At 40.9% G+C, this 111,267-nt stretch carries 112 protein-coding genes and 4 pseudogenes; 74 read left to right on the forward strand and 42 right to left on the reverse strand.

Annotated features, from left to right (window positions below):
- The 8 genes and pseudogenes from prfB to ACKTT2_RS37195 all read left to right on the forward strand — a co-directional run.
- Positions 1-1,067, forward strand: a protein-coding gene (gene prfB, locus ACKTT2_RS37160; RefSeq protein ID WP_407895995.1) for a peptide chain release factor 2 whose coding sequence is annotated in 2 segments (ribosomal slippage) — positions 1-22 and positions 24-1,067 — 1,066 coding nt annotated over the 2 segments. Because the reading frame shifts where the segments join, the coding sequence is not laid out codon by codon here. This gene is flagged as partial in the annotation.
- Positions 1,068-1,194: 127 nt separating this feature from the next.
- A complete protein-coding gene (locus ACKTT2_RS37165) occupies positions 1,195-1,350 on the forward strand; it encodes a DUF3285 domain-containing protein (RefSeq protein ID WP_407895996.1) in 156 nt (51 codons plus the stop codon).
- Positions 1,351-1,511: 161 nt separating this feature from the next.
- Positions 1,512-2,039: an rRNA maturation RNase YbeY gene (gene ybeY / locus ACKTT2_RS37170; protein WP_407895997.1), complete on the forward strand. Its 528-nt coding sequence runs from the start codon at positions 1,512-1,514 to the stop codon at positions 2,037-2,039.
- 143 nt (positions 2,040-2,182) lie between these two features.
- Positions 2,183-2,656 (forward strand): diacylglycerol kinase family protein, encoded by a 474-nt coding sequence (locus ACKTT2_RS37175; protein ID WP_407896100.1) that lies wholly within the window; start codon positions 2,183-2,185, stop codon positions 2,654-2,656.
- An 84-nt stretch (positions 2,657-2,740) separates the two neighbouring features.
- The gene (locus ACKTT2_RS37180; RefSeq protein ID WP_407895998.1) at positions 2,741-3,352 is read left to right on the forward strand and encodes an anthranilate synthase component II; all 612 of its coding nucleotides are present in this window, start codon (positions 2,741-2,743) and stop codon (positions 3,350-3,352) included.
- Positions 3,349-4,155: an MBL fold metallo-hydrolase gene (locus ACKTT2_RS37185; RefSeq protein ID WP_407895999.1), complete on the forward strand. Its 807-nt coding sequence runs from the start codon at positions 3,349-3,351 to the stop codon at positions 4,153-4,155. The genes ACKTT2_RS37180 and ACKTT2_RS37185 overlap by 4 nt, the downstream gene beginning before the upstream one ends.
- A 424-nt stretch (positions 4,156-4,579) precedes the next feature.
- Entirely contained in the window at positions 4,580-4,819 is a 240-nt protein-coding gene (locus ACKTT2_RS37190) for a catalase-related domain-containing protein (protein WP_407896101.1), read from the forward strand.
- Positions 4,820-5,005: 186 nt separating this feature from the next.
- Positions 5,006-5,446 (forward strand): annotated as a pseudogene (locus tag ACKTT2_RS37195) (Hsp20/alpha crystallin family protein).
- A gap of 251 nt (positions 5,447-5,697) precedes the next feature.
- Here the strand turns inward: ACKTT2_RS37195 and ACKTT2_RS37200 are convergent.
- From ACKTT2_RS37200 to ACKTT2_RS37230, 7 genes are all read right to left on the reverse strand, one after another.
- Positions 5,698-5,853 carry a hypothetical protein gene (locus ACKTT2_RS37200; protein ID WP_407896000.1) on the reverse strand — a complete coding sequence of 52 codons (156 nt, stop codon included), beginning with the start codon at positions 5,851-5,853 and terminating at the stop codon, positions 5,698-5,700.
- 215 nt (positions 5,854-6,068) lie between these two features.
- The gene (locus tag ACKTT2_RS37205) at positions 6,069-6,236 is read right to left on the reverse strand and encodes a hypothetical protein (RefSeq protein ID WP_407896001.1); all 168 of its coding nucleotides are present in this window, start codon (positions 6,234-6,236) and stop codon (positions 6,069-6,071) included.
- Between the two features lie 219 nt (positions 6,237-6,455).
- Entirely contained in the window at positions 6,456-7,520 is a 1,065-nt protein-coding gene (locus tag ACKTT2_RS37210; RefSeq protein ID WP_407896002.1) for a glycosyltransferase family 2 protein, read from the reverse strand.
- Between the two features lie 87 nt (positions 7,521-7,607).
- On the reverse strand, positions 7,608-8,885 hold the full coding sequence (locus tag ACKTT2_RS37215) for an ABC transporter ATP-binding protein (protein ID WP_407896003.1): 1,278 nt from the start codon (positions 8,883-8,885) through the stop codon (positions 7,608-7,610).
- Between the two features lie 2 nt (positions 8,886-8,887).
- Positions 8,888-9,760 carry an ABC transporter permease gene (locus ACKTT2_RS37220; RefSeq protein WP_407896004.1) on the reverse strand — a complete coding sequence of 291 codons (873 nt, stop codon included), beginning with the start codon at positions 9,758-9,760 and terminating at the stop codon, positions 8,888-8,890.
- Between the two features lie 88 nt (positions 9,761-9,848).
- Positions 9,849-10,916, reverse strand: a complete 1,068-nt coding sequence (locus ACKTT2_RS37225; protein WP_407896005.1) for a glycosyltransferase family 2 protein — start codon at positions 10,914-10,916, stop codon at positions 9,849-9,851.
- Positions 10,917-11,204: 288 nt separating this feature from the next.
- Entirely contained in the window at positions 11,205-12,485 is a 1,281-nt protein-coding gene (locus tag ACKTT2_RS37230; protein WP_407896006.1) for a glycosyltransferase, read from the reverse strand.
- A gap of 352 nt (positions 12,486-12,837) precedes the next feature.
- Here ACKTT2_RS37230 and ACKTT2_RS37235 point away from each other — a divergent pair, with 352 nt between their 5' ends.
- The 11 genes from ACKTT2_RS37235 (at position 12,838) to ACKTT2_RS37285 (ending at position 21,471) form a co-directional block, all read left to right on the forward strand.
- Entirely contained in the window at positions 12,838-13,005 is a 168-nt protein-coding gene (locus ACKTT2_RS37235; protein WP_407896007.1) for a hypothetical protein, read from the forward strand.
- A gap of 49 nt (positions 13,006-13,054) precedes the next feature.
- Positions 13,055-13,414, forward strand: a complete 360-nt coding sequence (locus tag ACKTT2_RS37240; protein ID WP_407896008.1) for a helix-turn-helix domain-containing protein — start codon at positions 13,055-13,057, stop codon at positions 13,412-13,414.
- A gap of 239 nt (positions 13,415-13,653) precedes the next feature.
- Positions 13,654-13,809, forward strand: a complete 156-nt coding sequence (locus ACKTT2_RS37245; protein WP_407896009.1) for a DUF433 domain-containing protein — start codon at positions 13,654-13,656, stop codon at positions 13,807-13,809.
- A gap of 223 nt (positions 13,810-14,032) precedes the next feature.
- Positions 14,033-15,574, forward strand: coding sequence for an FAD-dependent oxidoreductase (locus ACKTT2_RS37250; protein WP_407896010.1), 1,542 nt, complete (start codon positions 14,033-14,035; stop codon positions 15,572-15,574).
- Positions 15,575-15,589: 15 nt separating this feature from the next.
- A complete protein-coding gene (locus ACKTT2_RS37255) occupies positions 15,590-16,279 on the forward strand; it encodes an actin-binding WH2 domain-containing protein (protein WP_407896011.1) in 690 nt (229 codons plus the stop codon).
- Between the two features lie 108 nt (positions 16,280-16,387).
- A complete protein-coding gene (locus ACKTT2_RS37260) occupies positions 16,388-17,095 on the forward strand; it encodes an actin-binding WH2 domain-containing protein (RefSeq protein ID WP_407896012.1) in 708 nt (235 codons plus the stop codon).
- 205 nt (positions 17,096-17,300) lie between these two features.
- Positions 17,301-17,834: a PDZ domain-containing protein gene (locus tag ACKTT2_RS37265; RefSeq protein ID WP_407896013.1), complete on the forward strand. Its 534-nt coding sequence runs from the start codon at positions 17,301-17,303 to the stop codon at positions 17,832-17,834.
- 46 nt (positions 17,835-17,880) lie between these two features.
- Positions 17,881-18,192: a S41 family peptidase gene (locus tag ACKTT2_RS37270; RefSeq protein ID WP_407896014.1), complete on the forward strand. Its 312-nt coding sequence runs from the start codon at positions 17,881-17,883 to the stop codon at positions 18,190-18,192.
- Between the two features lie 101 nt (positions 18,193-18,293).
- Positions 18,294-19,049 carry a glycosyltransferase gene (locus ACKTT2_RS37275; protein ID WP_407896015.1) on the forward strand — a complete coding sequence of 252 codons (756 nt, stop codon included), beginning with the start codon at positions 18,294-18,296 and terminating at the stop codon, positions 19,047-19,049.
- A 487-nt stretch (positions 19,050-19,536) separates the two neighbouring features.
- Positions 19,537-20,376 carry a polysaccharide deacetylase family protein gene (locus ACKTT2_RS37280; RefSeq protein WP_407896016.1) on the forward strand — a complete coding sequence of 280 codons (840 nt, stop codon included), beginning with the start codon at positions 19,537-19,539 and terminating at the stop codon, positions 20,374-20,376.
- Positions 20,377-21,171: 795 nt separating this feature from the next.
- Positions 21,172-21,471, forward strand: coding sequence for a 30S ribosomal protein PSRP-3 (locus ACKTT2_RS37285; protein WP_038080895.1), 300 nt, complete (start codon positions 21,172-21,174; stop codon positions 21,469-21,471).
- A 211-nt stretch (positions 21,472-21,682) separates the two neighbouring features.
- On the opposite strand, the gene atpC is transcribed toward ACKTT2_RS37285, so the two are convergent.
- The 3 genes from atpC to ACKTT2_RS37300 all read right to left on the reverse strand — a co-directional run bounded on the left by atpC (position 21,683) and on the right by ACKTT2_RS37300 (position 24,924).
- Positions 21,683-22,096 carry an ATP synthase F1 subunit epsilon gene (gene atpC, locus ACKTT2_RS37290; RefSeq protein ID WP_407896017.1) on the reverse strand — a complete coding sequence of 138 codons (414 nt, stop codon included), beginning with the start codon at positions 22,094-22,096 and terminating at the stop codon, positions 21,683-21,685.
- A 95-nt stretch (positions 22,097-22,191) separates the two neighbouring features.
- Positions 22,192-23,640, reverse strand: coding sequence for a F0F1 ATP synthase subunit beta (atpD, locus tag ACKTT2_RS37295; RefSeq protein ID WP_407896018.1), 1,449 nt, complete (start codon positions 23,638-23,640; stop codon positions 22,192-22,194).
- 393 nt (positions 23,641-24,033) lie between these two features.
- Positions 24,034-24,924, reverse strand: coding sequence for a DUF1194 domain-containing protein (locus tag ACKTT2_RS37300; protein ID WP_407896019.1), 891 nt, complete (start codon positions 24,922-24,924; stop codon positions 24,034-24,036).
- A gap of 539 nt (positions 24,925-25,463) precedes the next feature.
- Between ACKTT2_RS37300 and ACKTT2_RS37305 the strand changes: the two genes are divergently transcribed.
- Entirely contained in the window at positions 25,464-26,282 is an 819-nt protein-coding gene (locus ACKTT2_RS37305) for a SirB1 family protein (protein WP_407896020.1), read from the forward strand.
- A gap of 83 nt (positions 26,283-26,365) precedes the next feature.
- Here ACKTT2_RS37305 and ACKTT2_RS37310 read toward each other — a convergent pair whose 3' ends face one another.
- On the reverse strand, positions 26,366-26,806 hold the full coding sequence (locus ACKTT2_RS37310; protein WP_407896021.1) for an SRPBCC family protein: 441 nt from the start codon (positions 26,804-26,806) through the stop codon (positions 26,366-26,368).
- Positions 26,807-27,056: 250 nt separating this feature from the next.
- On the opposite strand from ACKTT2_RS37310, the gene ACKTT2_RS37315 reads away from it, so the two are divergent.
- A complete protein-coding gene (locus ACKTT2_RS37315; RefSeq protein ID WP_407896022.1) occupies positions 27,057-28,697 on the forward strand; it encodes a mechanosensitive ion channel in 1,641 nt (546 codons plus the stop codon).
- Between the two features lie 392 nt (positions 28,698-29,089).
- Here the strand turns inward: ACKTT2_RS37315 and ACKTT2_RS37320 are convergent, their stop codons facing one another.
- Entirely contained in the window at positions 29,090-29,425 is a 336-nt protein-coding gene (locus tag ACKTT2_RS37320; protein ID WP_407896023.1) for a XisI protein, read from the reverse strand.
- A complete protein-coding gene (locus ACKTT2_RS37325; protein WP_407896024.1) occupies positions 29,413-29,829 on the reverse strand; it encodes a XisH family protein in 417 nt (138 codons plus the stop codon). The genes ACKTT2_RS37320 and ACKTT2_RS37325 overlap by 13 nt, the downstream gene beginning before the upstream one ends.
- A gap of 367 nt (positions 29,830-30,196) precedes the next feature.
- Between ACKTT2_RS37325 and ACKTT2_RS37330 the strand changes: the two genes are divergently transcribed.
- Together ACKTT2_RS37330 and ACKTT2_RS37335 are read left to right on the forward strand one after the other, a co-directional pair.
- Entirely contained in the window at positions 30,197-30,406 is a 210-nt protein-coding gene (locus ACKTT2_RS37330; protein WP_407896025.1) for a hypothetical protein, read from the forward strand.
- A gap of 23 nt (positions 30,407-30,429) precedes the next feature.
- Positions 30,430-30,843, forward strand: a pseudogene (locus tag ACKTT2_RS37335) (type II toxin-antitoxin system VapC family toxin); the annotation flags it as partial.
- 121 nt (positions 30,844-30,964) lie between these two features.
- Here the strand turns inward: ACKTT2_RS37335 and ACKTT2_RS37340 are convergent.
- On the reverse strand, positions 30,965-31,153 hold the full coding sequence (locus ACKTT2_RS37340; RefSeq protein ID WP_407896026.1) for a hypothetical protein: 189 nt from the start codon (positions 31,151-31,153) through the stop codon (positions 30,965-30,967).
- Positions 31,144-31,671: a DEAD/DEAH box helicase gene (locus ACKTT2_RS37345; RefSeq protein ID WP_407896027.1), complete on the reverse strand. Its 528-nt coding sequence runs from the start codon at positions 31,669-31,671 to the stop codon at positions 31,144-31,146. The genes ACKTT2_RS37340 and ACKTT2_RS37345 overlap by 10 nt, the downstream gene beginning before the upstream one ends.
- 276 nt (positions 31,672-31,947) lie before the next feature.
- Here ACKTT2_RS37345 and ACKTT2_RS37350 point away from each other — a divergent pair, with 276 nt between their 5' ends.
- A complete protein-coding gene (locus tag ACKTT2_RS37350; protein ID WP_407896028.1) occupies positions 31,948-32,502 on the forward strand; it encodes a hypothetical protein in 555 nt (184 codons plus the stop codon).
- Here the strand turns inward: ACKTT2_RS37350 and ACKTT2_RS37355 are convergent.
- Positions 32,499-33,557: an AAA family ATPase gene (locus ACKTT2_RS37355; RefSeq protein WP_407896029.1), complete on the reverse strand. Its 1,059-nt coding sequence runs from the start codon at positions 33,555-33,557 to the stop codon at positions 32,499-32,501. The genes ACKTT2_RS37350 and ACKTT2_RS37355 overlap by 4 nt on opposite strands.
- A 137-nt stretch (positions 33,558-33,694) precedes the next feature.
- Positions 33,695-34,984, reverse strand: a complete 1,290-nt coding sequence (locus tag ACKTT2_RS37360) for a Glu/Leu/Phe/Val family dehydrogenase (RefSeq protein ID WP_407896030.1) — start codon at positions 34,982-34,984, stop codon at positions 33,695-33,697.
- Between the two features lie 597 nt (positions 34,985-35,581).
- Here ACKTT2_RS37360 and ACKTT2_RS37365 point away from each other — a divergent pair.
- The gene (locus ACKTT2_RS37365; protein ID WP_407896031.1) at positions 35,582-36,343 is read left to right on the forward strand and encodes a class II aldolase/adducin family protein; all 762 of its coding nucleotides are present in this window, start codon (positions 35,582-35,584) and stop codon (positions 36,341-36,343) included.
- 1,081 nt (positions 36,344-37,424) lie between these two features.
- Here the strand turns inward: ACKTT2_RS37365 and ACKTT2_RS37370 are convergent.
- Positions 37,425-37,751 (reverse strand): hypothetical protein, encoded by a 327-nt coding sequence (locus ACKTT2_RS37370; RefSeq protein ID WP_407896032.1) that lies wholly within the window; start codon positions 37,749-37,751, stop codon positions 37,425-37,427.
- A 168-nt stretch (positions 37,752-37,919) separates the two neighbouring features.
- On the opposite strand from ACKTT2_RS37370, the gene ACKTT2_RS37375 reads away from it, so the two are divergent.
- Positions 37,920-38,333 (forward strand): heavy metal-responsive transcriptional regulator, encoded by a 414-nt coding sequence (locus ACKTT2_RS37375; protein ID WP_407896033.1) that lies wholly within the window; start codon positions 37,920-37,922, stop codon positions 38,331-38,333.
- Positions 38,334-38,354: 21 nt separating this feature from the next.
- Here ACKTT2_RS37375 and ACKTT2_RS37380 read toward each other — a convergent pair whose 3' ends face one another.
- Positions 38,355-39,122 (reverse strand): WG repeat-containing protein, encoded by a 768-nt coding sequence (locus tag ACKTT2_RS37380; protein ID WP_407896034.1) that lies wholly within the window; start codon positions 39,120-39,122, stop codon positions 38,355-38,357.
- Positions 39,123-39,222: 100 nt separating this feature from the next.
- On the opposite strand from ACKTT2_RS37380, the gene ACKTT2_RS37385 reads away from it, so the two are divergent.
- From ACKTT2_RS37385 to ACKTT2_RS37415, 7 genes are all read left to right on the forward strand, one after another.
- A complete protein-coding gene (locus tag ACKTT2_RS37385) occupies positions 39,223-39,900 on the forward strand; it encodes a TetR/AcrR family transcriptional regulator (RefSeq protein WP_407896035.1) in 678 nt (225 codons plus the stop codon).
- Positions 39,901-40,003: 103 nt separating this feature from the next.
- Positions 40,004-41,257: an HlyD family secretion protein gene (locus ACKTT2_RS37390; RefSeq protein ID WP_407896036.1), complete on the forward strand. Its 1,254-nt coding sequence runs from the start codon at positions 40,004-40,006 to the stop codon at positions 41,255-41,257.
- Positions 41,254-43,179, forward strand: coding sequence for an ATP-binding cassette domain-containing protein (locus tag ACKTT2_RS37395; protein ID WP_407896037.1), 1,926 nt, complete (start codon positions 41,254-41,256; stop codon positions 43,177-43,179). Before ACKTT2_RS37390 ends, ACKTT2_RS37395 begins: the two co-directional genes overlap by 4 nt.
- 194 nt (positions 43,180-43,373) lie before the next feature.
- On the forward strand, positions 43,374-44,471 hold the full coding sequence (locus ACKTT2_RS37400) for an ABC transporter permease (protein ID WP_407896038.1): 1,098 nt from the start codon (positions 43,374-43,376) through the stop codon (positions 44,469-44,471).
- 15 nt (positions 44,472-44,486) lie between these two features.
- Positions 44,487-45,623, forward strand: a complete 1,137-nt coding sequence (locus tag ACKTT2_RS37405) for an ABC transporter permease (protein ID WP_407896039.1) — start codon at positions 44,487-44,489, stop codon at positions 45,621-45,623.
- 160 nt (positions 45,624-45,783) lie between these two features.
- Positions 45,784-45,981, forward strand: coding sequence for a hypothetical protein (locus ACKTT2_RS37410; protein ID WP_407896040.1), 198 nt, complete (start codon positions 45,784-45,786; stop codon positions 45,979-45,981).
- A 10-nt stretch (positions 45,982-45,991) separates the two neighbouring features.
- A complete protein-coding gene (locus ACKTT2_RS37415) occupies positions 45,992-46,330 on the forward strand; it encodes a hypothetical protein (RefSeq protein ID WP_407896041.1) in 339 nt (112 codons plus the stop codon).
- Positions 46,331-46,523: 193 nt separating this feature from the next.
- Here ACKTT2_RS37415 and ACKTT2_RS37420 read toward each other — a convergent pair whose 3' ends face one another.
- Both ACKTT2_RS37420 and ACKTT2_RS37425 read right to left on the reverse strand, forming a co-directional pair.
- Positions 46,524-46,817, reverse strand: a complete 294-nt coding sequence (locus ACKTT2_RS37420; protein WP_407896042.1) for an HNH endonuclease — start codon at positions 46,815-46,817, stop codon at positions 46,524-46,526.
- Between the two features lie 9 nt (positions 46,818-46,826).
- Entirely contained in the window at positions 46,827-47,081 is a 255-nt protein-coding gene (locus ACKTT2_RS37425) for a hypothetical protein (RefSeq protein WP_407896043.1), read from the reverse strand.
- Between the two features lie 70 nt (positions 47,082-47,151).
- Here ACKTT2_RS37425 and ACKTT2_RS37430 point away from each other — a divergent pair.
- Positions 47,152-47,304: pseudogene (locus ACKTT2_RS37430) on the forward strand (photosystem II q(b) protein); the annotation flags it as partial.
- Between the two features lie 219 nt (positions 47,305-47,523).
- Here ACKTT2_RS37430 and ACKTT2_RS37435 read toward each other — a convergent pair.
- Positions 47,524-48,324 carry a DUF4058 family protein gene (locus ACKTT2_RS37435; RefSeq protein WP_407896044.1) on the reverse strand — a complete coding sequence of 267 codons (801 nt, stop codon included), beginning with the start codon at positions 48,322-48,324 and terminating at the stop codon, positions 47,524-47,526.
- Between the two features lie 166 nt (positions 48,325-48,490).
- On the opposite strand from ACKTT2_RS37435, the gene ACKTT2_RS37440 reads away from it, so the two are divergent.
- Positions 48,491-48,817, forward strand: a complete 327-nt coding sequence (locus ACKTT2_RS37440) for an acyl carrier protein (RefSeq protein WP_407896045.1) — start codon at positions 48,491-48,493, stop codon at positions 48,815-48,817.
- Between the two features lie 155 nt (positions 48,818-48,972).
- Here the strand turns inward: ACKTT2_RS37440 and ACKTT2_RS37445 are convergent, their stop codons facing one another.
- Both ACKTT2_RS37445 and ACKTT2_RS37450 read right to left on the reverse strand, forming a co-directional pair.
- Complete coding sequence (locus ACKTT2_RS37445) at positions 48,973-49,182, reverse strand: hypothetical protein (protein ID WP_407896046.1); 210 nt, start codon at positions 49,180-49,182, stop codon at positions 48,973-48,975.
- A 166-nt stretch (positions 49,183-49,348) separates the two neighbouring features.
- A pseudogene (locus ACKTT2_RS37450) lies at positions 49,349-49,471 on the reverse strand (type II toxin-antitoxin system RelE/ParE family toxin); the annotation flags it as partial.
- Between the two features lie 296 nt (positions 49,472-49,767).
- Between ACKTT2_RS37450 and ACKTT2_RS37455 the strand changes: the two are divergent.
- The 23 genes from ACKTT2_RS37455 (at position 49,768) to ACKTT2_RS37565 (ending at position 73,903) form a co-directional block, all read left to right on the forward strand.
- Complete coding sequence (locus ACKTT2_RS37455) at positions 49,768-50,280, forward strand: hypothetical protein (RefSeq protein WP_407896047.1); 513 nt, start codon at positions 49,768-49,770, stop codon at positions 50,278-50,280.
- A gap of 1,011 nt (positions 50,281-51,291) precedes the next feature.
- Positions 51,292-52,605, forward strand: coding sequence for a glycosyltransferase family 4 protein (locus tag ACKTT2_RS37460; RefSeq protein ID WP_407896048.1), 1,314 nt, complete (start codon positions 51,292-51,294; stop codon positions 52,603-52,605).
- A 672-nt stretch (positions 52,606-53,277) separates the two neighbouring features.
- Positions 53,278-53,703, forward strand: a complete 426-nt coding sequence (locus ACKTT2_RS37465) for a hypothetical protein (RefSeq protein ID WP_407896049.1) — start codon at positions 53,278-53,280, stop codon at positions 53,701-53,703.
- 4 nt (positions 53,704-53,707) lie between these two features.
- Complete coding sequence (locus tag ACKTT2_RS37470) at positions 53,708-54,550, forward strand: ABC transporter permease (protein WP_407896050.1); 843 nt, start codon at positions 53,708-53,710, stop codon at positions 54,548-54,550.
- A 16-nt stretch (positions 54,551-54,566) separates the two neighbouring features.
- Positions 54,567-55,811, forward strand: a complete 1,245-nt coding sequence (locus tag ACKTT2_RS37475) for an ABC transporter ATP-binding protein (protein WP_407896051.1) — start codon at positions 54,567-54,569, stop codon at positions 55,809-55,811.
- Between the two features lie 73 nt (positions 55,812-55,884).
- The gene (locus ACKTT2_RS37480) at positions 55,885-56,634 is read left to right on the forward strand and encodes a class I SAM-dependent methyltransferase (protein ID WP_407896052.1); all 750 of its coding nucleotides are present in this window, start codon (positions 55,885-55,887) and stop codon (positions 56,632-56,634) included.
- A complete protein-coding gene (locus ACKTT2_RS37485) occupies positions 56,635-57,615 on the forward strand; it encodes a hypothetical protein (protein ID WP_407896053.1) in 981 nt (326 codons plus the stop codon).
- 15 nt (positions 57,616-57,630) lie between these two features.
- Complete coding sequence (locus tag ACKTT2_RS37490) at positions 57,631-58,389, forward strand: class I SAM-dependent methyltransferase (protein ID WP_407896054.1); 759 nt, start codon at positions 57,631-57,633, stop codon at positions 58,387-58,389.
- 2 nt (positions 58,390-58,391) lie between these two features.
- Positions 58,392-59,384, forward strand: coding sequence for a glycosyltransferase family 2 protein (locus ACKTT2_RS37495; protein WP_407896055.1), 993 nt, complete (start codon positions 58,392-58,394; stop codon positions 59,382-59,384).
- 28 nt (positions 59,385-59,412) lie between these two features.
- Entirely contained in the window at positions 59,413-60,285 is an 873-nt protein-coding gene (locus ACKTT2_RS37500) for a class I SAM-dependent methyltransferase (protein WP_407896056.1), read from the forward strand.
- Positions 60,286-60,339: 54 nt separating this feature from the next.
- Positions 60,340-61,335 (forward strand): glycosyltransferase, encoded by a 996-nt coding sequence (locus ACKTT2_RS37505; RefSeq protein ID WP_407896057.1) that lies wholly within the window; start codon positions 60,340-60,342, stop codon positions 61,333-61,335.
- Positions 61,336-62,583, forward strand: a complete 1,248-nt coding sequence (locus ACKTT2_RS37510) for a glycosyltransferase (protein ID WP_407896058.1) — start codon at positions 61,336-61,338, stop codon at positions 62,581-62,583.
- Between the two features lie 37 nt (positions 62,584-62,620).
- Positions 62,621-63,451 (forward strand): FkbM family methyltransferase, encoded by an 831-nt coding sequence (locus ACKTT2_RS37515; RefSeq protein ID WP_407896059.1) that lies wholly within the window; start codon positions 62,621-62,623, stop codon positions 63,449-63,451.
- 19 nt (positions 63,452-63,470) lie between these two features.
- Positions 63,471-64,799, forward strand: a complete 1,329-nt coding sequence (locus tag ACKTT2_RS37520; protein WP_407896060.1) for a glycosyltransferase — start codon at positions 63,471-63,473, stop codon at positions 64,797-64,799.
- A complete protein-coding gene (locus ACKTT2_RS37525) occupies positions 64,796-66,274 on the forward strand; it encodes a hypothetical protein (protein ID WP_407896061.1) in 1,479 nt (492 codons plus the stop codon). The genes ACKTT2_RS37520 and ACKTT2_RS37525 overlap by 4 nt, the downstream gene beginning before the upstream one ends.
- A 13-nt stretch (positions 66,275-66,287) precedes the next feature.
- Positions 66,288-67,457, forward strand: a complete 1,170-nt coding sequence (locus ACKTT2_RS37530; RefSeq protein ID WP_407896102.1) for a glycosyltransferase family 4 protein — start codon at positions 66,288-66,290, stop codon at positions 67,455-67,457.
- Between the two features lie 19 nt (positions 67,458-67,476).
- Positions 67,477-68,640: a glycosyltransferase gene (locus tag ACKTT2_RS37535; RefSeq protein ID WP_407896062.1), complete on the forward strand. Its 1,164-nt coding sequence runs from the start codon at positions 67,477-67,479 to the stop codon at positions 68,638-68,640.
- 24 nt (positions 68,641-68,664) lie between these two features.
- On the forward strand, positions 68,665-69,879 hold the full coding sequence (locus ACKTT2_RS37540; RefSeq protein ID WP_407896063.1) for a glycosyltransferase: 1,215 nt from the start codon (positions 68,665-68,667) through the stop codon (positions 69,877-69,879).
- Positions 69,880-69,888: 9 nt separating this feature from the next.
- Complete coding sequence (locus ACKTT2_RS37545) at positions 69,889-71,049, forward strand: glycosyltransferase family 4 protein (protein ID WP_407896064.1); 1,161 nt, start codon at positions 69,889-69,891, stop codon at positions 71,047-71,049.
- Entirely contained in the window at positions 71,043-71,819 is a 777-nt protein-coding gene (locus ACKTT2_RS37550; RefSeq protein WP_407896065.1) for a glycosyltransferase family 2 protein, read from the forward strand. The genes ACKTT2_RS37545 and ACKTT2_RS37550 overlap by 7 nt, the downstream gene beginning before the upstream one ends.
- A gap of 15 nt (positions 71,820-71,834) precedes the next feature.
- The gene (locus tag ACKTT2_RS37555) at positions 71,835-72,719 is read left to right on the forward strand and encodes an FkbM family methyltransferase (protein ID WP_407896066.1); all 885 of its coding nucleotides are present in this window, start codon (positions 71,835-71,837) and stop codon (positions 72,717-72,719) included.
- Positions 72,720-72,738: 19 nt separating this feature from the next.
- Entirely contained in the window at positions 72,739-73,335 is a 597-nt protein-coding gene (locus ACKTT2_RS37560) for a YdcF family protein (protein WP_407896067.1), read from the forward strand.
- The gene (locus ACKTT2_RS37565; RefSeq protein ID WP_407896068.1) at positions 73,322-73,903 is read left to right on the forward strand and encodes a WcaF family extracellular polysaccharide biosynthesis acetyltransferase; all 582 of its coding nucleotides are present in this window, start codon (positions 73,322-73,324) and stop codon (positions 73,901-73,903) included. Before ACKTT2_RS37560 ends, ACKTT2_RS37565 begins: the two co-directional genes overlap by 14 nt.
- A 351-nt stretch (positions 73,904-74,254) precedes the next feature.
- Here the strand turns inward: ACKTT2_RS37565 and ACKTT2_RS37570 are convergent, their stop codons facing one another.
- From ACKTT2_RS37570 to ACKTT2_RS37580, 3 genes are all read right to left on the reverse strand, one after another.
- Complete coding sequence (locus ACKTT2_RS37570) at positions 74,255-75,343, reverse strand: glycosyltransferase family 4 protein (RefSeq protein WP_407896069.1); 1,089 nt, start codon at positions 75,341-75,343, stop codon at positions 74,255-74,257.
- A 708-nt stretch (positions 75,344-76,051) separates the two neighbouring features.
- A complete protein-coding gene (locus ACKTT2_RS37575; RefSeq protein WP_407896070.1) occupies positions 76,052-78,151 on the reverse strand; it encodes a GumC family protein in 2,100 nt (699 codons plus the stop codon).
- Positions 78,152-78,787: 636 nt separating this feature from the next.
- Positions 78,788-79,276 (reverse strand): hypothetical protein, encoded by a 489-nt coding sequence (locus ACKTT2_RS37580; protein WP_407896071.1) that lies wholly within the window; start codon positions 79,274-79,276, stop codon positions 78,788-78,790.
- Positions 79,277-79,462: 186 nt separating this feature from the next.
- Between ACKTT2_RS37580 and ACKTT2_RS37585 the strand changes: the two genes are divergently transcribed.
- Complete coding sequence (locus tag ACKTT2_RS37585; protein WP_407896072.1) at positions 79,463-81,199, forward strand: IS200/IS605 family accessory protein TnpB-related protein; 1,737 nt, start codon at positions 79,463-79,465, stop codon at positions 81,197-81,199.
- A gap of 148 nt (positions 81,200-81,347) precedes the next feature.
- Here ACKTT2_RS37585 and ACKTT2_RS37590 read toward each other — a convergent pair whose 3' ends face one another.
- Both ACKTT2_RS37590 and murG read right to left on the reverse strand, forming a co-directional pair.
- Positions 81,348-81,578, reverse strand: coding sequence for a DUF6737 family protein (locus tag ACKTT2_RS37590; protein ID WP_407896073.1), 231 nt, complete (start codon positions 81,576-81,578; stop codon positions 81,348-81,350).
- Between the two features lie 519 nt (positions 81,579-82,097).
- Complete coding sequence (murG, locus tag ACKTT2_RS37595) at positions 82,098-83,174, reverse strand: undecaprenyldiphospho-muramoylpentapeptide beta-N-acetylglucosaminyltransferase (RefSeq protein ID WP_407896074.1); 1,077 nt, start codon at positions 83,172-83,174, stop codon at positions 82,098-82,100.
- A gap of 90 nt (positions 83,175-83,264) precedes the next feature.
- Here murG and ACKTT2_RS37600 point away from each other — a divergent pair, with 90 nt between their 5' ends.
- The 4 genes from ACKTT2_RS37600 to ACKTT2_RS37615 all read left to right on the forward strand — a co-directional run bounded on the left by ACKTT2_RS37600 (position 83,265) and on the right by ACKTT2_RS37615 (position 86,484).
- On the forward strand, positions 83,265-84,065 hold the full coding sequence (locus tag ACKTT2_RS37600) for a nuclear transport factor 2 family protein (protein WP_407896075.1): 801 nt from the start codon (positions 83,265-83,267) through the stop codon (positions 84,063-84,065).
- Between the two features lie 71 nt (positions 84,066-84,136).
- The gene (locus ACKTT2_RS37605) at positions 84,137-84,916 is read left to right on the forward strand and encodes an SDR family oxidoreductase (protein ID WP_407896076.1); all 780 of its coding nucleotides are present in this window, start codon (positions 84,137-84,139) and stop codon (positions 84,914-84,916) included.
- A 33-nt stretch (positions 84,917-84,949) separates the two neighbouring features.
- The gene (locus tag ACKTT2_RS37610; protein WP_407896103.1) at positions 84,950-85,834 is read left to right on the forward strand and encodes an alpha/beta fold hydrolase; all 885 of its coding nucleotides are present in this window, start codon (positions 84,950-84,952) and stop codon (positions 85,832-85,834) included.
- 17 nt (positions 85,835-85,851) lie between these two features.
- Positions 85,852-86,484, forward strand: a complete 633-nt coding sequence (locus ACKTT2_RS37615) for a restriction endonuclease subunit R (RefSeq protein ID WP_407896077.1) — start codon at positions 85,852-85,854, stop codon at positions 86,482-86,484.
- Positions 86,485-86,620: 136 nt separating this feature from the next.
- Here ACKTT2_RS37615 and ACKTT2_RS37620 read toward each other — a convergent pair whose 3' ends face one another.
- On the reverse strand, positions 86,621-87,331 hold the full coding sequence (locus ACKTT2_RS37620) for a coiled-coil domain-containing protein (RefSeq protein ID WP_407896078.1): 711 nt from the start codon (positions 87,329-87,331) through the stop codon (positions 86,621-86,623).
- 196 nt (positions 87,332-87,527) lie between these two features.
- Here ACKTT2_RS37620 and ACKTT2_RS37625 point away from each other — a divergent pair, with 196 nt between their 5' ends.
- On the forward strand, positions 87,528-88,910 hold the full coding sequence (locus ACKTT2_RS37625) for a cytochrome P450 (RefSeq protein ID WP_407896079.1): 1,383 nt from the start codon (positions 87,528-87,530) through the stop codon (positions 88,908-88,910).
- Between the two features lie 97 nt (positions 88,911-89,007).
- Here ACKTT2_RS37625 and ACKTT2_RS37630 read toward each other — a convergent pair whose 3' ends face one another.
- Positions 89,008-89,664, reverse strand: a complete 657-nt coding sequence (locus ACKTT2_RS37630; RefSeq protein ID WP_407896080.1) for a DNA-3-methyladenine glycosylase family protein — start codon at positions 89,662-89,664, stop codon at positions 89,008-89,010.
- Positions 89,665-90,221: 557 nt separating this feature from the next.
- Between ACKTT2_RS37630 and ACKTT2_RS37635 the strand changes: the two genes are divergently transcribed.
- Positions 90,222-90,788 (forward strand): HdeD family acid-resistance protein, encoded by a 567-nt coding sequence (locus ACKTT2_RS37635; RefSeq protein ID WP_407896081.1) that lies wholly within the window; start codon positions 90,222-90,224, stop codon positions 90,786-90,788.
- Positions 90,789-90,945: 157 nt separating this feature from the next.
- Positions 90,946-91,515 (forward strand): IS200/IS605 family accessory protein TnpB-related protein, encoded by a 570-nt coding sequence (locus ACKTT2_RS37640; protein WP_407896082.1) that lies wholly within the window; start codon positions 90,946-90,948, stop codon positions 91,513-91,515.
- A 316-nt stretch (positions 91,516-91,831) separates the two neighbouring features.
- On the opposite strand, the gene ACKTT2_RS37645 is transcribed toward ACKTT2_RS37640, so the two are convergent.
- The 4 genes from ACKTT2_RS37645 to ACKTT2_RS37660 all read right to left on the reverse strand — a co-directional run bounded on the left by ACKTT2_RS37645 (position 91,832) and on the right by ACKTT2_RS37660 (position 97,693).
- Positions 91,832-94,834 carry a methyl-accepting chemotaxis protein gene (locus ACKTT2_RS37645; protein ID WP_407896083.1) on the reverse strand — a complete coding sequence of 1,001 codons (3,003 nt, stop codon included), beginning with the start codon at positions 94,832-94,834 and terminating at the stop codon, positions 91,832-91,834.
- An 813-nt stretch (positions 94,835-95,647) separates the two neighbouring features.
- Positions 95,648-96,982 (reverse strand): hypothetical protein, encoded by a 1,335-nt coding sequence (locus ACKTT2_RS37650; protein ID WP_407896084.1) that lies wholly within the window; start codon positions 96,980-96,982, stop codon positions 95,648-95,650.
- Between the two features lie 86 nt (positions 96,983-97,068).
- A complete protein-coding gene (locus ACKTT2_RS37655; RefSeq protein WP_407896085.1) occupies positions 97,069-97,329 on the reverse strand; it encodes a type II toxin-antitoxin system RelE family toxin in 261 nt (86 codons plus the stop codon).
- Positions 97,322-97,693, reverse strand: a complete 372-nt coding sequence (locus tag ACKTT2_RS37660) for a hypothetical protein (protein WP_407896086.1) — start codon at positions 97,691-97,693, stop codon at positions 97,322-97,324. Before ACKTT2_RS37660 ends, ACKTT2_RS37655 begins: the two co-directional genes overlap by 8 nt.
- 159 nt (positions 97,694-97,852) lie before the next feature.
- On the opposite strand from ACKTT2_RS37660, the gene ACKTT2_RS37665 reads away from it, so the two are divergent.
- Positions 97,853-98,245, forward strand: a complete 393-nt coding sequence (locus tag ACKTT2_RS37665) for a hypothetical protein (RefSeq protein ID WP_407896087.1) — start codon at positions 97,853-97,855, stop codon at positions 98,243-98,245.
- A 65-nt stretch (positions 98,246-98,310) separates the two neighbouring features.
- Positions 98,311-99,195 carry a lysophospholipid acyltransferase family protein gene (locus ACKTT2_RS37670; RefSeq protein ID WP_407896088.1) on the forward strand — a complete coding sequence of 295 codons (885 nt, stop codon included), beginning with the start codon at positions 98,311-98,313 and terminating at the stop codon, positions 99,193-99,195.
- 40 nt (positions 99,196-99,235) lie between these two features.
- On the opposite strand, the gene ACKTT2_RS37675 is transcribed toward ACKTT2_RS37670, so the two are convergent.
- The gene (locus ACKTT2_RS37675; protein ID WP_407896089.1) at positions 99,236-100,375 is read right to left on the reverse strand and encodes a retropepsin-like aspartic protease family protein; all 1,140 of its coding nucleotides are present in this window, start codon (positions 100,373-100,375) and stop codon (positions 99,236-99,238) included.
- Positions 100,376-100,661: 286 nt separating this feature from the next.
- Here ACKTT2_RS37675 and carA point away from each other — a divergent pair, with 286 nt between their 5' ends.
- The 6 genes from carA (at position 100,662) to ACKTT2_RS37705 (ending at position 105,946) form a co-directional block, all read left to right on the forward strand.
- Positions 100,662-101,807, forward strand: coding sequence for a glutamine-hydrolyzing carbamoyl-phosphate synthase small subunit (gene carA / locus ACKTT2_RS37680; RefSeq protein WP_407896090.1), 1,146 nt, complete (start codon positions 100,662-100,664; stop codon positions 101,805-101,807).
- Between the two features lie 91 nt (positions 101,808-101,898).
- The gene (locus ACKTT2_RS37685; protein WP_407896104.1) at positions 101,899-102,288 is read left to right on the forward strand and encodes an STAS domain-containing protein; all 390 of its coding nucleotides are present in this window, start codon (positions 101,899-101,901) and stop codon (positions 102,286-102,288) included.
- A gap of 889 nt (positions 102,289-103,177) precedes the next feature.
- Positions 103,178-103,660, forward strand: coding sequence for a Mini-ribonuclease 3 (locus tag ACKTT2_RS37690; RefSeq protein ID WP_407896091.1), 483 nt, complete (start codon positions 103,178-103,180; stop codon positions 103,658-103,660).
- 95 nt (positions 103,661-103,755) lie between these two features.
- Positions 103,756-104,802, forward strand: a complete 1,047-nt coding sequence (gene rlmB, locus ACKTT2_RS37695; RefSeq protein ID WP_407896092.1) for a 23S rRNA (guanosine(2251)-2'-O)-methyltransferase RlmB — start codon at positions 103,756-103,758, stop codon at positions 104,800-104,802.
- A gap of 201 nt (positions 104,803-105,003) precedes the next feature.
- Positions 105,004-105,306: a DUF1816 domain-containing protein gene (locus tag ACKTT2_RS37700; RefSeq protein WP_407896093.1), complete on the forward strand. Its 303-nt coding sequence runs from the start codon at positions 105,004-105,006 to the stop codon at positions 105,304-105,306.
- 247 nt (positions 105,307-105,553) lie between these two features.
- Positions 105,554-105,946, forward strand: coding sequence for a zinc ribbon domain-containing protein (locus ACKTT2_RS37705; RefSeq protein WP_407896094.1), 393 nt, complete (start codon positions 105,554-105,556; stop codon positions 105,944-105,946).
- A 129-nt stretch (positions 105,947-106,075) separates the two neighbouring features.
- On the opposite strand, the gene ACKTT2_RS37710 is transcribed toward ACKTT2_RS37705, so the two are convergent.
- The 6 genes from ACKTT2_RS37710 to ACKTT2_RS37735 form a co-directional block, all read right to left on the reverse strand.
- The gene (locus ACKTT2_RS37710; protein ID WP_407896095.1) at positions 106,076-106,924 is read right to left on the reverse strand and encodes an alpha/beta fold hydrolase; all 849 of its coding nucleotides are present in this window, start codon (positions 106,922-106,924) and stop codon (positions 106,076-106,078) included.
- A 129-nt stretch (positions 106,925-107,053) separates the two neighbouring features.
- Positions 107,054-107,743 carry a CAP domain-containing protein gene (locus ACKTT2_RS37715; protein ID WP_407896096.1) on the reverse strand — a complete coding sequence of 230 codons (690 nt, stop codon included), beginning with the start codon at positions 107,741-107,743 and terminating at the stop codon, positions 107,054-107,056.
- Positions 107,744-107,822: 79 nt separating this feature from the next.
- Positions 107,823-108,536, reverse strand: a complete 714-nt coding sequence (locus tag ACKTT2_RS37720; RefSeq protein WP_407896097.1) for a CAP domain-containing protein — start codon at positions 108,534-108,536, stop codon at positions 107,823-107,825.
- 250 nt (positions 108,537-108,786) lie between these two features.
- Positions 108,787-109,557, reverse strand: a complete 771-nt coding sequence (locus ACKTT2_RS37725; RefSeq protein WP_407896098.1) for a DsbA family protein — start codon at positions 109,555-109,557, stop codon at positions 108,787-108,789.
- A 381-nt stretch (positions 109,558-109,938) separates the two neighbouring features.
- Positions 109,939-110,298 carry a DUF6464 family protein gene (locus ACKTT2_RS37730; RefSeq protein ID WP_407896105.1) on the reverse strand — a complete coding sequence of 120 codons (360 nt, stop codon included), beginning with the start codon at positions 110,296-110,298 and terminating at the stop codon, positions 109,939-109,941.
- A gap of 143 nt (positions 110,299-110,441) precedes the next feature.
- Positions 110,442-111,014, reverse strand: a complete 573-nt coding sequence (locus tag ACKTT2_RS37735; RefSeq protein WP_407896099.1) for a hypothetical protein — start codon at positions 111,012-111,014, stop codon at positions 110,442-110,444.
- Between the last annotated feature and the right edge of the window lie 253 nt (positions 111,015-111,267).

Consider the following 111,267-nt stretch of genomic DNA (forward strand, 5'->3'; position numbering starts at 1 on the left):
GGGTAAAACTCAGGACTATCTTTGACGTACCCGCACTGACTGCTAAAATTCATGACCTAGAAAAAATCTCAGCCCAGCCAGAATTTTGGGACGCTCGCAACACAGCCCAAAAAATACTGCAAGAATTGGATGAACTGAAATCTCACTTGCAGCAGTATCACCAATGGAAGTCCAATTTGGAAGATACAAAAGCTGTGGTAGAGCTTTTAGAGTTGGAAACGGATGAAGGACTCCTTCAAGAAGCTGAATCTACTGTCAGTAAACTGAACCGCGAACTCGACAAATGGGAGTTACTCCAATTACTTTCGGGTCTCTATGACGAAAATGGTGCCGTATTGACGATTAACGCGGGTGCTGGTGGTACGGATGCCCAAGATTGGGCTGAGATGTTATTGCGGATGTATACCCGTTGGGGGGAAAACCACGGCTATAAGGTGGCAGTTACTGAAGTGTCTGAAGGTGACGAAGCAGGTATTAAATCTGCAACTATAGAAATTACAGGGCGCTATGCCTATGGGTATCTCCGTTCGGAAACGGGTACTCACCGCCTCGTGCGAATATCGCCTTTCAACGCTAACGGGAAGCGGCAAACAAGTTTTGCTGGGGTAGAAGTTATGCCGCAATTAGACAACACCGTACAACTGGAAATTCCAGAAAAGGATTTGGACATTACAACCTCTAGGTCTGGTGGTAAAGGCGGTCAAAACGTTAACAAGGTAGAAACTGCCGTGCGCGTTGTTCACCTTCCCACGGGTATTGCCGTGCGTTGTACGGAAGAACGCAGCCAACTGCAAAATAAAGAAAAAGCCCTTGCTCGGTTGAAAGCGAAGTTGTTGGTCATCGCCCAAGAACAACATGCTAAAGAAATTGCAGAAATTCGGGGTGATATGGTAGAAGCTTCTTGGGGTAACCAAATCCGCAACTACGTATTCCATCCGTACCAAATGGTTAAGGACTTGCGAACTAATGAAGAAACAACCGCGATCGCTGATATCATGAACGGCGAAATCGATTCTTTTATCCAAGCCTATCTCAGGCAAGAAAATCAATTGGTAGAGAGGGAGTAGGGAGTAGGGAATAGGGAGTAGGAAATATTCAGTAAGTTCCCTACTTCCCAATCGCTAATCGCCAATCGCCATTACCGATTGACTACACAAACTGTTACATTATTATTAGAGTTTGTTGATAAAAGATATGAGTGACTCTCCCGCGACGGAATCTAAACCAAGCTACGTAAAACTTGCCATGAGAAACATGGTGCAGAAGCGCCTCACCTCTCTCAAGCATTTCTTATTGACGACTGTGGGGCTTGTAGCTGTTTTGGTGGGTCTTGCTTACTTAACTCGCTAGTTGGCGATCGTTGACTTAGACGATTGATTTATAACTATTAAGAATCTTATCTAATTTTTGTAATTTAGGTAGGTAGGGCTAAAGCCCACCACAAGTGGATATGGTGGGCAATGCCCACCCTACAGGACTCAATAATTTAAGTAGGGGAGAATTTACAGCAGGTGAAAGTTGATGTGTATGTGCACGACTGTGTTACTGAGTCATCCGAAGAAACAAATCTGGATTTTTGGAATGCTCAAACACGAATAACTGCTGAAACTTGGCAAAATTGGTTTGAGCAGTGGATGGAAAGACTGCATGATGAGTCTCCGCTAGCGCCAACATATGAAATTGGGTTGCGCTTGACGGATAACAGCGAAATGCACCAGTTAAATTCTCAATACCGTCACCAAGATAAGCCTACAGATGTTTTATCGTTTGCAGCTCTTGAGGTAGATTTTCCTCAAGGAGAAGAAATAAACACTGAGGTTCCTTTGTATCTTGGTGATATTGTTATTTCTGTTGAAACAGCCCAACAACAGGCGCAGCAGCAAGGGCATTCTTTACAAACGGAGTTAGCTTGGTTGTCGGCTCATGGTCTGCTACATCTTCTCGGTTGGGATCATCCAGATGAAGAGAGTTTGAGCCAAATGCTGAACCAGCAAGTAATTTTACTGAAAGATATAGGTATTGATATTAACGTAGAATAGCTCTTGCTTAATCAGTTCTTAGTGTTATTCTGGAATTGTCATCTTCTGACAAAGCTCTTGTAAAAAAATTCTTTATAAACCTGTTACGCGATCGCATTACCCGAAAATTCTTATAAACCCTATAGTTTCTTATGTCCACGCCTATGTCCCAACAAGTTTCATCACCTCCACAAGTCTCAGCACCACCAACGCCAAGTGGTCTAGAGACGGTTGTTCCTAAACAACGGGAATTTTCATGGAAGGTGGCTTCTAATTTATTTATAAGTTTTAAGTACGCTTGGTGCGGAATTACTTACGCTTTTCAAAGTCAGCGCAATTTTCGCATTCATGTGGGTGTATGCGCGATCGCGATCGCTTTGAGTCTATTGTTACATCTTAAGCCTGTGGAAATAGCAGTTATTACTGTTACCAGTGGTTTAGTTTTAGCATTAGAGTTACTGAATACTGCCATAGAATCTATAGTAGACCTTACAGTCAAGCAAACGTATCACGAGTTAGCAAAAATAGCTAAAGATTGTGCAGCAGGAGCTGTGCTTGTATCGGCTGTAGTAGCGTTACTCGTAGCGGCAATGCTGTTATTACCTCCTTTATATATGTTAATTGTCTCTATTCTTTAGCTGATGGCTCCTTCTAACAACTTTCCGCATCATCTAAGCATTCAAAATGATATGATGATTGGCAGAAACCAGGAGCCATAAGTTGTGATTATAGTTATTGATAATTACGATAGTTTTACCTATAACTTAGTACAGTACCTGGGAGAATTGGCAGCAGAATTCCCCGTCGCCTCCGATATTAAAGTTTTTCGGAACGATAAAATTACCATAGATGAAATTATTGCTCTACAAGCAGATGGAATCGTAATTTCACCAGGTCCAGGTCGTCCAGAAGATGCAGGGATTTCTCTGAGCGTCATCGAACAGCTTGGACCGAATTTGCCAATTCTGGGAGTTTGTTTGGGGCATCAAGGTATCGGTCAAGTTTTTGGCGGTAGGATCATTTCCGCACCTGAATTAATGCACGGTAAAACTTCTCCAGTTCATCATACAGGAGTAGGTATTTTCCGAGAATTAGAAAGTCCAATGACCGCAACCCGGTATCATAGTCTAGTGATTGAGCGCGATACTTGCCCAGAAGTGCTGGAAATCACTGCTTGGGTTGAGGATGGAACAATTATGGGAGTACGACACCGGAACTATCCTCATATAGAAGGCGTCCAATTTCACCCAGAGAGTGTCCTGACAACTTCAGGAAAGCAGCTATTGCGAAACTTTCTGGAACAATTGCAGTCTAGAGAGCGCATTTCTTCATGAAACGACGACAGTTCATGGGCTATACAGGGGCAGGAGTAGTGACGGCATTTCTGATCGATTTGAGTTCTGCATTTCAAGCAAATGCTCAGTCTAAACCTAAGCCTAAGCCTAAGCCTAAGTCTCAATCTGGTGGTTCATTATCAATTCAATGGTTGGGTCATACCTCCTTTCTATTTACGGGCGGTGGCTTGAGAATTCTGTCAAATCCCTTTCGGACAGTAGGTTGTACTGCTGGGTATCGTTTGCCCAAAGTTCAGGCAGATCTGGTACTGATTAGCAGTCAACTGTTAGATGAGGGCGCTGTGGAGGATCTCCCTGGAAATCCTAAACTCATTTACGAACCGGGAGTTTACGAGTTTAATGGTATTAAATTTCAAGGAATTGCTATAAATCACGATCGCAAAGGCGGAAAACAATTTGGCATTAATACTGCTTGGGTATGGCAACAAGGAGGTATTAACGTTCTCCATTTAGGAGGGGCAGCAGCGCCCATCTCTATAGAGCAAAAAATTCTCATAGGGCGTCCTGATGTGGCTTTAGTTCCTGTAGGTGGAGGTCCAAAAGCTTACAATGCTGAGGAAGCCAAGCAAGCCATTCAAGTCATTAATCCTAAATTAGCGATTCCTACTCATTACCGCACACAAGCAGCTGATGCTGCTACGTGCGATCTTGCCCCAGTAGATCAATTTTTGACGGCAATGGAGGGGGTAACAGTGCGCCGTAACAGTGGTGACACGCTCTCTGTTAGTCCTGGCAATCTCCCTGAAAATACTGCCATTCAACTGTTAAGTTATAAATTTTAAATTTCTGAAAGCTGTGCAAGTTACAGAATTATCAGCTTCATATTACGCTTTGTTGCCATCTCTGTACTCTTCTTGTGGAACGGGCAAGGATGCCCGTTCACTAGAGAAGGCGGGCGGGGACGCCCGCACCACAAGAATGAAGCCCACCCCACAAGAATGAAGTTTCCGAAGCTAGGGGACGCCCACCTCACAAGAATGAAGTTTCCGAAGCCGTGCAAGTTATAGAATCATCAACTCAATATTAAAGTTTGTTGCAATCTCTACTCAAGACTTTCTAAAACGAAGTCATTTCGACTATGATGGTTGAAAGGAACTCATAACGAATACGATTAATTAAATGAGTTCAAGCGAGCCAACTGAACTGATATTGTAAAGTCCCAGTCTTCTTAATGGAGAAATCACTCACTATGAGCGATCCTAAAACATTGACAACCGCTATACCCAAGCAGGAGATCTCTATCGGCTCATGACACCCGACCAACAAGAGCGCCTCATACAAAATATTGTGGGTAGTTTGAGTCAGGCTCGAAGTGATATTCAGATGCGCCAACTCTGCCATTTCTTCCGTGCAGATATAAATTACGGTCGTCGCGTGGCAGAAGGATTGGGGATTGCGATCGATCCATCCATGATGTCAGCATCTGCTCAACCTGTTAACGCATAACAAGGTTGATGGAAATTCCCGATTTTTTATATCGGGAATCTAACCAATTATTATGGTTCGGTATTTATTATTGATTGAGTACCTAAAACCGAACCTCTATATTTTCTATTTTTAAATACCATAATAATTAAAGAAGGTTCGATACCGAACCAATTAAATAAAAATTTTACAAAGAGAGGTACAAATATGACATTATCTCGTTGGAATCCTTGGCAAGAAATGAATGCTCTACAACGTCAAATTAATCACCTCTTTGATGATGTTCTCGCGCCTTAAAATTTGTTAGACAAAGAGTTTACAAAAGTACCTGCAGTTGAATTACATGAAACAGAAGATGCTATTCATCTCAAAGTAGAAATTCCAGGAATGGAAGCTAAAGATTTGGATGTTCAAGTTACAGAGAACACTGTTTCTATTAGTGGAGAACGGCGCTCTGAAACTAAGATCGAAGAAAAGGGCGTGACTCGTAGTGAATTCCATTATGGTAAGATTAAACGTGTCATTCCTTTACCGACTCGCATTCAAAATAATAATGTCACCGCCGAATACAAGGATGGAATCTTGAACTTGACACTGCTTAAAACAGAGCAAGAAAAGAATAAGGTTGTTAAGGTTAACCTAAATTAAACAATTATGGCAGTCCCAAATTCTTTGTAAAAATTTCCAATAATGTAGGGTGGGCAATGCCCACCACTGAGAATTTTGATAGGCAATGCTCGCCCTAGTTGTATTTCATGCATCGCAAGGATTGCTATATTACTTTATGTTTTTAGTTATTAGGTCTTACCTTTGGGCTGTTTAACTGAAATGCACAGTAGGTTAGTCTAAAGGTAAAGCCCAGTCGTAAGATAACGACTGGGCTTTTTTAATGGATTGCTTTACTCTAGCACTATGACTTGTTGTGGCAATTGGCTCACAGGAGCGGGTTTCATTTCACCGCGAAAGTCTAGCAGTTGGACGAGGACGAGGTAGGCAATTGCTAAAATGATAGAAATCGCACCTGTAATAATTGCAATTATTTTTCCACGATTCATAACTCTGTTCTCATCAAATCTATTTGCTGTATATATCTTTACTTTGACATATAAAGTTTGTAAACGGATAGGGATAAGCAATCAGCAAAGGTTTTTCAGAGCTGCATTATAAGTTGAGCAATATTATATCTGAGCCTACTTCTCTTTAACTCAAATTCCCGACTTTTTGTAAAAGTCGGGAATTTTGCATCTTTCACTCTAAGCTTGCTGCTATGCTACAGGCTCTGTTTGCTTTTCCTTTGTTCCATCAACACAATGAACCTGCCAATCGAGTTTTCCTTGTGCATCTGTCTCTGAGCGATCGCGGTTGTTTGTTGATGAAACCCGTTAGCTATGAGTGCGATCGTTAAAACGCTTGATTCTAGTAATAGTTGTAACTTCATCCATCGCTCCTCTGTTGAATACTATTTTGTCGATCTCCGAGTTATCAACAAAGTAAACTAGTTTTCAACAGTTAGACTTCATCCTTTGGAGTAGCCCGACTGGGTGATTGTTATGCTCGTTTGTCTATCTGTAGGGGTAAACGAGTTTTGATAACAATATTTGCTATTCTAGAAGCTGTGCTGAAATCTCAATAAAATAAGTTAGTACTTATCTGCAATTCACACTTTGCTCACTGGATAGTTATTTTCACCCGCCTGTACTAACTTACGCGAACTAGTAGGCTGAGAGGCTAACCAATGGTCGTGTATTGTTTGTATCTGTAGGAAGACTGAATCAACAACCTTTTTGGTTATTAAAAGACGACAAACAATACTTTCAGTTAGGCGGAAACCACAAATGGATTGAATGAAATTGTAAAATTGTCTGCCATTCCCTCGCTTGAACTCAGGAAAGACAATTAAAGCTTCTTTTAACAACTGCAAGTATTTTGTATAGTCATCAATTTGTAATGCTTCCCTGGACAAGTCAAAGTAACATTGAGCTAATGCATAACGATACTTCATAGACAGGCGATCGCTCTGCTTCAATTTTTGTTCTGCCTTAATCAAGACTGAACGATGACTGTCTATCCAAAGAGGTTTAGAGCGAGTAGAGACTGTAACATTTCCATATCGTCTGTAGACAGCATGACAACCAGGTTGATAGACAACTTTAGCACCTTGAAGAACGACTGATAAGAAGAAATCTCTATCCTGTGCGGCTTTTAAATTTTCATCCCAACCACCGCTTCTCTCAACAGCAGTTCTTCTATAAAGTAAAGAAGCAACAGCAGTCCACCAATCCGCGAGTAAAGATTCAATGATATCTGCTTGCGTTCCAGGACGTTCTATATCACCTAAAAAATTGCTGCCATCAGGTAAATGATGCCGAAATCTCCAATCACAGTAAGCAACATCGGCTCCTGTTTCTTCAAGGAAAGAGACTTGCCTTTCTATTTTATTCGGCAAGATGTAATCATCTGCATCTAAATACTGAATATACTTGCCTTTGGATAAAGCTAAACCTGTATTTCTCGCGTAGTTACCTCCTCTATGGTTTACACTTTGCCAAATCACTTTTTTTCCATAGCTTTTGATAATTTCTAAAGACTTATCAGTCGAGCCATCATCAACAACAATAATTTCAAGATTTTTATATGTTTGTTGCAAGCAGCTATCAATAGCTTCTGCTATCCATCTTTCTGTATTAAAGCACGGAATAATAACTGAAACGAGAGGTGACATATATTCATTTCCTGATTTTCAAAAGAACAGAGTAAACATTAAAAACACAGTCAATACTTAGTTTTGTATTTCTTCTCAAACCCAGTCTCATTTATTAATAACTTTCCAAGACCTTGGTTGATAAAACAAAGATTGACTAATGATTTTATTTGCTCTTACCACAAATCTAAAAGATTCTACTATGTCGAAAGAGCGTATGCCTTCTTTTACATAAATTTTGGCACTATATAACCCAGGTAATAAGCAACAGTAGGGCATTTGCATCTGTATTTCAGCTTTTCCTGGGTGAATTTCAAGGAATTCGTTATCGCTTGATGAAGTAATATACAAAATTCGTTCGTTCTGTCCGGATAAAGCTGTAATTAATATACCTATATTGATATTTTCTACTTTTAGATGTGCCGAACATTCGATACACAAATATGCAGATTCGCCAGATATAAGAGTATCAAGGATGTTGCCTTGCTCATCCTTAAAACATAAAGAAACAACATCAATACCAAGACTTTGAGTCTTTGGTTTTTCAGGTAAATACATAACTCCTGAAGGGGCTTCTGTATCTCCCAAACCAAGGTCTTCTTCATATTTACGAATCACTGAGGTTGTGTCACCAGCAGTTATCAAATTGCCTTTTTTTAAATAAATCGAAGATTCGCAAACATTTAAGACAACATGAGGATTATGAGAGACTAAGATAAAAGCTGTACCTTGTTCTCTGAGTTTTGCTAGTCTTTGATAACATTTCATTCTAAAAGAAATGTCTCCTACGGCTAGTACTTCATCAATTAGCAAAATATCCGGTTCAATGTGAACTGCACACGCAAATCCCAATCGTGCTGCCATTCCAGAACTATAAGTCTGTACGGGTGCATCAATTGCATCTGCAATTCCAGCAAAATCAACGACTTCCTGAAATTTCTCTTCAATTTCCGTAGTAGATAAACCCAATATGGACATATTGGCATAGATGTTTTCTCGTCCCGTGAGGATAGGATTAAAACCCGCACCAAGAGCAATGAGAGGTGCGATTCTACCCCTGACTTTGATAGTACCTGTATCTGGCTTAATCAAACCACTAATAATGCGTAGAAGCGTACTTTTTCCAGATCCATTCGAGCCTACCAAACCTAAAGCTTCACCTCGCTTTAGCTTAAAGCTAACATTATGAAGCGCCCAAAACTCTTTTGCTCTTAAGATATCGCTTTTTCTATTACCTCCTGTTAATTCGAGCGCAATATCTTGAAGCCCGTAGAACAAAGAGCTTTTTAAGTTTCTACAAAACTTTTTAGAAACATTTTGGGCTGATATAACAACTTCAGTCTCTTCAGGATAAGTTGTAATTTGTTTTTCTATTAAATTAGTCATTGCTAAGAACTCACTCGCTCAACAACAAAAGGCATTGCAAGTCGGAAAATCACCCAGGTGAGTAACAATCCGACAAAGGAAAGCACGCTCACAATCCAAAATCCTAATGGATTGGAGATAACTCCTGTTGTTGCTAATTCTCGCGTTGTCACTAGTAAAGGCGTGACAGCATTTAACTTGACTAATAACCCAAATGTTCCTTCACTAGGAACTGGATAAACCACAGGAGTCAAAAACAGCCAAAATCCTGTAAAGAGAGTTAACCCTTTAGAAACATCTTGGTACAAAATTCCTAATGGAGCTAACAAAACACCAATGAATGTCCCCAGAACAACCAAATGAATCAAAGCAACTGGGACTAAAATGGCTGTCCAAGTAATAGAAATACGAAACCAGACGAACAATCCCGCTATTAAAATTAACTTAATGGTAAAGTTAAAAAACACTTCACCGACTTTTGCCAAAACGAGAGATTCTCGCGGAAAATTCACTCTGGCTAACATTGGTTTTGCTACTGTCACGGCTTGTACGGGACCATTTAAAGCTTCTACAAATGTTTGCCATAGTGCAGTGCTAAACATAACATAAGCTGGATAGGGTATGTCTGTTTTTCCAACATTAATGACATTGGCATCATTTGCAAGAGTAAAGCCAACAGCCATGACAATTGGCGGTAAAAATGCCCAAACTATACCTAAGAATGATTGACGGTATTGAGCCTTGATATCTCGTACCATCAATCGCCATGCAAGTTCGCGAGAAGCTAACAAGTCCCGCCACATTTGTTTGAACAGGTCAATGGGACGCCGCAATTGACTATCAGGTGTATAAATTACCTCAGATAATTGCGACTTTAGGCGCTCTTTCTGTTTCAAAGTCCTTCACCTTACTGCATATTTCATGTATGCGTATGATGAGTATCTTTCACCATACACTTTTTTTGAGAGGGAACCCTTCAGGAAGTTATCCTTGTGTTGAGGCTAGGCTCGAATTCATCATTTTTGATGATACAGGGTTTTGCTTACCTTGCAAGTATCTTTTGGCATAGCGGGTAGTGAGATATCTGTTGAGAACTTTATCCATTTCGGATAGTATTTTCCCAACTACCCGCGACCCAAATCTACCAAAGGGTGCTTTACGAGCAAGGGAACTGATAATTGTCATATCGCGACGCCATCCCAACCGCTTGTACTTATTTTTAAAGTACTCATCTTCGGTCAGGTTCCACTTGTCGCGCAGGCGTTTTAAGCTTGCAAGTTCCCACTCATTGCTCCAACGCAACATATAATAATGCAAATCTGTCCAATCTAATGGAGGTCCCGGTACGTAAGTCACAAGGGAATCAGGTTCTAGGTAAACTGTACCACCAACTTCAGCCACTTGCATACACAAATCGACGTGTTCTTTGGTATTCAGCAAGGCTTCATCCAAAAGACCGATTTTCTGAAATATCTCCGTGCGTACCATCATGCAGTGGAATTCTGCTAGCCCAGTTTTTTGGCGTTGCAGTTGCGGACGGATTTCTGAAACTTGACGACCTTGCTTGTAAATTTTTTCAATTATCCGCCGTCTTGTTGTCTCGCCTCTGGTTTCGATCGCAACTCCAGATTCGCCACCCGCACAATGCACTTCTTCATGTAAAGGGCTTCCCTGACAAATCAGAGGGCTAACTACAGTTGCGTCTGTTTCTTCCGCACAAGATACCAAAGTTTTTAGCCAACCAGGGGTAACTACAACATCGTTATCAATAAAAACAACATATTTGCTGTTAACCTGACGCAAACCAAGATTTCTCGCATGGTTTGGAGAAAGGTAATATTCGGTACGGATGAGTTGGAATTGATTTTGGATGGCTTGTTCTACTAAATACTTTTTGATATGAGATGGCGAACCACCGTCTACGTAAATTAACTGAAAAGGATACTCCGTACACGTGTAGATGCTTTCAAGAGACTCACGGGTGTAACTGAAGCGTTCCCGTGGAACGACGACAATCGTTACTTGCGGGTTTGTTACTTCTGATGAGTTCATATCCAAGTCCTCTGCTAATGTCAACCGTATGCGTGTAAAATCAACAACTAAACTGAAAGCACCATTATCTCAGTCATACCACTTACAGTGTAACTAAGGATAGTGTATTTACGATTTGCTACGAGCAGCAGTAATTTCTCCTAATTAGAAAATGGGGATTGGCGATTGGGGACTGGGAAAGAGACCTTTTCACGATTAAGCGTGGGGTTTTTCCGCAATACGCTGATTTGAAAAAGGGAGACATCTCTACTAGTGGTCTATGTCATAATTTTTGGTGAGTAGGTTGGCTTACACGACTTCTTGAAGAAGTCGAGGCTCTGGTAGTTTATCAGAATTAGTGCGATCGCATACTAGTTGATAAATATTAACTAGCTTATCGTTCAACTGATTCATATCGTAGTTTTGCTCTACGTAAGCACGACCGACTCGACCCATTTGTTCCCAAATATTGGGATTTTCGATTAAATAAATTAACTTTTCAGCTATAGCATCCGCATCTCTTTCTGGAGCAAGAAACCCAGACACATTATCTTGTATGAGTTCGGGAATACCACCATGTAAAGTTCCTATGACTGGTAATCCCATTGCCATTGCTTCTTTTAAAGTGTTAACTGGAGCGTCTTGATTACCATTTTGAGCGGTTACACTTGGAGCTATAAATAAATGAGAATTGTCTAGAATGTCAATAATTTCTTGCTGATTTTTCCAGCCTAAAAGTTTGACTTTATCTGTTATTCTCAATTCTTCTATCAATAGATAGAACTCTTCTTTTAAGTAGCCATCACCTATGACATTGTATTCAATATTTGGATGAACATTTGCCACTTTGGCAATAGCGCGAATCCCATACTCTATTCCTTTCTTCTCCACAAGACGCCCAACCGTAACAATCCGAATTTTGTCATTTGGATTGGGAACCCGTGCTTTAAACTGAAATCTGCTACAGTCTATTCCCGAACGAAGAACTACAATTTTGTTACGATCGCAGCCCAGTTTGATGGCTTTTTGTCGGAAAAACTCACAGTTAGCAAGAAAAAAGTCTCCTTTTACAAAAAGTTCATTATAAATATCTTCACCATGCTCTTGAACATAGTAGCTAATATCGTAACCTCGAAATGAAGTAACTAATTTGCCTTTGATCGCACCAAGATCGCGGAATATTTGACCTTCGATACCGTGCATTCCAAATTGACCGTGAATAATATCGTATTGCTCGGATTGAAGCAGCGGTATGACGGAGTATAATAGTCGCAAAGAAATTGCGTATTTCCCATATTTGAAAAAGTTGAGCGATCGCAACACAACCAATGGACTTTTGTGTAAATTTGTTACTATTAATCCCAGCCCTTTCAGTACTCGACCTAAGTAATTTGTTAAAATTGAAGGTACATAGTAAGTCCGTTTCAGAAGCTGATATCTTTCCACATCGGGATGCATTTTAGACATATCCTCTGGACGAGAACCATAAATATGTACCTCATGTCCTCGCGAAATTAATCCTGTAATTTGATTCAGGATAAAAGTTTCTGATAATACAGGAAACTCACCTACAATGAATGCTATTTTCATAAAAAAAATCACAAATCAACACTTGTTTCGATTTGCTTTGATACCGACTTTTGTGGTTTAGGGCAAATAATCCTTAACTACCATAATTACTTTTTTTTATTGAAAAGCTATTTGCTGAACTTTCTTTACCATATCTTTATATTTTTAAAGCTATGATGAATTTTTAGTAAATAACAAATTTATGTACTGACAGTGCGATCGGTGGGAGTACTGAAAATGCCGCTCGTATAGTTACATCATGCATTTGCTTCACTGAGCATTAAATTTTGCTAATACCATTTTGGATTGAAAATTGCAATAAGAAACACTTTGCAGTATATTCGCAAAAATGCGAACATATTAGGATAAGGATGTGCCAACAACATTAGTAATCTTCTACAAAGAGGAGGATGGAAGTGTCCCAGTGCTAGAATGGCTAGATAATCTGCCAGAAAAAGCTCAAGATAATTGCCGTGTGAGAATTGAGAGGATGTTTGTAAAGTCTATTGTTGGGATCGCGATCGCCCCTAGCCCCCCTTAAAAAGGGGGGAAATACTCTTACAAGTCCCCCTTTTTAAGGAACAAGAGCAATGAGAGAAAACAAAATAACCAGTAACGCCCTCACAATTATACATCAGCGTTATTACCAAGGAAAACCCGATCGTATTGCGGCACTCCAACAAGCAAGAATTAATGATGAAGTGGCTCGAAAAATCAATTTCCTTAGAGAGGAGAAAGGACTTTCTCAAGATGAATTTGCTCAACTTGCTGGCGTAGATACATCAGTTATTTGCCAACTTGAAGATGCTGACTACGAAGGAGATGCGATCGCTATGCTAAATCATATTGTAGAAGTTTTTGATAAACGTGTGGCGATCGATCTAAGAGGATGTTTGAAAAGTCCTTTCATCAGTAGCAAAACATTCAAGCTCCCCCTAAATCCCCCTTAAAAAGGGAGACTTTCAGAGTATTTCCCCCCTTTTTAAGGGGGGCTAGGGGGGATCGATAAGTGCCTAAAATCACAGCCAAGCACTTTTCAAACAACCTCTAATACCTATCTCCGATAACTTGCCAAAAGATCTACCTACTGCTCAATCATTTTAAACCATTGATGGTTGGGAGAGTAATGTCCTCATCCAACAGTTAAAATCATAAATATTTAAACCTTACCATCAAAAAATTCTTAATTATGGACTGGCGGCAATACATCCATTCCAAACCGAAAGTATTATTAGGCAAACCAACAGTAAAAGGGACTCGATTATCTGTCGAATTCATACTGGGCTTGTTTGCTCATGGCTGGACAGTACAACAAGTATTAGGCAACTATCCCAATATGACATGAAGGGAGGCAGAACCCAGATTTGTAGTTCGAGAAGCCCATTCTTTCACTAAACTTCAGTATCTCCCAAACACTATCGGATTCTTATTTGATTTATAAAACACAAGTAGGTAGGGCTATACCACATAAAAGTCTTATGTGTGGCATAGCCCTACCTACTGAAGAATTGTCATAAATGATTTAGGATTCCTGATAGAAGGAATTTACGGTGATGGAATTGGGTTATATGTCGCTAACAGAAGAGATTCTCTCGCAACTACCTGGTAATGTCTTAACAGGGCTACGTCAAAGCGATCGCATTCTAGCATCCATCAGAGAAGGTAATATACCAGTACCAATGGTTGTTAAAGAAACTACTCAGCCTTTAGGTGCTACAGATTGGGATGTTGTGATTTGCGGTGGAACTTTAGGTATTTTAATTGGTTGTGCTTTAGCTGTAAAGGGAGTGCGAGTCGCGCTCATAGAACGGGGAATGTTGCGGGGTAGAGAGCAAGAATGGAACATTTCCCGTAAAGAATTACAAGTTTTTTTAGAATTAAATTTACTTACACCAGAAGAATTAGAGAAAGCGATCGCAACAGAATACAATCCTGCTAGAGTCAGCTTCCATAACGGTACAGAAGTTTGGGTGCGGGATGTCCTAAATATTGGTGTAGATCCAGTTTACCTATTAGAAACCTTAAAACAAAGATTTCTTGCCTCTGGCGGACAATTATTTGAGAACAATCCATTCACAGAAGCTGTCATTCATCCTGACGGAATCAGAGTTAACAACCAATTCACAACCCGGTTACTCATTGATGCTATGGGAAATCTTTCCCCCATTGTGCAACAAGCACGCGGAGGAAAAAAACCAGATGCACTGTGTTTGGTAGTGGGAAGTTGTGCTCGAGGATTTCCGGAAAATCACACGGGGGACTTGTTGTTATCTTTCACACCCTTGCACGACCGATGCCAGTATTTTTGGGAAGCCTTCCCAGCAAAGGATGGCAGAACCACCTACCTGTTTACTTATATGGATGCACATCCACAATGCATGGGTTTGGAAGCGCTGTTTGAAGATTATCTGCGCTTAATGCCAGAGTATCAAGGCGTAGAGTTAAACCAGCTGACATTTCAACGAGCACTGTTTGGCTTTTTCCCTTCCTACCGTCAAAGCCCTTTAAAGACACCGTGGAACCGCATACTACCACTTGGAGATAGCAGTGGAAACCAGTCTCCCTTAAGTTTTGGGGGTTTTGGTGCCATGGTACGACACCTCCATCGTCTGACACTTGGCATTTATGAAGCACTGCAAACCGACCAATTATCGGTCAATGCACTCTCACTTCTGCAACCATACCAGCCCAGTTTAGCTGTAACTTGGCTTTTCCAAAGAGCCATGAGTGTGGGCGCGAACCAAAAAATTGACCCCAATCAAATCAACCAACTGCTGTCTGCAGTCTTTCAACAAATGGAACAGTTAGGCGAACCAGTCCTCAAACCATTTTTGCAAGACGTAGTGCAGTTTCCAGCACTGACTCAAACCCTTATCAAAACTGGGTTGACACATCCTGGATTAGTCGCCAAGGTAATTCCACAAGTTGGATTGGGAACCTTACTCAATTGGATGGTGCATTACGGAAATTTAGGGGTTTATGCTGTTTTATTTTTTCTCAGTGAAATGTTACAACCGTGGATGAAATCTTTGCCCAATGTTTCCAAATACTATTGGCATCGTTTAGCTGAGGGTTGGAAGTACGGTTCTGGCAGTGATTTTTTTGAATAACCAACAACTAACAATATGCAAGGAATTAAATATTTTGAAGTACTGATTGGCTTGCTACGAGAACGACAAACATTTCTAGAGGATATTCGCCAGGGGGTGAGATTGCCAAATAAAATTATATCCTTACTCGTTTGTAGTTCTCTATTCCTTGCTATATATGGTGGCATCATTGGTGCTTATCATAGTTGGATGCAGGCTTTATCCTCCGCTATTAAACTACCAGCCCTCTATTTAATTACGCTATTGATTTGTTTGCCTACACTTTTCTTTTCTAATATCATTTTTGGTTCAAAACGCACTTTTGGTCAGCATTTTGCCTTAGTACTCACAGCCGTTTCTGTAACAAGCGTACTGTTATTCAGTTTTGCTCCCATTACATTGTTCTTTTTAATCACAACTAATAATTACCAATTTCTCATTTTGTTAAATGTCATTATCTTTGCTTTGACAGGATTTATTGGTATTTCTTCTTTATATCAAGCAACAAGCATAGTTTTAGAACAAGATGGTGAAGGGAGCACTACCCGTAAAAAAATTGTACGTTCTTGGTTATTTCTTTATGCTTTTGTTGGTAGTCAGTTAGGATGGACTCTCAGACCTTTCTTTGGTACGCCTGATTCTACTTTTCAATTATTTAGAGAGAGAGAAGGCAATTTTTACTTAAGCGTTCTACAGTCCATAGGTTATTTGTTGGGGTTTCGTTAAAGGAACCGCAGCCTGTAGCAGATACACGCAGATGATTTTTCAATAATTATCCGCGTCCGTCTGCTACAGGCTGCGGTTAAATAATCAAAATCTAAAAGACTTTACGTTATGATTCAAAAACAATTTCAAGGCGTACAACACTTCTCCGTTCTTCTGAGCTTACTACGCGATCGCCAAGCTTTTCTAGAAGAAATTCGACAAGAAGTCAGACTGCAAAACAAAATTAGTTCTCTGCTGGTTTCAAGTTCCATCTTTTTTGCTATCTACGGTACAATTATCGGTGCATCCCATAGTTTGGCACAGGCAATTTCTGGAGGAATCAAATTACCTGCATTTTATTTACTGACTCTCATTATTTGTTTTCCGACTTTATTCTTTTTTAATGTACTATTTGGTTCCCGTAGCAGCTTTATACAGCATTTTGTTGTCCTGCTAACTGCTGTATCAGTCATTAGCGTTCTTTTGTTTAGTTTTGCGCCAGTAACGCTCTTCTTTTTAATCACAGCCCCTGATTCCTATCAATTTTTTAAACTTTTAAATGTATTAATTTTCTGGATTACGGGTTCTTTTGGAGTCAAATTCCTTTATGAAGGGATGCAATTACTTTCTCAACAAGATGAGGTGGGTAAAAAAACGCGGACAACCATATTGCGATCGTGGTTGTTTCTGTATGCATTTGTAGGAATGCAGTTAGGATGGTTTCTCAGACCATTTTTTGGTGCGCCTGATTCTAAATTTGAGTTGTTCCGGGCGGTACAAGGCAACTTTTATCTTGATATTGTCTCAGCGCTTTCAGAAATTTTTGGCGCACGTTGAGTCAGTCACGTTATCACTGTATGTTGCTACTCAATAATTTCGTCATATTGATTGGTATCGTCTTCCTGCAATTGTTTCATGTCTACAAAAACATCTGCCAAAGTTTTTTGCTCTAGCCATTGATGACGTTCTTTGGTATAATCTCCTTTCCCTGGACTGAAATATTGTTCGTGGTGATTCTTGGGATGAAAAGGCAGATTCTCCCTTGAATCGTCTCGGTACTAACGTTCGAGTTGGTGACTTACTCTTGGCTGTGAATGGACAACGAGTGAGTCGCGATCGCTCTTTGCAAGAAATGTTAGTTCACCAAGCCGAATGTGAGGTTTCTCTGACTTTTGCTGGTTCTTCTCCCGAAGAGTATCGCACTGTGACTGTCAAAGCTCTAAAAGATGAGAGTAAAGCTCGCTATCGGGAGTGGGTTGAACGCAATCGTCAAATAGTTCACGAACAAACAGAGCATCGGGTTGGTTATGTCCACGTACCAGATATGGGACCGAGGGGTTATGCTGAGTTTCACCGCTATTATTCTATGGAAGCACAGTATGAAGGGCTTATTGTTGACGTGCGATACAACTCAGGAGGGCATGTATCGCAACTCCTGTTAGAGAAATTATCGCGCAAGCGGATTGCTTATAGAATTCCTCGTTGGAATCAGCCGCAACCATACCCTTATGATTCTGTTGCAGGACCGATTGTGGCGATAAGCTGGGTACAGCTTGCGCTTCGCGATCGCAAATGAGTACTCTGCATCAGATGGAGATATTTTCAGTCACAGTTTCAAATTAATGAAGTTAGGAATTTTAGTTGGTAAGCGGACTTGGGGTGGTGTCATTGGTTTGCGAGCGCGTCATTTTTTAGTTGATGGTAGTGTTTTAACGCAACCAGAAAATTCTTCTTGGTTTATGGATGTCGGTTGGAAAGTAGAGAATTATGGTACCGCTCCGGATATTGAAGTAGAAATAGCTCCCCAAGATTGGGTAATAGGTAAAGACTCTCAGTTAGATAAAGCCTTGGAACTAATTTTGGAACAGTTAGCACAAAATCCCGTTCAATTGCCACATTTTAGCGATCGTCCTCAATTGAGGTTGCCAGATTAAGGAATTTCCAATAAATCAATTTATTAAATCTTGTGGTACGGGCGTCCCCACCCGTCCTAGTAGGGTGGGCAATGCCCACCACATGAAACACTTGGTGGGCATTGCCCACCCTACAACACTACAGCACTCAAAAGAGTTATAAAAAATATTATCGTTATAATATACAAGAAGTCTTTGCAGGCATAAAAGGCGAACAAGAAGGAGATACACTCTTTCAAAAATATTTACAGAGTTACAACGAAGCAAAAAGTCAGTTGATGACTTTGAGCGCTAAGTTTTCGTATAGTCATCCAACAGTGGTGACTCAAAAAGCAGAGTTAAAATCTGCTGAAGTATCCCTCATCAATAGAGCTAAAGTACTTTTAAAGCGTCCGGCGAGTATAGCGAATATAAACAAAATCATTTTTGGCAATACTGAGGTTTCACAAACAAATCAAGGAGTTTCTACAGCCAGGAACCAAGGAATTTATCTGACTAACTCAAAACTCATTGCTTTCTTAGATGCAGATGACATATGGTATCCCGATAAACTGGCTAGCCATATCGCTCATTTTAATAAAAACATTAATTTAGGTATTAGTTTTGCCAAAGTCGAGTTTCTCACTCCTGACGGTAAACGCACGGGACAAATATCCAAGGCTCCTTTGCAGCAACTTCAACCTCAGTATTTCTTCTACGAAAACCCAACTATTACAGTCTCTAATCTTGTAGTACGTCGTGAAGTTTTTGAAAAAATAACTCCCTTCGATCGCAATATGAGTTATGCAGAAGATTTAGATTTTCTTCTACGAGTTAGCTGTAGTAATAGCTGGCAAATAGAAGGAGTTAACAAAGTGTTGATGGGATATCGAACTTGAGAAAGCGGTCTTTCTTCAAATCTCGATCGCATGGAACAAGGCTGGGAGTTGTTGATTTATAAAGCTAGAAAATATAATTTCGAGCTGGTTGAACAACATTATTTAAAAGCAAAAAGATCTCCTAAAATTTCTTGTGGTGCATAAAAAGATCTCCTAAAATTTCTTGTGGTGCGGGCGTCCTCGCCCGCCACTAGCACAGGACGGGCGAGGACGCCCATCCCACAAGATGGACATTCCACATGATGGATATAGCGGTTTTCAATTGGGTACAATAGATAAAAAATTTATGGAACCGCAGCCTGTAGCAGATAAACGCGGATAAATCTGTACTTCATTCAAGTGAAAACCGCTATAATTTATTTCTTGGAAGCCCCTAGTAAAAATTGGCAAGACCGATAGGGCTTGCTCTCTTTTCAGTATTGTTAAGTTTGCTTTAGTATTTTTAAGATTAATTGCAGTGTATTTCCTAAAAAATCAAAATATAACTTTGAGCTTGGCTCTATTAGCCATTATTTTTCTTTCTCAGTTTAGCTTTAAAGCAAATGACCGTGAAATTCCTATTTTGGGTTTTCATGGTATTTTGGATGCCAAAGCTCCCGTGATTTTTTCACCTGAAGAGTCACTGCATTATCCACAACAAGACCTAGAAGAACTTTTAGAAGATTTAGTTCGTAACGATTACTGGTTTTTAACAACTCAAGATTTATATGACTTTTTCTTAAAAAAAGTAAAAAAAATTCCTAAAGAATATTTGAAGAAAACCCCAATTATGCTATCGATAGATGATGGACATAGAACAATACATACTAATTTACTACCTATTCTTTATAAGCTAGAGAAAAAATATAACAAAAAAATTAAAATCGTCTTATTTATTAATCCAGGTACTTTTCCTAAGCGAAAGAGCAAATCCTTAACTCATTTAGGATGTCAGGAATTGAGAGAGGGCTTAAATCACGGTTTTTACGATATTCAATCTCATGGAATGAATCATAAAAATTTAACTAAACTTAGTTCTCAGGCGATCGTATATGAATTAGTGCAAGCTCAAACTAAACTACGAGAATGTACAAAAGATTTAGACCCACAGAAAAAAGTAGCATCTCATTTTGCTTATCCCTATGGAGCTTACAATCAACAAGTAAAGTCTTACGTATCTAAATATTATTTATCGAGTTATCTCTATAATGATAAGATATTAAGTCTTGCTTGTAGGAAAAATTTGTATGAAATTTCACGACTAGCTGTTAGCCGTGGAACATCATTTCTCGAACTTATAAGAAAATCTGAAGGCATGTATCAACTGAAGAGTGAAGTAAAGTGTTAAGAGACAACACCAGTCAGTAATATTAAAAATTTATAACTCGTATTGATATTTATAAAAATTGCAAATATAAAACTCTTATTTTAGGTTTACGAATTGATAGATTACCGTAGGGGCGCAATATTGTCAGATTACCGTAGGGGCGCAATATTGTCAGATTACCGTAGGGGCGCAATATTGTCAGATTACCGTAGGGGCGCAAGGCATTGCGCCCCTACAAATCTAAAACGACTATTATTCGCTATAGCATATAAAGGTCAATTTGTACAGTGCGTAAGTCCTATATTTAATTTTTGAAACATAGGTAGGGTGGGCATTGTCCACCAAAAGCCCATAAAAGAAGAGCTAGGAGAAGTGAAAACATCTTCTAGCTCCAACGACAATTTTAGATACAAAATTTAACAAATAAATTCTTGCTCCAAATGTACCATCTTGTCGCATAATTGGGTGTGCAGAAAAAGTGCATAAGTCAAGCCCACTTTCACCCAATTAAAGAAGTAGTGGCTTTGCCTCTATGCTTTGTTTCCGTTCTATTGTGTGTGGGCTAAAACCCACACATTTCATCAGCAAATCGATTGACTTTACAAGCGATTCACCTTGAAGGAGGCTCGCGTAAAGTTAGCATGCCCTAACACTCAATCTAACATCTTACCTCAGAAGAGGCTACTTAATCAGTGACCAATGACTAGTCATCAGTGACTCTCCTCATTAATTATTATTTGGTATGCAGGTAGATATTGAGTTAGAATAAGCGATCGCAAAGTTAGTAAATAGCCGGGAGACTTACCGGAGGTGCTATTGTCCAAATTTCTTTTGAAAATACTGTGGTTAGACGATAACGTCGCATTGGCAGTCGATCAAGTTGTAGGCAAAGGCACCAGCCCTTTGACTAAGTACTTTTTCTGGCCAAGAAATGATGCCTGGGAAGAACTCAAGAAGGAACTAGAGTCCAAACACTGGATTACTGAACTGGATCGAGTAGAACTACTAAATAAAGCCACAGAAGTTATTAACTATTGGCAGGAAGAAGGTAGAAACCGTCCAATGGCTGAAGCGCAGGCGAAATTTCCTGAAGTTACTTTTACAGGTAGCGCCTGATTTCCATATGAAAATTGCCCGTGCATGACCTCAAAAGATGTTTGACTAAGTACATTGCATGGGTAGTTTTTTGCTGTGTCTTGTAAGTATAGGCACTGCTTCTAGTGGGGTGGGCATCCTTGCCCGCCCGTTTAATCAGAGGGATTGCTTACTTGTTTTAAGGAACGGGCGAGACACCCGTCCCACAAAAGCAAGATTGCTTTTAAATTAATTAAATTAATCCACCAGCAGCCTGAAAACGAGCACGGGCGCGTTTATAAGCTTGTGTTGCTTGGATTTGTGCTTGCCGATCGCCTTGCTGTACCTGATTCAAACGAGTTTCTGCTTCGCTAAAAGCACTCCGAGCTTCCTCTAAATTAATAGAGTCTCCACGTTCGGCTGCGTTAACCAGAATTGTCACTTCATCTTGCTCGACTTCAGCAAAACCACCCAAAAGGGCAATAGCTACCCAGCCTTGATTGCGATCCGGACGTACTCTCATGACACCCGTATCCAAGGCGGTTAGAAGTGGTGCGTGTCCGCTAAGAATACCGAGTTGACCAGTGGTACTTGGCAAAACGACTTCTTCAGCCGCCGCATCCCACACTGTTTTATCTGGGGAAATTACACGAACAGTTAATGTCATGTGTCATGTGTCCTTTGTCATGTGTCATCTGTCATTTGTCAAAAGTCCTTGGTCTTTAATCAAACGACTAAGGACTAAGGACTCATGACAAAGGACTAGCCTTTTAGCTTTTCAGCTTTTGCGACGGCTTCTTCGATGTTGCCAACCATGTAGAACGCTTGTTCTGGTAATTCATCCAACTCGCCGGCGAGAATTCTCTGGAAACCTTTGATGGTTTCTTCGAGCTTCACGTACTTACCGGGAGAACCTGTGAAGACTTCTGCTACAAAGAAGGGCTGAGACAAGAAACGTTCTACTTTCCGCGCACGTGCTACGGTGAGACGGTCATCTTCAGACAATTCATCCAAACCAAGAATGGCGATGATGTCTTGAAGTTCCTTATAACGCTGGAGAGTAGATTGTACTGCACGAGCGGTGTTGTAGTGTTCGTCACCAACAATGTTGGGTTGCAACATGGTGGAAGTAGAACCTAGTGGGTCTACCGCCGGATAAATTCCCTTAGCTGCCAAACCCCGAGACAGTACTGTTGTTCCATCCAAGTGAGCAAAGGTGGTAGCAGGTGCGGGGTCTGTTAAGTCGTCCGCAGGTACGTATACCGCTTGAATTGAGGTGATCGATCCTTCAGTGGTAGAGGTAATCCGCTCTTGCAAGTCACCTACGTCAGTACCCAATGTAGGCTGATATCCTACCGCAGAAGGCATACGTCCCAACAGAGCTGATACTTCCGAACCTGCTTGCACGAACCGGAAGATGTTGTCAATAAACAGCAGTACGTCCTGCTTGTTTACATCACGGAAGTACTCTGCCATTGTGAGTGCTGACAGACCAACCCGCATTCTTGCTCCGGGTGGTTCGTTCATCTGACCGTATACCAAGGCAATTTTTGATTCACTAGGGTTATCTTTATTGATAACTCCAGATTCAATCATTTCATTGTATAGGTCATTGCCCTCGCGGGTGCGTTCGCCCACTCCACCGAATACAGACACTCCACCGTGTTCTGTAGCGATGTTGTTAATTAATTCCATCATGATGACGGTCTTGCCTACGCCGGCACCGCCAAACAGACCAATTTTACCACCGCGACGATAGGGAGTTAGCAGGTCAACAACTTTGATGCCTGTCTCAAACACAGAAGGCTTGGTTTCTAAGTCAGTGAGTTTGGGTGCAGAGCGATGGATGGGTAATTTTTCTTCAGTATTTACGGGACCTTTGTTGTCTACAGGTTCCCCAAGAACGTTGAAAATTCGACCCAGCGTGGCTTTACCTACTGGTACGCTGATAGGAGCACCAGTATCAACAACGTCCATTCCACGGACTAAGCCATCTGTGGAACTCATGGCAACAGTCCGGACTTGATTGTCACCTAGCAGCTGCTGCACTTCGCAAGTAACAGAGATGTCTTGTCCGGCTTCGTTTTTGCCTGTAATGGTCAAAGCGTTGTAGATGGGTGGCATTTTACCGCCAGGGAATTTAACATCTACAACCGGACCAATGACCTGGGTAATGTAACCAATGTTTGTTTTTTCTGCAGTGGTGACCATGCTGAGCCTAATTAATTGAAGCTATATTCCAGATAAGGTCAAGAAAGACATAAGATATTCCAATGTCATCTTCAAGATTAGCACTGAACGAGTCCCTCTCTGCTGCTTAAATTTATCCTTAAAAATTTGGCTGTGTTATCAAAGATGGGTTAATAGTAGGTCTTTCCTTGACATACTAAAACAACTATGTTATATCTTGTGATTAACCTTATTATTTCGCTCGAGCTAGACGTTGACAGCCAATTTTCCTGCCAGCTTCTGGCTGTTTTTTCAAAAGCGGGCTTGAAAGATAGCGATCGTATTTGATTTTTGAAATATTACGTAGTAGGTGGGGCTATGCCCTACAACAGCAAATGGTGGGCTGTCTTCCCTACCTACAATACTTAGAACTTTTTACAAATTATATTTCTGTTTCCGTTTCAGCATCGAACTGACACTAACAGAGCTTAATGCTAGCACGCTTAGCACAGAAGAAGGTTCGGGGACGGAAGCAGGAGCAGCTTTAACAGGAATAGGAACTTCTTTGATGGGAATGGGAGCTTCTTCAACAGGAATAGCTCCAACAGGAATAGAATTGACTTTAATTTCTGCTTTAATTTTCTTATCGATCGCACTGTTGAATTCGTCAAATGTTGCTGCTTCGACTAAGAAAGCAGGACTGCCATCACCATTAACACCGCCAAGAATTTCTTTTAGGTAAAAGTTTTTCACCACAGGATCGCTACTAACAATGATACCGTTGATAGCATCAATGCCTCGAGCGAGAGCCATATTTCGCGCAGTTTCTGTATCTGTTCCATCGTTTTCTTCTCCATCACCAGATACATCTATAACTTGCCTCGTTCCCTCAAAATCATTATTAAAGAATTTTGGAGTTGCAAAAGCGATCGCCGAACCTGGAGCGGTTACGCCAAAAAATTCACGTGTCGTCGCATTAATAGCGTTAGCAAATTGTTGTGAAGCTGCTACGCTATCAATCAGAGTCCATCCGACAACTTCTTGTTGCTGTAGTGCATTAGACCAATAAATAACATTGACTGCTATCTTACCCAAAGGACCTTTAGATATAAAATCGTTGAAAAGATTGGGATTTAAAAAAGTATTTGCATAACCTTTTTTTTGCAGGTCAAATTCGCGATCGTCAATACTACCTGATACATCTACAAGTAAAGACAATTCTGTATCCACTGCAGTCAGAGTAGCTGCACTAGCGCTTGTTGAAATGGCTACTGAGACACAAGAGACTGCTGTTAGTACTGTGTAAACAAAATAGGGACTTTTCATCTTTAACCTTATTACTTCGATTGAGCAGACTTTAATGAAAAAATGCATACTAAGAAAGCAGCTAGTATGCAATGCAAATATTTGAGCGGAACTCGAAGAGTTTTCAATAATTTTGGAAAAATTTTAAGTATCTTTAAATCAGATTCTTTTTGTCTTTCACTATATATAGAGTACTACAAAATTTCTTTACTCTCTTAGAGGTTTTACTGAGATTCATACAAGAATTACATTTCGTAAAATGTTATTATTATATGAAATACTGTCTGCATAAAGTTTTGATAACTTTTTTGTAAAAATCAATAGGATAAAACTTTGTAAAAAAAACTTTTTTCTTTAAAGGAATTTTATTTAACAACTGATGATTTCCCGAACAAATACTGAAAAATTGTATCAATATTATACAAAAATAACTCTCGTTATGCTAAAAGATTCTTTATGGGTATTTCATTTTCAGAGCAACGCGCTGCCTCAGCTATACAATAGTTATAAGAAACTCCTACTCCCCACTCCCACTCTTCCACTCCCTATTCCCTACGCTTATGAACATCTCGTCAGCGCGACAGTATTTTTATAAAGAAGTTCAGCAGCCTGATGAGTACATCGACTTAGCAAGGGCAGCTTTGTACATTGCACAAGAAGAGTACCCTTACCTCGATTTAGAAGAATACCTCAATGCTTTGGAGACAATGGCATTAGAGTTACAAGAACGACTGCCGCAAGAACGCTATCCTCTAAAAATTATCCAAACAATTAACCAGTATCTCTATAGCGATCTAGGATTTGCTGGTAATCAAGAAAACTATTACGATCCCCGTAACAGCTTCTTAAATGAGGTGATCGACCGGAGATTAGGCATTCCCATTTCTTTAGCTCTCGTTTACTTAGAATTAGCAAGAAGGATTGATTTTCCTATGGAAGGCGTAGGAATGCCCGGTCATTTTCTGATTCGACCTAGCATTCCGGACATGGAAATTTTTGTTGATGTGTTTAATGGTGGTGATGTCATGTTTCCTGAAGATTGTCAGGAACTACTCAGTCAGATGTATCAACAGCAAGTAGAGCTAAAACCAGAATTTTTTCCTGTAGTAAGCAAGCGGCAATTCTTGGAACGAATGCTAAAAAATTTGAAATATATTTACCTCAATCAACAAAATTTGGAAAAGTCTTTGGCATCCGTGGAACGGATTTTGATACTTTTTCCCGACCAAGTACAAGAATTACGCGATCGCGGTCTTTTGTGTTACGAACTCGGTCGGTTTTCTCAAGCAGCAAGAGACTTAGAGACTTATTTGGCACAAAGCCCTAATGCCAGAGATGCTCATATTATTAGGCACATATTGTCTCAGTTAGGTAGATAAATAGGGGATTGGGGAACTCGGGGCCTCCTCCTTGTTGAGGGGCAATGGGGATTGGGCATTGGTCACTGGTCACTGGTCACTGGTCACTGTACTTCTTCTGCAACCCGTTTCAAACGCCGCAATTGAGATTGCATATCACTTTGTGTCCATTTTTCAGCAAAAGTTTTAAAGCCCCAACTAACTATGGGGTTGGGAATATCAAATTCAAATCTGTTCAGCAGTTGCGTTCCTTTGTCTACTGGTTGGCATTCCCAGCGATCGCGTCCTTCAAAAAAACCTTGAAATTCCCAGACAACTAAACCGGGTTGTCTCTCGACAATTGTACTATGTAACGTGGGTTTGAGAATTGGTGTTTGAATAACGAATAAGCTTTTGCCACCAATCTCAGTACTCCACTGTCCTAAAGGTTCGCAGCGTAAAGCAGGATTGAGCCAGCGATGCATCAAAGTCAAGTCTGTAATACATCGCTCTACAACTGTGGCTGTCGCATTAATTTGTATCGATTGTTCAAAAACTTGAGACATTGCACAACTGTCACATTACACCTGCACTTTGAGTATCGCATGACCAGTGACCAGTGACCAGTGACCAGTGACCAGTAATCAGTGACCAGTGACCAATCCCCAATCCCCATTAACAAAGTTTCTAGGAAGGTGGTAATCTACTGGCAAAACACTGTTAAGCATCAGGGTGTAGGGTTGTCTTAACAATCCATACGACGGATGCATCTAAAGTGCTTTTTGTAATAACACTTAACCTTTCTTTCAAAAAACCATGAACGCAACTTGGCTACATATATCCCAGGTGATAAATGTTGGTTTTTCGATGAGGGTCTACTCGTTGGTTGCACAATCTCCTACCTTGCCATCGGAACAAGGTGATGGGTTTGATTACTTACAGGCGACTCTACAACAAGTCATCCAGTTTCTGCCTCGCTTAGTAGGGGCGGCGTTGATTTTGTTGGTTGGTTGGTTGATTGCTGCAGTCGCGAAATCTGTAACCCGCTCCCTCCTCAACCGCACGAATATAGATAATCGCATTGCTTCTGGAGTCACGGGATTAGAATCTCCTAAAGTAGAGGCATTTATCTCCAACCTAGTGTTCTGGGCTATCCTCCTGTTAACGGTTGTTGCAGTTCTAGATACCCTAGAACTGAGGGTTGCTTCTCAACCTCTGAATACTTTTCTCAATCAAGTTGGGGACTTTTTACCTAGGTTTGTAGGTGCGGCTGTTATCTTTACAGTTGCTTGGTTAGTGGCTACTCTAGTCAAGTTGATAGCAGTACGAGGGCTGCAAGCATTGCGGTTGGATGAACGATTAAATCCACCACAGGATAATAATGCTCCCAGTCTCAATCAAATCTCATTGAGCGAGACAATTGGCAATGCTTTATACTGGTTCATCCTATTGATGTTTCTCATCCCCGTGTTGGATAGCTTGGGGTTAAATCAAGCGTTGCTACCAGTGCAAACTCTGGTTACGCAAATTATTTCCATTCTTCCCAACATCTTAGGTGCAACACTCATTGCTACGGTTGGCTGGTTTATCGCTAACATTGTCAAGCGGATTGTAACTAATCTGTTGATGACAACTGGTATCGATCATTTGGGAAGTCGGTTTGGATTGAGTGCAGCAGCAGGAACGCAATCGCTATCAACGATTATTGGTACGATTGTCTACGTATTAATTCTGATTCCTGTTGCGATCGCAGCACTGAATCAGTTGCAAATCCAAGCGATTTCCGTACCAGCGATCGCGATGTTGCAACAGATTCTCAACACCCTGCCATCAATTTTCACAGCAATAGCAATTTTGCTGATTGCTTACTTCTTTGGCAGATTTGTGTCGGAGTTAGTGACTGGCATACTCACAAGTATAGGTTTTAACAATATTTTCTCGGTTTTAGGTCTGCCATCACCTACCAGACGAGTTGTCATTCCAGAAGAACCTACACCTGGTGCGATTCCAAGCCGCACTCCATCCGAATTGGTCGGGATAGTCGTTTTAGTCGGCATTATGCTGTTTGCGACTGTTGCTGCAGTGAATATCTTGAATATTCCCGCACTGACAACACTCGTAACGGGTATTGTGATTATTTTGGGCAGGATTTTAGCTGGCTTGGTGGTATTTGCTGTTGGTTTGTATTTGGCAAATTTGGCTTTCAGTATTATTGCGAGTTCTGGAGATCGCCAAGCACGAGTTTTGGGTCAAGTGGCTAGGATTGCTATTATTGCCCTAGTTTCTGCCATGGCTCTGCAACAAATTGGTGTCGCTAGCGATATTGTGAATTTAGCTTTTGGACTTTTGTTAGGCGCGATCGCAGTAGCTATTGCTCTAGCATTTGGTTTAGGCGCTCGCGATATTGCCAGAAATCAAGTTCAAGAATGGTTAGATTCTTTTAAGAACAAGAGTTAAGGCACATTGTTCTTTAAGAGCTAGAGCACAGCGCTGCTTTGGACAAGCAACTTCTCTCTGTGTCTCTGTAGTTATAAAGTAATTTATTTAACTCATGAGACGCAGAAGACACAGAGGTTCTACCAATTGAAAATGCAGATTAAGCGTTAATATTGATGTAGCCAGTGAAGCGAGGGCGAGCGCGATGAATTAAGGGACTAAAACACGAATGACCTTTGAGGAGCACTTAGCCTATGACGATGAGACAGATAAACACTACGAGTTTGAGGGTGGAGAATTAGTTGAAATACCCCCTGAAAGTCCCCTAAACTCTCGGATTGCGCGTTTTCTTTTTGCAATCAGCATCAGGGTGACCACTGGCATTATAAATACTCAGTGTTTGGCTGTCTCTATTATGCTACGCCAAATCCCGTGTATTCTCTTACATACGGTGCTTGGAAACCCAATATAATATCCTCTTTAGGTATTCCCATAGCTACTAATTCATGGGCGATTCGCATTTCTGTAGCATTATGCTGTACCCAAATTTTACCATCCTTAATGTCTAGATGCATAACACAACCATGCACTCGTCGATCTCCATCCCAACCAACGTTCATGATTTGATAGCGATCTTGCTGAGTATCAAATACTGTCTGTGAATCAATTTCGCCATTAGCGATCGGCACTGCAACGTACTCTGTCAGTAGGTTTTGAATACATTGGCGATACTTGTCTAATTTATCCATTGTACAATAACCTCTTTGACTGGTTCGTAAATAATTAGTTTCAGTTGATAGCGTTCCACCGAAAGTTGAGCAAATTCTCTTTGAAAAAAGGCTTGATAAACTCTGATTGGAACTGCTAAATAGAGTCTGCGATCGGGTTCGTTAAGTTCTAGAGCAAGTCGATAGTTTAGGAATTGTCCTAACGCTATATGGTAATCGGTAATTGGTGAATCACCCAAAAACGTTTTGATTTCCACCGCGATTTTCTCACCTGCGCGTTGTGCTGCTAACAGACGCTCTGCACCCAAGTCAATCTCAAACTTTGTACCCCCAACTTCTATCTTCAGTGGGTCATCAGTAATTACCCACTGCTCCTTTTGTAGAGCGACTTTAACAGCTTCGTGAAATCGATCTTTGGCTGCCATCTTGAGCTTTCATCTTCTTAAAACCTATTGTACGCGAATTCATTTTAGAACACCTGAAGTCAAAAATCGGACTGTGTACAGGTAAAGTCTCTCCTGTCAATGCGTAACCCGTATTTCTCCTGCTACCCTGCAGCTGAATCTTAATACCAGATACGAAGGACCTTGCGGTCTACATTGTGTAGCGAGCAAAAGCTAGCTCGGCAGAACCTCGCGGTCTGCATTCTGTGGCAGCAGCCCAGGAACGAGAGAGGGGTCAGACCCCCTATTCGCCAACAGTATCCGTAAAAGTTGTCGGGGATCTAAAGTTGATGATAAATACCCTAGATATCTTCTAAAATTGAATTAACAATTTGATATTTGTGGCAATATGAGTCGGCGAATTTCAGATATGACCTTTGAAACACTTAGGGAGTTTGTGATTGAAGTTGTTAATGACCAACTAAATCGCAGACAGCACGCTCAAAAAGATGGACAATCTTGGGAGGAAGCTTTAGCAGCAATGGATCGCATTCGTTGGACACCACCACCAGGATCGCCCACAACATTGCAACTTCTGCGGGAGGATCGCGATCGTTAATGTCAGCTTAGGTTGTTGATACCAGCGTGGTCATTCAATATGCGATCGCCCAAACACATACAGCACAAGCGAGGGCTTTGGTCGCTCAAATGTACCAAGGAGACACGCTCCACATCCCCGAATTTTGTTTGTTGGAGTGTACAAATGTACTTTGGAAAGAAGTGCGTTTTCACGAGTTATCTCAAGCAAGTGCAGAGCAAATTATACAGGAATTATTACGTTTACCCTTCCAGGCAGAATTTGTTAGCCATCTGTTGCCAGATGCTTTGCAAATAGGTTTGCTTCATCAACTTGCAATTTATGATTCTTTGTACATTGCACTAGCACGGTATTTAGCTTTGCCACTGATTACTGTTGACGAGCGTCAATCAGTTGCAGCAAAGGCAAGCGGTGTTATTATAAAACCTATAAGTGATTTCTCCATTGGTCAAATTTAATTTGAACACGAATTTTCTTCAAGACAATCTTGGTTTCTCAAAGAATAAGGGATTCCTAGTACCCGTTGAAGGTGTGCCACTTTACAGAGGTAGTTTAGTTATTTGAATTAAACAATCAAGGCTATAAAAAAGACAGCTGAGTTGCCGATTGATTAATCACGTAAGCAACGGGTTTATTTGTTTTTCTCACATGACCTTCCACAACAGCTTTGTCTAACCAATCCTGCATTTGCGATTGTCTCACATTCAAGGATTCGGCAAGACATTTCACGTTGTTTGGTTGCTGTAGACAATCGAGGATCAATGGCAAGACAGCTTCATATATAATGTCCTTTGTGCGATCGCTAGCGTTTTGTAGGTGCGAGTGTGCGATCGTCTGAGGTATTTGTACTGGTTCATCCAAAGATACAGATGTTGCCAAAAGTTCTTTGAAAGAAGTTTCCCAAGGTTCGGATGGAAAAGGTTTTGCTCCTTTATGATGCAGTTGCTGATTACCTTCAGATACATTTGGATGCATTCTTCTGTATTACTGGAGTTGATTGTGGCTGCTCTGATACCAATACGTTGTGCTGCTGCTATTTGGTTTCGCATTAAAGCAAGTAGTGGTGAGATTAACAGCGTACAACCGGCGTTTCGATCTCTTAGTAAGCGCGTTGCTAGAAAATAAACTATACTTTTTCCCCAACCAGTACGTTGAACCACTAGCAGACGCGATCGCTTCTCGACTATCTCTTCAATGGCTTCCCACTGACCGGGACGAAACTCGGCTGTTGGTTCGTCAAGCGCTTGGCGGAGAAGCAACAGTGCTTTTTCTTGATTTGTAGTCATTATGAATACTCAGTATTTAATTGTCTCTTCTGTTTTAGCATCAGAAATTACCATAGCCAATATATTTAAAGTAAAGTAATTTACATTGTATTAAGTAATTTCTAGGGAATAAATTATCCCATATTGTGGGACGGGCGGGGACGTCCGTCCTCTATAAGTAGCGGGCGGGGACGCCCGCACCACAAGAAATTTTGGGATATTTTTTTATTGGAAGTCCCTAATAATGAAGTTAAGCTGCTCTGCTACTCTATAATTAAGCAAGAAGTTGAAGTCGCGATGGCGTACAACGAATTTACTTGGAGTAGAGCAAAACAGGATTTTGGATTAACGGCGATTGAGGGCGTGCGCTTTTTTCCTGCGATCGCTCCTGTTGCTCCAAGTAAACTACTCGAGCAACAACTAGAACGCAGTCTGCCATGGGCTATAGCAACTGGGAATGAAAAAGCTCGCTCTGAGGGGATTATAAATCCAATTTTGCTGGAGGTGCGTGAAATTTTGAACCGTCAAATCAGCGTGTTTTCTGGCGAAAAGTTCGATGTGGATGCTAGTGTTGGTTTGAATGGATACTGTGATTTTTTAATCAGTTGCTCGCCAGAACAAATTGAAGTGGAAGCTCCAGTGGTTGCGATCGTTGAAGCAAAGCAAGAAAACATCAAAACCGGACTGGGACAATGTGCAGCAACAATGGTAGCAGCACAACGGTTTAATCAAAATAAACACTTATCTATTCCAGTTGTTTATGGTTGTGTCAGCACGGGAACACAATGGCGATTTCTCAAACTTGAACTGCTGAGGCTTTACTTGAGGAGGTTTTCGTGCTTTTGGCATTAACGCACCTCTATACTTTGGTTTACGGCAATCGATAATTCATCAGGAGTATACTCAACAGCACGTATGTTTTCATCACGTCGGCTTAAGCGAAATAGTTTCCCAACAGAACGCTCTTCTGATTGAGCAATGGCTTCTGCAAATGCAGTTATACAGTCCCAACTGTGGGTCGTGGCAAATACCTGTACGTTAAGTTGTTTTGCAACTTCCAAAACAAAATGCCACATATCAGTTTGAGTTTGATAGTATAATCCTGTGTCAATTTCATCCACAAGCAAAAAACCATTTTCTACTGTGACTGCTGCTATAGCTATAGCAAGAATACGGCGAATTCCATCTCCCATGCTTGTTAAGGGAAGAGGATTTAAATTTCCACTTAACTTAAGTAGAATACTATGCGTAGAAGTAGGGTGACTTGTAAAACCAATTCGTTCTACAGACGGCTCTAAAATTTGTAAAGCTTCTACAACTTTGTTCTCTTTAGGAGTTAATAAAATACTATTCCATAACTCAGCCATCTCCTCAAAACTCAGTGTACTAATAGTGAGAAATTGACTGGAATAATTAGAATTTAAAAATAGCCCATCTTGAGATCTAATAGTTCCATCGCTATGAACAATTATTTGATTTTCAAGCTGTAGTCCATAGGAAAAAACAATTTCAAAATTTTCAGAATTTAAAAGATTGCGATCGCTTAATTGGGGTTCAATTGCAAGTGATAATGGGTCTTGTTTTTGAGAAATTATCCGAATTGGGTGATGAGTACTAATTTGATAACCTTGAAATATATTCTTAAGTTCTTCATTATAGATACGGAAAGATTGATTAAATAAATTTTTATTAAACGATTTATTTATATCTCCACGACTATTTAGTATATCAATTAAATAACGAGGACTTTCACCCTGATTAACTAATAAATAAATGGCTTCTAACAAACTAGTTTTGCCACTATTATTCATACCTACAATAAGATTGACACGTGCTAAATTATCTATGTAGAAACTTTGAAAACAACGATAATTTAAAATAGTAATATCCCGTAACATATAAGTCATCTAAAGTTATAATGTCATTATATGCACAATACACAGTTGCTATAGAAAATTATAAAAAATAAATTACTTATCTTGTGAGATGGACTCAAAGCCCATCCCCAATTAAGACCGACCTATCAAATTTAATGCCCCTAGCTTCAAGGATACAAACCGCGATCGTGAAGTGCTCGAGCAACCCGACCAACACCCAAAGTATACGCTGCTAACCGTAAAGGTATGTGACGTTGTTGAGATTGTTGTATGACTTGACGGTATGCCTGTACCATGAGCAATTCCATTTCCTTATTGACACGCTCTTCATCCCAAAATACGTAGGAAAGACCTTGCACCCACTCTAAATAACTCACGATAACACCACCAGCGTTGGCCAAGATATCTGGTAGGACTACGATCCCTTTAGCTTCCAAAATCTCATTTGCCTCAAGAGTGACGGGACCGTTAGCTGCTTCTGTTACAATCTTGGCTTCTACCGCATGAGCGTTTTTCTCTGTAATTTGATTCTCTAAAGCCGCCGGAACCAAAACATCACACGGCAAAGTGAGTAGCTCAGCATTACTAATTGGTACTGCATCTGGGTATCCAACAAGACTCTTGTGATTTTGTGCTGCATAGTCTTTTAAAGCAGGGATATCTAGCCCGATATCTGAATACACTCCTCCAGAACCAGTAGAAACAGCAATAACCTTTGCTCCTGCTTGGTGCATTAATATAGCTGCTGCAGCACCTACATTTCCAAAACCTTGAATTGCTATTCGCGCTCCTGCTAATGACTTACCTAAATCTGATAGCGCTTCACGTACAACGATCGCAGTACCTCGTCCGGTTGCCATTTCCCTTCCTCTCGAACCACCTATGGAAATAGGTTTACCAGTAACAACTCCCGGTACTGCATGACCTACGTTCATAGAGTAAGTGTCCATCATCCACGCCATCTCGCGAGTAGAGGTTCCCATATCTGGTGCGGGGATGTCTTCTGAGGGACCGATATCTTTAATTAACTCGGTCGTGTAACGGCGGGTAATTCTTTCGAGTTCTCCAACACTATAGAGTTTTGGATCGATGGCAATACCTCCTTTAGCACCTCCATAAGGCAACCCAACTAGCGCACATTTCCAAGTCATGAGCATGGCGAGTGCTGACACTTCTTTCAATGTGACAGCCGGATGGTAACGAGTACCGCCTTTATAAGGACCTAAGATGTCACAGTGTTGTACCCTATGCCCAGCAAGAACTTCAACCTCTCCATTATCTCTCTTAACGGGAATAGAAACTGTAATCACTTTGCGTGGATGTCTCAGAAGTTCCAATAAACCCCGATCCAAATTTAATTCTGTTGCAGCCTGTTCTAGATAGCTACAGGAGCGATCGAATGGACAAATATGTGCGGGGGTTGGAGCCACCAATGGAATTTCGCAAGAGGAAACCATAAAATTTTCTCCTTATAGTTTGATGGATTATTTGCCATAGTAATTGTCGGATTGGGATAAATATCCCAACCAAATCGATATCAGCACACATATAGCTCTAACAGCTTTCAACCTTTGGCGATTGTCACAGTCTTGGAAGAGTATTCGGTAGTATATCTTTCAGCATGCAACATTACTTGTCATGTGCGACTGTGCAACAAATAGTGTTGCTTTATACTGGGAGCAAGGAGTTAGTCAAGATTCGATCGCTCTTAGCGCAAGCTGTACTCAGCTTATCGCATTTGAGGGAACTATGCTTAGCGTAACCTTTTTTTCTAAAAAAAAGATGATTTTTGTAAATTTCGTTACAATTTTTCTTGCTCCCTTGTGCATCTAGGTTGAGACTACTCCCTTCTTGCTCTTATGATTACCTACAAGTGTCGGTAACTTTAGAGCGGAAAGGGAGTAAGAATTTTTGCTCTTCTTGACTCAAGCAAAGAAGATCGTGTAAAGCTAGAATAAGGAGGCGTTTGATGTCTTTTGCATTACAAATAAAATGATTGCTACTGACAAAAAAAGCTCTCTACCATTACCTCAAGGTAATTTCGGAATACAACCATGCCAAAGTATGAGAGACCGCAACTCCCTGTTTTTAATAGCGTTGAAGATGAACGCCTTTACCGCAAGCAACACCTAGCTGCTGCCTTTCGTGTATTTGCACGTTTTGGTTTTAGCGAGGGGACGGCAGGTCATATTACAGCCCGCGATCCGGAATTTACAGACCATTTTTGGGTAAATGCTCATGGATTAAACTTTGCTGAGATCCGGGTTTCAAACCTCCTTCTGGTTAATGCGGAGGGAGAGGTTGTTAAAGGCGAAGGTAGTGTGAATCGATCTGCCTTTGCCATTCATTCCCAAGTGCATGAAGCACGACCCGATATTGTAGCGGTGGCTCACGCTCATTCAATTTACGGTAAAACTTGGTCAAGTTTTCATCGTTTACTCGATCCCCTAACTCAAGATTCTTGCGCTTTTTACGAAGACCATGCGGTGTTTAACGACTATACTGGTGTTGTATTAAATCCCCAAGAAGGTAAGCGTATTGCTGAAGCATTAGGTAATAAAAAAGTAGTTATCTTAAGCAATCACGGTCATTTGACAGTCGGTCAAAGCGTTGACGAAACCGCTTGGTGGTACATTAGCTTTGAGCGATCGTCCCAAGCACAGCTATTAGCTGAAGCTGCGGGTCAACCTCGTGTGATAAAACCTGAAACCGCACGCCTCACACGCGGTCAAGTGGGAACCCCTGTTGCTGGGTGGTTCAGTTTTCAGCCAATCTATCAAAAGGCAGTACGGGAAGAACCCGATTTGTTGGAGTAGGGACAAGCTTGTTCAGATCCCCGACTTCTTTGAGAAGTCGGGGATCTTGTAGCTCCTTGTAATTTTTTAAAATGCTTTCTACTGTCAAACTTGGCATTTTGGCAATTACATTAACTGCACGATGAGTACTATAAATGTATTCTTGCTCAACAAAGCTCATTGCAAGACTAAAGCTCCTCTTCCCGATTAGCTACCAGGTTTGTATTTAGCAACTATTGAGAACTGCAAGACGCGATTTCGCTCTATGTATCGCGGGAGTCAGAAGTCAGGGTTCAGGGAAGAGTGGTTTTTTTAACCTTTGGTATCAAATTTTCTCTCAAATAATATTAATTGATAAAATTCTCCTTCAGTACTTATAGCAATCTTTTTTCTAATTGGTATAAATTGAAATTATAGTTTTAAATACACTCTTGTAGTAAATTTGCTGAAGCTACAAGTCATAATTATTTTTAACATTTTGCTTTCCTGTTCTTCTCTCTGAAGCTTGTAAATGAAAGTAGAAAATTTAGATTTTCAGGGAGCATCGTGTGGATAATAGTGATGAACGTGGCAGTGGCAGATTCAGCTTTTAAAAATTTATAATGCTAATCAATCCTTATAAGGATGTTTTAGAATTTTGGGCAAATAGAATTCGCTAAACTGTTGCGCTTTTAATTTACATAGCGGGATGGGCGTCCTCGCCCGTCCAGTCTCAAAAGTCATCCATCTTGTGGTACGGGCGTCCTCGCCCGTCCAGTCTCAAAAGTCATCCATCTTGTGGTACGGGCGTCCTCGCCCGTCCAGTCTCAAAAGTCATCCATCTTGTGGTACGGGCGTCCTCGCCCGTCCTCTATGGGTGACGGGCTAGAAGCCCGTACCACAAGAAGTTAAACTTTAAAAGTTATAACTCCATTTGCAAGACTTTCCAAACATCCTCTAAGAGGTTGTTTGAAAAGTGGTTGGTTGTAATTTTAGTCACTTATCGCTCCCCCCTAGCCCCCCTTAAAAAGGGGGAAAATACTCTGAAAGTCCCCCTTTTTAAGGGGGATTTAGGGGGATCTTGAATGTTTTGCTACTGATGACAGGACTTTTCAAACATCCTCTAAAAGTCAAAATAGTTGAATAAATCGAGATTAAAGTGGGTATTGCTATCTGTAGGTAACTTTAATCTTTCTAATCTTGCAATTTCTTCATATTCTAACCAATGACCCATTCTTGAAGACTCTAGTTTGAGTCTCTGGTATCTGGAGGAGCAATTCTCCGACTCCTTTGAGTCTAACTGCTCTAAATCCCATACAGGCAGGTTCTCGTTATGTATAGCTGGAATATCGAGAAGTTGATATATATCTTTATACTCCGAAGAGTCAGCGTCTGTATTAGCTAATTCTAAGTGAGTGTCTTTGTTATTATCGTTTTTATCGCACATCATATTTGTTTAAGCCCGCCTGTTGGAGAAGCTATTATTTAGCTTTCCCCAAAATTTTGCAGAATTAACAGGGGTATTGTTCGGGTTTCTCTTGACTCTCTAGTTAGCTGGAGAGTTTAAGATGAAAATAGTACTTCTCTCATGACACGATAAAGGTAGGGTGAGACAGATATGTTAGTCAAAGAACCGCTAAAACAAATAGGCGAAGTTGCTAAAGAAAGCGGCGTTCCTATTAAAACTATCCGCTATTATGAAGAACTTGGATTACTTCAAGCTTCGGAAAGAACTGAAGGTGGATTTAGATTGTTTAATTCTGAGGTTTTTGCACGTCTCAAATTTATTAAACGCGCTCAACATCTAGGCTTAACTTTGTTGGAAATCAAAGAATTTTTAGATGTTCATGATGATGGGTTTATGCCTTGCGATCGCATAAAAGTTCAGTTGAAAAACAAGCTCTCAGCCATTGACGAACAAATCCAGCAATTATTTATTCTAAAGTCTGAGTTAGAGGAACTCCTTTCTGGTTGGGGAAAAATCACCGAACAAAGCGAAGAAACTATTTGTCCTATTATTGAGCGGGATTAAATATAGCGAGCGGTGTATGAGTTATTTTCCCTCACTTTGAATAGCTGCTAAGCCTTGATTAAAATGTAAGGCTGTTTCAAACTGAGGTTTAATGACTGTCTTGCCAGTAAAGTCGATGTAGCCCCACTTGTCATTAATTTCAACTGCTGCTAACCCATTTTTAAAAGCTAAGGCTCCTGAAAACTGTGGTGGAATGACTATTTGACCAGAGGGATTTATATATCCGTATTTATAATCGATCGCAACTAGGGCTAATCCATTTGAGAAGGTATAAGCTAACTGAAATTTTGGCAGAATGACTTGTTTCCCGGTGCGATCGATATAACCATACTTATCTCCTACTTTGATTTGTGCTAAATCCTCAACAAAATTCCAAGCTAAATCAAATTGTGGTTCTATAACGACTTTTCCTGTTTTGTCAATAAAGCCATACTTACCATTTTTAACAATACGAAAGAGCTGGCTTAGTGCTTGCATGGGTTTGTTGACTTGAGAGGATGTTTTAAAAGTTTTGGGCGAATAGAATTCGCTATTATACAAACAAAGTCCGCCTACGCGGACTAATAAAGAATCAAGGTTTTGAAACCCACATAGGTGGGTTTTGCTTGTATAGCCGCGACTTCTAGTCGCAAAGGTATGCAAAAAATTAGTCTTACCAAATCTGTTGTTATCCCTCTGGTTTAACTCTACTGGTGTTTCTGAAATAGAAGCAACTTTTTGCGGGCTTACCAAAATTGCTCCCGGTAACATCAGCAGTATGGCTATCTTTCGGAATAGGATGATTCTCATCTACTTGCTGAACTCAAGTGAAAGTTAAGAAAAATTGATTGTTCTATTGTAGTGATTCCGATATGTTATTATTTGATTGACTAATCAATCAAGTGTAGTTATGCCTCCACGTGTCGAACAAGACTTTGAAGGTCGGCGACAGCAAATTATCGATGGTGCTTTACAAGTCTTTTCCAGTAAGGGGTTTGAGAAGGCAACCAATAAGGATATTGCGGCGGCTGCAGGAATTGGTTCGCCCGGTTTGATATACCACTACTTTAAAGATAAAGCTGACTTGTTTCGTCAGGTGGTCGAACAACGTTTACCAGTCCTGCAATTGCTGATTCACAACGAAGAAGAGATGATGAGCAAACCTCCCAAGGTTGTGCTGACCATTTTTGCTAGAGCTTTTCTCACTGTCTTGGATAATCCAACATCTATGGCAATGATGAAACTCCTATTTTCAGAAGCGATTCGCCACCCTGCTGTGGCTGAGATGGTCAACAAAATAGGACCGAGTCGTTCTATCTCTTTTTTGACACGCTATTTGGAGAAGCAAATGGCTGCAGGCATTTTCAAGCCAATGGACTCAGCAGCAGCAGCTCGCTGTTTCGTTGGTTCGTTTCTTGCCTACATGATTACACGTGAAGTTTTTCTACAGCCCGATGCTCGGCAAATTAGTTTGGATACTATGGTGGCAACTGCAGTTGACATCTTTTTGCAAGGTATGCTTGTCACTGCTGAAACACAGCAATATACAGCCACCTCGAAGGTCAGCTACACCGCTCATTTTCAATAATAAATTTTTTTCCCGCAAGATTGATTAATCAGTCAATCAAGTTTGTCATTGGTTATTGGTCATTTGTCATTGGTTATTTGTCAATTTATTGTTGTGAGGTTTTATGACACAGACACCAACGGAACCTATTCAGGATGAGCAAAACACGAACCCTGTGGAAGATGGGATGCTGTCTCAGCCACCATTCCCACAAAAACCTCAAAGACATATTCCCAAACCAGTCTTGATATTAGGAGCGCTCGCATTGATTGCAGGTGCGGGATATGCTGTTTATCGAGGTTTTATTTATCGACCAGAACCTGAAGGTCTATTTTTAAGTGGGCGCATAGAGGGTTATGAAACGGATGTCTCGGCAAAAATAGGAGGTCGGATTGCTAATGTATCGGTCAGAGAAGGAGACTTTGTAAAACCCGGTCAATTGTTGGTGCAGATAGATGATTCAGAATTACGCGCTCAATTGCAAGGTGCAGCAGCGCGAGTGCGAGGAGCGCAAGAACGTTTGGAACGGAGTCGCCAACAGTTACCAGTATTACAAGCGCAACTTCAGCAAGCTAACCTCACAACACAACAAGCAAAACAAGAAAGCCAAGGTCGAGTCGAACAAGCAGAAAATGCACTCTTCGCGGCGCGATCGCAACTTGTAGAAGCCCAAGCTAATTTAGAACTATCACAGGTAAAACAGAAACGAACGAGTTACTTATACGGTCAAGGTGCAGTTTCAGCCCAGAGCAAAGATGAAGACAATGCTGCTCTTAATGTAGCTCGCGCTAGAGTTGCTACAGCCAGACAACAGATACAGTCATCTCAAGGAACCCTCACCCAAGCCCAAGCAACACTTCGCAACACACCGATCCGAGCTGCTGCTGCATTACAAATAGAAAAACAAATTCTCCAAGCCCGCACAGATATTACAGTAGCCCAACAGGAAGTCAAAGATACCCAAGCGACACAAGCACAAATTCAAGCAAACTTGAACTACTTAAAAGTCAATAGCCCGCTAGCAGGTAGCGTCATCACCCGTTCAGTAGAACCGGGCGAAGTCGTAGCAGCAGGCGCACCACTACTCACGATAGTCAATCTCAATAACCTTTACTTACGTGGCTTTATTCCTGAAGGAGAACTCGGTAAAGTCAAAATAGGTCAGCCAAGCTTAGTTTACTTAGATACATATCCCAAGCAACCTCTAAAAGCAACAGTCACCAGAATAGATCCCAAAGCTAGCTTCACACCAGAAAATATTTACTTTAAAAAAGATAGAGTTACACAAGTCTTTGGCGTGGAATTAACTCTTCAAAATTCCCAAGGTTTAGCAAAACCAGGAATGCCAGCTGATGGGAGGATTGTGGAGGGACAATGAAAACAATACGCACTCATCCAACAAATACCCCCGTCATTTCTATACGAGATTTGCAGCACAACTACAAACAAACAAACGCTGTAGCAGGTATAAATATAGACATTTATCAAAGCGAAATCTTTGGGCTTATAGGACCTGATGGGGCTGGCAAAACGACTACATTCCAGATTCTCTCTGGTGTAATGGAACAAACAAGCGGTGTTGTGGAAGCACTGAATTCTAAACCTTGGGATGTACGCTTGCAAATGGGCTACCTTACCCAACGCTTTAGTTTATACCAAGACATGAGCATTTGGGAAAACATACGTTATGCAGCAGGTTTGCGCGAAGTCAGCGAAACAGCTTTAAAAAATCGAAGCGATCGCTATCTCAAATTACTAGACTTAGCCCAGTTTAAAGACCGTCTCGCCGGACGCCTTTCAGGAGGGATGAAGCAAAAACTGGCTTTATGCTGTGCGCTCATCCATCAACCTAAAATATTGTTGCTAGATGAACCAACAACAGGTGTAGACCCCGTATCGCGACGGGAATTTTGGGACATTTTAGCAGAACTTGCTGTAACGGAAGGGATGACAACAGTTGTTGCAACTCCTTACCTCGATGAAGCAGAACGCTGTTCGCGAATTGCTTTGATGTATGAGGGAAAAATTCAACAATGCGATACACCTGCTCGCGTTAAAGCTAGCTTGGGTATGAAACGGTTAGAAGTTTATTTGCCAGTATCGGAGCTAGATAAAATAGCAGACATTCTCAGTGAAAATGCTGACTTGCAAGAACTTATTTCTGACGTACAACGCTTTGGCGATCGCTTAGATGTGTTAACAGCAGAACCGGGCGAAACCAAACAAAGAATCCAGTCTATTTTAGAAAGAGAACAGATTCTAGCAGAAAGATTTCTTGTTGATACCCCGACTCTGGAGAATACTTTTGTAGCTCGATTGCGAGAACAAAAAGCAACTGTTTCTGCTAGCAATTATCCTCGCATATTTCCTCAAGAAAATGCTTCCGGGACAGCCATAGGCGCACAAGATTTAAATAAATTTTTTGGTAATTTTCATGCTGTTAAGAATATCAATTTAAATATTAAATATGGTGAAGTTTTTGGTCTTTTAGGGGCAAATGGTGCGGGAAAAACAACCGTTATCAAAATGCTTTGTGGTTTCTTGCCAGCTAGTTCTGGAAAAGTTTCCTTAGCAGGAGAAACAGGTCAATTACGCTCTACAACAGTGCGGCAAAAAATTGGTTATATGTCACAAAAATTTACTTTGTATGACGATTTGACAATTGGACAAAACTTAGAATTTTATTGTGGTGTGTATGGAGTCCCTCGCCGCCATCGACAAGCCAAGAAAAATTGGGTATTGCAAATTAGCGACCTCGTGGGTCAAGAGGATAAGTTAACTCGCGATTTACCCGGTGGTTGGAAACAGAGAGTTGCTTTTGGTGCAGCAGTCATGCACGAACCAAAAGTTTTGTTTTTAGATGAGCCAACCTCCGGCGTTGACCCCTTAGCAAGGAGAGAATTTTGGCGCTGGATTAACCAGTTTGCCAGGGAAGGGATGGCAATATTGGTGACAACACACTATTTAGAAGAAGCAGAACAATGCCACCGTTTGGGTTTTATGGTTGCGGGAGAACTTGTAGCACAAGGAACTCCCCGTCAAGTCAAACAGGAACAACCAGGACAATTGGTGGAATGGGAGTGCGAACCGTTGCAAACAGCTTCGGATTGGTTGAAGCAAAAGTTAGAACGTTGGCGGGTATCTATTTTCGGTTCGCGCTTGCACACTGTGTTGGATAAACCGCCCTTGCAGATTCCTCAAGTGAAGACTTGGTTGCAAGAGGCTGGGGTCAAAGTACAAAGTCACAGAGAGATTGAGTTTTCTTTGGAGGATGTATTTATTTCAGTGACCAGAGTGTAGGTTGGGTTGAGGAACGAAACCCAACAATCCACACAATCCCCAATCCCCATTGCCCCTTATCCCCAGAGGGGGCCCCGAGTTCCCCAATCCCCAATCCCTATTGCCCCTTATCCCCAGAGGGGGCCCCGAGTTCCCCAATCCCCATTGCCCCTTATCCCCAGAGGGGGCCCCGAGTTCCCCAATCCCCAATCCCTATGAAACGTATCTTTGCTCAAACTATAAAAGAATTATCGCAGTTGGGACGCGATCGCCTGACTCTGACTTTGGCTCTTTTTTTACCTTTGATGCTGCTGCTGTTGTTTGGGTTTGCGGTGTCGTTGGAGGTGAATAAGATTAATTTTGCAATTCAGGATTTGGATGGAACTCCTAATAGTCGGGAGTATATCGCGACTTTTGAGCGTACAAATAAGTTTAATATAGTTGCCTCTGGTTTTGAGGTGAATGTCCCTAGATTGTTGGATGAGGGTAAGGTTGCTGCAGGTTTGATTATTCCTCCAAAGTTTGCTCGCAATTTACTACGAAAAGGGGGGGAGGAGGTGCAAATTTTAGTTGATGGTACTGATGCTAATACGGCTAATATTGTTAGGGGTTATACTAAAGCCGCGACTAATGCTTTCAAGGAAAATCTACTGGGAAGCCAATCTTCTCAGGTGAATCTTCAGTTTCGCTTGTGGTATAATCCTGGTCTGGAAACTTTGAGATATATTGGCCCTGGTGCGATCGCAATTACTGTGACTCTGTTTCCTCCGTTACTTGCTGCTTTGGCGGTAGCGAAGGAGTACGAACAGGGGACTATTCTGCAAGTTTACGCTTCTAGTTTAACAGGTACGGAATATTTATTTGGGAAGGCAGCAGCATTCTGGCTAGTGGGTATGGCGGAGGTGCTGTTTGTCAATGTGGAAGCATGGCTGTTCTTTGGATTGTGGTTTGTAGGCGATCCGACACCCATGATTTTCAGTTCGATGCTTTATATTGCTTGTGGTGTTTTTTGGGGGATTTTTGTGGGGAGTAATACGAAAGTTCAAAGTGCTGCCATTCAAGCAGTTGCTTTTACTGCTTTTTTACTCTCACTTCAGTTATCTGGATTTATTTATCCCATAGCAAATATTCCAACTAGCATTCGTTGGATTTCCAGTATTATTCCGGCTCGTTATTACATTGAGTTAAGTCGCGATGCTTATGCGCGTGGTGTGGGTTGGTTGGGTGTTTGGTCTCAGGTTTTGGCTTTGTTTGGGCTGGCTAGTTTGTTCTTCTTTTTGGCTTGGCGTAAGTTGCAGAGGATGAGAGTTTAGCACTTGGGTATGATTATGGTTTTCAATTTAATTGACACAATTTTAGGAAGTCGGTTTTGGGCGTTGTTCCAAAAGGAATTTGCTCAAATATTCCGCAATCGTCAGCTTGTGATGCAACTGCTTGTACCGCCAACTGTCTTTTTGATGCTGTTTGGTTTTGCTTTAAATCCGGAGGTGGAAAATCTGAAGGTTGGTATTACTGATTACAGTAACAGCAGTGCTTCACGGGAATTCGTACAAATATTTGACCAGACGGATGCATTTGTGGTGAGTAGGTACTATCCCGACCAAAATGAGATGATAGCGGATTTGGCGACGGGAAAACTAACGGTTGCTATGACGATTCCGCGAGAGTTTGCTGGGGATGTTGCTAAAAAGCGTCCTGTGGAAGTGCAGGCGCTGTATGATGCTGTTGATGCAAATACGGCAAGTATTGCTTCGAGTTATATCAATCAGTTGGTGAGTGACTACAACTCGCGACAGCAGAATAATGAGGATTCACAAAAGAACGGGGTACGAGTTCGGGTTTCGATTTTTTATAATCCTGGGTTGGAGAGTTCTTGGTTTATCGTGTCGGGAATGTTTGGCATTGTACTGACGGTGATTGGTTCTCAAGCTGCTGCTTCTTTAGTGGTGAGGGAAAAGGAAGCAGGGACTATTGAGCAGTTGGTGATGACTCCTGCTTCTAATACTGAGGTGATTCTGGCTAAGGTTTGTCCGTTACTGGTTTTGCTAACGTTGGATGTTTTGATTGCTCTTGGTGTTGCAAGGTTGGTGTTTGGCGTACCATTACGGGGTAATTTGTTGGTGTTTTTGGCGATCGCTGTGCTTTACTTTTGGGTGGGTATTAGTATTGGGATTTTGATTGCGACTTACTCAAAGAGCGAACAGCAGACACAGTTGACTGCTTTTTTTATTAATCCACCTTTGGTTTTGTTGTGTGGAGCGTTGACTCCAATTTCTTCAATGCCAACCTATATACAATGGCTCTCTTATTTAGATCCTTTGCGCTATTTTATTGAGGTTTGTCGTGGGGTGTTGTTGAAGGGGGTGGGTTTGGAGACGCTTTGGCCTCAAGTGTTGATTTTACTGGTTTTTGCTACGTTGCTCATGTCTTTGAGTGTTCGACAGTTTCGCCAACAGTTGGGGTGAGCACCTGACCAGTGTCCTTTTTCCTGACAATTCTACTAGTTTAACAGCAGGTAACTGTGAAATTTCATTAGGATAATGTAGAATACATTAGGTAACTGTAAGGATACTAAACTACTCAGGTGTAGTAATCTAGGATAATTAAGCGTATATTTGACTATCTATGCCTAACGCCCCTAAGAAAGATCGTCCCAGAGTGCAATTTGTATGCGACCAATGGGTCAAGGAGTACCTTGACCAATGGGCGGGAGTGGAAAACCGCTCTACAAGTAACTTGATTGAAACTATCATTTTGGACGCAGTAACAACAAAACAAGCACAGGGAGAGTTGCCACAACTACCCAAGCCACCTAAAAAGTGAAGGAACACTAATGACCAACGCAGAACAACCCAATAGGTTAGCTCTTATAGAAGCACTTCTGTTGCAAACTGTACAGCAACAACAGGCTAACACAGCTGCTATTACACAACTAACTCAGCAACAGCAGAATAACACAGCAACTATCTCACAACTAGCCCAGCAACAAGCAGAACTCAAACAAGAATTGCAAGATAGCATTAGCCACTTGGTTAGCGTGATAGGTAATTTTGTTGAAGAAGCGCATCAAGATCGAGCGATCATCCGGGAACTTCAATCTGAAGTCAGGGGCATCCAAACTGAAAACCAACGAATTCTTCAATATCTGTTTGGACGACAAGGGGAGAGGTAAGTATCGCGATCGCCGCACTATAGCATAACACCAGACTGCTCCCTTACTGACTCATGGGCTGTAATGCCGATGCAGAAGGATACCTACCAACTGTCATTAATACTTGACGTTCCACCACAAGGCGAGTCATTGTTAAAATCAAAATATACGTACCGTGACCTCTCCAACGTCTGTCAAAGGCCGAATCATAGCATCAACGAAATCGAAAATGATCTCCCCAAAAATCGCGACGTGGATTAAAAAACCTCACGAGTTCCCCAGTTTGCCAATTAATCGACCCTAAATCGGTTCCTTTTTGGAGATTGCAAAAGATACAAGAATAAGCGAGGTTTTCTGCTGTGGTTGTACCGCCGTGTTTGACGCTGATAATGTGGTCAAGTTGAAAATCTATACTATCCGTATCTGAAAACAGACAGTACTCACACAGACAATCAGCACGTTTGATAAATAAACGACGGAGATCTGTACTAATGTAGGGACTGAGCACTTTCAATACTTACTCAATTTTCATATAAGTATAAGCACGGGCTTCTGCTAACCTCATTATATGCTCTAACGTCAAAAAACAATCTAATTCCTTCTTTTCATCTGGTGTCAGTTCTCCAGCGTGATGAGCATATACCAGATCGTCTAAACGTTCTTTTGCCTCAGCCGATATTTTCAAATCAATCACGCTTTGAGGAGTTGTTCCCGCAGCAATAAACTCGATGATTTCATCGTAAACTTTAGTAACCTTGACTACGGTAGTCATATATGTATATATTTTTCTGGATTTACTTTATCTATGGTAGTTGAAATAAATATCCTAGGGTTCTAAGTTTCGGCTTATTTTCCAATACGCAAGCTTCAACAACAGCCGCTCCTTGCACTTCTTCTTGGCAGCATGGCCAGTGGTAGGTATCTGGTTCACCGCATTGGGCATCAGCACCATGGCGTTTAACCTCAACGGCTTTAACTTCAACCAGTCCGCGATCGTCACAAGGTTCAATAAGCAAAGCTTAATGACATCAAATTAAATAAAGATATGTTGCTACAATCTCTACTACGCTTGGCTTTCAGACTTTTTCTTACGCCGAACTCAGGTAATTTCAAGTTTGGCTTGATTAACAGAAAATTCAGAGTAATAAAATAGCGGGCGAGGACGCCCGCCCCACAAGATGGATGATTTATTTCTTGAAATCTTTAGTTTTTGATTATGCATCTTGAGTGTGAGTTAATAATTTTGCAACCCACTCTCGATCGATTGTTGATAGCGCAGGAGGTGGGATAGGTTGGCGATAATCGATTCTTGTAGAATAACGGGCGCGATCGTAGACGCCGTTAAAGATGTCTTGTAATGGCACTAGAGGTTCTTCTTCGTTTGGCTTGAGGGGAATTGGAAAAGTAGGTAGTTTTTGTTGCAAGGTAAGGCTGTATAAATCGGCGGTGGGACGGCGATCGCTTCGACTGATGAGGATGCGGTATGCTGTTGTGGATCGCATTCCCAGAATTGCCATTGGTTTACCACCGCGTAGCAAGTCGAGTTCTACCAAGTGAGTGGAACTGCCAAGAATTGCTCGTCGCTTTTTCTCATACGCTGTTCTCCCGTCTCCAGAACGCTTATTCTTTGGAGATAAAAGTTCTATAACGGTGATTACATCGTCTGTCAGAATTTCTCTGACTTCCAGATAGCGCTCGTTTACAGCAAAAGGCATGGGGATTTCAACTCGTTCGGGTCGAATCTGGGTGGCTGTGGAGCGATCGCTTGCTATGATTTGTTCTTCTGTGGAATTATCGGAGCGATCTGAGAAGATGATGGTATCTGGAATACCGATGAGTAAGCCATCTTCTGTATCATCGCTTTGATAAGTACGAGTTTCCACTTCTACGTAGTACTGGGAACCGAGTTGCGGTTCTATTGCATCGGCAATGGCTATAATGAGTCGGCTGTGAAACGAAGACCAAAAGGTAGGTTGTTCTAGATAGGGGTCTATTCCCGGAAATGGTGAGGGCATTTGTTTGCTCCCATCACGCAAGAGTTTTTTCTAGTATACTCGCAATCGATATCATAAGGATTCGCCAAGCTACAGTTAGTAGTGGAACATTAGTAAAATTAGTCAGTAAACCGAGGAAGGTTGGTAAAGGAAAACGTTACGAATGTCAATTTCAAGGAGAAGTATTGTGAGTCTCGAGCTACCTATTATCCCAAAATCAGGAGAAGTATTTTTAGCTATAAATTTAAGTGCTGTTGAAAATCTGACTGTGGCTGAAACCTTAAATTTACTGGAACAAATGGGTTACAGACCGCAATTGCGTTATCGTCAAGCTAAAGATGGCAAGGTTTCACTATATGCTCTTCTTAAACACGATCGCGTAGAGCCAGAGATGCTCACGAATATAGATTATCTTGGGGATGAATTGGATGCACTTGCAGAGGTTATTCAACCAGCAGATGCTATTACGTCTCCTCGTGGGCTTTCTCCTGCAAAAAAAGCAGTGACAGCATAAATATTTTTTACTGAATAAAAATTTAGCTGAATGTGAATCGGGAAGATAGGCGGAAATGGTGAGGGAGTCCGTCTACTTCCATCACGCAAGAGTTTTTTTCCAATATATTGGGCATTGCTAACCAAAAGTTTTGGTGGTTGGTTATGCTTACAATCCTACGACCCCTTGTCCATTGATTCTTCCTCTGATTCTTTAATGGTAGAAATACCCGCTAGTGCGACTGGTGGACGGTTTGGAAATTCAACAACGAGCTTTAACTCACCGCCCATTGCGCCAATGTATTTCCGTAATGTTGAGAGTATTAGATCGGTTTGCTGTTCTAGCTGAAAGATATTGCCTTGGTCGATTTGAAGAAGTTCTGCCATTTGTTCGGTGAGTAAGTTTGAGCGCAGTTCTTAATTGCTGTCGTGTCATTTCCTCAGCTATGAGTAAGTTAGATTCTTCTTCAATTTTTTTCCGTCGTTCTGGCGACAACTGTTCTAGTTTTTCTTGCAAAGTTTTTCCCATAGTTTATTCTCCGTTTTCTTCTTGTTAAGTCTTTAGTTTTGCAAGATGCGCGTCAAACCTGGTATCAGCAGTTTTGATTAGTTGCTTATAAAAACGACTTTCACTACTGCCTGATTTGTCACCTGCAACTAGCAATATTGCACATCGCTACAACCTCCACTCGGTACATCATGCGATCTCTCCCCAGTAAATGGATGGAGTAAGTGGCATTGCATGAGCGTTGGAGTTATCTCAATCTGTGGATTGACGTTTTTTACCTCTGGAATATTTAGGTTGGAGGAGATTCCTTTTCTCTGAAAAGCAGACTACATATTGAAAAAAGTTTGTAGTTGCACTGTAGCTAATAGCTCGCTTTCGCAAACAGTGCCACTACAAAGTGTAGCGTTGTTTGGGGAGGAGGATGAGGGATTTTGTCGATCGAATAACACACTGGGGATAAAATTATGAATTACCTGTTCGCTGTTTTACCGGATAGAGTTAAGGCTGAAGAAGCTTACACGGCATTGGAGAAGGAAGGTTTACCCACTAATCAAATAGACATTCTGGGTCAGGGTTATAAGAGTGCTGATGAGTTTGGGTTGATTGACCCGAACAAGCAGGCTAAGAAAGGGTTTGCTCGTTTGAATTCTTGGCTGGTTCCTTTTGGTTTTGTAGCTGGGTACGCTTTTAATGCTTTGACGGGGATTGAGATTTTGCCTATTGGAAATATTGGTAATCACGTTATTGGTGGGATTTTCGGTGCTGCTGCTGGTGCTATGGGTGCGTATTTTGTTGGTGGCGGTGTTGGTTTGGCTGTGGGGAGTGGAGATGCTCTACCTTATCGCAATCGTTTGAATGCAGGGAAGTATTTGATTGTTGTGAAGGGGACTGAGGAATTGACGAATCGAGCAACTCGCATTTTGCGTCAGTTCGAGCCGGAAAATTTGCAGGGTTATGCAGAGCCTACGGGGGCTTAAGTCGTAAGGACAAGGGGATGGGAATATGAGGGTAAGGTATACCTTCTCCCAACTCCTGTCTTGAAAATAGGGAGTAGGGAAGAGGGATTTTCATAAGGAGCGTTGTGGGCGCGATCTCAGATGATGGGTGTCTTGCTGGTTAATACGGATGCATACTAAGGATAAAAAGTATAAACTTTTATATTTTTCTCAGAGATAAATGAATATGAAATTGTTTTGACTGTAATGGTACATCGGACTAAAAGAGGAAAGTTTTGCCCTAAAATGCGAGAGCTTCCAGCAATAATGCCTCATTAGTATTTATAATCTGTTGTTCGCTTGCTTGTTATGGCTCAACCTGCTTAGGTTAAAAGCTCAAGCCTAGTTCTTTATGGGAATTTTATCTAAGTAGTTGTCTGAAAAATTCAGTACTATTACTAATAGTGATAAAGTGTAAAAAGAGTAATATGTATTTGGCAATTAAAACTTGTAACAATAAGGAAATAGATAAGCCGCTTATTGGTTAGTAAAAAACAACGAAATATTTTATTAAATCGAGCTACTGACTTTTTTTATTGAAATCTTGAGCTTTATGACTGGCTAGCCAATTCCTTTTCTAGCTAAAAGTTTAGGTTAGTAAAAACTTATTCAGTACCAAATGCACGAGATCGTAGTAATTCTAAAGCGAGGGACGCTGTAGATGTGATTCTCGCTTTTTTTTGGGTATTTTTTAGGTTAAATATGAACACTACGACAATATAAAAAATGTCCTTATACCGTTTGTTTGTGAAGTTGCAATATATTTTACCCCCCGGCTTACGCCGTCCCCCCTTAATAAGGGGGACTACAGGGGGGTCTTATAAGGCGCATTTTCATACAGAATTGGTATCACTAAAGATCGAAGTCTACTTAAACTTGTTTTAACTGATAATAGGAGTTTTATTTCCTACTGCGGTACTGACAGCTTAAGCATTAGTCAAACAAGGTTTTTCAAAAAATATTAGAAATTCTTTCTGCAAGAGCGTACCATTTATGACACAAAGTGAAAGAGTGCAGCAATTCGTTCAAAGTGACTTGAAAAGTTTACAGCATATTGATGTCAGAGATTTTCTTGGGATAGAGCGATTTATCAAGTTGTCTGTTATCACTCAGTTTTTTCCGCCGGACTTCGCTGCCACTGGACAGTTGATTGATGAATTAGTGAGGCATTTGGAGAAGCAAGGTGTAGATATTGAGGTCTTTACAGGTCAACCAGGATATGCGTTTAAGACGGCTAAAGCTCCTACAGTTGAACAATCTGGTGGATTAAAAATAAAGCGCTCGTGTACTACCCAACTCTTTCCTCAACGGATTCGTGGCAAAGCGATCAACGGTATTCTGTTTACCTTGCGTGCTGCACTCTATTTGTTTAATGCTGCTCGTCGTCGTAACGTTGCTTTATTAACGACTGCTCCTCCATTTTTACCAGTCTTGGGATATCTTGCACATATTCTGTTTGGTTTGTCTTATGTTTGCATCCTTTACGACCTTTATCCAGATATTGCGATCGCACTCAATGTCCTACCAAAACATCATTGGATAGCTCGTATCTGGCGGGGTGTTAACAGACAGGTTTTGAAGAAAGCGAAGGGCATTATTGTTCTTAGCCCAGCAATGAAGCGACAGGTGGCTGCTCAATGTCCGGAAGCTGCTCACAAAATTTCTGTCATCCACAGTTGGGCGAATCCAGATTTTATTGTGCCTATGGAAAAGGAAGACAACTGGTTTGCCCATCAACACGACTTAGTGAGTAAATTTACTGTACTGTATTCAGGCAACTTGGGTCGATGCCATGACATAAGAACTATGTTGGAAACAGCTCAATACTTACAAGACGAAGAAAACATTCAGTTTGTGTGTATTGGTGGTGGGGCTAAACGGGATGAGTTGATTCAACAAGTGCATCAACTGGGGCTGAAGAATTTTTTGTTTCTTCCGTATCAAGAAAAGGGTGTGTTACCTTATTCCCTGACAGCCTGCGATTTATCACTGGTGAGTGTAGATCCTGGTATGGAAAACCTAGTTGCACCGAGCAAACTTTACCCTGCTCTCGCAACGGGACGACCTGTTGCTGTTGTTTGTCCGGAACATTCATATTTAAAGCAGCTGATTGCAGACGGGAATTGTGGAAGTACGTTTGAGAACACAGATAGTGTTGGTTTAGCTGAGTTTATTCGCTTGCTGAGTCGAGATCGGAAGTTAGCTGAGAAGATGGGTCAAGCAGCTCGTGACTACGTTGAGTGTTATTTCACTCCTCAGGTGATATCGAAGCAGTATCTCAGGGTATTACAGGAGGCTATGCTGTAGGGCTTGTAGCGTTTTTACAGCAGTTTTCACCTAAATGAACCACACCGATTGTAGGGGCGCAAGGCATTGCGCCCCTACGACTGTACTGAAAATGGCTGTAATTTACAGTTAAAGGGCAAGTGGGCAGCCCACTTAGCGTTTTCATACGTTAGTAATTTTACTTGTATCAATTGCATATAGAAACAATTATTCAGTAGTTTTACGAATAGCAGAATTTTGGATACGCAATATTATATAAATGTCAATTAAAAGCACGGAGAATAATATACATAAATTCTTAAGGGATTACATAGCTGACCAACCTACTTATTAGTCAAAAACTTAATATTTTAATTTTCTTGCTGATATGTTAGGAATGACTACTTTTTGGGAAATATAGGCTCGGCAAATAAAGCAACAGGATCTTAGAATTATGTATTCTTGTTCATCTACTTAATTGTAAATACTTAGTCAGTCTAGTACCTAACGTTATGTGTGCTGAACCTGTCAGCAACGCGTAATTGCGATGCTTGAAAAGTTTGAGTACAAGGGTATAACGCTAGACAAATCTTGTTGAAATTAAATATATCTACCACGATTTAGGAGCGGGCTTCGATGGTCTTTCGATCTCAGTCCCTCCTCCACAAAACCTTCATTTTGTCTGTGTATTATCTGTCGATAAAGGAGGTTGAAATGCAGAGAAGGTGTGACCGAAATCGCAAGCGTTCAAAACGACGGGCTATTTATTGCCCAATGCATGGTTGCTATCTTGATAGCGTCAGTCAAAAACATCCGTTATTTGCAGATAAGGCTGGACAACTTCAGCAACGAGGGATGGGGCGAAAGAGTTCTTTATTGTTAATAGGGAGCAAAACCACAGTACTTCTGAGTGGTGAATGGTTGGAGGCTTTTTGGTGTCAACAGTGTCAGGAGACAAAATGGTATCACGTGCGGAAGAGGGATAACACTTATGATTTGTCTGTTGCACCTCCAGAACTTTGGCAGCAGGCAATGGGGGTGGTTCCTCTACAAGGAAATCCTTCTGTAGGAGAGTTTAGCTTGCGGCACGCAAAGAAAGTTGGTTATAGGTGCAGGGAGGATTTTAGGTTTGTTGGATGAGCCAATGATGAATGGTCAAGAAACTACCAAGCATGAGTTAGTTCTTGAAGCCGGACGTATGGAACGGCAGTACTGGAAGGACTTGTGGCGTTACCGGGAATTATTTTATTTTCTGGCGTGGCGAGATATTCTTGTACGGTACAAGCAGACTGCGATCGGTATGGCTTGGGCGCTGATTCGTCCGTTTTTGACGATGGTGGTGTTCTCCTTTGTGTTTGGACAGTTAGCAAAGTTGCCTTCCGAGGGTGTACCTTACCCAATTTTGGTGTTTGCAGCAATGTTACCGTGGCAGTTTTTCGCCAACTCTCTCTCGGAATGCAGTAATAGTTTAATTGCGAATGCTAACTTGATTTCAAAGGTCTATTTTCCACGGTTGGTTGTACCTACAAGTGCAGTAGTAGTCAGCTTTGTGGACTTTTTAGTTTCAGGGATGATTTTGCTGGGGTTGATGGCGTGGTACAACTATGTGCCTAGCTGGCGTATTCTTACACTGCCGTTGTTTATTGCGATCGCCTTTGCTGCATCAACGGGCGCAGGGTTGTGGTTGGCATCTTTGAATGTGCAGTACCGCGATTTTCGTTACATCGTGCCGTTTATCGTGCAGTTCGGTCTGTATATTTCGCCAGTAGGATTTAGCAGCAGCATTGTTCCAGAACAGTGGCGGTTGCTTTATTCGTTGAATCCAATGGTTGGGGTGATTGATGGCTTCCGTTGGGCGATTTTAGGAGGGGAAGCACATCTGTATTTACCAGGCTTTGGCTTGTCTTTAGGGCTGGTTGTCTTGCTGTTCTTTAGTGGTATTTGGTATTTCCGCAAGATGGAACGCACATTTGCAGATGTGATTTAGGTGAGGAGCAGAATAGGTGTCAGATACGGTTATTAGAGTTGAGAATTTAGGTAAAAAGTATATTATTGGGCATCAGCAGCAGGAGAGATATACAGCACTACGGGATGTGATTGCCAATAACGTTAAAGCTTTGTTAAACCCATTCCAAAAGGAAAAATCTCAAATCCAAAATTCTAAGGAGGAGTTTTGGGCGCTGAAGGACGTTTCCTTTGAGATTAAGCAGGGTGACAGAGTTGGGATAATTGGGCGGAATGGGGCAGGAAAATCGACATTATTAAAGATTTTGAGCCGGATTACTGAGCCTACTACAGGGAGTGTTCGGATTAAGGGACGGGTAGCAAGTTTATTAGAGGTTGGAACTGGTTTTCATCCAGAGTTGACGGGAAGGGAGAATATCTTTCTCAACGGTGCAATTTTGGGAATGAGTAAGGCTGAAATTACAAAGAAGTTTGATGAAATTGTTGCATTTGCTGAGGTTGAGAAGTTTTTAGATACGCCAGTAAAGCGGTATTCGTCGGGGATGTATGTGCGATTGGCGTTTGCGGTGGCGGCTCATCTAGAACCGGAGATTTTGGTGGTGGATGAGGTGCTAGCTGTCGGGGATGCAGCGTTTCAAAAAAAGTGTTTGGGGAAAATGGAGGATGTTGGTAAAGAGGGGCGAACAGTTCTATTTGTAAGTCACAATATGTCTGCTATACGAAGTTTATGTACACTAGCTATAGCCTTATCAAATGGAACTTTAAAAGATATAGGTGAAATTAATAATATTACTGATAAATACCTTGCTGATATTAGTAAATCTAAACCAGAAACAAATATTGATAATACAAAATATTTTAATGTTCATGATGTTCAAATTAGTTCTCCAAATAACTTAGTTATTAAAACTTTTGATTTAGTAGAAATAAAGATTGTTTTCTCAGGAAAAACAAATATTATTGAACCTGATATCTATATATCTATATCTACGATAGATGGTAATCGATTAGTAGGAATAAATTTTAGAGATTTTCAACCGATTCCACCATTAGCTTCAGCCACTATTATAGAAGCAGTCATTTCCATACAATCGCTGCCACTTTTGCCGGGTCAATATCATCTCGAGGTGCAGATGAAAGATAATGCTTTACATAGATGGGAGTTTGTGCCAAAGGCTTTTTTATTTGAGGTAATTGAAACTCCAATTTACGGGAGTCGTAAAATTGATAGTTGGTTTGGTTATATTGGACTAAAAATTAACACTACTACACATACTTATTAAAACAAAAGTTTTTTATTTATGATAAATAATCATTTATTATTAATAATAAAATGTATTTAAAGGAAAATTTTTTATGTCTTTGAATAATTTAATGCCATTTTTAAGAAGTCATGAATTTATAGTTAATTTAGTTAGAACTTTTCGTAGATTAAAATATAAAATACAACGTCATAATTTTATCAACTGCTATTTGAAATCACATCCAATTAAAAAATTACAAATAGGGGCAGGTTCAAATCTTTTAGAAGGATGGCTAAATACAGATATATTTCCAATACATGAAAGAAATGTGGTTTTTTTGAATTCAACAAGGAGATTTCCATTTGAAGACTTAACATTTGACTATATTTTTAGTGAACATCAGATTGAGCATATTAGCTATTGTGAAGGAGTACATATGCTTCGGGAGTGTTTTCGAGTTTTAAAACCTGGTGGAAAAATTAGGATATCTACACCCAATCTCAAATTTTACATTGAGCTTGCTACTCAAAATAAAAATGACGTGCAAATAGACTATATAAAGTGGGTGACAGATAGCTATATTGTAACAGGGTTTTATCGTGCAAAAAACTATATACCAATTAAAAATAATTACAAAACTTCATTTGTAATTAACGATATATTTAATAATTACGAACACAAATTTATCTATGATGAAGAAACGCTTAAAGAAATTATAGAAGCTGCGGGATTTATAGATATTACTGACTGTAAGCCTGGTCAAAGCTATGATGCTAATTTGAGAGAAATTGATGTTAGTATGAGTGGAATGGCTTACTTTGGAACTATGGTTTTAGAAGGTAAACGTCCGGAGACAAGTTGAATGAATAAGTATTCCGAAAAAGCAGTTATTACTCTTGCTACTGGAAAGCCTGAGTATATAAAGATGGCTACTAATCTTGCTCGCTCTTTCAAAAGATGGCATAAAGATAAATCAGTTAGATTTGTTATAGCAACAGATCAAAAGAATTTAATTCCTCCGGATTTACTACCAAATATTGAGGTGATTGAAATACAAGCTGGTCAGTACGGACAGGGTTTTTCTCCTAAGCTGCACTTAGATAAACTTGCTCCTGCTAACAAGACGCTCTTTATCGATGCAGATTGCCTTTGTGTTGGCTCCCTAGAACCTGTTTTTAAACGGTTTTCGGGTCATGCTGTGTCTGTTATTGGACGTAGTATATCTGAAGGAGAATGGTTTGGTGACATAGGAACAGTTTGCCTTCGGTTTGGAGTTGTATCATTACCTAAATTTAATGGAGGTATTTACTATATTGAAAAAGGAGAACTAAGCGATCGCATTTACGCTACTGCTCGTGAGTTAGAGCCACAATATGATGATATTGGATTAGTTCGCTTAAGAAACCGCCCAAATGATGAGTTATTGATGGCAATTTCAATGGCATTACATAACCAAATACCAATTCCTGATGATGGTTCTATTCTGAGCGATCCACAAGCCTGTCCTGGTGGTATTTTAATAGATGTTTTGCGAGGAAAGTCAAAACTGCTTAATCCTCTGGCACCTCATCCTTTGCATCAAGCTTGGTATCCATTTGTAGAAGTTAATCCGGTATTAGTACACTTTTTAGGTCACCATACTACAATCTACCCATACAAGCGAGAAGAACTCAGGTTGTATTTAGTACAAACCCAAGGTTGGCCAATTTGGTTAGCGGATTTTTGGGCTACTCTATTCTGCTCCTTTCCTCTTTTAAGTACGCGTACTTTAAAGAATATTCTAAGACCTGTTTTTCACAAGCTATTTGGCGTGAGAACTGTGTTGCAATCAAACCGTATATAGCTAGAGTTAAATTACATGAACAGTACAACTATCACTTATAGTTCTGACTATTTTAATGAGGGAATTTTTGAAACTGATTATCAAACGATAGCAACTGCCATTTTTGAACTTTATCATCCTACAACAGTAGCAGAATTTGGTTGTGGACCCGGTCACCTAAGCAGGGAATTAGCAAAACTTGGTGTGCAAGTTACAGCAGTAGATGGTTATTCCAAACCAAATTTTGAAGGTCTTTCAGTAGAGTTTCACCAGTTAGACTTGAATGACTCTGTTGCGATCGCTAACTGCTTTGCTAATAAACACTTTGATTTAGCGATTTCTCTAGAAGTAGCTGAGCATTTAGAACCACAAGCTTCAGCTACTTTAATTATGTGGCTTGCAAGAGTAGCTCCGGTAGTAGTATTTGCCGCAGCAGTCCCAGGTCAAGGTGGACACGGACATATTAATTTACGGCCTCGCGAGTATTGGCACAAAGAATTTACTCAATGCAACTATGTAGGAGCAGATCGAGTACGTGAGAAGTTACGCACTCACCCAAGTGTTGCGCCTTGGTACCGTTACAACATACTGGATTATGTCCATGTTAAACATCCTCAAGTTCCATCTCTGAGTGATGTGATTTCTCGCTTGATTGCATCTGAGTCAGCAGTAGCAACAGCCTTCTACAAAGAATCTACAAGATGTTGTTTAGCTGAAGCACGTTTGAAGTACGCTCCTGTGCAGTGGTATCTGAAACTACGAAAATTTGTAAAAAGCTTGTTAGGTCGAGGTTAGCCATGAGTATTGAGGTCTCAATTATCATTCCTACGTATAACCGTCTTTGGTGTCTTCCCAAAGCTGTAGATTCTTGCCGAAATACTAAGTGTCAGGCTGAAATTATTGTAGTGGATGATGGTAGCACTGATGATACTTGGGAGTGGTTGTTAACTCAGAAGGATGTAATAGCAGTTAAGCAATCTAATCAAGGTCAACCTTGGGCAATCAATACAGGTACTGCTATGGCTAGAGGACAGTACATCCGCTTTTTAGATTCAGATGATTTGCTTTGTTCTGACACTATTGATAAACAGTTTGAACTGGCGACCATGACAGGATCTGACTTAGTATACTCTCGTGTTGATAATATGTACTATCCATCTGGAAAAATTATAGAATCCCCTGAGCCACCTTTGTGGGATGACTTTCTAGCTATTCAATTAGGTGAAGGTTATGGAAGTCATTTTTTGGGAATGTTGTTTCATAGAAATCTAGTCGAAAAGGTACCACGTCGTCCTGATTTTGCATACCGGGAAGACAGAATGTTTCTGCTAGAAGTGGGTTTACTTAATCCAAAATTGGCTCATGTTCCTGGACGTGCAGGCTATTGGGTACAGCACAATCAACAAATGCAGGCTAATTATCGCGGTTTGAAATCTGTTGCAGCTAATTGGCAAAACCTAAATATCTATAAACGTATCTTGGGTGAATTAGCTCAACGAGGTGAACTGACTCAGCGGCGTCGAAAAGCAGCCTGTAAAGTTCTTTGGTCTTTAGCACATTGGATTGCTTATACTCATCTACGTGAGGCTTGCGAAGTTGTGGATTGGATTTATCAGCTAGATCCTGATTTTCAACCACCTAACTCAGGGTTGCTAGGAAAGCTATACACTTATCTTGGCTTTCGGCAATCAGAAAACTTATTATGGCTGCGGCGAAATGTTTTGACTTTGTTTCGTCGGCATTCAAACATAAAATATCATGATTTTCCAATTTTCACTGAAACACATTAACGAAATTATATTCTTTTAATAGATCCAGATGCTCTCACCTAGAACAGTACTCAACACCATTAACAACCTACTACTTCGACCGCTAAATTTACATCTCGATACCTTGACATCTGAGAAATTTGAAATAGAAAGGCTAAAGGATTTAGACCAAAAAGGTCACTTTGAAAGTCCTGGTTTTAATTTACCTCCAGGATTTTTTTCTAATTTATCCCAGAAATTGTTAGATGATATTAAACTGTATCAACATGAGTTTGAGAAATTAGTTGCTCCTAATCTCAACCAGGTGAAATACACATACAATAATAACTATTTCACATCTCCAGATACCGAAGTACTATATACGATTATCCGTACAAATAACCCTGAAACAGTAATGGAGATTGGTTGTGGTAATAGTACAAAAATTGTCCGACAAGCAATTATAGATGGTAAGTTAAATACCAAACTAGTCTCAATAGATCCATCACCTAGAACAGAGATTGTAGAACTGGTAGATAATTTTTATCCAAAGCAATTGGAAAGCTTATCTGAGCAAGAAATGAATTTATTTAGTTCGCTTAAAGCTGGGGATATTCTATTCATTGACTCTAGTCATGAACTAAAATCTGGTAATGATGTTGTTCTGCTTTATACAAAGATAATTCCGGAATTAAAACCGGGGGTGTTAATCCATATACATGACATTTTTTTACCCTATGAATACCCTAGAGATTGGGTTGTAGAACAGCGTTGGGGATGGAATGAGCAGTACTTAGTTCAATGTATATTAACTATAAGTAACTCGTTTGAAGTACTGTGGCCAGGGTATTTTCTTCAGCGTTCCCGTTCAGATTTTGCAGATCATTTTTCCCATCTCCACAATCGCTTAGCACAGAGTCTCTGGCTGCGAAAAATTATCTGAATATGATCCCACAGCCTGCGGTATGAGTTACGAAAAGATAGCACGGAAATACAAATGGTCATAAAGCCTCTCAATCTTTTTTATGAAGAACCAGAAGGCGATCGCTGGCTACCATTAGATCGCTATCCACGCCGTATTATCCGCCGTCTTGTGCATGGCAAGCCAAGAATTGGAGGACAAACGCGAGTTTTTCTTAACCTTTGTGCTGGATTAGACCGACTAGAAGTTACTTATCGAGTTAATGATTACCGATATATTAAACGACATCCTGAAGAAGTAGCTTGTATTATTGGTAAACCTTTTGTCTTAGATAAGATTAAATGGCAAAATCCCATTTTATTCGGTGCAGCAGTTTTCTCACATCCATGTGATGACCCTCAACTTTTTGAGCGTCTACCAATCAAAGAAATTTTAGTTCCAGGAGAATGGATGAGGCAAATGTGCGAACCATATTATGGCAAGCAAGTTCTTGCTTGGCCTGTGGGAATTGACACAGATAAATGGGCACCAGTACCAATTAATAGTAAAGATATTGATATCCTTCTCTACGATAAAGTTAGATGGGAACATAGTCGTTACGAGTATGAAATTATTGCTCCGATAAAATCATATCTAGAGCAGCAGGGTTTGAAAATAGAGGTAATCCGCTATGGCTTTTATCGAGAACAGGAGTTTCACTCTCTATTAACTAGGAGCAGAGCAATGATCTTTCTTTGCGAGCATGAAACTCAGGGTATCGCCTATCAGCAGGCATTGTCTTGCGGAGTGCCTATCTTGGCTTGGGATAGAGGAGGATTTTGGCAAGATCCCTCTTATTTTCCTCACAAGGTGAAATTTGAGCCTGTCAGTTCAGTTCCGTACTGGGATGAGCGCTGCGGAGTCAAATTCAAAGACATTCACGAGTTCCCTATAAGGTTGAGGGAGTTCTTAGAAAAACTCAACTCTCAGCAATTTTCCCCCCGCAACTATATTTTAGAAAACCTCTCTCTGGAAAAGAGTGCCCGCCATTACCTAGAAATTTTGAACCAAGTGCAGAAAAGCATAACTTAGATGGCAAATATTCTTATCCTAATTAGCGGGCATCTGTGTATGGCTCCTCGTCCTCAAAAGGAAGCAGAAGCACTAGCTAACGCTGGTCATGATGTGACAGTACGTGGTTTTTGGTTTGATCCAGAATTAATGAAACGCGATCGCCTCCTCATCGTTAACAAAAAATGGCGGTTTGAACCAATCATTGACTTTCAACCAATATATCGCCAAAAAAACTTTGGAATCAGACTCAAAAGCCGAGTAGCTAAGGAAAAATTTAAACGGTTCGGCACTTTCTCACCTGCCTTACTAGGATACGGTGTAAAAGCAATGCTGAAAGTTGCCCGTCAATTTCGTGCTGACTTGACGATTGTTCACTCGGAAGCAGGGCTTTGGGTAGGCAATTGTTTACTAGATGAAGGCTACCGTGTAGGAGTAGACTTTGAAGATTGGTTTTCTGAAGACCTTTTACCGGATGCTCGTGCTGTTCGACCAATTACTCAACTGAAGACTTTAGAGAGCCGCCTTGCTCGTGACTGCACTTACTGTTTAACGACCTCCCATACTCTAGCTGAGGCTTTGGCAGAAGCTTACCAAGCACCAAAACCAACTGTTATTTATAACACGTTTCCTTGGGGTGAACGGCAACAAATTGATTACCAAAAGCGCGATCGCCGCAATCTTAACCTACCATCCATTCACTGGTTTTCTCAAACCATTGGGTCGGGACGAGGATTAGACACTCTTTTTAACGCTTTACAGTACCTAAAAATACGTGTAGAAATTCATCTTCGAGGCAATTACCCTGATAGTTATCGTCAAGAATTAGAATCGTTAGTTCCAACTGAGTGGCGTGATTATCTATTTATTCACCCCACCGTCTGTAATGCTGAATTACTATCTCGTATTGCCGAGCATGATATTGGGTTAGCTTTGGAAGTTCCGTATTGCTTAAACAAGCAATTTACAATCAGCAATAAACTCTTTCAGTACTTGCAAGCTGGTCTAGCAGTGATTGCTACTGACACAGTTGGTCAACGGGAAATATTCTCCCAACAGACTGCAATTGGTCGATTAATTCCCAGTAATAATTCTTTATCTTTAGCACAAGCTCTAAACGAATTGTTAGAATTACCAGAGAAATTAAAGTTGGCTAAAGATGCGGCTCTACTGGTATCTAAAAAACAGTTTACTTGGGAAAATGAAGCACAAAAACTTGTAAAGATAGCTGAGGTTGCACTGATTAAGAAGAGTAAAAATGTTATTTAAAACATTCAATTAAAGCAAAAAATTCTAAATTAATAAAATGAATCAAGAAATTTGTCCTCAAGTTAAAAACTTTTACTCCCTTCCATTTCTTCTCTCATGGCTACAAGCCATTGATTTTCCTCATAAGCTAGGAATTTGTGAGCGCCTTTTTGGTAAAGCGCTTGTGTCACAAGGTATACGTTGGGTAAAAACTGGATCTGGCATTCCTTGGAAACTTAACTTAGCAAACCCAACTCACAGATGGATTGTTTATGGCAAATATGAAGGCGCATCATTTATTAATTGGGCTAAGAAATTTCTCCCGTCAGATGCCATCATTGTAGATTCGGGAGCAAATATTGGTCAAATGTTAATGTATATAGCGCAGTGGGTACCGCAAGGCAAAATACTGGCATTTGAACCTGGACAAGAAGCAGCTAATTGGCTTGAAGAATGTTTATCTGAGCATAGACATTTACCTGTAGAAATTCTCCGAGTAGGTCTTGGTGCTTCTACTGCCCAATTATGTCTTAAAAGTATAGGAGCTAACTATGGACATGGTGCCTGGAATCAAGTATCTGAAAATGAAGGTGAAGCTATTCATATTGTACGGTTAACAGATGAATTAGCAGCACGTTCTATTGAAACTGTAAATTTATGGATCTTAGATGTGGAAGGCTATGAAATTCCAGCACTACAAGGAGCAGAAGTATTACTCAAAGAGCATCGGATCAAAGCGATATATGGAGAATTACATGGTAGCAATGGTCAACGAATTATAGAGTATTTGAGTACATTTGGCTATCGCTGTTATCTCTTGAAAAATAACCAACTCTATATTCCTGATAAATTACCCAGCCACACCAACGGACTGTTTTTAGCTAACTAAATAGGTAGGAAACTTTATCTTGAGCCATCAAGTTTTAATTGTCAGTCCTCACTTTCCACCCATTAACGCTGCTGACCACCAACGGGTACGAATGTCTTTACCCTACTTCAAAGACTTTGGTTGGGAGGCTCATGTGTTGACTGTTCGACCAGACTGCGTTGAAGGAGTCCAAGACTTTCTGTTGGCAAAAACAGTTCCTTCTCATATCCCAGTCACTTATACAAGAGCGTTGTCCATCCAAGTGACTCGGCGTATTGGTATGAGCACCCTAGGACTGCGATGTTTTCCTTATTTGCTAAAAGCAGGCGATCGCCTCCTCCATCAAAATAAGTTTGATCTAATTTACTTCTCGACTACCGTATTTATTACGATGGCTCTGGGTTTTATGTGGTACAAGCGTTTTGGTATTCCTTATGTCCTAGATTTTCAAGACCCTTGGTTGAATGATTACTACAAACAGCCCGGTGCAGCACCTCCACCAGGAGGACGTTGGAAGTACGGGTATTCTCAACTTCAGGCAAAACTGCTGGAACCTAAAACTCTCAGTAAAGCCAGTCACGTGATTAGCGTTTCACCAGCATATCCACAAATGCTACAACAGCGCTATCCTCAGCTGCGTCCAGACCAGTTTACAGTGCTACCTTTTGGTGCGCCTGAAGCTGATTTCGAGCAAGTGCCCTTTCTCAATATTCAGCAAACAATTTTTGACCCTAATGATGGTAAGCGCCACTGGGTTTATGTCGGGGCAGTAGGTAAAATCATGGAGTTTTCTCTGCGTGCCTTATTCCTTGGTATTGAGTCCGAGCGTCGAAAAAACCCTGAACTATGGCAAACAGTTCGGTTACACTTTGTTGGCACCAGCTACGCTCCAAAAGACCGTGCTGTGAAAACCGTAGAACCAATAGCTCAAGAGTTAGGAGTTGCCGATTTAGTCACAGAACATACCCAGCGAATTCCCTACTTTGAAGCGCTAAAGGTACTAACTGATAGCGATGCCATTTTGCTAATTGGCTCCAATGACCCTGGATATACAGCTTCCAAACTTTACCCCTGTATTTTAGCCTGCAAACCCATCTTGGCAATTTTTCACAAACAGAGTTCTGTTGTAGACATTCTGCATCAGTGTCAAGCAGGACAAGCGATCGCTTTTTCTCCAGAAATGCAACCCAGTGACTTACTATCTGAAGTAACTTTTCAACTCCGCGAACTTCTATCGTTACCAAAAGGTTATCAGCCAAAAACTAACTGGGAAGCCTTTCAACCTTATACAGCCAGAGAAATGACTCGCCAACAGTGTGCCATATTTGATAAATGTCTTTCCCCTAAAATTCACAGTCAATCATTATGACGCATTCGTTAGACTTGACTTTCCAAGAGTTTGCTTTATTACCTGCACGCGCACGTCAAGAACGGCAACAACTACTCAAAGTTTTTTGGCTAATTGCTTCAGGGCTATTTCTATTTGAATTTTTTTGGGCTGAAAGTAGTTCTTTTGCAGCAACTTTTGGAGCTATTTTAATCACTGGTACGGCTCTCTTACCAAGTTACTTGTGGTGTTCCGGTCGTGCCTTGGGAATACCTATTTTTCCTTTGTTTGCTCTAACTTTTGTTTGGACTCATGCCTTCCCTTTAATTAGCCACCATAAGATGGTAATTCCTTACTCTCCTGAAAGCCATCTATTTGCCAGTGTTACGGTAGCAGGTTTTTTAGGGCTTGGAACTTTCATATGGTTTCAATTTGTAAAATCTGCTCCTTTACCACCCCAATCCTATCGCTCCATAGATAGTCAGAAAGGTAATGCTTTTTTCTTGTGGGTTTTAGCATCTGGCGTTTTATTCGCTATGAATTTTCTTGGGGGTTGGGTTGTCCTTGATGGAGGTGTATTCTCTATTGTTCGGGCTATAATTCTGGGATTGACGGCTCTGTCTACGTTTGTACTTGCTTATAATTTAGGAGAACGCAAGCTATCTAAAGGGCAATCAAGATTATTTGTTATTTTACTAGTTGCTTATATGGTTTCCAATGCAGCAAGCTTGTTACTTGTATCAGCAGCTTCTACATTCTTGGTAGCTACAATTGCCTTTATTATTGGACGTAAAAAAGTACCTTTTTTACCTATTATTATTGTTCTAATTTGTCTGTCGCTATTGCATTCTGGCAAAGCAGAAATGCGAGCTAAGTACTGGGGACAAGTTTCTGTTCAACCTTGGGAATATCCTACTTGGTTTAATGAATGGGTGGGTTACTCATTAGAAAATCACAACAAACAGAAGAGTTTATCTCAAGCGCAAGAAGAAACTTCATTTTTAGAGCGTTCTAGTGTCATTCATATGCTGCTTCTTACCCAGGATAAAAGCCCTAATCAAGTACCTTTTTTAAATGGCAAAACCTACGAAATCTTGCCACAGGTTATAGTTCCTCGCATTTTTAACTCCAATAAAATCTGGTCTCATGAAGGAACATACTTGTTAAATATTGAATATGGATTGCAAACCCGTGAAGCCACTTACACGACAACTATTGGATGGGGGTTACTAGCTGAGTCTTATGCTAATTTTGGACTGTTGGGCTGTGCAGGACTTGCAATTGTGTTTGGAGTCCTTTATGGGCAATCAACTCGTTGCAGTCTCAATACTCCAATTCTTTCAGCACGCTCTTTGTTTACTATACTGATGATGACTTTTGCCTTTCAATCAGAATGGTCAGCAGGGGTATACGTGGCTGCTCTATTTCAGTCCTCTGTAGTCCTTCTTGGCATCGTGATTTTCTTAATGAAAACCTATAGGATGCCAATTTCTTCAGTTTTAACTGACAAAACATAACTTTATAATTGTGATGAAAAGACTGGCGATTATCACTTCCCATCCCATTCAGTACTATGCACCTTGGTTTCGATATCTAGCGACTCATGCAGATTTTTCCATTAAGGTGTTTTATCTTTGGAATTTTGGAGTCGCGCAGCAAGTTGATGCAGGTTTTCAACATTCTTTACAGTGGGATATTCCCTTACTAACAGGGTACGATTACGAGTTTGTTCCTAATGTCAGTTCTAACCCAGGTACGCATCATTTTTGGGGTCTAAAAAATCCTGCATTAGTATCGCAAGTCAGCGCCTATAACCCTGATGCAGTGTTACTCATGATTTATAACTATGCTAGCATATATCAATTTCTTTTAAGTTGGAAGGCTCACCATGCCCCTTTATTATTCCGAGGTGATTCTCATCGGTTATTACCAGTAACTGGACTAAAAGTATGGTTTCGGAAACAGTATATTTCCTTAATTTATCAACATTTTGCTGCTTGTCTTTATGTAGGAAAGGCAAACTATAATTATTTTCTATATCATCGTGTTTCTAACGACCATTTATTTTTCTCGCCTCATGCTGTCGATAACGATCGCTTCTTTACCCAAACTGAAACTGCAATTCAGCAAGCAGTTATTTGGAAAAGAGAATTAGGTATTCCTGAAGGCGAGGCAGTCATACTATTTGCTGGTAAGTTTGAAGAAAAAAAACGACCTTTAGATTTACTCCAAGCCTTTCTACAGGCAAAACTTTCTCAAGTATCATTGTTATTTGTTGGTGCGGGATGTTTAGAACACAATCTAAAATCAGAAGCTACAGGTCATAAAAACATCTATTTTGCTCCCTTTCAAAACCAAACTTTGATGCCACGCACTTATGCAGCCGCCGATCTAGTGGTACTACCTAGTTATGGCATTCACGAAACTTGGGGCTTAGTTATTAATGAAGCTATGTGTCTCAGTCGCCCAGTCATTACAAGTACCCATGTGGGATGTTCTCAGGATCTTGTTCGCCCCCATCACAATGGTCTAATTTTTCCCTCTGGTGATGTACCAGCGCTAACTCGTAGTTTACAAGAAGCATTTTCAGACCGACAGCGCCTACAGCAATGGGGGGAGAACAGCTGCAAAATCATATCTCAGTACAGCTATACCCAAGCAACTCAAGGCTTGAGTCAAGCCCTGAACCATATTATTTAGAAATACCACCTTCTCAGCAATGCCAAATTCCCCTGATTCAACACTATTTCATCTTTGGTTTCCAAACATATTTGGATATAAAGGTGGTATACAAGTATACACTGAATTTTTCTTCCGAGCTTTGCAAAGCCTTTACCCTCAAAGTCGTTATGATGTTTTCCTTAAACACGATGTCCAAACTAAAGTAGATATTCCTTATTTACCTCAAACTCAGTTCCATTTTGCTGGAATGTGGTCATTAAAACTTCGCACTCTTCTATTTGCTGCTCAGATTATTAGTCAAGGTTTTCAGAAACGTCCAGACCTGATAATTGCAACTCACTTAAATTTTACCGTTGCAGCATACTGGCTCAAACGTCTAACTGGTATTCCCTATTGGACAGTCGCTCATGGTATAGAAGCTTGGGATATTCAAAACCCCGCCATAAAAACTGCTCTACATCATGCAGATCTGATTCTAGCAGTCAGCAGTTACACTCGCGATCGCTTGCTTGCAGAGCAAAACCTGAACCCTAACAAAATCTCTCTCTTACCTAACACATTTGATGCCAATCGCTTTAAACCTTCAGAGAAACCAGTTTATTTACTAAAACAATACGGTCTTAAACCAAACCAACCAGTGATACTTACGGTTGCACGGTTGGCAAATATTGAACGATATAAGGGTTATGACCAAGTTTTGAAAGCCTTGCCTAAAATTCGTCAGACCATTCCCGATATTCGCTATATTATCGTCGGTAAGGGAAGCGATCGCTCTAGAATTGAGCAGTTAATCGAACAACTTAGTTTGCAAGATTGCGTTACCTTGGCTGGGTTTGTACCAGACGAGCAGTTATGTGATTATTACAACCTGTGTGATGTCTTTGCTATGCCCAGCAAAAGAGAAGGTTTTGGCATCGTCTACTTAGAAGCCTTGGCTTGTGGTAAACCTGTTTTAGCAGGTAACCAAGATGGGGCAATGGATGCTCTTTTTCACGGTAAACTAGGCTCATTAATTAACCCTGATGATGTCGAGGCAATTGCTCAGACAATAATTCAAATTTTACAAGGTACTTACCCCAATACTTTAATGTACGATCCCGAAGGCTTACGGCAAAAAGCGATCGATGTATTTGGGTTTGAACAATTCACGCAAACTCTAGCAAGCTTTGTAAATAAGAAGTTTAATCGATCTAAGAATTAATTTTATTTTTAATAATTATTCATTGTGAATAAAGTTATTCAGTATATTCGTGTTTGCCAAGTGGTAGCTAGCATCAATGAAAACGTTGGCGGACCAGCTTACTCTGTTAGTAATCTAGCACAAGCTCTATCACAGCAACAGATTTGTTCTCATCTATTGACTCTTGATTACCAAAATCATGGTAAACAAGTCCCCACTAAAAATGTTATCCTCCATAACTACCCTGCAACATTCTTAACAAGGAATTTGCGAGGGTTTCAACCTAAAGCCAAACTTGCATTACAGAAATTAGCTTCTACAGATTTAGACATAATTCACAGCCATGGGTTGTGGATGTTTCCTAATCTTTATGCTCGTCAAGCAGCTGTTAGCGATCGCTTACCACTACTCATTTCTCCTAGAGGTATGCTAGAAGCTTGGTCATTAAGAAACAGTTGGTTTAAAAAATTGCCTGCTTGGTTTTTGTATGAAAATCAGAACTTGAAGAGCGCAACTGCTTTCCATGCCACTTCTCATGAAGAAGCAGAATCCCTCCGCAAGCTTAATTTTCGTCAGCCCATTGCTATTATACCCAATGGAGTTCACCTTCCCGATCTGAATAATCAGCCAAACCGTCATATTTTAATCCAGAAGTTTCCTAAACTTGCAGAAAAAAAATGGCTTCTATTTTTATCTAGAATTCATCCAAAGAAAGGTTTAGATAATTTACTTTATTCTTGGAAATTCCTAGCTAACCAATTTCCTGATTGGCACCTTATTATTGCTGGTTCTGACTTAATTAGTTATCAAGTAAAATTGGAACTACTAACAGCAGAATTAGAACTAAAACGACAAGTCACTTTTACTGGAATGTTAACAGGACAGCACAAAGCTTCCGTACTGAACAATGCTGATTTATTCGTTTTACCTACCCATTCAGAGAATTTTGGAATTGCAATTGCAGAGTCTTTAGCTTACAGAGTGCCTGTTATTACAACTCAAAAAGCTCCATGGCAGGATTTGGATCGCTATGGGTGCGGCTGGTGGATTGAAGATAACCAACAAGCACTAACAGTTGCTTTGACTGAAGCAATCAAGATGTCATCTGAACAAAGACAAGCCATGGGTTTAAAAGGACGAAATTTAGTGGAAACCAAATACTCTTGGAACTCCATTGCCAACCAGATGGCAACTGTCTATCAGTGGATTCTCGGTGGTACTCAGCCTCCAAACTGCGTTAAATTTTACGAAGCAAACTGAGGTAGGACTGTGATTATTTCCATTGCAACAGGTCCCTGGCTACCCGTTCCTGCCGTACAGGGAGGTGCAATTCCTAGACTTTGGCAAGGTTTGGCAGAAGAATTCGCGGCTAGAGGTCATCAAGTCAGAATTCTTTGTCGATCTTATCAAGGGCAACCCCAAACAGAGGTTATAAATGGTGTTCAGTACATCCGCAAAGGAGGTTTTTCTCAAAGCACCAATATTAGCCTGGATTTACTTAAAGACTTCTTCTACGGACTGTTGACTTTTCCCACCTTGCCATCCGCAGATATTTTAGTCATCAATGACTTTTGGCTACCTGTATTTGCAGCCTTACGTCCAAAAGTTGGAAAAGTTGTTATCAATGCAAATCGGTTTCCCAAGAGACAGTATTGGCTATACAGAGGAACTGCCTTCTTTGCAGTTGCATCTCGGGCTATTGAAAAAGCCATTGCTCATGAATATCCTGTTGCTATTCCCCGGATGCGAGTGATTCCTAACCCGATTGATACCCGAGTATTTTTTCCTGTTGCTGACCCGATTCCACAACGGCAAGAGAAAATTATTTTATATGTAGGCAGAATTCATCCAGAAAAGGGAATTTATCTTTTGTTAGATGCTTTCTCAATTTTGTCGCAGCAAAACGCTACGATAAAGCTGAGAATTATTGGACCCTGGCAAGAGAATCAAGGTGGTGGTGGTGAGCAGTATTTACAGACTCTCTATGCCAAAGCAGTAGGGCTTAATATTGAATTTTTAGCTCCTATTTTTGACGTAAATAAGCTAGCTGAAGCTTACCGTGAAGCAGATCTGTTTTGCTATCCTTCCCTAGCAGAAAAAGGAGAGTCTTTTGGAGTTGCCCCCCTAGAAGCAATGGCATCAGGTCTCATTCCTGTTGTTTCTAATTTAGATTGTTTTCGAGATTTCATTGATGATGAGCAAACAGGTTTCTTCTTCAACCATCGCAGTCCTGACGCTGCCACAAATCTTGCAAAAACTCTAGCATCAGTGCTTTTAAACTGGGAAGGTAATTTGAAAATTAGGCAAGAAGCTATCAAAAATTCTAGAAAGTATAGCTATGTAAAAATAGCAGAAGATTATTTGCAATGTTTTGACAAAGTTTTAGTAGAAAACAAACAATTCCATCTGAATTTTACCACGTTATGGTAGACAATATAACTCTACTGATACTTACATTTAATGAAGCTCCAAACATTGAGCGCACGCTAAAGGGTCTTTCTTGGGCAAAGAAGATTATTGTTATTGACAGTTACAGTACCGATGGAACTCTGGAAATTTTAAACTCCTATCCACAAATTCAGGTCTTGAAGCGTAAATTTGACACCCACGCAACACAATGGAATTATGGTCTAGAACAAGTTACAACCGAATGGGTGCTTTCTCTGGATGCAGACTACATCGTTACAGATGAACTCTTGAGAGAAATTCAATCCATACCTATACACTCCTCTATAGATGGCTACTTTGTTCGGTTTAAATACTGTGTGTTTGGTAAACCACTGCATAGCGCTTTATTACCACCCCGCCAAATCCTTTTTAAAAAAAACAAAGCCAAATATATCGATGATGGACATACTCAACTGTTACAGGTTGAAGGTCAGTCTAGTTATCTTTCTTCCTACATTTACCACGACGATCGCAAACCCCTTAGTCGCTGGTTGTGGGCGCAAGACCGTTATATGGTGATTGAAGCTCAAAAGCTAACAGAGACTCCTGCTTCTGAACTCAACTTGGGCGATCGCATTCGCAAGCAAAAAATCCTAGCACCCTTGATCGTCCTATTCTATTGTCTCTTCCTGAAAAGAGGTATTCTTGATGGATGGCATGGTTGGTACTATGCATTTCAGAGAGTTTTGGCAGAAATTTTACTGTCTATTCGCTTAATGGAATTGGAAAAACGACAAAAGCAAAATATTTAAAATTTACTTAATTTTATGCAAAATTTATTTGCTCAGCAAACAATTCAATATATTTGGTCACATCCTAATTGTCAACAGCAAAAATTTCAATCACTTTTTAGATTCATCGGTTGGCAGTTCTATAAAAGATTATTTCATAAATTTATTGATATTCAAATCATTCCTCAAGTAAAAATTCGTTGTTATCCTGACAGTTACTCTGCTGGTGCCGTTCTTTATTGCGGTCTTTATGACTACGATGAAATGAACTTTTTACTGAGATATCTAAGAGATGAAGATTCTTTTCTTGACGTTGGTGCTAACGTTGGTGTGTACACTCTTCTAGCAGCATCTAAAATTAAATCTGGGTTAATTTATAGCTTTGAAGCACTACCTAAAAACTATGCACGCTTAAGAGAAAATATCCAAATTAACCAATTTAAGCAGGTTAAACCCCACTCTATAGCTATCTCTAACTCTGCTGGAAGTACTGCCTTCAATCTTGCTGAAGGGGATTCAATGCCATTTATTACCTCAACAGCAACAAATAACACAATTACAATTCAAACCGATACGCTTGATAATTTACTGAGAGAAGAGTGTCTAACTAGTCTCACCTTAGCTAAAATCGATATTGAAGGGGCTGAAATGTTAGCCTTCAAAGGTGCGACTTCTTTATTAAAGCAACAACGTCCTTATGTTTGGATTGTGGAGATTAATGATACCGTAAATCATTTTGGATATCAAAAGCAAAATGTAGTAGATCTTCTACAAGATTATGGGTATGGTTTATACAGTTATAATGCTGTCACTAACCAGATTGATTCGATTACACTTGAGCAAAAGCAACGTGACAATGTTCTGGCGATCGCCAACTCTGCTCTGGATTTTGTACGTCATAGATTAAGTGAAGGAGTATAGTAAATTAGTGAATTTCTATGTGAGACAATTACATCGCCAAATGAAAAAATATTGGATTTTTGCGATGTTAGGTCTAATCCTTATCCTCTTGAGTATCATTCCTGTACGACTGGCGATCGCCTCCTACCAAGCTCCGTTCCCACAAGGAATTTTCACTCTAGGTGGTGGTTCAGATAGAGAACAATTTACTGCTCAATTTGCCCAACACTTTCCCAATTTAGATATTTGGATTTCTACAGGTACGCGCCCAGACAAAGCCTATCCAATCTTTCAAGCTGCGGGCATTCCAAATGACCGTCTTCATCTCGACTACCGGGCTGTTGACACCGTTACTAACTTCACCAGCCTCGTATCTGACTTCAAACAACGACAAATTCAGCATCTTTATTTAATTACCTCTGACTTCCATATGCCAAGGGCAAAAGTCATAGCTACCTTCGTCCTTGGCAGTCAAGGCATTACCTTCACCCCCATATCCGTTCTATCTAAAGAACCCAAAGAATCACTTCCCCATATCCTTCGTGACAGTGCGCGATCGCTCCTTTGGATTGTTACAGGTCGTACTGGAGCTAGTCTAAATCCTCGTCTTGCTCGCTCATCATATGCATCTAAATAATTACACCTTAGGTACTTACACTTGTGGTGCTCCCTTTTGGAAACAAATGCTGTGGTTCTTTCTTGGAGCACCTGTGGTACAAAGCCATTGGCTTCCGATGTCATCTTTAAAAGTATGGACTCTCCGCTTATTTGGTGCAACAATCGGTCAAAGAGTCCGCATCAAACCCGGAGTTCGGGTAAAGTTTCCTTGGCGGTTGACAGTTGGTGACTATGTTTGGATTGGTGAAGACGCTTGGCTAGACAATCTCGCTCCTATTATTATCGAAAGTCATGTTTGTTTGTCTCAAAATGTTTATCTTTGCACGGGAAATCATGACTGGAACCACCCTGATTTTCAGTTGATTCCTGCAGCCATTTATATAGAAGAAAGTAGCTGGATTGCAGCCAAAGCGGTTATCGGTCCAGGAGTCACCATAGGACGAGGAGCCGTGCTAACACTGGGCGGAGTCACCGGACATTCCCTAGAACCGATGACGATATATGTAGGAAATCCAGCTCAACCTGTGAAGAAAAGGGGGATAAAGGGACAACGGGATAGCGAAGGGGATTTACATCTTGTGCCCTAAAAGGGGAAAGTTATTCCTATCCCATTTAAAGAATACTTAAAGAAACTAGAGTTGCACCAGAACCCAGAGCAAAGGTACGCAGGAAATAGCAATTCGTAGTCCGCGCAGGCGGACTTAGTGTGTGTAGCCACAGGCTTTAGCCTGAGAGGGCAGTTGGCACAAGATGTAAGAAAAGAAATTTTTATTAGTGGCGGTGACGACGCAGTTTCAGCAAGCTAACAACAAATGCGATCTCCCAACCCTCCTTAATCAGGGGAGTTGGGAGATCGCGTGTAGCAAACATTTAGGTAATCGATATTAGGGGGTTAGGGAAAAGGGATTTTTATAATTTCCCTTTGTTTCCTTATTCTCCTAAACCCGACCGTTGCTTGCAATCACCGACTTGCGGAATTGCTCTACACCTCGAACAAAGCGATCGGCTATGAGTTGACGATACACTGCTTCGTAACCATCAGTCATTGCTTGATAACTAAAACGGTTGAACACATATTCACGACAACCTGTACGGTCTAACTCAGCAACTTTATCAACAGCCTCTACACACTGGTCAACAGTATCGCACAGGAATCCTGTCTTTCCGTGAGCAATAACCTCTTTGGTAGATCCCAGCTTCATAGCAATCACTGGAGTACCAGATGCCATAGACTCAATCATCACTAACCCAAAAGGTTCTCTCCAAGTGATGGGGAACAAAGTTGCTACTGCACCACCCATCAAAATATTCTTTTGTTGGTGGTTCGCTTCACCCAGATATTGAATTTGTTTGCCATCGATGAGAGGTTTAATTTCGTTTTCGTAATACTTTACATCAACAACATCTACCTTACCTGCCATCTTCAAGCGCCAACCCGTTCTCTTGGCAATCTCTATTGCATGATGCGGTCCCTTTTCAGGAGATATGCGACCCAAGAAGGCTAAATACGGCTCTTCATCAGGTTGAGGATAGAACTTATAGCTGCTAACATCAATGCCGTTGTAAACCGTTGCAGCATAGTTCAATCCCAGCCTTGGTTCCCTTTGTGCATCAGAGATACTAACGTATGGTTGCTTTCTCCCATACCTATACATCTTTTCATTATCAGGAGTAAAAATCCCGTGCAATGTATGAACGGTAGGTGTTTTTACCAGATTTGCATAGGGTATGACAGGAAAACCCATATGAGAATGAATAACATCAAACTCTTCAGCCATTTCATATACGCGACTGAGTTGTAACGTCTCATAGACGTTATACTCCTTCACGCTCTTATCAAGTCTAAGGGCTTGGGGATGAACTGATACAAGCTTTGCCAGACTGATAGAGTCTCCCGATGCAAAAAGGGTTACTTCATGTCCGCGACGGACTAATTCATCAGTCAGTAACCCCACTACTAACTCTACGCCACCATAAGCTGGGGGCGGTACTCTCTCCCATAATGGAGCAACCTGAGCAATCCGCACAAATAACCTCCTGAAAAGTTAATTTATAAAAGTGCAGACCTTCTTACTAATGCATAATTTGAAGCTACCCTGTCTGCATGAGAGCTTGGTGAAAAGCAAAACTTTAGTAAGAATCATATACAGACTATATAGGTTTATCTCCATATTCTCTGTCTATCCCAGGTAGGGAAATCATTCTCTACCCAATCAAATGCAAGCTTGTTATTTATTAATGTTCATTCCTGATTTATTATCTCTATGGAATGTAACTAAAACTTTTAAAGTATGCCTAAATATGATTTATATTCCTCAAAGAATAATACTTTAGTTAGAGAAAACACACTCTTGATTTTAATGTCTGGTATTATCAACAGCTTGATATGTAAAGCAACAGTAGTTTTCACTTCATTGAGATGTTTAAAGCCTTATAACTCTATCAATTATGCTACTGTTGCTACAATATTATCCTATTTCTGAAATATTTTATTGGATTAATTCAACTGAAAACCTGCGGTTTTGTTTAGTAATGTTGGGTGGGCATTGCCCACCACATGATACTTTTTGTGGGCTATGCCTACCCTAAGTGCATTTTAAAAATCAAATAGGGCTGACTTATACCAATTCTCTATGAAGATGCGCTAAATTCTACCCCCCTGTAGTCCCCCCTTGCCAAGGGGGGACGGCGTTAGCCGGGGGGTAAATATATTGCAGCTTCACAAAGAATTGGTATTACACTCTTGCAGCACTCACACTGTAAGTAGCAGTTTTACTCTGAGCAGCATTAATCGCCACACCCAAAACGTGTTGACCAGCTTTTTCCAGCAGATCTTTAGATAACTCAATATTGCCAGAATCTGCTACTCCTGGTCGAACAACAAATAAGATACCATTAGAAATTTTACCTAGAATAGTCGCATCAGCTGCCACAGTTAATGGAGGAGTATCGATAATCACAAAGTCATAATTCTGTGCAACCTGCGCTACTAATACAGCCATTTGGCTGGAATCGAGCAATGCAACCGGATTGCGAGTTGCAACACCTGCAGTCAGCACTTGTAAATTGGGCTGAACTTCAATCGCAGACTCTTCCAAATAAGACTCACTAGTAAGAACGCTGCTTAAGCCACGTTCATTTGGAATTTCCCAAATTTTATGCTGGCTGGGATGACGCAAATCTCCATCTATCAACAAGACTCTACGCCCTAACTGAGACATGGCAACAGCTAAATTAACAGCAACGGTAGACTTACCTTCTTTAGGTACGGAACTTGCAACAACTATAACTTTGATGGGTCTATCCGAATTGAAAAATCTCAGATTAGTTTGCAGCATCTGAAAAGCTTCGCTGACAGGAGAATCTGGGTTATTTCTAACAATCACTTCTGGAACAGCGTGAATAAGATTGCGATGGGGAAAAGGAGGAATAATTGCTAGTACAGGATAAGAGCTTAACAAGTCTCTGGCTGATTTAGACGTTTTAACAGTACCGTCAATTTTCTCCAATAACCAAGCCGCCGCAGCACCTAAGAGAATTCCACCCATTAAACCTTGCAGCAAGTTCATATATTGGCGGTTCTTTATCGGTTGTCCCGGAACTAAGGCAGGTGTAATAATCCGAGCATTACCTACCTGTTGGTTTTCAGCTACTTGAAGTTCCTGATACCTATCCAACAGATTTTTATAACTTGCTTCAGTAGCAGCTATTTCACGTTCGATCTGACGCTGTTGAAGTTCTAGCTGAGGTAAGGTATTAGCTCGTTGTCTGTATGAATCAATAACTCTATCTAAAGCTTTAAGCCTGACCTGCAAACTCAAACGTTCTGCCTCTGCACCAGCATAAGTGCTAAGTAATCCTTGTTGCAAACCTAAATTTCTCAACTGCACAATTTTTTCTGGGTCTTTGATTTGGTTAAAGCGTCCTGCCTTACCAATAAAACTTTGTTCTATTCGCCGCTTAAGTTCTCTGTTAAGAATATTGACTTGTTGCTTAAAGTTAATCACCGTTGGATGAGCATCTGTTAACCGAAGTCTTGCAACCGCAAGCTTTTGTTGAGCATCTTGTAACTGACCGAGAACTGAAATGGTTGTAGGAGACTCACCGACAAAACCTGCAATAACTGCTTCTTGGGAACTCACGCCAAACATACTCTGAATTGATTCCTTACGAGCAGTTTGAGCCGCTAAATCAGATTGAGTTGCAGCCACTTGCTTATCTAGATCGCTAAGAATATTCACGCTAGATGTCGCTTCTGCTTTCAGATCTAAAACTCTATTTCGCTGCTTAAATCTTTGCAAAGTTTCTTCAGCCGCTTGTAATGCTGCTTTTCTTATAGGTAATTGTTGTTGAATAAAGTCTCTAGCCGAGCGTGTTTCCGCACGATTTGCATTTATGTCATTGTCTATATAAATCCTCATTAAGGTATTGACAATTGATGCAGCTTTTTTAGAATCTGTACTTACATATGATAACTCCAGAATATCAGTTCCCTTTACATTAGACACTTGCAATTCTTGTAACAAGGTGTGAGGATGTTGAGATAGCTTTAAAGCGGCTATGGTTCTTTCTGCTAAAGGCAGAGAACGCAAAATTGCCGCCTCGTTATCTAAAGGATTACCGCGTACTGAAGTTTCTAACTGTCCCAGTTGACTGCCAACTCCCGTCAAAGAAGAAGTCGTATTCTTTTTAAATAAAAGTTGACCGCTAGCTTGATAAATAGGTGTATCCTGCATCGTTTTTATAACACTTAACAGGAACACAGCCAAAAAGACGATAGAAGCTGGCAACCATCGTCGTCTCAAAATAAACCAAATTTGTAGGTAATCTTCCATAATTGTTGTAGGGGAAGTGGGTTTTACTTAATGTAATTTTTTAGATAGCAAAATACACCCTCACCAGATCGAAGCCCAATTCTTGTAAAGACCTGTTAAATTCATGTCCGGGCTTGTATCCTGTTTGATAACGTTAAATTTAGTTACGATCATTAAAACTCTCTAAAGTATAGAAGCCATCACTATAAATGCTAATGGCAGAATTACGGAAAATAATTAACCTTTCCTCTAAAATGCTGAAGCTTTCTCAGAGTAATTCCCGTTGACAAACAGACATAGGCGTGAAAAAGATGTAAGGGCGCAATGCAAGAGCGCCTCTACCAAGACTTTTGGGTAATACATTAATTTATTTCTGGAGATGTCTAATTATAGTAAGAGTCTGTGAAAAGGTATTTTTTAACTCGCTATATTCACTGATATACCGCGATAACTAAATCTAAATACACTTCAATATCTTAGCTTCACGTATAACTATAGCAAGTTATTAACATCATATTTAAATAGGTCTTCACAAATACAGCTAACTAGTGGTTCATGTCATTAATTGTGACATCTGCAAGATTCCCAACTTCTTCAAGAAGTCGGGGATTCAAACCAACTTAACTTATCAAAACTAATCACAAACTTGCTGCATTCTCAATTACTTCTACTCATAAACGTAGCAACCATGTTTGTTTGAGCCACAACAAGTTTAGTAAGTTCGCCAATATTAAGTGCTTGCTGCTTAGCTACTTCTAAATGACCATTCACGGCGCTAGTGAGTTCGCTAATGCGGTCAGCAAGTTTATCAATTTTGTCACCTAACCGCTCAATTTTGATATCGATCGCAGTAAGATGCTCGGACATTAATCCGACCTGGAGCTCGATCCGGTCAGCAGATTGTCGCATCCCCAACACAGCATCGTTGACGTGACGTTCAATTCGGTCTGTAGTCTGCTGCATCCCTTCTAAAGCGCGATCGACATTCTGACCCAGGCGGTCAATATTCCGTTCCGTGCGGTCAATATTCTGAGTCGTTTGCTCGACTGTCGCTGCCAAAGCACTCAGTTGACGGTCTGTCACCTCACGACTGGCGGCGATCGCATCTATCAGGCGGTTAATTGCATGACTACTAGATTCGGTCACTTGTGTTTCCTTAATATTTTACACCAGGATCTTACTGAGAACATCATAGCCTAAAAAACCTCAGAAGATGATTGTATGGACGCTTCACATACCGTTGCTTTGAGTGCGCTCGGAAACTTACGGAATTCATCTAGAATATAGCTGTATAATATCAATAGCCATAAGAAAGCAAGGAGGCGAATTAGCTTGTCCGTTATAACTATTCAAACAACAGCAATCAAAAATAATCAAAACCAAAAGGCGTTAGATTATCTGGAAGAATACGGAGTTATATTTGGACAAGCTATTCGCACTGCTTTTGCTTTGCGGAATCGAATTGGCAAGACGCAGACTACAGAATCCGAGATAGAAAAGTTGATCTGCAAGGAGCTAGAAAAGCGATTTGGCTTATCCAATACAGAAGCCAAGAATGCTTACAACAAAGCGGATGCTACCTACAGTTCTCAGTCTGAACTAGTAGACCTGTACATTGATGAAAACTCCGACCGAATCAGAGAAGTTCGTAGAACAATCAAGAAACTGGAATTTCAGCTAGATAAAGCCGTCAAATCTGGGCAAGAATCAACTGCTAAAAAGTTAAGAAAGAGGATTCATTTCAAACGGCAGAAAATTAACAAGCTGGAAGCTAAAATCTCCCGCCTTCAAAAGTCAAAGGCAACAGGACAGTTTAAGGTAACCTTTGGCTCGTCCAAGTTATTTGAAAAGCAGTACAGGCTAAAAGAAAATGGCTATCAAAACAAGTCGGAATGGCTGGAAGATTGGCGCTCTGAACGTTCTGCTCGTTCATTCTTTATAGGGTCAAAGAACTTTCACTCTGGGAATCAGCTTGTGAGGTACAATCCATTGCTGCATACTTTGACAATCACTTGTACTCCCAGTTTAAGAGCGAAGTATGGTGATACCGTTACCTTTTTTGATCTAGAGTTCTCTTATGGTCAACAATGGTTAGAAGCGGCTATAGAGCCAGTCCGGCGCACCTCTACTCGCAAAGGTAATAATGGAGAGAAGAAAGAAACATCTAGGAATGGCAGCAAACAGCCAGTTACCTACGAAATAGTTAACAAAGATGGCAAGCTTTATGTTAACGCAACGATTGAAACTGTAGACCCAATAATCCAGACATCTCTAGAGAATGGTGCGGTAGGAATTGACTTGAATCCTGGCAGCATTGATTGGACTTTGATTGACCGTCACGGCAACTTAAAACGCCACGGAACTATCAAGATTAACATCCAAGATAAGCGTTCTAATCAAACAAAAGACATCATAGGGAAAGCTGTAGCTGAAGCCGTTAGCATCGCATTAAAGTACAACGTACCTGTAGCCATAGAAGATTTAGATTTTGCTCAAAAGAAAGCATCCATGAAGGAGAAAGGCGCGAAATATGCGCGGATGCTTTCAAATATGGCTTATTCCCAATTCACCCAGATGATTGAATCTCGTTGCATTAAATCTGGGGTGGAATTAATTAAAGTTGATGCTGCCTATACTAGCGTAATTGGTGTTACGAAATATATGGCAGCATACGGTTTGAACTCTGGGTGCGCTGCGGCGTTAGTAATTGCGCGGCGTGGACAGAATCGAACTGAAAGATTACCCAAACACCTTGATTCTTACTTTAGTTCGCCAGAGGACAAATTGAAGTCGGGAGCTTGGAAGAAGGTAGCTAGGCGGATTAACATCTGCGGCGGTTTTAATCGTCACAAATGGTATTCTCTTGGTATCAAACAGGTAAACCCTAACAGGGTTTTGTACAGCAAGCTACGGAGCCAGCGCGTTGCGGGGGTTCCCCCCGTTGAAGCGTCTGGCGTGCAAACAAAAGCTCCTTGTGGGCGTGATACTGTACAGGTCTTAGCGATCCCTCATATCCGTAAAAAACACTGCGCTATCGGTTCTCCTATCCTTAAGGGCGTAAATCCTTAAGTTTGCCTAGGTTTTGCGTAGCGCACTCATCAGTGACAGACCAGTAAGTAGTGAACAGTGACCAAATCATTGGTAATTGTTGAATTATTAATTGTGTTATGGGATGGGTATCTCACCGATGACGTCAAGTTAAGGCAATCCACCTAACTTACTCCTGCTGTGAGTCCAACATCCCACTACGAATCATTAATTGAGGCCAAACTAGTAAGAAAAATCCCATCCATACTAATATGGGTATACTGACACAAATAGTGAGCCAAATAGTTTTAAATAACACCCAACTGCCACCAATCAAAGTAACACCTGTCAGAAGAATAGACCATGGTTGACACCACCAAGGTTTATATTTCCAAGGATTGATAGAGTTTTTCTGAGACATGGTAAAAATTTAACTTAAGACTAAAGCTTCAATTTTATAATACTACTCTCTTCTTGCTGTAGATTGGAGAAGTTGAGTAAAGGAAGTGCGATCGCTGTATGCTTTAATACAATAAAAGCGACAGCAAAAATTGCTGAAAAGTGCTAAGGGAAAAGCAGTTCTCTGTATATACTGTTTGCAGACGATCGGATTATTATTCTAGTGTAAAAACTATAACTAAGAATTATGTGCTGAAGTTAAATAGTGAAAGTCTTTAAGTTTACACTAACTCCTGAGCGCCGATCCTTAGCCAATTCACATTTCATGCATCTCCAAAACAACCCTACTTCTTTTAAGAGCCTTTGGGATTTTCCTAAAGGCGTTGTGGGATACCACCCTCGTTAGCACTGTTTCTGCTACTGAGGTTGTAGCTGACTTGAGCAGCAATGTTCAATTATGTTCAGCTTAAAAGTATCAGTGTATCGACTGAGTAATGGACAATTGGTCATGAGTCGCGAGTGTCTTTGATGTCAGCTTTTTTCACTTCTTCTCCACAACATCGCGAACCAACTGAGCCAATCTGTCTGCACTATCGGGAACAGCGATCGCTTTTGCTGCTTCCGCCATCTTTTGCAACTCTTCTGGATTCTGCAACAACTCCAAAACTTTAGACTGCAAATCCTCAGCCGTCAAATCCGATTGTTTAAACATAATGGCTGCACCAACTGAGGTAAAAACTTTCGCATTATAAGTTTGATGGTCTTCTGCTGCAAAAGGAAAAGGAATCAAAATTGCTGCCGTGCCGCAAACTGCCATTTCTGTCAAACTTCCAGCACCAGAGCGAGTAATTGCCAAGTTTGCTCTTTGCAATAAGGCAGCCATGTTACTATAAAATGGTAAACAAATATACTGTGGATGCTTCAAACTTTCTGCTTCTGGATCTTTGTCTCCAGTTAAATGAACAACCCAAGCACCAGCATCAAACCAAGCATTGGCAGACTGACGTACTAGTTTGTTGATAGCGACAGCACCCTGACTACCACCAAAAACAACAATTAAAGGAACTCCTTCTGGAATTGACAAATCCAAAGATGCAGCAGTGGTTTCATCCAAAAATTGCGATCGCACTGGAGTTCCCGTGTAAACAGTCTTGGCGCGAGACAAGTACTGACTCGCCACTTCAAACCCCACAGCTACTACACTACACCAAGGACCAAAAAAGCGAGTCACTTTACCAGGTAAAGCATTGGACTCGTGAAAAATCACAGGCAAACCTAAAGAACGTGCGGCGATCGCAGCCGGTCCGGCGATGTAACCGCCTGTTGTAAAAACTCCCTGAAAGTTACCCTGTTTTAAGATTTTCCTAACTTGCAAAACCGAACCGATAAGTTTTCCCAATACCTTAACTGAGGCAATCCCAAAACCTTGCTGAAATCCTTCTACTGAAATAGTATTCAAGGGGTACTGTTTGGGAACTAGCTGTGTCTCTAACCGATTCGGAACGCCAAGCCATTCTATTTGATAATCGCTTAAGTGTTCGGCAAGGGCAATTGCGGGGAACAAGTGTCCGCCAGTGCCACTAGCAGCTATTAATAAACGTACAGGAGTATGTGCCATCTCACCATTCTCACCCCAAAAGCACCTAGATTAACTTAAGATTAAACAATTTCCTTGCTTACTGTAGATAAATTGTTGAACCAATCACCAATGCCTAACCCGATCGCCTTACTACTCAAACGCCAACCCAGCCGCCTGCTAGCTGTTTCCCTACTAGTACTGAGTTTACTAAGTAGTTTGAAATGCGCTCAAGCAGGTACAGCCCAGAATGCACCAGCCGAACTCCAAAGCTTACTGACACAAGTGGATACAGCAGCCAGCCGAGGTGATGTCAAAGGAGTTGTTCAGTTCTACAGCCCCAATTTCACTCATAGCGATGGCTTAACCCGTCCAAGCATGGAAAAAGCTTTGACAAGTCTTTGGCAGCGATACCCAAAATTGAAATATACCACTCAACTGCAATCGTGGACACCAGAAGGCAATGCGATCGTTGCTGAAATAGTAACCAATATTACTGGACTTCCCTCTGCTACCAGTAACAATATGGCTCTCAACGCTACAATTAGATCGCGCCAACGCATTACAAGTGGCAAAATTGTGCGTCAGGACATCTTATCTGAGCGCACTTTGCTAACCTCTGGAGCCAAACCACCTCGAGTTGAGTTAAAGCTACCCCAACAAGTTAAAGTTGGTCAGCAGTATAACCTAGATGCGATCGTTCAAGAACCCTTGGGCGATGATTATCTTTTAGGAGCGGCGTTAGAGGAAACAATTAAGCCAGACAAGTACCTAACTCCTACACAAGTAGACCTAGAATTACTATCTTCCGGGGGAATTTTTAAAATTGGACGCGCACCAACAGTTCCCGGTAGCCAATGGATTTCTGCTGTTGTTATGCGGGGAGAAGGAACGACAATGATTACTCAACGGCTTCAAGTCGTAAATAGGTAAATTATGAATGATGAATTATGAATGATGAAATAATTTATTCATAATTCATCATTCATAATTCATCATTCATCATGCTTTCTCTTAAAAATCAAATCGTCTTAATTACTGGTGCAAGTAGTGGTATAGGAGCTGCTTGCGCCAAATTATTTGCAGGCGCAGGTGCAAAACTTATTTTAGCTGCACGAAGGTTCGATCGCTTGGAGCAATTAGTCGAAGAACTCAACAAAAACTTTTCTAATGAAATACATTCATTACAATTAGATGTACGAGATATTACAGCAGTAGAATCAGCTATTTCTCAATTACCTCCAGCCTGGTCTGATATCGATATACTAGTTAATAATGCTGGTTTGAGCCGTGGTCTAGATAAATTCCATGAAGCCAGCATTCAAGATTGGGAGGAAATGATTGATACCAATATTAAAGGGCTGCTATACTTAACCCGTTTTGTTCTTCCCGGAATGGTAAGTCGCGATCGCGGTCATGTAGTCAACATTGGTTCCATCGCCGGACATCAAACTTATCCCAAGGGAAATGTCTACTGCGGAACTAAAGCTGCTGTTAAAGTAATAACTGAAGGTTTAAAACAAGATTTGTTAGGTACATCCATCCGTGTCACTTCCGTCGATCCCGGAATGGTAGAAACAGAATTTAGCGAAGTGCGATTTCACGGCGACACCGAACGTGCTAAGAAAGTTTACCAGGGAGTCACTCCCCTAACTCCAGATGATGTAGCTGATGTCATACTTTTTTGCGTGACTCGACCAGCCCATGTCAATATTAATGAAGTTATCTTGATGCCTGTTGACCAAGCTAGCGCAACATTAGTCAATCGTGACAGTGACCAGTGACCAGTGACCAGTGACCAGTGACCAGTGACCATTATGTTTCCAAGTTTTCTACCTATAACAGTTAGTCAACTGACAGAACCCGCGTCAATTGCTTTGGCTCAAAGTATTCAGCAGACTGCGATCGCAACTCCTTTAACCACACAACCAATAACCACTACCTACGTACAACAAGGGAGTGGGGGGATACCTTTGCTATTAATTCATGGCTTTGACGGTTCCGTATTTGAATTTCGCCGTCTCATACCTCCACTAGCGGTGCAAAATGAGACATGGGCGGTGGACTTGTTAGGATTCGGGTTTACAGACAGACCAGCGGAAATCAAATTTAGTCCTAGTGCTATCAAAACCCATCTCTATCATTTCTGGAAAACCCTCATTAACCAACCTGTGATTTTAGTAGGTGCTTCTATGGGGGGAGCAGCAGCCATTGATTTCACTCTAAGTTATCCAGAAGTCGTTCGCAAGCTCGTGTTAATTGATAGTACGGGTTTGGTAGGGAGTCCGCCAATCGGGAAATTTATGTTTCCACCATTCGACTATTTAGCAACAGAGTTTTTACGCAATCCAAAAGTCAGACAAAGTATAACTCGTACTGCATATAAAAATAAAAAGTTAGCAACATTAGATTCCCGACTCTGTGCATCACTTCACCTTGAATGTTCTGATTGGAACAAAGCTTTGATTGCTTTTACTAAAAGTGGTGGATACAGTGCATTTAGATTCAAGACCTTATCACAAATCGCACAACCCACTCTCATTTTATGGGGAGATTCTGACAAAATTTTAGGAACTAGAGATGCTAAAAGGTTTAAGCTAGCAATTCCCAACAGCAAACTGATTTGGATTAAAGATTGCGGTCACGTTCCTCATGTAGAACAACCGCAAAGCGTCGCTCACAACATTTTAGAATTTTGCTAGAATTATGAGGTGTGAAGATGGTAACAGTAATTCAAGCTGAAAAAGTAAAATTATACGATTTAGAGAAGAAGTTTAATTTGAAGTTCGTAGATTCTCCAGAGTGGTTTAATGAATGGCAACAGGATTTACCAGAACTTACAGACTACGAAAAACAGGAATTAGACAGAGTAAAAGCAAGTTATTTAAACTTGGTTAAACGTCCCATGCTTGAAAATATGGTCAAGTTGGCAGTATTATCACCATTATTAAGTTATGCAGGCTTTTACTTAGAAGCTTTTTATACTGATAGCGAAGAATCAGTTGAAATTACTGCTGAAGATGGAGAAGTAACCATTCGAGGAAAAATCGATGTATTAGTATTACAAGACCAACTATGGGTTCTCGTTATTGAATCTAAACAAGCAGGATTTTCATTAGAAATAGGTATCCCGCAAGCATTATCCTATATGCTAGCTAATTTAAGACCCGATCGAAATTTACTTGGTTTAGTCACAAACGGTGGTAATTTTATTTTTATCAAATTGATTCAGCAAGAACAACCAGTTTATGCTTTATCCGATGAATTTACAATCAGACGCGGTGATGACTTATACACTGTCTTGAGAATATTAAAGCGCATGAGTCAATTATTTACAGCGTCGGATGTGTAACAATTAATATATAATCAGATGGTTGGGTTGATGGTCTTCTTCAGAGGCGACAGGAATTGTACGTTTATGTTGAATTGGGGAAAGAGGAAGAGTACTTCCTCCAACCTAGTGAAAACCCAATAACTGAGTCGAAGTACTAATCTAGCAACCACATCTGAGAATTAGTATTTTCAACAGACTCATCTTTTGGTAGATCGGGTAATTTTGGGATTGTATATGATTTTTTGTATCTAACTGCTGGTTGGAAAATCCCTTTATCCTGTTGTGGCGATGGTTGAATGGCTCCTCGGTCTGATTTTGGCGATGGTTGGATAGTTCCTCGGTCTGATTTTGGTAATGGTTGAATAGCTCCTCGGTCTGATTTTGGTGAGGGTTGAGGCGAGGTTGGAATAGTTCTTGCTGCTGGCTTTGCTGATGGTTGAACAGTTCCTCGTGCTGCTGGTTTTGCTGATGCTAAAACAGCTTCTTTTGCCTCTTTTAAAACATTGACTTCTTCAGTTAGTTTAGAATTCGCTTGTGCTAGATGAATAGCTGCGTTTTTAGCTTCTTCGACTTCCGATTTTAAACGTTCCGATAATTCTTTCTGTTTTAATAAAGCTGATTGCAATTCGATGATTTTCTCTTGAAAAGTGACTTCATTTTGCTTTGCTTTATCTAAAGCTTCTCTTAATTCTTTGACTGTCGCTTCTAACTGTAAATATTTTTTATCTACAGGAGATTCTAGAGGCACTAGGGGTTGCTCGGAGTTTGCATTAACTGTAGTTGCAGTAACTTCAATAGCAGGTGTACCTTCTAAAGGTGAATACTTTTTTGCTTCTTGTTGTAAATCAGAAATACCTTCCTGCATCGTTATTTCCCCCTATAACCAGTTAAATTTTCAGCAACATGGCGCGATTCTAACTCCAGCAGAGGTTTATCCACCATTCTTAAATCCTAACCTGTTATTGTTAGGCTGGCGATTATTTTTACTCAGCACTGCTGCTTCCACCCCTTTTTTCATCCAAAAGGTAGAATTAAGAAGCGATCGATTCCATGATGTACCTATGCAAGGAATATACAATTTGCCAGATGGACCGAAAATGCCTCTGTTTGTGAGGTTGATGCAATTTATCTTTCAACCACTGGAATATGTAGAAGGACTAACGAAAAACTATGGTGACAGCATCACAGTTTGGGGTAACAAAGGAACTCCTATCATATATTTCACTCAACCTCAAGCACTGCAACAGATTTTTACAGCAGATGGTAGCTGTTTGGATGCGGGTAGAACAAATAGGGGTTTAAGTTTTTTGTTTGGAACCAACTCCTTGCTTTTGCTAGATGGAGAAAGACACCAGCGCCAACGCCAACTTTTAACACCTCCCCTACATGGCGATCGCATGAGAGCTTACGGAGAGACTATCCGCACAATTACCCGCCAAGTTATGGAATCTTGGGAGATTGACAAGCCTTTGGTAATTCGGGAGTCGATGCAAGAAATCTCCTTGCGAGTCATTCTACAGGTGGTGTTTGGCTTGGAGGAGGGACAGCGTTTAGAAGAACTTCGACAACTTCTGAGTTCCCTGCTAGACTTTATAAGTTCTCCGTTTATGTCTGCTGCTACATTTTTTGACTTCTTTATGAAGGATTTCGGCGCGTGGAGTCCTTGGGGTTGGGTTTTGCGCCAAATACAAAAAATTGACAAATTAATTTATGCTCTGATTCAAGAACGAAGAACAGAACTTAACCAAAATCGGCAAGATGTTCTTAGTTTAATGATGTCTGCTCGCGATGAAAACGGTGAAGCCATGTCCGATGCTGAGTTACGTGATGAGTTGATAACGCTGCTCGTCGCCGGACATGAAACAACCGCTTCGGCTTTAACATGGGCATTTTATTGGATCGATCGCCTCCCAGAAGTCCGTCAAAAATTACTGACAGAACTAGCAACTCTTGGTGAAAATCCAGATCCAACTACAGTTACTAAATTGCCCTACTTGAGTGCAGTGTGCCAAGAAACTCTCCGCATTCACCCAATTGTCATGAGTGCTACCCCTCGTGTTGTGCGATCGCCTATTAATATTATGGGTTATGACTTGCCAGAGGGAGCAGTCATCGTTCCTAGCATATACTTAGCCCATCATCGGGAAGAAGTTTACCCGCAACCAAAACAATTTAAACCAGAACGCTTTTTAGAGAAGCAATTTTCCCCATACGAGTATTTGCCTTTTGGTGGTGGAAATCGTCGCTGTATTGGTTTGGCTTTTGCCCTGTATGAAATGAAACTTGTCTTGGCAACTGTTCTCATGCGCTTTCAGCTATCTCCAACAAATAAGCGATCCCAACGTCCGGTGCGTCGTGGTATGACGATGGCAGCACCAGCAGGAATGCGGATGGTGGTCAAACCCAACTCGTATAAACGAGAACTTACAGTCTTGAAAAGTTAACTTTTATGAATACAATAATATTAGGTACTGTAGGGTGGGCATTGCCCACCACCAAGTCTTTTGGTGGGCAATGCCCACCCTACTTATTTTTTATAAATCAAATAGGATTGCTATGTATAATATTCTTGCGGTGTTCGAGATAGTAATGCCACAAAATTCTAGCCGCAACAGCACGCCAGGGTCTCCATGTTTCAGCGATCGCTTCAAGTTCATCTGGAGTTGGGCGTACCGTCCAACCTTTAATTTTTTGTAAAGCTATAGCCAGTGCTAAATCCCCTTTAGGAAAGACATCAGGGCGTTTTAGTGCCATTAGCAAGTAAATATCAACAGTCCAGTCTCCGATCCCCTTAATACGCTTGAGTTCGGTTCTGATAATAGCTTCATCTAATGTTTCTAACTGAGTTAGCTCGAGTTGACCGGTAGTAATTGCACTTGCAAGCGCACGACTGTAAACTGTTTTTTGCCGACTCAACCCGATTTCCTTCAATTGCACATCGTTCAATGTGAGAAAATTTTCGGGTGTTAGAGGTACAATAGTTCCACATAAACGGTTGAATACAGCTCTTGCAGAAGCTAAAGATACTTGCTGCTCTAAAATAATATTCAGGAGCGTTGGAAAACCTGCTTCTCTACTCCATATTGGTGGATGACCAAAAATGTCTAAGATGCGAGCGAAATCGCGATCGCGATCGGCAAGTTCCATCAAACCCAGCTTTAGGTTTTCTTCTGTTAGGGATTCTAAGTTAGTCAACATAAAACACGCTTAAAGAATGATAATACTTTAGGAGTAGTATTTGATTTTTGAAGTATACGTAGTAGGGTGGGCAATGCCCACCGATAGCAAATGGTGGGCATTGCCCACCCTACAGTACTTAGAGTTTTTTACAAATCATTTATGATTCCTATTAAAGCCAACAAAATATCAGAAAGAGAACATGACCAAGCTTATTGAATACGAACAAGCTAGCGATGAAGTCCGCTTAGTGTATGATGACATTCGTGCCACCCTCGCTTCTAACTTTTTCACTACTTGACGCGATGACTGAAGGAAGCGTTCTTTCTAGAAAAGCAGTTAATACAGATGAGGCAGATGTTGGTTCTAACTGAGGAATGAAATTTGTCTTTTCAACTATAGTTAAGCTAAAATCGGTTTTAACTTGTTTAAGTGTTTTAAACTGAGTATAAGGCATGACATTACCAATATCTATAAATAGGCTGTAACAAGTTTATACCCTTAGGTTATAGCGCTACTCCCGATACATTCCCTAGCCTAAATGTATGGTTTTTATTTAAGCATAGGGAAAAAAGAATATGACAACTGATGTTTCTCGTGATATTGCGAAAAAGCCCAATGCATCTTTATGGATTGGTGTTTTGTTGATTGTTTTGGGTATTAGCGCGGTCGCCATGCCTGCTGTTTCGACAATTTTTGCAGAGACTTGGGTAGCTTTGATCCTGATTTCTTCAGGAGCAGCGAAACTGTCCTATGCAATACAAACCCGCGAGCAAGGAGGCTTCATTTGGAAGCTGTTATTAGGCGGGCTTTATATAGCAACTGGTATCATGCTGTTTGTTTACCCCTTCACAGGAATCCTCACACTTACCTTGTTGCTTGGTAGCTTTTTACTAACAGAAGGTGTATTCGAGTTACTTTTGGCATTCCGCCTACGTCCCCAAGAGAATTGGACTTGGGCATTGGGTAACGCTATTGTTACCTTAGTACTTGGCGCTATGATTTGGTTCCAATGGCCTTTTGATGCACCTTGGGTTTTGGGAACGCTAGTTGGAGCAAGCGTTCTATCCACAGGTGTTTCAAGAGTTATGATGTCACTGAATGCACGTGGTAAAGTCACTTCCGACCAAGCTGCAAGTGCTTAAACCGTCTAGTCGTTAGGGCTAGTAACTGTCACTTAATCCCGGTTCTCTTGGCTGGTGTGCAACTAACCGTCACGGCAATCCTGTAGCTTGGGGAAAAGTCAATTTAGATTTACACTCATGTTCCACAGAACAGACAGAAGCAAGATTAGCCTACGCAGTGACAGAACTGACATCCAGAGCGCTAGCTACTAAAAAAACAATTGTCATTGAGAAATTAGACTTTTCCGAAAAGAAGAAACAACTTCATAGCGGACGCAAGTACAATCGGATGTTATCCGGCTTTGCCTATGCCAAGTTTTTTGAATTGTTAAAAGCTCGATGCTTAAAACTAGGCATCAAAGTGATCGAGGTGAGTCCCAAGTATTCTAGCCAAATCGGCGTTGTCAAATATATGAAACGTTATGGTATGGGTAGTGATAGCGCGGCTGGGCTTGTTTTAGCCCGTCGTGGAATGGGAATTTACTATGAGAGAATGCCAGCGAGATACGCCTTTCAGACTTCGGTTCGCCCCGAAGCTCGTCAGCACGTCTTTGCACATTGGCAGCGTTTCCATAAGCATTACTTGAAGCAAGGTTCTCGTCATGCTTGGTTCGGTACACCTACTCTGACAGGGTCTGTTGGTGACGGCGGGCGCGAACACCGGAAATCCTGGGTTTCCAAAGCTTCGGCACAAGCAAGAGAGCTCGTCTCTCCATCAATCTGTGAAGGTGTGAATCCTTCAAGGTAGGAAAGGTTGACCGCTATCTTTCCGGTTGAAGAGCTTTGCTCATGCGTGAGTAGATCTGAGTAGACTTTATCGAGCGGCGTAAGGCATTAGACATCTCCAGAAATTAATTATGCATGACCTGAAAGTCTTGGTAGGGGCGCAAGGCATTGCGCCCCTACATCTTTTCCGGAGAGGTCTATTGCGCCCCTACCTGACACCTTGCACCTTCTCAATAAAGGGGTGGTGGGCGGTGCTCACCCTACGAAAAAATAAGCTTTTCAGGCTATTACACGTACAAAAAAGCGGAACCTTTGCGTGATATTGCCTGCGACAGAAGTTACTCTGTCGCCCCAACTTTGAACACACCCACAGATGCTTGTAACTGCTGCGCTACTTCTACAGTTTGTTGTAGAGATGCAGAAACTTTGCGAGAGGAATCGCAAGTGCGTTCGGAGACTTTAGCAATCTCCTTCATTAAATGGGTAACGGCTTGAGAAGTCTGAGCCTGAGTAACTGTAGCGAGGGAAATCGATTCCACTAAATGGTCGATTTGGTGAGACACATCTAGAATTTGCCCCAGACTCTTCTTAGTATCTTTAACGAGATGAGCACCTTCGACCACCTGAGTTGTTCCTAATTCCATAGCCCTAACCATTGAAGTAATTTCTCGTTGGATGTTTTCAACAATTTGTTCAATTTCTCTAGTAGCTGCAGCTGACTCTGTTGCTAGTTGAACGACTTCTTCTGCTACCACTGCAAAGCCCTTACCTTCCTCACCTGCACGAGCTGCCTCAATACTAGCGTTCATTCCCAACACGTTAGTTTGCAGAGTGATTTGGTTTATAAGTGAAACAACTTTGGAAATTTGTTGAGAAGACTCACCCAAACGCTTCATGTTTCTTGCTGTCGCTACAACCGTTTCCTGCAAATTCAATATACTTTCTACCGTGTAATCCATTGCCATTCCTCCAGCCTCAGCGGTGGTAGAAGCAGTACGGGTTACAATTGCTGCTTGACGAGCACTATCTGCCACTGCTTGAATGGAAAGCGTCATCTGCTCTACGGAATCCAAAGTGTAATGAATATCTCCAGCTTGTTTGAGTGCTTCATCAGCAAGTTGACGAATGGCACCTTTATTTTCTCCAACTGAAAGATTAACCTCAATAGCAGCTTTTTTCACACTCATCACAATTTCCCGCAGGCTTTCAATGATGGTATTAAAAAACTCAGCCACAGTGCCGATTTCACCAGATGTCACTTCAGCACGAATCGTTAGGTTACCTTTGGATACCTCTGCAACATCGTTGAGCAATTCTACCACTTGACGCTGGATGGCTTCTTTTTGTTGACGCTGCTCTTGAGAAATAATTTCAGCTGCCTGTTGCGCTTGTTCTCTCTGTTCCAAGAGGTTTGCTTGATCTAGAGCAAAGCCAACTTGAATTGCTACCTGCTTGAACAAATTGATTTTTGACTTCTCCCAAGCACGCAATCCAAAACTTTGATAAGCTACCAACAACCCCAAAAGCTTGTTTTCTGAGAGAATCGGTGCTATCAAATTACCTTTGTCTTCAAATGCTTCTAGTTGGTCGGAGTTACTTTCTGTCCGATTGGGTTCGGAAATATTCTCAATTGCATTGATACGACCTTTCTGATACTTCTTAACATAATCTCGAACAGAACTAATGTTTGCCTCTAAATCTACAAACCGATCGCTACTAACTGATTCAGCAAAGATGCTCCCTTGCCAATTCTCATTAAAGAGATAAACTACCACTCGCTCTGCTTGCAAAGCCGCTCGAACTTCTATCACGGTTGTATTAAAGATGTCATTTTTCTTGAGAGATTCACGGATGCGAGAAGCGATCGTATTTAGTAAACGTGCTTGGTTAGCCTCAGTTTCTTGGCGACGGGCTTGTTCTGCCAATGTTGTTTCAGAAACCACGATATTGTCAGCCATTTTATTAAAAGTAACAGCCAACTGACCCACCTCATCGAGAGAGAAAACCTTGGCTCGCGCTTGGCGATCGCCTTCGGCAAATTCTTGATTGGTTCGTTCTAGCTGCTCGATGGGTTTAGTAATGGTTTGCCTAAGTATGAGCGCCCAGATACCAGTCATAATTAACGCTAGGAGCAATACCACCCCTTCTTGCCACAAACTCTGGCTAAGCAAGTTGTTGAGAGTGGTTTCTGGAGTTCCTCGTACTAAAATAGTAACGGGCTGACCACTGAACACAGGAACAGGACCGCTACGATCCTGAATAATGAGATTGGGAATTGCCTTAGCGGTCATAGTATAGGTTTGGGTTCCCACAACCATCCGTCCGGTCACAATTTCTCCGGGTGCTGCTGCTGCTGCTGCAAGTAAAGATGTATCGCTCAAAGCTATGTAAGCTTTAGCTTGCTTTAGCTCTGTAGCTCCGCCTTGGTCTAAAGAGGTAGCCAGGGAAAATTCTCCTGTGGGTCTGCGTAAATAAATGCCACTGTAACCGCCGTTGAAATCTTTCAAGATTCCTGCCATAATTGGCAACTTCCCATTAACAATTTCCCTAGACACCAAGACTGCAAGTATTTTAGTTTTACCTGGAGCGCGAATCGGTGTGAGGGTGTAACGCATTAGCGTATCTCGACCAATACCAGGTAGTAAAGGAGACTCTTTAGCCAATTCGGTAGAGCTGACAACTGCATTGGCTTTAATTTGCTTAGCATTAGTAAAAACCTGACGAACCAAGTTGTTAGGATTAAAAATTTCCCCTTCTCGTTTGCCATTAGCATTAAAAATAATCCTAAAATCCCTCCCAACCAAGGTAACATATTCAATTTTTCGGGCTTTGATTTCCTTTTGCAGAATCTGCTTAACTTGTTCTTTTAAAGCAGGGGACAAAGTGTAGCTTTTCGCATAAACTTTAGCAGCGTTAATGATGACAGGATTATCTGATTGACTCCGGAAACCAAGCCCCGTTTGGTTGACCTTGAGGTTAATATTAGTCTCCGTAACAGTGACCTCTGATTTGGCTCGCTCGAGCAATTGCGTTCGCAACCCCGAAGTGATAATCCACCTCGTCCCCACACTGAGTCCTATAATGGAGACAAGTTGAGCAGCAATCAAAGCAATCAGCTGCTTGCGACCAACAGAGAGGTTACAAAACCACTGTATAAAAAAGAGGTAGCGTTTTTGGTAAGAAGCCAGACTAAGTTTAGATTGTATCTCTGGTGATAGTGGCGAAGTACTCTCCCGCTCCACGACAATAGCATCAGTCGTTAACTTGGGTAAGGTAGCTTGTGAGCGAATGAAACCATTTTGACTTTTGCCAAAACTTACTGGATTTTTTTGAATAGTCATAATATAAGTGCTTCAAAACAATAGTGAGTTGTAAAAATTGCACATTTCAGTGGGAGAGCCTAACTTGGTTCTATGACTCTCACCAAAGCAAATCATCTGTGTTTTTAAAATATCATCTTTAAATATCAATTCAAGCACTTCGATTTAATATTTTTTCCAGTAAAACTTTTCCTACTTTTCTTACTTTTCTTAAGTTTTCAACAAATCACACGGGTAATATCAATTTATGAAATGCATAGTACGTATACATTCGTAGGGGCGCAATGCCTTGCGCCCCTACAGGGTATTTGTATCACCAAAAAAATGAAAGTATTTTCCCCCCTTTTAAGGCTACGGTGTACACACAAGCTAGATTTACCCCCCTTAATCCCCCCTTATAAAGGGGGGAAATTGAAAATCAAGTTTCCTTTCCTGAAAATCAAGTTCCCTCCCCTTGGAAAGGGGAGGGTTAGGGTGGGGTAAAATATAAGCTCAAACCTCCATTTGCAAACTATTTCAGACTTGTGTGTACACCGTAGCCTTTTTAAGGGGGGCTAGGGAGGAGCGTGCATAAATCTAATACTTCTGTTGACATCCCCTGAAGGACGACCGAGACTTAACTGAACCGTATTGCCCCATAGACTGGAAGTCTATGGCTATACAAAGGAAGCTCAGATGTATGGGCTAAAACCCTTATAGCCCGTGCAGGCGGGCTTTGTTTGTATAGCCCCACTCTTCTAGAGTGAGGGCATTTTGGCAAAGGTATTGTTGAAGATACCGGGTTTCTTTATTTTAGGACAACCTACTTAGTGCATCAAAATATTATCAATTCCATTACAAGCGTTGAAAACCTTTAGTTGATTGCTTTTGACCCTTCCCTTTGGGCTTAGATTTGCTAACTTCCACGACAGCTTCTTGAAATAAGTTGTGTAAATGTATTGGTACGCTAGCAATATCTGGTAACTCTGGTTCTATAGGTTTGCTGAATTCTTGCAGTAACGTATCTAAGTTTTTTTGTAGATTAAACTCCGGACGTTGTAAAACTGTTTGCACAATTTTTTCTAACTGTGCGGGATACTGTTCCGTTAAGCGATGCCAAATAAAGGCATTAATACTTTTATCTTCAAGATAAAAACGTATAAGTTTTTCAGCACCTTCTATACTTTGCCAGTCTTCTGTTTCTAAAATTTGTTTTACCTTGGCATAAGTTGGGAGAAACATCTGTCCCCATCGGGGATGTGAAAGAGCAGTCACTTGTTCTGCTTTCTTGAGTTCAGCAGGTAAGTCAACTTTTGGCATTACCATTTTACTGGATTTATTTGTACTGCTAAACATTTGAGAGACTGTTTTAGAATCAGCACCTAATTCCTCAGCAACTGCTTGGATCTCTTCTTGTTCGATACCAGATTCTTGTACAATTTCGTCCAGTGATTTTGAAGGATCGATCCCTGCTGCTTCCAAGCGTTTTTGTGTCATGACTTCTTGGAACTCAGCTATTTTTTTGTTGAGTTGATATCCTGGTAATGTAACTTCATCACTCTCAAAAAAATCTACAAATTGTTGGTGATATTGTTCTACTGATAACCAAGCTTCTTCTAATAAGTCTGGAGCATCTCCGTAAAGCTGGTTTCTGTGATTATCTTTAAATTTACCAATAGCTACTGCTAGTTTCGGTTTGCCTAGTTTACCCATAAGTGTTTGTGGACCGGAGAATGTCCAGTAAGTGTCAGTCACGGGAGAAATACGGGTAAGTATAATTTCTCCATCTTTGACACGAAACAGTTCTTTTTGAATTTTTGTATTGTTGGGCTTGACTATGTAGTGCTTTGCTGTTAACCAATTCATGAGTTCAAAACCATCGTCTAAAATTTTGGTAACAGCAAATAACCCAATAAATGTATGATACCAACTTGTGATGAGTTTGCGATCGCTTTGTGACAATTCAGGTTGGCTTTGTATATACAGATCCAATGGTGAGGAATCTCCCACTCTTCCTTCTGTAATGAATGAGTCTATTGCTAAATCTTTTTGGTAACTGTCACCGCTACTGCGACTCGACTTTTCAGCAGCGTAGGTTTCCAAAGCTTTTGCGAGTTCATCCTCAGCATCAAATACAAAATCAGTTATATCTTGTTGTAGTTGGTGCGATCGCTCTAATATGTCATCCACTAGCTTATTTCACTAAATTCTACAATTGTACATTAGAGGTTTTGAGAGAATTTGAGTATCTGCGCTTGGGCAGAACTTTATTGATCTTACTTATATGCTTGACTTCGATGACAAACCATAACAATTTCAATTATGCGCTCGGTATCATCAACTTTATAGATTACTCGATAATCTCCAACCCTAATTCGCCAAGTATTCAGTTGTCCCCTCAATTTTTTACAACCATCTGGGCGTGGTTCAACTACCAAAGCCTCAATTTTAGAAGAAATTCTACCAATCATTTCTGTTGGTAAGTCATCTAACTCCTTTTGAGCAGAGCAAGAGAAAATCACTTGATACTCAAGCACTCAATTTTCCCTTCTCAATCAACGACTTTTTGACTTCTGAAAAGGGCAAAGTAGGTTCGTTCGCTCGTTGATTGGCAATCAAGCTATAGTAAATATCCTCCCAAATTTCACCATGTTGCTCAAAGTCAAGCAATACCTTACATTTACATCCCTGTTCGTCAACTAAGAACTGAACAGTTACAGGTATATCAATATCTTCTTCTACATCAGCCCAAAGTTCACCGTGTTCTTTCAAATCTATTAGCACAGAAGTTTTCTGACCCAAAAAATTTCTGAGATACTGAACTCCTGACAACTGCACATCTTCTTCCAATCCGAGTATTTCATCCTTTTGGCTGTAAGCTGAAGGCTGAATTGAGTGCATATTTGTTTTTTAGTAGACAACATCTTCCATTTTACTATTTTAAGCTTAAACCATCAAAATCATTCGCCTCTTTCTGAAAAAATATTACATTTGCTATACTGAATTCTACAGAGAATTATTGCCAAAATCTCATCGTGCTGATTTTTAGGAACAACGCTCATGACTCCTTGCAAAGGTTTAAAACTAGGACTAAAACTAGGATTAGAGTTTTGGTTACCCTTAGTGCTGTTAGGATTGACTTTCTGGGTAGGAGGAGGATATGTTATGGATGAAATCTTGAGTCAGCCTTATAAAGGAGACAGCCGTTTAAAGGTTGAAACGCAATCGGTAGAACAACGTCAAAAGTCGATACTTTTTATTAAAGTAGAAATCTACAAAAAGAGCGGTGTTTCTAAAGTTGAAGTCAAGACTGTTTCCAAAGCACTAAAAGAGTTGAGGTTTGAGTTTCCAGTTACAGAAGCTAGTCTAATTGAAGCTGCGATCGCTAAAGAGTTAGGATTACCTACAGAAGATATTAGGAATTTAATGTACTATCAAATAAAACTTAGATAGCAATTTGTATTACGAGCCAAAAAATGCAATATTTATAAAGAATATTGTTGTTACAGTCACTTTCCATGCTTGAAGAAGTTCGCAACGCTAGCAAAGACATATTAGATGTACTTAAGGAAAACAAATCAATAACAAAGCTTGGATGGTCTTTGGAACAACGAGATCCAAAATTTATTCAACTTTTTATGCCCATATGGAAATGGTTATATGAATATTATTTTCGAGTAGAAACAAGTGGTTGGCATCACATACCCACTCAACAAAAGGTCTTGTTTGTAGGTTCTCACAATGGGGGATTTGCAGCACCTGATATGTATATGGCTATGTATGACTGGTTCCAACGATTTGGCGTAGAAAAACCTGTCTATGGTTTATTACATCCTAAAGTATGGCAAGTTTCTCCCCTATTATCGCTCATGACGGCAAAAATTGGGGCGGTTGTAGCTCACCCAAAAATGGCAGTTACGGCTTTGCATTCAGGGGCTAGCGTACTAGTATACCCCGGCGGAGTTCAAGATGTTTTTCGACCTTATTATTTGCGTCACAAAATTAACTTAGCTGGGCGCAAGGGGTTTATTAAATTAGCATTACAGCAAAACGTTCCTATAGTACCTCTTGTTTCTACTGGCGCTCACAATACATTTCTGGTACTTGCTAATTGTTACGACATTGTACAACAATTCCACCAATGGGGAATGCCCTGGTTGTTAGGAATCGATCCTGAAATTTTTCCTATTTATTTGGGCTTACCTTGGGGTGTTGCTTTTGGTCCTTTACCTCATATCCCGATCCCGGTCACTATTCGCACTCGCGTTTGTCCGCCAATTATTTTTGAACGTTATGGTGCAGATGCATCTCGCGATCGCGATTATGTTAATATATGTTACGAACTCGTTTGCAGCCAAATGCAGCAAGAACTAGATAGGTTAATCAAATCATCTTCTGCCTAACTGGTCACTGGTCACTGGTCACTGGTCACTAGTCACTGATTCAATTTGGTAGAGGGACTTCTATGGGTTGTGGTTCTCTCGCTTGAGGTTCTCGAGGTAAGGGTGGAACTATTACCTCTGGTTCTTCATTAGATTTATTATGAGGATGCAATTGCGGACGAAATTCTACAGTATTGCGCTTGATGGTAATATCGTAATTACCAAAAAAGTCGTGTCCTAGTAATCCCGTATCCAATTCTCCACCTGCGATCGCAACTGGAAGTTGGCGTGTCTTTACCCCAGCAACTTCCACTGAGTCTACATAACCTACAGGAAATTCCACTGCTTTGGAACTGGCTGTGTTGGCTTTTGCCTTTGTCACTGGAACGACTCCCAAAGCAATTGCCATTTTTTGAGTAATGACTGTCCCACTGGCTCCGGTATCGAGAATCATCTCAAACCTTTGAATCCCGTTGAAAGTCACTTCAATAATCGGCGTACCACCCAATCTTCTTTTGATGGGAGCAGTATATACTGGTGGTTCTTTAGGTTTTGGAACAGCAATTGGAATTGAATATGCTTGCTTTTGTCTAACCGACACTACTACATTTGGCTTTGATAGGGGTAGGGACGGTTTTTTTGATACCAAGACAGGGGGTTTTTTATTGAGATTTTGTGGTGCAGCGGGGATAGTCGGAGCTAGAGCCACATCGGGAGCTGGCGGTACGGGTATCAGCACTGGTGGAGTCACAGGACGTGTTACTCTCTGTAGAGCATATTTCAACTGGCGTTGGTAATCCAGTACTCTTGCTTGGGCGCTATTGAAATAAGGGCTATCAACTGGCACTTTTTTCATCAACACGATCGCTTCTCGCAACTCCGTTGCGACTAGCTTCCAATCTTCTGAAGATTGAGCAGACTGGCTGATGCTCAGAGCACCAACTGCTTTGTCCAATCCTTGTTCAAAATAACTCAATTCAATTTCGGACGGTTGTTGCCTGACTGGTTTTGGTTGCGGGATTGTTGGCTTTTCTACCGTTGTGGCAGTTGGCGCGGCAACTTTTTTTTCAGTAGGCACGTACTGTTCACCTTCACTTATCTTGGTTGCAGCTTGTTGACCTTGTTGACAAGCAACCGCTAAAACCATCAGTGTTGATGAGACAGTAATTAAAGCTGCACGGGATAAAATGGGCTGAAGCATAATTAATAAAATTTTACCCGTCTTGTCTCCTATAAATCTACTATCACTGCTAATTTGTGTTTAAAGATTTGATGTTTTAATTTCTTAAATTTTTATTAATAATGTGCTCTCGTGACGAAATCAATGATTTATGGCATAATTATTCCTCGCTATATTGAGATATTGGGGATTAGGTACTGGGGACTGGGGATTTAGAAGAATTCCACAAACCCAACTCCCAATCCCCATTGCTCCTTATCCCCAAAGGGGACCCCCACCTTCCCCAATCCCTTTACTCCAATCGGCTATGCCCCTATCTGACGCAATACCCGCTATTCTTGTTTTAGCAGATGGAACAACCTATCGCGGTTGGTCATTTGGCGATCCCCAAACCACAATTGGCGAAGTAGTATTTAATACTGGCTTGACAGGATATCAAGAAGTACTGACCGATCCCAGTTACTGCGGTCAGATAGTTGTGTTTACTTACCCAGAATTGGGAAACACTGGTGTTAATCCAGAGGATGAGGAATCAAATAGACCCCAAGTACGGGGTGCGATCGCCCGCAATATTTGTCACCGTCCGAGTAACTGGCGAGCGACACAATCATTACCTGATTACCTCAAACAGCATGAAATACCCGGTATTTACGGAATTGATACTCGGGCATTAACTCGCAAAATCCGAATGTATGGGGCAATGAACGGAGGTATTTCCACCAAAATTCTTGATGAGGCAGAACTGTTAGAACAAGTACAAGCAGCACCTAATATGAAAGGGTTGAATCTTGTTCGAGAAGTCACAACATCAAAGATATATGAGTGGTCGGAACCAACAGATCCTATTTGGGAATATAGCCCAGGGGCTGCTGTCAGCAATGGAGAAACTTTCACCGTTGTTGCTCTTGACTTTGGCGTAAAACGCAACATTTTGCGACGCTTAGCCAGCTATGGCTGTCGAGTTATTGTAGTTCCAGCCGATACTCCGCCTGAAGAAATTCTAAAATACAACCCAGATGGGATCTTTCTTTCCAACGGTCCTGGAGATCCAGCCGCCGTCAGCGAAGGAATTGAAACCACAAAGGCACTTCTTGGGACGCAAAAACCCATGTTTGGGATCTGCTTGGGTCACCAAGTTATCGGTCACGCCCTTGGTGCTGAGACATTTAAGCTGAAATTTGGTCACAGGGGCTTGAATCAGCCAGCGGGTTTGCAACAACGAGTGGAAATTACCAGCCAAAATCACAGTTTTGCCATCGATCCAAATTCTTTACCAGAAGCTGTTGTGGAAGTGAGCCATCTTAACCTTAACGATCGCACTGTTGCTGGAGTCCGTCATAAATCTTTGCCTGTATTCTCAGTACAGTACCATCCCGAAGCTAGCCCCGGTCCTCACGATGCTGATTATTTATTCGAGCAATTCGTACAGCGAATGCGCTCTGCTAGGGACTAGGGATTGGGGACTGGGGACTGGGCCAATCCCCAATTCTCCCAAAAGGTCGTAGACAACATATACTAAAACCATCTATACTGGAGCGTTCACCATAACTTATAAGGAGGGAATTATTGCTGAGCCACTTAATCTAACCGTAAGCCTGAGAGGCACTCGTGAAGTTCGAGATAACTGTCAGCTATTCCGCCTCACAGGGTTGTTAGACGCCTTTTCCGAACCGACGTTTCGCAAGGTGCTTGGTAGCAAGATAGAAGAAGGACCAAAGCACATTATTCTGGATTTGTCTCAAATTGACTTTGTTGACAGTTCCGGATTGGGTGCTTTGGTACAGTTAGCTAAGCAGGCTCAAGGTTCTGAAGGCACCTTGCAAATAGTCACAAATGCCCGTGTCACTCAAACAGTCAAGCTTGTTCGCCTAGAGAAGTTTCTAGCCCTGCAAACATCAGTAGATGCGGCTCTAGAGAATGTGAAACAATCTTGATACTCGGACACATTGAAGGTGAGTTTACATTTTGCACTACGCCACACCCAAGGCTAGAAGACTATCGTCTCCTGTTGCAAGATGTAAAAGTGAAGTAAGTTCGCCAAACAGCCTCTCGCTATCCCTTAGTTGGTGGAGAGAAGGGCAGTTGCTATGACTCTGTAAACCCAGAGCAAAGCACTGCCCCTGTGAATTGGCGCAATTTCAGTATTTTTGTAAAAATTATTAAGTTTTTAAGGAACTCATCTAAAAAATATGTAAAAATACAACCTGAGCAGCACAGCGATCGCTATTAATGTGCTAAACTGGATTTATAGAAGCTTAATGTCGTGCTTAAGTGCTTGATATTTCAGCTAATAAAAGTATGTTGTCCCATTTGGGAGTATCCCGAATTTGCCTAAAGCCTGCAAGAAGAGAATTCTGGGGCTATACAAACTAAAGTCCACCTGCGTGGACTTAATGAGAAGTCCGCGTAGGCGGACTTAGCTTGTATAGTCGAGGCAGTGCATTGCGGGGGTTCCCCCCGTTGTAGCACCTGCCGTGCGATTTCAATCGCAAACGTGTTTTTTCCAAATTGGGATGCTCCCGTAACATTTCAAATTTTGGATTGAGAAAGCCCTAATGGACTTAACCTCACCTGAGTATATGTAGCACTCTTTTTAAAAGTTGGTATTAGCGTGCGACTCCAAGATGCAGACTTGGATAGTTTTAAGGCAAACCTTGTGCACAAAATGGCAACAAAAAATTGAAAAAAAGTTACAATTAGTGAGTTGATTTTTTAGCATTTATTATGCTTTGTTAGATCTGCACGGCAATAGAAAGGGCAGATTCAGTTAAATCTAATCGAAAAAAGCTTCCCAAATATTAGGTTGTGAGGAAAACAGCACTTGTGACATCGCAGGAGGATGAGCTACAGGACGAAACTAGTTCAGTTCCCAATAAGGATACCGCTCGGTGTCATATGTTGGGAGAACCTATAGCGCAATTATTCCCAGAAATGTCACAGGCACAGCTGCAACTAATTTCTCCTACTGCTTTAGCTTATTTGGGAGATGCAGTTTACGAACTGTATATAAGAAGGTTTTATCTGTTACCACCACAACGACCAGAAGCATATCATCATCTGGTGGTGTCACAGGTCAGGGCAGAAACGCAGGCTGAGATATTGCAATCTCTCTATCCTTATCTGAGGAGTACTGAGTTAGAAATTGTCCGCAAAGGTCGTAATGCAGCTACAGGACGTCCCAAGCGGCTCGATCCCGTAACATACCAACAAGCAAGTAGTTTAGAAACCCTAATTGGCTATCTGTATCTTAGCGATTTCCAGCGCTTAGCCGAACTGTTACAAAAACTTCAACTGGAAAAATCATGAAAAATTAATCTAATGACAGAAAAATAATAAAGTTTGTTCGGTCATTTGATGTAAATAAATATGCTTATCTGTACGCAATATCACCTTTTCCTCCCATGACCAGTAAACCAAGACCAATTAAAAATTCCAGCGCAATAAATAGCGAGCATTCCTCTACCGAGAAAGGAAAGCGGATCGTATCGAGACGCCCTTCCACTAAGCCCGGAACTAAAGTTATTTCCAATACCGCTAAGTCCGTTGCTAAAGTCATTCCCAATACACTTAAGAGACACGATCGCAACGTTTCTGAGTCGGTAACGCCTGTTCGCGACAAAGAGGATGTCGATCTTATCTACGGTCGTCATTCAGTTTTAAGTGCTTTGGAAAGCGAGCGAAATCTCAACCGCATTTGGATCGTCTCTCATTTACGCTACGATCACCGTTTTCATTCGCTTATTCTACGAGCAAAAGAAAATGGGACTATTATTGACGAAGTAGAACCAAAGCGCTTAGATCGAATTACTTCTTCAGCAAATCACCAAGGAGTGGCGGCACAGATTGCTCCCTATGCATATCTCGATTTGAGCGATTTGATCGAACGGGCTAAGTCTGTTAAAGATCCCGTCATCATTGCTGCTGATGGAATTGAAGATCCCCACAATCTAGGAGCGATTATTCGTTCAGCAGAAGCACTAGGATCTCAAGGATTATTGATCCCGCAGCGTAGGGCAGTTGGAATCACTTCAACAGTGATGAAAGTTGCTGCTGGTGCCTTAGAAAATTTTCCTGTTGCAAGAGTCGTGAATTTGCATCGCGCTTTGGAAGAACTCAAAGCAGCAGGTTTTTGGATTTACGGCACTGCAGCAAATGCCAGCGAACCCATACACACAGTTAACTTTAGCGGTCCTACAGTGTTAGTCGTTGGCTCTGAGGGCGAAGGTTTAAGTATTTTGACACAGCGCTGTTGCGATTTCTTAGTGTCAATACCTTTACAAGGTAAAACTCCAAGCCTTAATGCCTCAGTAGCAACCGGTATGGCATTATATGAAATATACCGCCAGCGCTGGGTGAATACATTGCATTTAGACAAATTGAAATTCACGCCAGGAGATGCATCCCTAGTCAAGGGAAGAGTCAATGGTCGTGGAAGTGCTAAGAGTTAACTGGGAATTTGACTGTTTAGCGATGAATACTGATAAAAAATATACACAGTAGCGAGCGCTAAACAGTCAAGATGCGATAATTTCAGAAAAATTTCTTTGAAAAAAGAAGAGTAAACAGAGTATAAAGAAATGTAAAAAGAACATCATCCGTTGTACCCCATTTCATTAAACCCTGTAACAAATTAAAAATCAGAGAAAACCATGAAGACTATTTTGCAAAACTTTAAGGAAGTGCTGATTAACGTATTCCAAGAATTAGGCTTGGCTTGGTGGGTCGAGGTCGTGACACAAAACCCTCGTTGCACTTACTATTTTGGACCATTTCTAAGTTCTACTGAGGCAAAAACCGCAATTAAAGGCTACGTGGAAGATTTGGAACAAGAAGGTGCTCAGGGAATCGCTATCAATGTTAAACGTTGTAAACCAGCATCTTTGACAATAGCCGATGACTTGGGGGAACGGATTGACCGCAAAGTCCAGCCTATCTTTAGCGGTCAGATTTAATTGGCTAAGAGCTAATGGCTAATGGCTTAATTAGCCGTTAGCAATTAGCGGTTAAGCAGAAAGACTCGAATCTAGATAAAATGCAGCAAATCTAGGTAATTTGTCCTCTTGCCCACTTTTCGATCAAATCACTGATGCTTCTACAACAGAGCGCCATCGCTCGTTCACGTAGAAGCCTTTTAGCTGTAGGCGTTAAAGCAATATTTACGTTGGTTTTCACTTCGCTGTAATCAATTCCCACTCTTGGATGAAGGGGGAATTACAAGCTTCATTAGAGAAAATCTCTGTGGAGACTGGATCGAAAATATCAGTGGTCAATCCAGCTTATACGTCGCAAGTCGATCGTCTGACTGGAACGTTATTAGGTTCTAGAAAAGGGGATCGCTTTATTCGTTATACGAAGGACGTAATACACGCTGATTTGAATGCCGCATTAAATTTGTGCATTCAAGAACAGGACAACCAAATCACTCGATTAATGAGCTCGAATGAAGTGGAAGCGATTCTTATTGGTCGCACTGTTCAATACTTGAATTCAATTGGGTGTTCGGTGACATTCGCTTTAGATCGCGGTTGGTTACTAACTAAATTTAAGGTGAAAGCATTGAAATATGAAAGTGAGTATTACCCGCAGGGGTAGCGGGTACGGTCACTCTCCAATAGCTGGAAGTTTAAACCAATTAAACGACAATGCTCTAATAGCAGTAACCAGTGTGGATGAAACCAGCAATTAAAGACATTTCTATGTATTGCATAGCTTTACTTAGATTTAGTTTACCCCATTAGCTATTACCTGTGGATGTTTTTCTAGCCAAAGCTCGATATCATTCAAAACTCGGTCGGGGATTTCCCAAGGAAACAGATGTGCTGTATCTGAATAACACTCCCATTGGGAGTCATTGAGAAATTGAAACGTTTCTAAGCTAGAGCTGGCTGTAATGTGACAGTCTCTATCGCCAGCAAGTACCAAACTCGGACATTTGATTTGCTCTAAGTCTGTTAGCCGATTGTAACCACTTCCAATAGCAGTATACAAAGTGCGAGTAGCAGCAGATGAAGTTTGTAAATAAGCTGGTACTGCGTGTTTTGCTATGTATCCGTAGGCGGTGGGAGTATGTTGCCTGATAAGATATTGGAAGAGCGATCGCTTACCAAAGGTATCAATATTCCACTGCAAGTCAGGTTTTATACAACTTAATAATGCGGCAATACCTGTATAAAGATTTTCTTGCCAAGTGACAGGAGGATGATTGCTTCTCGGTCTGGCTGCTGTTGCTATCAGTATCAGCCCCGTGACTCGTTCGGGCAGACGTAACGCCAATTCCATTGCCAGAATACCTCCTAAAGACCACCCCAGGATCGCACACTTTTTTATTTGATAGCGATCTAGTAGGTTTTCGAGATCGAGCAAATGGTCGCGCATATCAAAGTTTTGAGTGTAACGACTTTTTCCATAACCGCGTAAGTCAGGAGCAAAAGTTTGAAACCGCTTTGATAAGCGATCGCTAAACACAGCAAGGCTTGCACCAGAACCGGGATGACCGTGCAAGCAAAGGATTGGAAACCCTTGACCTCGAACGTGTACGTTAAGATTTACAGCTAGTGAAGATTTGTACATTGCTAATGGCTAATCGCTAATCGCTAATGGTAGTACTGTAGGGTGGACATTGCCCACCATCATTTACAGCAATTTTCAGGTTAATGTAATCACAAGAGCAGAATGTAATTCAGGATTCACCATTAGCCATCAGCTCTTGCGCTCTTTAAATCCACCCGCATAAGTGATAACACACATTTGTCTGTAAAAAGAGTGAATTCCAAAGGCAACACCTGTGACTTTAAAAGCAGGGTTAAACATATTGATTCTATGACCGCGATCGGGGACTCCATCATCAATGATTAACTGCATTACGATGTCTTGCGCTGTGTGGGAACCGTAGCTAATATTTTCTCCGGCGGTTAATTGCCATTTTCCATAACGATTGAGGCGAGTAAAGGGATCGCTCTTGTCGCTACCTTTATGACCGATTATACCTTTAGAGCCTTGGTCTTTGACATGATCTCGTGCGGCTAATGACATTCCTTTGGATGCACGAAGAGATCCCACAGGACGAACTGTTTTGAGATAGGCAATGGCTTCATCAACTGCTGCTACCCCTTCTTGTGTTTGTAAGTAGACTCGACTCGAAAGCCTAACGCGATCGCCTTCAAAACGCTGTCTGTAATTTTCTAATACAGTAGCATAAGCGGTGGGATTAGTTCTCGCTTTATTCATCTCCACAATTACTTGTTGTTCGAGACGTGAGAGACTACCGGGACGCAACCCTAAATCCTCGTGAGGAATTTTAGGTTCTTGGGGTTCGTATTGAAAAAGAAGATCGCAAGATGTAGTAAATAGAGCAATAGGTGTTAATATCCAGAACGGCATCCAACGCATAACAAACAAAATAATTCGTAATTCTCATCACTAACTTAATAATTACGAATTACGAATTATGAATTACGAATTTTTCTATTTATTTTTCTTGATATCCACCGGCGTAGGTAATGACGCACATGGTTCTGTATTTGGAGTGCATTCCATAAGCCACTCCAGCGACTCTAAAGTTAGGATTAAAGATGTTTTTTCGATGACCGCGATTTGGAACTCCATCGTCAATGATAAGTTGCATAACGATGTCTCTAGCTGTGTTGGGACCGTAACTGATATTTTCTCCGGCGGTAGAGTTCCAGTCACCATAGCGATTTATCCGGAGTGCCGGATTGCTACCATCAGTACCATTATGACCTGTATGACCTTTTGGTCCTGAATCTTGAACGTGGTCTTTTGCTCCTAGAGACATACCTTTCGATATCGTTAAAGGGCTCAGAGGTTGCGCCGATCTCAAAAAATCCAGCGCTTCATCAACGGCTGATACTCCTTCTTGAGTTAGCAAGAAAACGCGATCGGCAAGTCTGACTTTTTTCCCTTGAAAGCGCTGTTTATAGTCTTCCATGATGGGAATATAGGCTTGCGGATTTGTCCGCACTCTGTTCATTTCGACGATCACTTGATGTTCTAACGTTGATAAATAACCGGAACGTGCCGCTACAACAGAACTCTCTTCTCTAAAAACTGTGGAAGCCGAGTTTTTTGGCTTAGCTACTGATGGATCGAACGTAATAAATGGATACCCGCAGCTAGCTATCAGGGCAATAGGGAAAAACACACGTAAACTATTGCAACGCATTAATTACCTCACGACTACTGTTCTACGAGTTAATGGGTTGATATGGATGCACCATGTTTTGCTCAAGTAAATGAATACGACTTGGTTAGTAGAGCACTTCAACAAAACTTGCAACCTGCAACCTTTGTAACCTTTGAAACAACACACCGTAAACAGTAAACACACCTAAAATAAGTATTAGGGGCGAATACCCTATTTTTTAAACACTACTTAAGTGTATATAATAGCACAAATATGATAGAAAATTTACTCATGTTTTACGAACGCGAGTTAATAAATCTTCTATTTCGCCAAGCTGTACAGCACCAGATAAAACCTCTCCATTCATGATGAAAAAAGGAGTACCGGAAAGCCCCAAAATTTGGGCAAGCTGACTATCTTTTTCAATAGCAGCAGTGGCGAGAAGGCGATCGCTTCTAAACTTTTCCAAATCTAGATTGAGGTTTTTTGCAGTATCTAAGTAGAATTGTTCGCCCAGTTGTTTTTGATTAGTAAAGAGAGCGTCCTGATAGTCCCAGAATTTACCTTGTTGCTGTGCTGCCCAAGCAGCTGTTGCAGCTGGTACAGCTTGAGGATGAATGTTTGTCAGGGGGAAATGCTTGTATACAAGAGTAACTTCGTCCCGGTGTTTTACCATAAACTGCTTCAAGGTTTTGTGTGCTTGAGCACAATATGGACATTCAAAATCCGAAAATTCAACCAACAAAATTTTTAACTCTTTAGATCCCGTGGTGGGAGATTGACCGATAACCGATAGAGGATCGGTTTTCATTTGCTGCACAAAGACTTGTTGTGCTTGCTGAATTTGAGCTCGCTGTTTTTGTTGGTATGCCTGTACTGACTCAACAATCGCTTCAGGATGTTCGCGGATAATTTGTAACACCTGCTGTTCGAGTTGTGAATTCATACGGGCTGCTTGCGCTGGAAGTGACCAACTCAAGACCATACAAATAAATCCAACCACTGTGAAGGCACGTAGCCACACTAGCAGTTTTCCGACCAAATAGGAGAATGCATACATACCAAATATTTTTTGTATGTAGGTTAAACGGTCTTCACATTCTCTTAGTATTGACCGAGAAGGGGTAGAAAATCTAGGGTTAGAGCTAGGTATAAAGATTGAATTATCTTATACTTATTTGAACAATAGATAACGAAGTCTAGTTTTACACATAAAAACTCTACGGAAAAAATATACTTCTTGACAGTTAAAAGCTTGATTTTGCTAGCGTACAGCCCTCAAAAGATGAGTCTATACATGGGCAGAAATTATAGATTAGATTTAGTTTTGTAACAAAAAAAAAATTCTACTAACGGGTACTTGACATTTAAGAATATTTTTGAATTTCAGCTATCCATGAAAGAGAAATGCGAATCTTATAATATTTCCTTCAATCAAAGTTCATTTAATATCTTTTCCGGAGACTGATTCATTGGATTGATAATGACGACAACCTTCACATGGTCCTTCAGGATTGACAGCACAACGGATGTAACCAGAACGGGCATTGTAGCAACAACTAATATCGCCAATCAGATAACCTACTCCTTCTAAGTAGTAGCGATCGCTCGGTCCAGATACGCGCTCTTGCTGTATCCGTCTTCCTGGAGAAGCCATAGCGACTCGCCTAAAATACAAGCGTGTTCTTGCCTGAGATTTACGCATTAACCACAGGGAGAACAGGGACGGTAAGAAACCAATGGCAATCACTAAAAGTGTTTTCACTTCAACACCTTCTTTGTACGTTTTCAACGTGCTCATCACCCTAGTAGTCACCGTTTAGATCCCTCAAATCTGGTGGACTACTAGTTAACAGATTTAAAACAGAGTTGTTATCTGTTATTAACTCAGCATAACTGCTACAACTGAAAGCTGTGGGTTGTCACCAAAAATTTTAGGAAGCCCTAATGCCTATGAGAAACTCGTATATTTTCTATTAATAAGCTTTTCTTATAACCTATTCGCCAATACTCAAGTTTATCTATAGATACTGCCTTAGTCACAACGTTCGCACCGTTACCCCGCCAAGCAACTTCTGGATCTGTCGTAAAAACACCACACTCTAATTGTTCTAGATTAATTTGCCAATACTCGCTAAATCTACTTTTTAAAGTTATAACCTGTTCAAAAACCTTGTTTCTATGCTTATTTCTTCTTTTTCTTTCAGTTGCCCCTGTTGCGGTAGTATCAATAAATTTAGTTTCAATAATAAAAATTTTTTCTGCTAATGTAAGATAAACAAAATCACATTTTCCTAAATCAGTATAATCTGAAATTGGAGACTTTTCAAACAATAATAATTCAGAACAGAAAGGGAAGATTTTTTGAATATTTAGAAACAAATATGACTGTAATAAAAGTTCTTTATCATATGGAAATCCGACAACACCCTCAAAAAAACGCTTGATATCTTCTTGAGGCTGAGGTTGAATTTTTTTGCAATATAAAACAAATTTGTGAATCTCATCTCCGGTCATCTAAGCTTAGCTCCTTCCTCCTTCTACACATACCCTCCTAGCATAAAAAAATACCATATGCATTGGGAAAGTATCATCCGCAGAAGTAATGAAAAAACAAAAAAGCTTCTCTACTAACTCAGTGAAATTACGAAACCACCCGGTCACTGGTCACTGGTCACTGGTCACTGGTCACTGATTACTGGTCACTGGTCACTGATTACTGGTCACTGTAAACTATGCATATAGGCATTAAATCGAGCGTTTTGAAGGG

The sequence above is a fragment of the Scytonema hankhaensis NUACC26 genome (assembly GCF_045865695.1).
Classification (GTDB): Bacteria; Cyanobacteriota; Cyanobacteriia; order Cyanobacteriales; family Nostocaceae; genus Scytonema.

Excerpts from the sequence above, each read along its gene's own strand:
- ACKTT2_RS37250 (WP_407896010.1), top strand. The coding sequence starts at position 14,033 with ATGTCGCTAACAGAAGAGATTCTCTCGCAACTACCTGGTAATGTCTTA.
- carA (WP_407896090.1), top strand. The coding sequence starts at position 100,662 with ATGCCCCTATCTGACGCAATACCCGCTATTCTTGTTTTAGCAGATGGA.
- ACKTT2_RS37625 (WP_407896079.1), top strand. The coding sequence starts at position 87,528 with ATGCAAGGAATATACAATTTGCCAGATGGACCGAAAATGCCTCTGTTT.
- ACKTT2_RS37605 (WP_407896076.1), top strand. The coding sequence starts at position 84,137 with ATGCTTTCTCTTAAAAATCAAATCGTCTTAATTACTGGTGCAAGTAGT.
- ACKTT2_RS37505 (WP_407896057.1), top strand. The coding sequence starts at position 60,340 with ATGGTCATAAAGCCTCTCAATCTTTTTTATGAAGAACCAGAAGGCGAT.
- ACKTT2_RS37255 (WP_407896011.1), top strand. The coding sequence starts at position 15,590 with ATGCAAGGAATTAAATATTTTGAAGTACTGATTGGCTTGCTACGAGAA.
- ACKTT2_RS37325 (WP_407896024.1), bottom strand. The coding sequence starts at position 29,829 with ATGGCAGCCAAAGATCGATTTCACGAAGCTGTTAAAGTCGCTCTACAA.
- murG (WP_407896074.1), bottom strand. The coding sequence starts at position 83,174 with ATGGCACATACTCCTGTACGTTTATTAATAGCTGCTAGTGGCACTGGC.
- ACKTT2_RS37615 (WP_407896077.1), top strand. The coding sequence starts at position 85,852 with ATGGTAACAGTAATTCAAGCTGAAAAAGTAAAATTATACGATTTAGAG.
- ACKTT2_RS37665 (WP_407896087.1), top strand. The coding sequence starts at position 97,853 with ATGACTCCTTGCAAAGGTTTAAAACTAGGACTAAAACTAGGATTAGAG.
- ACKTT2_RS37600 (WP_407896075.1), top strand. The coding sequence starts at position 83,265 with ATGCCTAACCCGATCGCCTTACTACTCAAACGCCAACCCAGCCGCCTG.
- ACKTT2_RS37470 (WP_407896050.1), top strand. The coding sequence starts at position 53,708 with ATGATGAATGGTCAAGAAACTACCAAGCATGAGTTAGTTCTTGAAGCC.
- ACKTT2_RS37345 (WP_407896027.1), bottom strand. The coding sequence starts at position 31,671 with ATGACTACAAATCAAGAAAAAGCACTGTTGCTTCTCCGCCAAGCGCTT.
- ACKTT2_RS37410 (WP_407896040.1), top strand. The coding sequence starts at position 45,784 with ATGCCTAACGCCCCTAAGAAAGATCGTCCCAGAGTGCAATTTGTATGC.
- atpC (WP_407896017.1), bottom strand. The coding sequence starts at position 22,096 with ATGACATTAACTGTTCGTGTAATTTCCCCAGATAAAACAGTGTGGGAT.
- ACKTT2_RS37485 (WP_407896053.1), top strand. The coding sequence starts at position 56,635 with ATGAATAAGTATTCCGAAAAAGCAGTTATTACTCTTGCTACTGGAAAG.
- ACKTT2_RS37550 (WP_407896065.1), top strand. The coding sequence starts at position 71,043 with ATGGTAGACAATATAACTCTACTGATACTTACATTTAATGAAGCTCCA.
- ACKTT2_RS37225 (WP_407896005.1), bottom strand. The coding sequence starts at position 10,916 with ATGAACTCATCAGAAGTAACAAACCCGCAAGTAACGATTGTCGTCGTT.
- ACKTT2_RS37360 (WP_407896030.1), bottom strand. The coding sequence starts at position 34,984 with ATGGTTTCCTCTTGCGAAATTCCATTGGTGGCTCCAACCCCCGCACAT.
- ACKTT2_RS37635 (WP_407896081.1), top strand. The coding sequence starts at position 90,222 with ATGACAACTGATGTTTCTCGTGATATTGCGAAAAAGCCCAATGCATCT.
- ACKTT2_RS37425 (WP_407896043.1), bottom strand. The coding sequence starts at position 47,081 with ATGACTACCGTAGTCAAGGTTACTAAAGTTTACGATGAAATCATCGAG.
- ACKTT2_RS37210 (WP_407896002.1), bottom strand. The coding sequence starts at position 7,520 with ATGTCACCTCTCGTTTCAGTTATTATTCCGTGCTTTAATACAGAAAGA.
- ACKTT2_RS37230 (WP_407896006.1), bottom strand. The coding sequence starts at position 12,485 with ATGAAAATAGCATTCATTGTAGGTGAGTTTCCTGTATTATCAGAAACT.
- ACKTT2_RS37350 (WP_407896028.1), top strand. The coding sequence starts at position 31,948 with ATGGCGTACAACGAATTTACTTGGAGTAGAGCAAAACAGGATTTTGGA.
- ACKTT2_RS37660 (WP_407896086.1), bottom strand. The coding sequence starts at position 97,693 with ATGCACTCAATTCAGCCTTCAGCTTACAGCCAAAAGGATGAAATACTC.
- ACKTT2_RS37620 (WP_407896078.1), bottom strand. The coding sequence starts at position 87,331 with ATGCAGGAAGGTATTTCTGATTTACAACAAGAAGCAAAAAAGTATTCA.
- ACKTT2_RS37515 (WP_407896059.1), top strand. The coding sequence starts at position 62,621 with ATGAATCAAGAAATTTGTCCTCAAGTTAAAAACTTTTACTCCCTTCCA.
- ACKTT2_RS37495 (WP_407896055.1), top strand. The coding sequence starts at position 58,392 with ATGAGTATTGAGGTCTCAATTATCATTCCTACGTATAACCGTCTTTGG.
- ACKTT2_RS37530 (WP_407896102.1), top strand. The coding sequence starts at position 66,288 with ATGAAAAGACTGGCGATTATCACTTCCCATCCCATTCAGTACTATGCA.
- ACKTT2_RS37535 (WP_407896062.1), top strand. The coding sequence starts at position 67,477 with ATGCCAAATTCCCCTGATTCAACACTATTTCATCTTTGGTTTCCAAAC.
- ACKTT2_RS37165 (WP_407895996.1), top strand. The coding sequence starts at position 1,195 with ATGAGTGACTCTCCCGCGACGGAATCTAAACCAAGCTACGTAAAACTT.
- ACKTT2_RS37310 (WP_407896021.1), bottom strand. The coding sequence starts at position 26,806 with ATGTCTCAAGTTTTTGAACAATCGATACAAATTAATGCGACAGCCACA.
- ACKTT2_RS37705 (WP_407896094.1), top strand. The coding sequence starts at position 105,554 with ATGAAGGGGGAATTACAAGCTTCATTAGAGAAAATCTCTGTGGAGACT.
- ACKTT2_RS37365 (WP_407896031.1), top strand. The coding sequence starts at position 35,582 with ATGCCAAAGTATGAGAGACCGCAACTCCCTGTTTTTAATAGCGTTGAA.
- ACKTT2_RS37445 (WP_407896046.1), bottom strand. The coding sequence starts at position 49,182 with ATGGCAGAACTTCTTCAAATCGACCAAGGCAATATCTTTCAGCTAGAA.
- ACKTT2_RS37205 (WP_407896001.1), bottom strand. The coding sequence starts at position 6,236 with ATGAAGTTACAACTATTACTAGAATCAAGCGTTTTAACGATCGCACTC.
- ACKTT2_RS37395 (WP_407896037.1), top strand. The coding sequence starts at position 41,254 with ATGAAAACAATACGCACTCATCCAACAAATACCCCCGTCATTTCTATA.
- ACKTT2_RS37300 (WP_407896019.1), bottom strand. The coding sequence starts at position 24,924 with ATGAAAAGTCCCTATTTTGTTTACACAGTACTAACAGCAGTCTCTTGT.
- ACKTT2_RS37710 (WP_407896095.1), bottom strand. The coding sequence starts at position 106,924 with ATGTACAAATCTTCACTAGCTGTAAATCTTAACGTACACGTTCGAGGT.
- ACKTT2_RS37670 (WP_407896088.1), top strand. The coding sequence starts at position 98,311 with ATGCTTGAAGAAGTTCGCAACGCTAGCAAAGACATATTAGATGTACTT.
- ACKTT2_RS37315 (WP_407896022.1), top strand. The coding sequence starts at position 27,057 with ATGAACGCAACTTGGCTACATATATCCCAGGTGATAAATGTTGGTTTT.
- ACKTT2_RS37270 (WP_407896014.1), top strand. The coding sequence starts at position 17,881 with ATGAAGTTAGGAATTTTAGTTGGTAAGCGGACTTGGGGTGGTGTCATT.
- ACKTT2_RS37510 (WP_407896058.1), top strand. The coding sequence starts at position 61,336 with ATGGCAAATATTCTTATCCTAATTAGCGGGCATCTGTGTATGGCTCCT.
- ACKTT2_RS37575 (WP_407896070.1), bottom strand. The coding sequence starts at position 78,151 with ATGGAAGATTACCTACAAATTTGGTTTATTTTGAGACGACGATGGTTG.
- ACKTT2_RS37385 (WP_407896035.1), top strand. The coding sequence starts at position 39,223 with ATGCCTCCACGTGTCGAACAAGACTTTGAAGGTCGGCGACAGCAAATT.
- ACKTT2_RS37500 (WP_407896056.1), top strand. The coding sequence starts at position 59,413 with ATGCTCTCACCTAGAACAGTACTCAACACCATTAACAACCTACTACTT.
- ACKTT2_RS37735 (WP_407896099.1), bottom strand. The coding sequence starts at position 111,014 with ATGACCGGAGATGAGATTCACAAATTTGTTTTATATTGCAAAAAAATT.
- ACKTT2_RS37185 (WP_407895999.1), top strand. The coding sequence starts at position 3,349 with ATGAAACGACGACAGTTCATGGGCTATACAGGGGCAGGAGTAGTGACG.
- ACKTT2_RS37675 (WP_407896089.1), bottom strand. The coding sequence starts at position 100,375 with ATGCTTCAGCCCATTTTATCCCGTGCAGCTTTAATTACTGTCTCATCA.
- ACKTT2_RS37460 (WP_407896048.1), top strand. The coding sequence starts at position 51,292 with ATGACACAAAGTGAAAGAGTGCAGCAATTCGTTCAAAGTGACTTGAAA.
- ACKTT2_RS37525 (WP_407896061.1), top strand. The coding sequence starts at position 64,796 with ATGACGCATTCGTTAGACTTGACTTTCCAAGAGTTTGCTTTATTACCT.
- ACKTT2_RS37260 (WP_407896012.1), top strand. The coding sequence starts at position 16,388 with ATGATTCAAAAACAATTTCAAGGCGTACAACACTTCTCCGTTCTTCTG.
- ACKTT2_RS37200 (WP_407896000.1), bottom strand. The coding sequence starts at position 5,853 with ATGAATCGTGGAAAAATAATTGCAATTATTACAGGTGCGATTTCTATC.
- ACKTT2_RS37480 (WP_407896052.1), top strand. The coding sequence starts at position 55,885 with ATGTCTTTGAATAATTTAATGCCATTTTTAAGAAGTCATGAATTTATA.
- ACKTT2_RS37465 (WP_407896049.1), top strand. The coding sequence starts at position 53,278 with ATGCAGAGAAGGTGTGACCGAAATCGCAAGCGTTCAAAACGACGGGCT.
- rlmB (WP_407896092.1), top strand. The coding sequence starts at position 103,756 with ATGACCAGTAAACCAAGACCAATTAAAAATTCCAGCGCAATAAATAGC.
- ACKTT2_RS37240 (WP_407896008.1), top strand. The coding sequence starts at position 13,055 with ATGAGAGAAAACAAAATAACCAGTAACGCCCTCACAATTATACATCAG.
- ACKTT2_RS37405 (WP_407896039.1), top strand. The coding sequence starts at position 44,487 with ATGGTTTTCAATTTAATTGACACAATTTTAGGAAGTCGGTTTTGGGCG.
- ACKTT2_RS37610 (WP_407896103.1), top strand. The coding sequence starts at position 84,950 with ATGTTTCCAAGTTTTCTACCTATAACAGTTAGTCAACTGACAGAACCC.
- ACKTT2_RS37645 (WP_407896083.1), bottom strand. The coding sequence starts at position 94,834 with ATGACTATTCAAAAAAATCCAGTAAGTTTTGGCAAAAGTCAAAATGGT.
- ACKTT2_RS37330 (WP_407896025.1), top strand. The coding sequence starts at position 30,197 with ATGAGTCGGCGAATTTCAGATATGACCTTTGAAACACTTAGGGAGTTT.
- ACKTT2_RS37565 (WP_407896068.1), top strand. The coding sequence starts at position 73,322 with ATGCATCTAAATAATTACACCTTAGGTACTTACACTTGTGGTGCTCCC.
- ACKTT2_RS37630 (WP_407896080.1), bottom strand. The coding sequence starts at position 89,664 with ATGTTGACTAACTTAGAATCCCTAACAGAAGAAAACCTAAAGCTGGGT.
- ACKTT2_RS37555 (WP_407896066.1), top strand. The coding sequence starts at position 71,835 with ATGCAAAATTTATTTGCTCAGCAAACAATTCAATATATTTGGTCACAT.
- ACKTT2_RS37400 (WP_407896038.1), top strand. The coding sequence starts at position 43,374 with ATGAAACGTATCTTTGCTCAAACTATAAAAGAATTATCGCAGTTGGGA.
- ACKTT2_RS37320 (WP_407896023.1), bottom strand. The coding sequence starts at position 29,425 with ATGGATAAATTAGACAAGTATCGCCAATGTATTCAAAACCTACTGACA.
- ACKTT2_RS37175 (WP_407896100.1), top strand. The coding sequence starts at position 2,183 with ATGTCCCAACAAGTTTCATCACCTCCACAAGTCTCAGCACCACCAACG.
- ACKTT2_RS37730 (WP_407896105.1), bottom strand. The coding sequence starts at position 110,298 with ATGAGCACGTTGAAAACGTACAAAGAAGGTGTTGAAGTGAAAACACTT.
- ACKTT2_RS37380 (WP_407896034.1), bottom strand. The coding sequence starts at position 39,122 with ATGAGAATCATCCTATTCCGAAAGATAGCCATACTGCTGATGTTACCG.
- ACKTT2_RS37245 (WP_407896009.1), top strand. The coding sequence starts at position 13,654 with ATGGACTGGCGGCAATACATCCATTCCAAACCGAAAGTATTATTAGGC.
- ACKTT2_RS37725 (WP_407896098.1), bottom strand. The coding sequence starts at position 109,557 with ATGTATGCATTCTCCTATTTGGTCGGAAAACTGCTAGTGTGGCTACGT.
- ACKTT2_RS37435 (WP_407896044.1), bottom strand. The coding sequence starts at position 48,324 with ATGCCCTCACCATTTCCGGGAATAGACCCCTATCTAGAACAACCTACC.
- ACKTT2_RS37700 (WP_407896093.1), top strand. The coding sequence starts at position 105,004 with ATGAAGACTATTTTGCAAAACTTTAAGGAAGTGCTGATTAACGTATTC.
- ACKTT2_RS37490 (WP_407896054.1), top strand. The coding sequence starts at position 57,631 with ATGAACAGTACAACTATCACTTATAGTTCTGACTATTTTAATGAGGGA.
- ACKTT2_RS37305 (WP_407896020.1), top strand. The coding sequence starts at position 25,464 with ATGAACATCTCGTCAGCGCGACAGTATTTTTATAAAGAAGTTCAGCAG.
- ACKTT2_RS37375 (WP_407896033.1), top strand. The coding sequence starts at position 37,920 with ATGTTAGTCAAAGAACCGCTAAAACAAATAGGCGAAGTTGCTAAAGAA.
- ACKTT2_RS37455 (WP_407896047.1), top strand. The coding sequence starts at position 49,768 with ATGAATTACCTGTTCGCTGTTTTACCGGATAGAGTTAAGGCTGAAGAA.
- ACKTT2_RS37415 (WP_407896041.1), top strand. The coding sequence starts at position 45,992 with ATGACCAACGCAGAACAACCCAATAGGTTAGCTCTTATAGAAGCACTT.
- ACKTT2_RS37390 (WP_407896036.1), top strand. The coding sequence starts at position 40,004 with ATGACACAGACACCAACGGAACCTATTCAGGATGAGCAAAACACGAAC.
- atpD (WP_407896018.1), bottom strand. The coding sequence starts at position 23,640 with ATGGTCACCACTGCAGAAAAAACAAACATTGGTTACATTACCCAGGTC.
- ACKTT2_RS37215 (WP_407896003.1), bottom strand. The coding sequence starts at position 8,885 with ATGACTAATTTAATAGAAAAACAAATTACAACTTATCCTGAAGAGACT.
- ACKTT2_RS37370 (WP_407896032.1), bottom strand. The coding sequence starts at position 37,751 with ATGATGTGCGATAAAAACGATAATAACAAAGACACTCACTTAGAATTA.
- ACKTT2_RS37590 (WP_407896073.1), bottom strand. The coding sequence starts at position 81,578 with ATGTCTCAGAAAAACTCTATCAATCCTTGGAAATATAAACCTTGGTGG.
- ACKTT2_RS37720 (WP_407896097.1), bottom strand. The coding sequence starts at position 108,536 with ATGCGTTGCAATAGTTTACGTGTGTTTTTCCCTATTGCCCTGATAGCT.
- ACKTT2_RS37715 (WP_407896096.1), bottom strand. The coding sequence starts at position 107,743 with ATGCGTTGGATGCCGTTCTGGATATTAACACCTATTGCTCTATTTACT.
- ACKTT2_RS37355 (WP_407896029.1), bottom strand. The coding sequence starts at position 33,557 with ATGACTTATATGTTACGGGATATTACTATTTTAAATTATCGTTGTTTT.